Genomic DNA, 114720 nt, shown 5'->3' with positions numbered 1-114720 from the left:
CAACATACACCGCGTCCTTGTCTTCCTGCTGTTGCGATACTGCGTTGGTCATAATGACACCCTTACTGATGATAGAAATCTTTACGCGCGGCGCACGGACAGTCTTCTTGTTATTCTTGGCGTCGTGCAGCACAATCATACCGTTACAGCCATTTTACCTTGTGCGGCGCAAATTGACGACGCACAATCTTGATCCGAAAACCCATGACACAAGAACTACGCCCCCCTCTGCCCTCCGCGGCCCGCACCGTTTTCTTTGTTTCCGACGGCACCGGCATCACCGCCGAGACCTTCGGCCATTCGGTGCTGACGCAGTTCGACCTGCGTTTCCGCCAGATCCGCCTGCCCTTCATCGACACCATGGACAAGGCCTACGAGGCGGCGCGCAAGATCAACGAAGCCTTCACCGCCGATGGCCAGCGCCCCATCATTTTCTCCACTCTGGTGAAGAACGACCTGTCGGCCGTGATCCGCAAGTCCAGCGGCATGCACATGGACCTGATCCAGACCTTCGTCGCCCCGCTGGAGCAGGAACTGGGCGTGATGTCGACCCACACCATCGGGCGTTCGCACAACATCGTCGACAGCGAGGAATACAAGAACCGCATCGAGGCGATCAACTATTCGCTGGCGCACGACGATGGCCAGTCGCACAAGAACCTGTCCTCGGCCGATGTCATTCTGGTGGGTGTTTCGCGCTCTGGCAAGACCCCGACCAGCCTGTATCTGGCCATGCAATACGGTATCAAGGCGGCCAATTATCCGCTGATTCCCGACGATTTCGAGCGCGACAAGCTGCCATCGGCCCTGCTGGAATTTAAGAATAAAATTTTCGGATTGAGCATTACGCCCGAACGTTTGTCGGAAATACGCAACGAAAGACGCGCTGGAAGCAAGTATGCGGCCATCGAAAATTGCCGTTACGAGGTCAACGAAGCGGAAAAGATGATGAAACGCGAAGGCATACGCTGGCTGTCCTCGACCACCAAGTCGATCGAAGAGATCTCCACGACGATCCTGCAAGAGATCAAGCCGAACCGCCGCGAGTACTAGAACGCCTGACCAAACCTGCTGCGCGTCGGTTTTGTCAGGTGTTCGTTTCTCTCGAAAGCACCGTCAGCGCCGCCACCAGTTGATCGAGTTCAGCAGTGGTGGTGGTGATGGCCACCGTGGCGCGCACGACGTCCATGTCGCCGATATTGCGCTGCACGGTAAATATGCCAAAACGCTGCAGCAAGGCTTGCTGCAGATCGTGCGCGCTCATGCCATCGACGGCAAAGGCAACCAGCGCCGTGCCACGCAGCGCATCGAGCGGCGACAGAATGCGCACACCGTGCAGCCGCGCCACCCGCTCGATCCAGTAATTGCGCAGCCAGGCCAGGCGTTCCCTCTTGGCTGGCGTGCCGCCCAGGCGTTCATGAAAATCGAGCGCCGCGGGCGCGGCCAGGATGGCGCCGATCGGCGGCATGCCCATGTGCAGGCGGCTGCGGATATCGTCAAGCGGATAATCGTCGTCGCCAAAATGCGGCTCGATCTTGTGCAATTGCGATGCGCGGATATACACGACACCGAGTCCCGCCGGCGCCCCCAGCCATTTGTGCAGATTGAAACCGGCGAAATCGACGCCCATGGCCTGCACGTCCACGTCGACCTGCCCCAGCGCATGGGCGCTGTCGAGCAGCACGTCGATGCCGCGTTCGCGCGCCAGCGCCATGATTTCCTTCACAGGCAGTTGCTGGCCGTTGGCCGGCGTCACCTGCGACAGCAGCAGCAATCTGGGCTTGACGGCCTGGCGCATGGCTTGCGCGTAACGGGCGATGATTTCGTCATCGCCGATGGGCAGGCCCAATGTGACTTGCGTGCTGGTGACGCCACGGAGCTGCGCCAGCCAGCGCATGGCCGTGCGCATGGCCGGATAGTCGAGATTACTCCACAGTACCGTATCGCCTGGCGCCAGGCTGTGGTATTGCGTGATCAGCACCTGCATGGACTCGGTACCGCTGCGTGTCAGCAGTATCTCGTGCGGCTCGGCGTGGATCAGCGCGGCGACGCGCTGGCGCAGGATATCCACATGCGTGCGCGTAAACTCGCCGCGCACGAAAGGACTCAGCTGCTCATTGGTGTAGCGAACGGCCTGCTCGAAGGCCGCTTGCACGGGCGCGGCCATGGCGCCGAAATAGCCGTGTTCGAGATTGACGATGGCGTCCGGCGGCGCGGGATAAAACGCGGCCACCTGGCGCCACCAGGCCTCGTCACGAGCCGCACCGTCGGCAAGCACAGGCAAAGACATGGCGACCCTGTTCAGGACTGGCCCTGGCGCAGCTGCTCGAAGAAGCAGACGGCGGCGCAGGCAGCCACGTTCAGCGATTCGATCTGGCCCAGGTGGGGAATGACCACCTGGTGCGTCGCCATCGACAGCAGGTCGTCGGCGACGCCCTGCCCTTCATGGCCGAACAGCCAGGCGACGGGCTGGCGCAGGTTGACGTCGTACAGGCGCTGCGTGGCGTAGCCGCTGGTGGCGAGGGTCGCCACCTGGGCGCTCGATACGAGCGCCGCCAGGTCGACGTTTTCAAAGATGTCGAGCACGAAGTGCGCGCCCATCGCCGCGCGCAGCACCTTGGGTGACCAGCAGAAGGCCGTGCCAGCGCTGCAGTACACCTGCGTGATGCCGGCTGCGGCCGCGCTGCGCAAGATGGAACCCACGTTGCCCGGGTCTTGCAGGTTATCGAGCAGCACGGCCGACACGCTCAGCGGCTGCGTGACGGCCCGTTCCGGCGTTTCGATGAGGAACATCACGCCCACGCCGTGCTCGACCTGGCTCACCGCGTGGTACAGCGCATCGGGCAAGCCTAATACGTGTGCGCGCTGGCTTTCCAGCTGGCCGACGATCTCCATCACTTCAGGATTGCGCAAGGCGCTTTCGCTGACGATGCACTGCTCCGGCATGCCGCGCAGCTGCAGGTAGGATTGGCACAGGTGCACGCCGTCGAGCAGGGTGCGGCCCGACTTGCGACGCGCCTGCGAACTGCCCGCCAGCTTCAGCAGCTCCTTGTATTGCGCATTGTCGCGCGAGGTAATCGTCTTCATGCCGCCACCTCTTGTCCACCGAACAGGGCGATCACGTTGCGCACGGGCGCGAACGAGCGGCGGTGCACGGGCGAGGCGCCGTGCAGATGCAGACGCTCCAGGTGCAATTTCGTGCCATAGCCCTTGTGCTGGTCAAAGCAATACTCGGGATAGGCCGCATGCAGGTGCACGAGGGCCGCGTCGCGCGCCGTCTTGGCCAGGATCGAGGCGGCGGAAATCGAATCGACCTTGTCGTCGCCACCGATGATGGCCATGCCGCGTATCGGCATCACGGGACAGCGGTTGCCATCGATCAGGGCCAGGGTCGGCACGGTGGCCAAAGCCTCGACGGCGCGGCGCATGGCAAGCATCGACGCCTGCAGGATGTTCAGTCGGTCGATTTCCTCTTCCGACGCTTCGGCGATGGCCCAGGCCAGGGCCTTGGCCTTGATCTGCGGCGCCAGCAGGTCGCGTTTGGCTTCGGTGAGCTTTTTCGAGTCGCGCAAGCCGTCGATGGGCTGGTTCGGGTCGAGGATCACGGCGGCGGCAAACACGGGACCGGCCAGCGGACCGCGCCCTGCCTCGTCGACGCCGCAGATGATTTCATCGAGCGAGAATGGCAAGTCGTCAAACAGGCCGGGATAGATATTTTTCACGTTGAATCTTTGGTTGGTACTGCGGTTGAAGCGGTGATCGGGCGTTACTTGCGGTTGGCGGCGATGACCTGCATGACGGCGCTGGCGCTTTCGCGCGCGCTGTCGCGCAGCAGGCTGTGGTGCATGTCCGTGAAGCGCTGCACCAGGCGCAAGCGGCCAGGTACATCGCTCAACTGCTGCCACATGGCCTCGGCCAGCGCTTGCGGGCTGGCCGCGTTCTGCAGCAGCTCGGGCACCAGGTAATCGCGCGCCAGGATGTTCGGCAAACCAATCCACGGCTGGTAGCCCATGTGGCGCATGATTTCCCACGACGCGCGCATCATCTTGTAGGCGATGACCATGGGCTTCTTGTACAGCGCCACTTCCAGCGAGGCCGTGCCGGAGGCCACCAATACCGCATCGGCGGCGCAGATGGCCGTGTGCGAGCCGCCATCGGTGAGCAGTATCTCGACGTCCTGCAAGCCCGCCTCACGGATCAGCTGCAGGAAGTACTGGCGCTGCTTTTCGCCGGCCATGGGCGCGACAAAACGCAAGGAGCGGTCGCGCGCCAGCAGCAGCTTGCAGGCGCTGACAAACGCCACCGCATTGTATTTGAGTTCGCCCATGCGGCTGCCCGGCATCAGGGTCACGACATTCGCGTCCTGCGGCAAGCCCAGGGCGCGGCGCGCGGCCGCTTCGTCGGGCTGCAGCGGGATCATCTCGGCCAGCGGATGGCCGACATAGGTAACTGGCACCCCCGCCTTGCGGTAGATTTCTTCCTCGAACGGGAAGATCACCAGCATGTGCGAGACGGCCTTGATGATTTTCTTGATGCGTCCACCGCGCCAGGCCCAGATCTGCGGCCCGATGTAGTGCACGGTGGGAATGCCGCCTTCCTTGAGCTGCTGCTCGAGGCCCAGGTTAAAGCCCGGATAATCGGCGCCGATGAAGACGGCGGGCCGCTCCGCCAGCAGCTGGTCGCGCAGCGCGTTCTGGATGCCCTTGATTTCGCGGTAGCGGGGAATGATCTCGAACAGGCCGCGCACCGTCAGCTTGTCGAGCGGCCAGTCGGACACAAAGCCCTGCTGGGCCATGTGCTCGCCGCCGATGCCGTGGAAGCGGGCACCGGGCAGCTGCGGCACCAGGCCGGACAGCAGGCGGCTGGCCAGCAGGTCGCCCGACACCTCGCCGGCGACGATGGCGACCGACAGGCCGCTGGCCTGGTCAGCGGACGATGCCACGCGACGCGACGCCAAGGAATTCGCGCATGGCGCGAATGTGTTGCGCCACCTCGGGCGACGACGCCGCTTCTTCTTCGAACAGGGCCGCCTTGGATTCTTCCAGGGTCAGTCCCGAGCGATAGATGAGCTTATACGCGGCGCGGATGCCGTTGATCTGCTCGCGCGTAAAGCCGCGGCGTTTCAAGCCCTCGATATTCACGCCATGCGCCTGCGCCGGATTGCCGTTCAGGAGCACGAACGGCGGCACGTCCTGCGTCAGGCTGGTGCTCATGCCGACAAAGGCGTGCGCGCCGATCTTGCAGAACTGGTGCACGTTGGCGAAACCGCTCATGATGACCCAGTCGCCGATTTCCACGTGGCCCGCCAGTTGCGCGTTGTTCGAAAAAATCGTGTTGTTGCCCACCAGGCAGTCGTGCGCCAGGTGCACATATGCCGAAATCCAGTTGTCGTTGCCCAGGCGCGTCACGCCGCCACCCTGCACGGTGCCCGTGTTGAAGGTGCAGAATTCGCGGATGGTGTTGCGGTCGCCGATTTCCAGGCGCGTCGCCTCGCCTGCCCATTTTTTATCCTGCGGCTGCGCGCCGATGGAAGAAAACTGGAACAGGTGGTTGTCGCTGCCGATCGTCGTGTGGCCGTCGATCACCACGTGCGGGCCGACCCTGGTGCCAGCGCCGATGCGCACGTGCGGACCGATGATGGTGTACGGACCCACCTCGACCGAGCTGTCGAGCTCGGCCTTCGGGTCGATCACTGCGGTAGAGTGGATGGCCGCCATGTTACTGCCCCGCTGGCTGGCTCGCAGACTGGCTCGCATCCTGCGCGCTGCGGATGGTGCACATCAGTTCCGCTTCCAGCGCGACCTTGCCGTCGACCGTACCGACAGCCTTGTATTTCCAGATGCCGCGCGAGACGCGCAGGATTTCGACGTCCATCTTCAGCTGGTCGCCCGGTTCGACAGGACGCTTGAAGCGCGCATTGTCGATGCCGACAAAGTACACCACCGAATTTTCATCAGGCTTGACGCCCATCGACAGGAACGACAGCAGGGCCGCCGTTTGCGCCAGCGCTTCGATCATCAGCACGCCTGGCATGACCGGTTTGTGCGGGAAATGGCCCTGGAAGAACTCTTCGTTGACCGTCACGTTCTTGATGGCGGTGATGGTTTTGTTCGCTTCCCAGTCCAGCACGCGGTCAACCAGCAGCAGCGGGTAGCGGTGCGGCAGCAGCGATTTGATGGCCAGGATGTCGAGGGTCTTTTTTTCAGTAGTCATTTTTCGTCTTGCGTGGTCAGTGTTTTAATTGTTTTTTCAAGCGCGCGGATCTTCTCGCGCATGCTTGACAGGTTGCGCACGATGGCGGCGCTCTTTTCCCAGTCGGCGTTCTTGGCCAGCGGATAAAAACCCGTGTACTGGCCCGGCTCGGCGATCGAACGCGACACCATGCTGCCCGAGCCCACGTGGACGCGGTCGGCAATGGTCAGGTGGCCCAGCACCATGGCGGCGCCGCCAAAGGTGCAGTATTTGCCGATGATGGCGCTGCCGGCCACGCCGACGCAGCCGGCCATGGCCGTGTGCGCGCCAATGTGGCAGTTGTGGCCGATCTGGATCTGGTTATCGAGCTTGACGCCGTCTTCGATGATGGTGTCGGCCAGCGCGCCACGGTCGATGGTGGTGTTGGCGCCGATATCGACATCGTCGCCGATCACCACCCTGCCCGTCTGCGGAATCTTGATGTACACGCCGCCTTCGTTGGCGAAGCCGAATCCGTCGGTGCCGATCACGGCGCCCGAATGGATGATGCCGCGCTGGCCGATCACGCAGCGCGCGTGGAAGGTCACGTTGGCGAACAGCTGGGTGCCGGCGCCGATGACGGCGTCGCGGCCAATCACGCAGCCAGCGCCGATCACGCATGCAGGGCCAATCACGGCGCCCGCCTCGATCACGGCGCGCGGCCCGACCGATGCGGTCGGATCAACCTGCGCACTGGCGTCGACAAAGGCGCCCGGATGAATGCCGGCCGGCGCCTTGATCTCGTGCAGGGCGGCGAAATACTGCGCCGCGCGCGCGAAATACACATAGGGATTCGGTGTGACGATGCGCGCGCCGGCGTATTCAACGCCGATCAGCGCGTCGTCGGCCGGCGTGAGGATCAGCGCCGCTGCGCCGCTCTGGGCCGCCTGTGCGCGGAATTTGCTATTGCTGAGAAAGCTGATGTGCGAAGCGCCGGCGTCGGCCAGCGGTGCGATCCCTGTGACTTCCAGGTTCGGATCGCCCGCTAATTGACCACCGAAGCGTTCGACCAATTCTCCTAGTCGAGTGCCCATCTATTTACCTCTATTCTAATGTTACTTGTCCAGCGCCTTCAGGACCTTGTCGGTGATGTCGATGCGCGGGCTGGCCCACAGGGCTTCCTGCAGCACGATGTCATATCCTTCGATATGCGCCATCTGCTGGATGATGGTATTGGCTTTCTCCGCGATGGCGCTGCGCTCTTCGTTCGTGCGCTGGCTCAGGTCTTCGCGGAACTCGCGCTGGCGACGCTGCAGTTCCTTGTCCAGCTCGAAAAACTCGCGCTGGCGCTTGGCCCGCTCCGGCTCGCTCAAGGTCGGCATGTCCTTTTCCAGGGCTTCATTGGCGACCTTGAAGCGGGCCGCCAGTTCCTGCACGGCTTTTTCGCGCGAGCGGAACTCTTCGGCCAGCTTGGCGCTGGCCAGCTTGGCCAGCCTCGATTCGTTATAAATACGTTCGCTGCTGATCCAGGCGATCTTCGACTCCTGAGCCTGCGCCTGCACCGGCAACAGCGAACTCCAGCACAATGCAATCATGGCAAGGGACTTGGGCAGGGTGGCGGATGCGGTGTTCATGATACTCCATGGTCAAAAAGTAAAAGCTATCGCCCCGATTCAGATGGCCGGTCAGAAACCGGTGCCCATCTGGAACTGGAAGCGCTCCAGGCGGTCCGTCGGCTTGGCGTTCAGCGGTTTGGCATAGCTCAGCTTGAGCGGGCCCACCGGTGAAATCCAGCTGATGCCCAAGCCTGCAGAATAGCGCAATTGCGAGAGCCGCATTTTTTCGCCTTCCTGGTAGACCTGGCCGCCGTCGAGGAAACCGAACCAGCGCAAGCTGCGGTCATTGCCCGAACCGGGGAATGGCATCTGCAGTTCCGCGTTACCGATCAGGCGCGAGGCGCCGCCCAAGGCATCGTTGGTGCTCGGTTCGACCGCGCCCAGCGAGGAACTCAGGTAGCCGCGCACCGAACCGATGCCACCGCCGTAGAAGTTCTTGAAGACGGGATAGACGTGCTTGCCGATGCCGTGGCCGTAATCGAGCTCGCCCTTCAGCGCCAAGGTGACCTTGCTGAACAGCGGACGGAAATACTGGTGCTCATAGATGGCACGGAAGTATTTCTGGTCGCCGATCAGGTCAGCCTCCAGGTTGACGCGCTGGTAGCGGCCGATCGATGGCGTCAGGGCGCTGTCGCGGCTGTCGCGCTGCCATGCCGCCGTCAGCGGGATGGAATTCGTGGTGGCCGAACCGATACCGTCGGACGGGCCGCCGTTGTCGACCACATACTGCTTGAAGCGAATCGGGCTGGTGATGTCGGTTTCGATACGCGAGCGCTCGGCGCCGATGCCGAAGAAGACGGTGTCGACTTCCGAAAACGGCACGCCGAAACTGACGCGGCCACCGGTCTGCTTGATCTTGTAGCTGCCGATATTCAGCGCCGGCGGCTCCGTCGTGCGCAGGTAGACTTCGAAGCTGCGCGAAATGCCATCGTCCGTAAAATACGGATTGGTTTGCGAAAACGCAATCGTGCGGCTGTAATGGCTGGTATTGAGTTCGATGCCGACCGTGTTGCCGCTACCGGCAAAGTTGGCTTGCGAAATCGACGCCGACAGGGTGAATTTTTCCGATTGCGAGAAGGCGCCGCCGATCAGGAAGTTACCCGTTGGCTTTTCCACCACCGTCACGTTGACGTCGACCTGGTCGGTCGTGCCCTGCGCTTCCGGCGTGTCGATGGTCACGTCCTTGAAGTAGCCGAGGCGGTCGACACGGTCGCGCGACAGCTTGATCTTGTTGCTGTCGTACCAGGATGATTCGAACTGGCGGAATTCGCGGCGGATGACTTCATCGCGCGTGGTGGTGTTGCCGGCGATATTCATGTGGCGCACGTATACGCGCTTGCCCGGATCGATGAAGAAGGTGAAACCGACTTCATGCTTCTCGCGGTTGATTTCCGGATTCGCATTGACGTTGGCAAAGGCATAACCAAAGGTAGCCAGGCGGTCCTGGATGCGCTTGTTCGTCGCCGTCAGGCGCGCGCCCGAGTAGATCTCGCCTTCGCGCATCAGGTTCAGCGCTTTGAGCTCCTCTTCGCGGCCGAACATTTCGCCTTCGAACTTGGTGCCGGCGATCTTGTACTTCTCGCCTTCGGTGATGTTGATCGTCAGGTAGATGTCTTTTTTATCGGGCGTGATCGACACTTGCGTGGAGTCGACCTGCATCTCGATATAGCCGCGGTCCAGATAGTAGGACTTGAGCGACTCGATGTCGCCCGTCAGCTTGGTTTTCGAATACTGGTCGGCCTTGGTGTACCAGCTGAACCAGCCGCCCGTGTTCAGGGCCAGCTGTTCGCGCAGTTCCTTGTCCGTGAAAGCCTTGTTGCCGACGATGTTGATCTGCTTGATGCGGGCCACGTCGCCCTCGTCGACGGCGAACACCACGTTGACGCGGTTGCGCTCGATCGGCGTGACGGTGGTAGTGATCTTCACGCCGTACAGGCCATGCGACAGGTACTGACGCTTGAGTTCCTGTTCCGCGCGGTCGACGGACGCCTTGTCGAAAATCTTGGCTTCACCGACGCCGATTTCCTTCAGGGCCTTGACCAGCACGTCTTTTTCAAATTCCTTGGTGCCCGTAAATTCCACGGCCGCGATGGCCGGGCGTTCCTCGACCAGCACCACCAGCACGTCGCCATCGACTTCCAGGCGCACGTCCTTGAAGAAACCCGTCGCATACAGGGCCTTGATGGCGGCGATACTCTTTTCGTCGGAGAACGTCTCGCCGACGCGCACCGGCAGATAGCTGAAAACAGTGCCCGCTTCAGTACGCTGGATCCCTTCGACCCGGATGTCCTTGACAGTGAATGGCTGGACGGCCAGCGCATGGCCGGCACAGAAGGCCATGACGGCGGCGCCGATCAGGCTGCGACGAAAGGAAGGCAAGGCAAAACGAGCAGAATGTAATTTCATTGGGGTTATTCAATGGGTAAATCAATGGACAACATACACAAAAGATTGCTTGTGCGACTCACGCAATGGCATCAACCACCGCCCTAATTCAGCAATCGCAACACGTCATTAAAGACGGCAAGCACCATCAAGGTCAGCAACAAACCGATCCCCAGGCGCTGGGCAATCTCGCCTACGCGCTCCGGCAAGGGGCGTCCGGTCAAAACTTCCAGCGAATAATACAGCAAATGCCCGCCATCCAGAACAGGAATGGGTAGCAAATTCATCACGCCCAGACTGATACTGATGAAGGCAATGAAGCTCAGATAGCTTACCAGACCGATGCGCGCCGTCTGGCCCGCGTAATCGGCGATGGTAATGGGCCCCGTCACATTCTTCAGCGAGACCTGGCCGGTGATCATTTTACCCAGCATTTTCAGGCTCATGACACTGGTATCCCAGACCTTGGCTGACGCCTTGCCCACGGCGGCGAACGGTCCCGATGCCACGGTGATCATATCCGGCACCTGCCCCAGCTTTGCCTGGATCTTACCAACTGTTACAGCTCCCTCTGCCGTGCCAGCCTTGACAGCTTCCGGCGTAATGGACAGGGTCAGATCCTGCCCCTGTCGCAAAAGCTGCAACTGCAAGGTCCGGCCCGGCGCCTGGCTCAGGGTGGCGATGACGGCCGCCACGTCGTGCACGGGCTGCTCGTCGATGGCGAGGATCTGGTCGTTTTTCTGCAGGCCGGCGCGCGCGGCGGCGCCATCGGGCATGATTTCCATCAAGGTGGGCGCGGAACGGGCCATAGTCAGGCCCAGCTTGCCCAGCACGTCGCCTTCCAGGTCCGTTTCCGTCAGGCTGGCCGTCGGCAAGGTCGCTTCCTGCTGGCCACGGTCGGGGCGGCGCACCTCGATGCGCGCCGGCAGCTTGTCGAGGGTAGCCTGGATCAGCTCCCAGCGCAGCTCGGACCAGCTGGCCACGGCCTTGCCATTCACCGACTCGACCGTATCGCCGCTGCGCAAGCCGGCCGCATAGGCGGCCGTCTGTTCGGCCACGGGACCGAGCTTGCTGGACGGCTCTTCGATGCCATGCATGAACAGCCCCGCATACAGCACGATGGCTACGAGGAAATTGGCCAGCGGGCCGGCGGCCACGATGGCGATGCGGCGCCACACGCTCTGGCGCGTGAATTCGCGGCGCAATTCGCTTTCCGGCAAGTCGCTGAGGTCTTGCGCGCGGCTGTCGAGCATGCTCACATAGCCGCCCAGCGGCAGCGCGGAAATCGCCCACTCCGTCTGATCCTTGCCAAACTTGCGCGAATACACCACTTTCCCCATGCCAATCGAGAAACGCAGCACTTTCACGCCGCACCAGCGCGCCACCAGATAGTGGCCCAGTTCGTGCAAGGTGATCAGCGAGCCCAGCGCGACGATAAACGCCAGCAAGGTGGTAATCAAGGTCATGCGGCCAGCCTGTGGGCGATGTACGCGTGCGCGGCCGCTCTGGCCAGCCGATCCTGCTCCATCACGGCCTCGATGCTGGAAGCGGCGCCATGCGGCACCGTCTCAATGACGTGGGCGATGACCCGGTCGATCTGGCGGAAGCCGATCTGTTCATCAAGAAACGCTTGCACGGCCACTTCATTGGCCGCGTTCAGCAGGGCCGGCGCCGTGCCGCCCGCGCGCAGGGCGTCGAAGGCCAGCGCCAGGCAAGGAAAACGGCGGAAGTCGGGACGTTCGAACTGCAAGGTGGCAACTTGTGCCAGGTCAAGCTGCGCTACGCCAGAATTGATACGCTGCGGATACGCCAGCGCATGCGCGATGGGCGTGCGCATGTCCGGATTGCCCAGCTGGGCCAGCACGGAACCGTCGATATACGACACCATCGAATGGATCACGCTTTGCGGGTGGATCAGCACCTCGATCTGGTCGGCAGGGGCGCCGAACAGCCAGTGCGCCTCGATCACTTCCAGGCCCTTGTTCATCATGGTGGCCGAATCGACGGAAATCTTGCGCCCCATGGCCCACGTCGGATGCTTGCACGCCTGGTCCGGCGTCACGCTATCGAGCGTCTCGACGTCGCGCGTGAGGAAGGGGCCGCCGGAAGCAGTCAGCACGATTTTTGCCACGCCGGCGGCGCCAGGCGCGCGGCCATGGGCGTGCGGCATGCATTGGAAGATGGCGTTATGTTCGCTGTCGATCGGCAGCAGCACGGCACCGTTGTCATGCACGGCATCGATGAACAGCTGGCCCGACATGACCAGCGCTTCTTTATTGGCCAGCAATACTTTCTTGCCAGCACGTGCGGCCGCCAGGGTGGGCGCCAGGCCGGCGGCGCCGACGATGGCCGCCATCACGCCCGTCACTTGCGGTGCGCTGGCGATGGCGCACAGGGCTTCCTCGCCGTACTCGACTTGCGTATCGGCGCCCTGCCCGCGCAGCAAACGCGTCAGTTCAAGGGCGGCATCCGCCGTGCCGACGACGGCGCGCTGCGGACGGAATTGCAGACACTGGGCGGCCAGTTCGGCCACACGGCTGTGGGCGCTCAGCGCATACACGCTGTATTGCTCCGGATGGCGCGCCAGCACGTCCAGGGTGGACACGCCGATCGAGCCGGTCGCGCCTAGAATGGTGATGTATTGCATGAGTTTCCTTAAAGCCAGCTGGCCACGAGGGCGGCAAATGGCAGGACCGGGATCAACGCGTCGATACGGTCGAGTACGCCGCCATGGCCAGGCAGCAGGTTGCTGCTGTCCTTGATGCCGGCGCGGCGCTTCAATTGGGATTCGAACAGGTCGCCGACGATGCTGGCGGCGACGATCAGCAGCAGTACCAGCAAGGCCACCAGCCAGCCGCGGCGCAACTGCAGCTGCACGGCAAAGGTATCTTGCAAGACCGGCAGCGATGGCGCGGCAACGATGGTGATGGCGGCGATGACCAGCACGGCGATGCCGCCGCCGATGGCGCCCTCCCAAGATTTTCCTGGGGAAATGCTTGGCGCCAGCTTGCGCTTGCCGAAAGCCTTGCCCGAGAAATAGGCGCCGATGTCGGCGATCCACACGAGAGCCATGACGGACAGCAGGTACAAAGGGCTATGCAGGAACAAGGCGATGATGGCGACGAAGCAGCCGACGATGGTCACCGGGTACACCAGGCTGAGCAAGGTATTGCCCAGGCCTTCGGTGGGCGGCAAGCCCGTCGCCAGCGAAGGCACGAAGCGGATCAGCCAGATGGCCACGCACAGGGCGAACCAGAAATTGAGCTGCGCCATGCCGTTACCGACAAAAAACGTATACGCGAAGGCGGCAGTCCAGACGGCGGCGATCAGCAGCGCCTGGCGATTTTTGAAGATACGAAAGCTTTCCCAGACGGCGGCGCCAAAGAACGCCGTGGCGATCACGGCGAAGGCGGGGAAATAATTCAGATACAGAACCGGCAGCAAGACCGCCAACAAGACCAGGGCGGTGATTATCCGTGTTTTCAGCATCAGTTTGTCTTTTCAGTTAATTGCGCGCTGGTACGGCCAAAGCGCCGTTCGCGCTGCTGGTAAGACGCGATTGCCGCGTCGAGGCACTCGTCATCGAAGTCGGGCCAGAAAGTCTCGGTGAAAAACAACTCAGTGTACGCCAGTTGCCACAGGAGGAAATTGGAAATGCGCTGCTCGCCGCCCGTGCGGATGAACAGGTCAGGCTCGGGTGCGTAGGCCATGGCCAGTTGCGGCGCCAGTTGCTCTTCCGTGTAGGCGTGGCCAGCGGGCTGGCCATTGGCTGCCGCCTCGGCCGTCATTTTATTGACTGCCTGCATAATATCCCAGCGGCCGCCGTAATTGGCGCAGATGGACACCGTCAGGCGCGTGTTGTTGGCCGTCTTGCGTTCCGCATTGGCGATCAGGGTTTGCAGCTCCCCATTGAAGCGCGACAGGTCGCCCACCACCTTCAGGCGGATGTCGCTGGCATGCATCTTGACCACTTCGCGTTCCAGCATGGTAACGAACAGGCGCATCAGCATCGACACCTCTTCTTCCGGGCGGCGCCAGTTTTCCGAACTGAAGGCAAACAGGGTCAGATATTCGACACCGCGGTTGAGGCAACTCTCGACGATGCCGCGCACGGCGTCGGCGCCCTTGACGTGGCCAGCCACGCGGGGCAGGAAGCGCTTGGTTGCCCAGCGGCCATTGCCATCCATAATGATTGCTACATGGCGCGGCACCGTGCCAACCTCAGGTACTGCCGTTGTCGAACTCGAATAGATCATGAAAACACGAATACCAAAAATAAAAGATAGCTATTATGCGCCAAATAGCACTGCCCGGAAAAGCCATGCTTTCCCGGGCAGCGTCAAAAGGACTGAAAACTAGACCGTCAGCACTTCTTTTTCTTTGTCGACAACCATCTTGTCGATGTCGGCAATAAACTTGTCGGTCAGTTTCTGCACTTCTTCCGACGAGCGGCGCTCATCGTCCTCGGAGCAGGCTTTTTCCTTGACCAGTTTCTTCAGCGACTCGTTCGCATCGCGACGAATGTTACGCACGGCAATCTTCGCGTCTTCCGCTTCGCTCTTGACCAGCTTGACCATTTCCTTGCGGCGCTCTTCCGTCAGCGGCGGCGTCGGGACGCGGATCAGGTCGCCCTGTGCCGATGGATTCAAGCCCAGGTCGGCGTCGCGGATGGCTTTTTCGATGGTGTTGGCCATCTTCTTCTCGTACGGCTGCACGCCGATGGTGCGCGCGTCAATCAGGGTCACGTTGGCGACCTGGGTCAGCGCCGTCGGCGAACCATAGTAGTCGACCATCACGTGGTCCAGGATACCCGTATGGGCACGGCCGGTACGCACTTTGGCCAGGTCGGCCCGCAGTGTTTCCAGCGACTTCGTCATGCGTTCCTGGGTGTTCTTTTTAACGTCAGCTAAGGACATTGCTGTACTCCTTGTCTTGATAATAATGAATATTGCTACTTCGCTTGCGATGAAAACACCAGCGCAGTCGGGAGTGCCGAAAACCGTTCAGGGCAAGGCGCAGCGCCGAAGACAGTACGAATGTACGGCAAGGCACTGCAACGCAGCCATGGACGGTTTCTCGGCGCTCCGCTTCCCTTATACGTGAACCAAGGTGCCTTCATCTTCGCCCATGATGACGCGCATCAGCGCGCCTGGCTTGGTGATCGAAAACACTTTAATTGGCAGTTTCTGGTCGCGGCACAGGGCGAATGCGGTGGCATCCATCACTTGCAGGTGCTTGGCGATGGCGTCGTCGAACGTAATCGTGTGGAACAGGGTGGCGTTCGGATCCTTCTTCGGATCGGCCGTGTAGACGCCGTCGACCTTGGTGGCCTTCAGGACGATCTCGGCGCTGATCTCGGAACCGCGCAGGGCGGCTGCCGTGTCGGTGGTGAAGAACGGATTGCCGGTGCCGGCGGCGAAGACCACTACTTTACCTTCTTCCAGGTATTGCAGGGCTTTCGGGCGGACGTACGGCTCGACGACTTGTTCGATGCCGATGGCCGACATGACGCGCGCGGTGATGCCCACGTGGCGCATGGCATCGGCCAGGGCCAGTGCGTTCATCACCGTGGCCAGCATGCCCATGTAGTCGGCGGTGGCACGGTCCATGCCTTGCGCGCCGGGCGCGACGCCGCGGAAGATATTGCCGCCGCCAATCACGATTGCCAGTTCCACACCCAACTTCGCCACCTCGGCCACATCGGCCACCATGCGCTCGATCGTGGCGCGGTTGATGCCGTAGGGATCATCACCCATCAGGGCTTCGCCGGACAACTTGAGGAGGACGCGCTTGTAGGCTGGTTTTGACATGAGCTGGGGCTCCATAAATGAGGTTATTCGAGTATGACATGGCGCAGCGCCTTGCAGCGCCGGATAGGCGCGCGGGACTGCCCATGCCGCCGCCCGGCACGGCAGGTGCGGGCGGGCCAAAAAAACGGGCCTCTCGGCCCGCTTTACTTACGCTCCCTGGGAGGCAGCCATCTGTGCTGCGACTTCTGCTGCGAAGTCGTCTTGCTTCTTCTCGATGCCCTCGCCCACTACGTACATGGCGAAACCTTTGACGCTGGTGTTAGCCGCCTTCAGCATTTGCTCAACCGACAGCTTGTCGTTTTTCACGAAAGCCTGGTTCAGCAGCGATACTTCTTTCAGGAACTTCTGTACGGAACCTTCCAGGCGCTTGGCCAGGATTTCCGGCGATTGCGCTGGCTTGCCTTCGGCGGCCGCTTTGGCTGCGTCTTCTTCGGCTTTCAGTTGTGCAACCGAACGCTCTTTTTCGATCAGTTCCGCAGGAACTTCGTTCGACGACAGCGATACTGGCTTCATGGCAGCGATGTGCATGGCCACGTCCTTGCCTACTTGCTCATCGGCACCGTCGAATTCGACGATCACGCCAATGCGCGAACCGTGCAGGTACGAAGCCAGCTTGGCGCTGGTTTCGAAACGCTGGAAGCGGCGGATGGTCATGTTTTCGCCGATTTTGCCGATCAGGGCAGCGCGCACTTCGTCCAGGGTCTTGCCGTCGAGTGGCAGGGCCAGCAGGGCAGCCACGTCAGCCGGGTTGTGTTCTGCTACCAGGCGGGCAGCGTTGTTGGCCAGTGCCAGGAAATCGTCGTTTTTCGCAACGAAGTCGGTTTCCGAGTTCACTTCGACCAGGGCGCCTACGCCGTTGGCGATGTAGGTTGCCACGACGCCTTCAGCGGTGATGCGCGCCGATGCTTTCGATGCCTTGCCGCCCAGTTTGACGCGCAGGATCTCTTCCGCACGCGCCATGTCGCCTTCGGCTTCGGTCAGTGCTTTTTTGCATTCCATCATTGGTGCGTCGGTTTTGCCGCGCAATTCGCCTACCATCGCTGCTGTAATCGCTGCCATGTGTTTCTCCTGATTCGGTGAGTCGATAGTCGCGGCCGGGCATGCATGCCTCGCCAGCGGTCACTATCGTTTTTTTGTTAAAAAAAAGGGGGAGCTGCTGCCACCCCTTTTCCCTTACTGCTGTGCTTACAAACGGCTATCCTGCGATAGCCTGGCCATTAAGCCTGTTCGTTTACTTCGACGAATTCGTCGCCAGCGGCTGCTTTAACCATTTCAACAACTTCGTTACCGGCAGCTGCACGGCCTTCGATAATTGCGTCAGCAACACCGCGAGCGTACAACATGATGGCTTTCGAGGAGTCATCGTTACCTGGGATCACGAAGTTCACGCCTTCTGGGGAGTGGTTGGTATCGACAACGCCGATGACCGGGATACCCAGTTTAGCTGCTTCGGTGATCGCGCCTTTGTGGTAGCCGACGTCGACGACGAAGATTGCGTCAGGAATGCCGCCCATGTCCTTGATGCCGCCGATCGATTTTTGCAGCTTGATCATTTCGCGGGAGAACATCAGCGCTTCTTTTTTCGACAGCTTCTCGATCGAACCGTCTTCGATCATCGCTTCCATGTCCTTCAGGCGCTTGATCGAGGTTTTGATCGTTTTGAAGTTGGTCAGCATACCGCCCAACCAACGTTGATCAACGAAAGGCACGCCAGCGCGTTGTGCTTCAGCAGCGATGATTTCGCGAGCTTGACGCTTGGTGCCAACCATCAGGATGGTGCCACGGTTTGCAGCCAGTTGACGCACGTGCTTCATTGCGTCCTGGTACATCGCCATGGTTTTTTCCAGGTTGATGATGTGGATCTTGTTGCGATGGCCGAAGATGAACGGTGCCATTTTTGGGTTCCAAAAACGGGTTTGGTGACCAAAGTGGACACCGGCTTCCAGCATTTCGCGCATTGTTACGGACATTATTAACTCCAGGGTTGGGTCTGGAATCCGATCAGTCACCATACAGGCACCCTTGTCGACCGGATTCGCGTGTTTATATAAATTAAAGACACTATTTACTGCATTGCTCAAAAGAGAATTCAAGCAACCCGGGATTCTACACTGAAATGACCGCCGCATCAAGTCCGCACTGCAAAACGCCGGCCCTGCGGAAACACTCAACGCACCACCTTGGTGCAAGACGTGGCGCCACCGCCGATAGAGCGCCGTTTCCCCCACAAATCCCCGCCTCAGCCATAGGAAGGAGGCGGCGGATTCAGGGCGCCTCGTTTATAATTTCGACATATTTGCAGACTTTTCCCCATCTGGCAGGAATGGTCTGTGCTTTTCACCTGAATTCTTGCAGATTGCGAATTACACCATGTCCACCATCCGTATCAATACCCCCGCCGACATCGAAGGCATGCGCATCGCCGGCAAGCTCGGCGCCGAAGTACTCGACTACATCACGCCCTTCGTCAAGGTGGGCGTCACCACGGGCGAGCTCGATCGCCTGTGCCACGAATACATGGTCAACGTGCAGGGCACCATCCCTGCCCCGCTGAACTACTGTCCGCCCGGCTACACCCCCTACCCGAAAGCCATCTGCACCTCCGTCAACGACGTCATCTGCCACGGCATTCCTGGCGACAAGGTCTTGAAAAGCGGCGATTCCGTCAACCTCGACATCACCGTCATCAAGGATGGCTACCACGGCGACAACAGCCGCATGTTCCTCGTCGGCACGCCCACCATCCTGGCCAAGCGCCTGTCGGAAATCACCTATGAATGCATGTGGCTGGGAATCGACCAGATCAAGCCGGGCGCCCACCTGGGCGATATCGGCCACGCCATCCAGCAGCACGCGGAAAAAGCCGGCTACAGCGTGGTGCGCGAATTCTGCGGCCATGGCATCGGCAAAGTCTTCCACGAAGAACCGCAAGTGTTGCATTACGGCAAGCCAGGCACCCTGGAACGCCTGGAAGCGGGCATGATTTTCACCGTGGAACCGATGATCAACTCGGGCCGCCGCGAAATCCGCGAAATGAACGATGGCTGGACCATCAAAACCAAGGACCGCAGCCTGTCGGCGCAATGGGAACACACGGTGCTGGTGACGGAAACGGGCTATGAAGTGCTGACCGTCTCGCCCGGCATGCCGCCACCGCCCGCCTTGATCCTGAACAAAGCCTGATTCTTCCATCCCACGCACCGCCACCCAGGGCCCAGATGAAAAAGCAAGTTCGGGAACAGCTGAAACAGCAACTGAAAGCCGACCGCCAGGTCGTCATTGCGGCCTTCCAGGCCGACGGCAAGCCTGAAAAACTGCTGCGCAGCCTGCGCCACAGCGTCGACGGGGTGCTGGCGCGCGCCTGGCAGGAAGCGGGCTTGCCGCCAGGCACTTCCCTGGTGGGCGTGGGCGGCTATGGCCGCGGCGAACTGTTTCCGTATTCCGACGTCGACCTGCTGATCCTGCTGCAACAGGCGCCGGACGCGGCCGCGCAGGAAAAACTGGAAGAACTGGTGCAGCTGCTGTGGGACCTGGGGCTGGAAATCGGCCACAGCATCCGCACGGTCGACGAGTGCCTGGTCGAATCGAAGGCCGACATCACCGTGCAAACGAGCTTGCTCGAAGCGCGCCTTGTGTGCGGCAATGCGGACCTGTTCGCGCAATTGCAGCAGCGCTACGATGCGGCGATGGATCCGCAGGCATTTTTCCAGGCAAAAACGGCTGAAATGCGCCAGCGCCATGCCAAATATGAAGACACGGCCTTCAGCCTGGAACCGAATTGCAAGGAAAGCCCGGGCGGCCTGCGCGACCTGCAGGTGATTTTGTGGGTGGCCAAGGCGGCCGGCCTGGCGAACTCGTGGCGCACGCTGGCAACTGGCGGCCTGATCACCCTGACGGAAGCGCGCCAGCTGATGGAAAAGGAACGCGCCTTCAAGGATATCCGCGTGCGCCTGCACCTGCATGCTGGGCGGCGCGAAGACCGCCTCGTGTTCGACGTGCAGACGGCCATCGCCGAATCGCTGGGCTTGCAGGCGACGGGCAGCGGGCCGCACATGCGCCGCGCCAGCGAATTCCTCATGCAGCGCTATTACTGGGCCGCCAAGACCGTGACCCAGCTCAACACGATTCTGCTGCAAAACATCGAGGCGCGGCTGTTTCCGCAGGACGACGTGGCCGTGCCCATCAACGAACGCTTCAATGAAGTCAACAGCCTGATCGACATCAGCGCCGACGATACGTTCGAGCAATATCCTTCGGCCATGCTGGAAATCTTCGTGCTGATGACGGAGCGCCCGGCCCTGAAGGGCATGACCTCGCGCGCCACGCGGGCCCTGTGGCACGCGCGCTTCAAGATCGACGCCGCCTTCCGCCAGGACCCCGTCAACCGCGCCCTCTTCCTGCGCATCATGCAAGCCCCGGTCGGCATCATCCATGCGCTGCGGCGCATGAACGAGATGAGCATCCTGGGGCGCTACCTGCCGAATTTCCGCCGCATCGTGGGCCAGATGCAGCACGACCTGTTCCACGTGTACACGGTCGACCAGCACATTTTGATGGTGGTGCGCAACATGCGCCGCTTCACCATGAGCGAACATGCGCACGAGTACCCGTTCTGCAGCCAGCTGATGGCCGATTTCTCGCAATCGTGGCTGCTGTACGTGGCGGCCCTGTTCCACGACATCGCCAAGGGCCGCGGCGGCGACCACTCGAAGCTGGGCGTGGCCGACGCCACCCAGTTCTGCCAGGACCACGGCCTGTCGTTTGATGACACGGAACTGGTGGCTTTCTTGGTGGAAAATCACCTGACCATGTCACAAGTTGCACAAAAGCAAGATCTGTCCGACCCGGACGTCATCGCCGCCTTTGCGAAAGTGGTCAAGGACGAGCGCCACCTGACGGGCCTGTACCTGCTGACGGTGGCCGACATCCGCGGCACCAGTCCGAAAGTGTGGAATGCCTGGAAAGGCAAGCTGCTGGAAGACCTGTACAAGATCACCCTGCGCGTGCTGGGCGGCGAGCCGCACACGGCTGACCGCGAACTGAAGAACCGCCAGCAGGAAGCGCTGGCCACACTGCGCCTGTACGGCTTGCCGCCCGATGCGCATGTAAAGCTGTGGCAGCAGCTGGACGTGGCGTATTTCCTGCGCCACGACGCCTCGGACATCGCCTGGCAGACGCGCTCGCTGTATGACAAGCTCGACAGCAAGTTGCCGGTGGTAAAATGCCGGCTGGCGCCCATCGGCGAAGGCTTGCAGGTGGCCGTGTACATTCCCGACCAGCCGGACCTGTTCGCGCGCATCTGCAGCTATTTCGACCGCAAGAATTTCAGCATCCTCGACGCGAAGATCCACACGACGAAAAATGGCTATGCGCTCGACACCTTCCTCGTCACCGAGCAAAACTTCGCCAAGAGCTACCGCGACATCATCAGCCTGATCGAGCATGAGCTGGGCGAGCTGCTGCAGTCGCAGACGCCGCTGCCGCCGCCGGGCAAGGGACGGCTGTCGCGCCTGTCGCGCACCTTCCCCTTCCAGCCGACGGTGGACTTGCGGCCCGATGAAAAAGGCCAGTACTACCTGCTGTCGGTGGCCGCCAACGACCGCACGGGCCTGCTGTACGCGATCGCCAACGTGCTGACCAAGTACCGCATCAACTTGCACACGGCCAAGATCATGACCCTGGGCGAGCGGGTCGAAGACGTTTTCCTCGTCGACGGTCCCGCGCTCAACAATGCCCGCAACCAGATATTGCTGGAAACCGATTTACTCGATGCGCTGAAAGTGTAAGCTTTCCGCGCAGCGCCTACCCTTACTGAAACTGAAACAACATGACCGAAGAATTATTACGCTTGTCCAAACGCATGTCCGAACTGGGGCTGTGCTCCCGCCGCGAAGCCGATGAATGGATCGCGCGCGGCTGGGTCCGCGTGGATGGCAAGGTGGTGTCCGAGCTGGGCAGCAAAGTCTTCCCGAGCCAGCGCGTCACCGTGGAACGCCAGGCGGCAGCCGAGCAATCGAAGCGCGTCACCGTGCTCATCAACAAACCCGTCGGCTATGTCAGCGGCCAGGCCGAAGACGGCTACACGCCCGCCGTGGCCCTGATCAAGGCGGAAAACCGCTGGGCGGAAGACCGCAGCCCGGAACAGTTCCACCCAACCCAGCTGCGCAGCCTGGTGGCGGCCGGCCGCCTGGACATCGATTCCGTCGGCTTGCTGGTCCTGACGCAGGATGGGCGCGTGGCCAAGCAGCTGATCGGCCACGATACCGATATCGACAAGGAATACCTGGTACGCGTGAGCTACACCAAGGGCGGCACCCTGCCCGACAGCGAGCTGAAAAAACTCAACCATGGCCTGTGGCTGGACGGCAAGCCGCTGCTGCCGGCCAAGGTGCGCTGGCAAAATGAAGACCAGCTGAGCTTTACCTTGCGCGAAGGCAAGAAACGCCAGATCCGCCGCATGTGCGAAGCCGTCGGCCTGAAAGTACTGGGACTGAAACGCGTGCGCATCGGCAAGGTCAAGCTGGGCGATTTGCCGACGGGCCAATGGCGCTACCTGAGCGCGGACGAGCAGTTTTAAGCTTGCCGGGATCTATATCCAGAAGGCAACAAGAATAGTGCAACAAAGGCAATTATTGTGATTTGGTTAGCAAATATTGCCCTGAACCTATACACTATTCCCCATTAGAAATTACAAGAGATACGCCGTCGTGAACGATCCCATTCCTAATCCCCTGCGCAAAGGCGCCCCCAGTCTGGCTGACGTGGCCGAGCCGATGGAGCCAGGCACCAAGCCGCACCATATGAGCGATCCGTGGGATATCGGCGAAACCCTGTGCAGCCTGGCTGATAACGGCGACGCCATTTCCATCTACCCGACGGGCGGCGAAGACGTCATCATGGCGCGCGTCCTGTCCGTCGACGACGACTTGCCGCAATTCGTGCTGGAACTCAACGAAGGCGCGACCCTGCCCGAAGGCGGCGCCACGTTTGTGTCGTGGGTGCAAAGCGCCAAACTGCAATTTACCATCAATGGCGAATGGGAGGCGTATCCCGAGCGGCCAAACGTCTACCTGACCAACTTCCCCAGCCATTGCCTGGTGCTGGAGCGGCGCGAATCGGCGCGCCTGGAAACGCCGCTGGGCGTGTACTACCTGGCCGCCTTCGTGCTCGAGGGCCGTCCGTATGAATTGCAGCTGTATGATTTCTCCGCCGGCGGCATCGGCATGCGCGCCCACCCGCGCGACACGGTGGGCCTGTACGTGGGGCGCAAGCTGTCGCGCGTGCGCCTGGAACTGGGGCCGGACAAGGTCATGATCGCCGACCTGGAAATCCGCCTGTCGCGCACCTTCCGCTCCTTCCTGCTGGGCGAGCAGGTGCAGATCGGCTGCCGCTTCCTGAACCTGACGGAGGCCATGCAGGATGAACTGAAAACCTTGCTCGACAACCTGGGCAGCAGCCGCAAGGTGCGCTAGGATTGCTTCAGGCATAAAAAATGGCCGCCCAGCTGATGCTGCGCGGCCATTTTTTGTTTGACAGCCAAAGTCACGAGGCGCCTGAAAAACGTTCAGGGCAAGGCAACGCCGCCATGGACGTTTTCTCAGGAGCCGATCAATCGTCGTCGTTCGGATCCAGGTCGGGGAACATGACCTCGGTATAGCCGAATTGCGTAAAATCAACGATACGCATCGGATACAGAATGCCGTGCAGGTGGTCCACTTCATGCTGCACCACGCGGGCATGGAAGCCGTCGCAGTCGCGGCTGATGGGCTGGCCGAACTGGTCGACGCCTTCGTAATGCAGCTCGCTCCAGCGCGGCACGCTGCCGCGCAGGCCGGGCACGGACAGGCAACCTTCGAAGCCCTCTTCCTTGCGTTCCGACAAAGGTGTCAGCAGCGGGTTGATCAGCACGGTTTCCGGCACTTGCGGCGCGTCGGGATAGCGCAGATTCTGCTTGAAGCCGTAGATCACCAGCTGCAGGTTGACGCCGATCTGCGGCGCTGCCAGGCCGGCGCCATTAGCCGCATGCATGGTGTCGAACATGTCGGCGATCAAGGCGTGCAACTCGGGCGTATCGAATTCACGCACGGGCTCGGCCATCCGCAGCAAACGCGGATCGCCCATCTTCAGAATCTCGCGTACGGTCATTTTGCTTCCAGTGTCGATTGCAATTCTTGCAAGTAAGTACGGAAGGCCGCGCCCGTTTCCGGATGTTTCATGCCCATCGCCGTCGTTGCCTTCAGATAACCGAGCTTGGAGCCGCAGTCATAGCGCTGCCCCTGATAGCGGTATGCCAGCACGCGCTCTTCGCGCATCAGGGCGGCTATGCCGTCCGTCAACTGGATTTCGCCGCCGGCGCCCGTGCCCAGGTTTTCCAGGTGACCGAAGATGCGGCTGGTCAGCACATAACGGCCCACCACGGCCAGGGTCGATGGCGCCTCTTCCGGCGCAGGCTTTTCCACGATGGCCGAGACCACTTCCAGGTCAGGCTGATAATTCTTTGCCGACACAATACCGTACTGCCTGGTTTCCGCGCGCGGCACATCCTGTACCGCCAGCAGCGAGCAATTTTCATACTGGAAGACATCGGTCATCTGCGCCAGCACGGGGCGCACGCCCTCTTCCACATCCATGAAATCGTCGGCCAGCAAGACGGCAAACGGCTCGTCGCCGATCACGGGACGGGCGCACAGCACGGCATGTCCCAGACCCAGCGGCGCCGACTGGCGGATGTAAATGCAATTGATGTGCTTGGGAATGACGTTTTGCACCATTTCCAGCAATTGGCGCTTGCCGGCCGCTTCCAGCTCCGATTCCAGTTCATAGGCCGTATCGAAATGGTCTTCGATAGCGCGCTTGTTGCGGCCCGTGATGAAGATCATTTCCGTGATGCCTGCTGCCACGGCTTCTTCCACCGCGTACTGGATCAGGGGCTTGTCGACGATGGGCAACATTTCCTTCGGTTGCGCCTTGGTCGCAGGCAAGAAACGGCTGCCCAGGCCGGCGACGGGAAAGACTGCTTTTCTGATTTTTTTCATGGGTCTTCTGTAAGATATTGAATAATTAGTCTTGCGCGAGCAAGGCCAGCAAACCGGCCTCGTCAAGTATGGCCACACCCAGTTCCTGCGCCTTGGCCAGCTTGCTGCCAGCGTCAGAACCCGCCACGACATATCCTGTCTTCTTCGACACGGAACCGCTGACCTTGCCACCGGCCGCCTCGATCAACTCAGCGGCCTCGTCGCGGCTCATATTGGGCAAGGTGCCTGTCAGGACGAAGGTCTTGCCGTCCAGCTTGCCGCCAGCGGCTGACATTTCAGGCAATTGTGACAGTAATTCACTGCGCAGGGCGTCCAGTTGACCAAGCAGCTTGACATGGTCTTCATCGGCCAGCCATTGCGCCAGCGCTTCGGCCACGGCGGCGGGCAAGCCTGCGTGGAAGCTGGCGCCCTGCGCCGCCAGGCTGGCCAGCGTCACGCCCCGCTCCACCAGCTGCTTGCTGCGCGGCTCCGTCAGCTTCGGAATGCCAAGCGCGGCGAGCAGCTTGGTTTGCTCCAGTTGCGCGCGCAGCTTGGCGCTGGGCGCGTGTTCGCCCTGCGGCGCGACGCCAGCGTCCAGCAATGCCTGCAGCGCCTGCTGGTTCTTTTCTTCGGCAAAGAAGCCTGCAATCGACTCGGCCACGGTGCCGCCGATATCGGGCAGCACGCGCAGCAAGGCCGCCGGCGCCCGCCGCACGTAGTGCAAACTGCCCAGCCATTCGGCCAGGGTCTTGGCCGTCGATTCGCCTACATGGCGGATGCCCAGCGCAAACAGGAAGCGCTCAAGCGGCGGACGCTTGCTCGCTTCTATGCCAGCCAGCAAGTTTTCCGCCCACTTGGTGGGAATCTTGCCTTGTTGCACTGTTTCCGGCGTGGAACCATCGCGCTCATCGGCGCGCAGCTTCATTTCCAGCAATTTGTCCAGGGTCAGGCTGTACAGGTCGGCCAGGCCATGCACGTATTCCAGTTCGACCAGAGTATCGATATAACGTTCCCCCAGTCCCTCGATATCCATCATGCGCCGGCCCGCGAAATGGCGGAACGCTTCCTTGCGCTGCGCCGAGCAGAACAGGCCGCCCGAGCAGCGGGCAATCGCCTCGCCCTCTTCGCGCACCACGTGCGAGCCGCAGACGGGGCACGCTTCCAGCATCCTGAACGGCGGCGGCGCCGGTTCCGGGCGCTTCTCCAGCACCACGGACAGTACTTCGGGAATCACGTCGCCGGCGCGGCGCACGACGACGGTGTCACCCACGCGCACGTCCTTGCGCAGCACTTCATCTTCATTGTGCAAGGTGGCGTTGGTCACCGTCACGCCGCCCACGGACACGGGCGCCAGGCGCGCCACGGGCGTCATGGCGCCCGTGCGGCCCACCTGGATATCGATGCCCAGCACCTGCGTCAGCGCTTCTTCTGCCGGAAACTTGTGCGCCAGCGCAAAACGCGGCGCGCGCGACACAAAGCCCAGCTGCTGCTGGTCTTCCGTCGCGTTCACCTTGTAGACGACGCCGTCGATTTCATACGGCAAGGCCGGGCGGCGCGCGCCGATGTCGGCATAGTAGGCCAGCAAGCCTTGCGCGCCCTGCACCACACGGCGCTCCTTGGACACGGGGATGCCCAGGGTCTCGTACCAGTCCAGCAAGGCCGAATGCGACACCGGCATGGCGGCGCCATCGAGGGCGCCGATGCCATAGGCATAGAAGCGCAGCTTGCGCTGCGCCGTGATGCGCGAATCGAGCTGGCGCAGGCTGCCGGCCGCCGCATTGCGGGGATTGGCGAATTCTTTCTGGCCCGCTTCGCGCTGGCGTTCGTTCAGGCGGGCAAAATCGGCCTTGAACATCATTACTTCGCCGCGCACGTCGAGCACGGCCGGTATCTTGCCGCCATGCAGGCGCAAAGGGATGCCGGAAATGGTGCGGATATTCGCCGTCACATCTTCGCCCGTGGCGCCATCGCCGCGCGTAGCCGCCTGCACGAACAGGCCGTGTTCATAGCGCAGGTTGATGGCCAGGCCGTCGAATTTCACTTCGGCAGCATAGTCGACTTCTGCACCGTCCAGTTCCAGGCCCTCGCGCACGCGGCGGTCGAAATTGACGATATCGTCGTCGGTGAAACCATTGTTCAGCGACAACATCGGCACCGTGTGCGTGACTTGCTCGAATTGCGGCAGCGGTGCCGCGCCCACGCGCAAGGTGGGCGAATCGGGCGCGCGCAAGTCGGGATGGGCCGCTTCCAGCGCCTGCAGTTCGACGAACAGCTTGTCGTATTCGGCGTCGGGAATGGTGGGATTGTCAAGCACGTGGTAGGCGTGCAAATGCCGGTTCAGTTCGGCAGTAAGTGCCAGGACGCGCGCTTGCGCATCCTGGTTGATCGGATCGGTCATTGTTGCGGGATTCTTCAGCTAAATAAACGCAGGGCGCGGGTGGAACCGGCCGGGATGTCGGCCGCGTCCATTTCCTGGTAAAACTCTTGCACCTGGCCGGCGATCTCGGCCAATGCCGCATCGGACAGGGCCTGGTTGTAATCGTCGACGATGGTGGCGTCGAGGCGGCCCACCAGCGCCTTGGCGCAGGCGACCATGGCGCCGAAACCGTCGCGCGCCGGTGCCACGCACGGCACGTCCAGCAGCAGGGTCAGGCGGGGCGTCGTTTCCTCGGCCAGGGTGACGTTCGTCGACAGCGAGAACAGATGGCCGCCGTCGCCGTCCGGCATGACGAAACGGCCGTCCGGACGCACGTCGAAGCCTTGCTTCTCCAGTGCAACGAGCAAGGTGGAAATGGCCCATGGCGCGCCATTCGTGTGCAGGTTCACGCCCAGCTGGGCGTCGTGGCCGGCAACGAAGCGGTGCAAGGTGCGCGCTTCGGCCATCACTTCCATCATGTCGGGCACTTCCGGCTCGGCGCCGATCTCGTCGGCGACGCCGCGCAGCCGAGTGACCAGTTCCGAGTATTCGAGTTCATTCAGGGCCGTGCTGCGGCTGGCCAGCTGCACGCCGCCCTGCATCTTCGTGTAGACACCGCCATGCGTGATCGGTTCCCAGTCGCCATTCACGTGCAAACCGATGAAATGGACGGGTTTGTTGCCCACCAGGCGCAGGGTTTGCAGCACGGGCAGGATCTTGTCGCCACGCACGGGCGCTTCCAGCGACAGGGGCAGCAGGCAATCGATCAGCGGGTCGACCAGGCTGGTCGCCTGTTCGCTGGCCGCGCTCACTTCCTGCACGGGCGCGGCGGGCGCAGCGGCGGCAGGAGCCGGTTCGGCAGCGGTATCGCCCAATGACGGTTCCGCATGCACGGGCGCGTCCGGCACAACGGCGGCCGGCGGCGCGCCGAACGACGGTTCCGCCTTGGCGGCAGGCGCGGCGTCGAAGCGCGGTTCCTGGCGCAAGACAGGTTCCTGGGCTTCCACCGCAGGAGCGTCGCCCTCGCGCATCAGCACGTCATCGTGGTCGGTGGAAAAAGCCCGTTCCACGCTTTTCTTGGCCTTGTATTCCTGCCATTTGTTGTACGAGAAAACGCCGACGATAAAGACGCCGCCGGCGCCGAACAAGGTAATTTGAAGGTCTGTCATGCTGCTTGTGCCTCGGTTGCAAAATTTGCGGCGGACTCCATGTCCACCGCCACGATGCGCGATACGCCCTGCTCCTGCATCGTCACACCGATCAATTGATGGGCCATTTCCATCGCAATCTTGTTATGCGAAATGAAAAGGAATTGGGTCTGGTCGGACATGCGCTTGACCATGCGGCAAAAGCGTTCCGTGTTCGAATCGTCCAGCGGCGCATCGACTTCGTCGAGCAGGCAGAACGGCGCCGGATTCAGGCGGAACATGGAAAACACCAATGCGGTCGCGGTCAGCGCCTTCTCTCCACCGGACAACAGGTGGATGGTGGCATTTTTCTTGCCGGGAGGCTGCGCCATGACTTGTACACCGGAATCGAGAATCTCGTCGCCCGTCATGGTCAGCCTGGCCTGGCCCCCGCCAAACAAAATAGGGAACAGCTCGGAAAAGTGGTGGTTGACCTTGTCGAACGTGTCTTGCAGCAAGTCGCGCGTTTCCTTGTCGATCTTGTGGATCGCGTCTTCCAGCGTATTGATCGCTTCCGTCAGGTCGGCATTCTGGGCGTCGAGGAAATTCTTGCGCTCGGATGCCTGCGCCAGTTCGTCCAGCGCGGCCAGGTTGACGGCGCCCAGCGAGGTGATGGCGTTGGTCAAACGCGTGACTTCGCCCTGCAGATACGACGGACGCATGTCCGGATGCAATTTTTCCGTCAAGGCGGCCTCGTCGGCGCCCGATTCCAGCAATTGCTGGGCGAATTGCTCCTGGTTCAGGCGCGCGGCTTGCTCCTTGAGCTGCATTTCCATGATCTTGTCGCGCTGCGGCTGCAAGCTGCGTTCCGATTGCGTGCGCGCATCTTCGGACAGGCGCAGCTGCTGCGTGATCTGGTCCAGTTCATGGCGCGCGTCGGCCAGCGCCCGCTCCTGCGTGGTGCGGCGCTCAAGCAGATCCTGCAAGCCGTCGGCGGCCGCGCCGCTTTCCAGGTTGGCCAGTTCCAGTTCGCCCGCCTGCAGGCTTTCCGTCACTTGCTGGGCCTGCGTACTGGCCGTGGCGATATTGCGGCGCAATTCCTCGATCTTCGCGCGGTGGGCTTTTTCCGCGTATTCCGTATCCTTGGCGGCCCGCTCCAGGTCGCGCAAGGCTTCGCGCGCTTCGGCCAGGCGCTGCTCTTTCTGCAAGAAGTCGGTATGGCCGTCTTCGTGCGCTTCCTGCAAGTTGCCCAGTTCCATGTCCAGCTGTTCGAATTTCTCTTCCGATTCCAGCTTGGTCTGCATCTGTTCGGCTTCTTGCGCGGCAATTTCCGCCAGGTCGGCGCCGATCTGCGTGCTGCGCTGGTTGAAACGCGCTTCCACTTCCGACAGTTTCACCACATCCAGTTGCAGAGTATGCACGGAAGACGTCAGCTGCTGTATGCGCAAGCGCAAGTCGGACAGGTTGCGCGTGAGCGTCGCCACGGCCGCGTCGGCCCGCACGGAACGGGCGCGCGCCTCTTCGGCCAGCAATTGCTGGGCGCGCAGCTGCTTGCCGATATTGTCGATTTCCTGCTGGCGGCCCAGCATGCCTTCCTGCTCCGAATCGGCCGCATAGAAGCGCACGCTGGTGGCCGTCACCACGTGGCCCGCGCGCGTGACGAAATAGCCGCCCGGCGGCAACTTGCCGCGCTCGGCCAGCGCTTCGGCCGCGTCTTCCACGGCGTAGGCGTTGTACAGCCAATCCTGCAGCAAGCCTCGCAAGCCCGGATCGTTGAGTTTCAACAAGTTCAAAAACGGTTTCAGGCCAGGCACGTCCGGCACGGGCAGCGGCGCCACCGTCGATGGCGCGTACAAGGCCAGCTTGGCCGGCGGCGCGTCCGCAAAGAAGGCCTTGGCCCAGTCGATATTCGACAGTTGCAGGGCCGACGTGCGCTCGCGCAAGATCGATTCCATGGCCGCTTCCCAGCCCGCCTCGATCTGCAGCTTTTGCCACAGACGGGGCAAGGTGTCGAGCTCGTGCTTTTTCAGCCATGGCTGAACCTTGCCCTGGGTCTGCACCCGTTCCTGCAGTTGTTTCAAAGCGGAAAGACGCGCTTCCAGCTGGGCGTTGGCGGCCGTTTCGGCATTCACCTGCGCCTGCGCCTCGGCCCGCTCCTGCTCCAGCTTGGGCTGCTGCTCCAGCGCTTCTTCCAGGTAGAAACCCTGTTCTTCCAGGGTTTGCTGCTTTTCTTCCAATTGGAGCTTCAGGTTTTCCAGATGGCTGCTGTCAGGCAAACTGAGGCTGTTCTTTTCCTGCTGCAAGCGCTCGCGGCGCGTCAACAGGCTGGCCAGGATGTTGGAGGCGTTGCGCTGGTGCGCCGATTCCAGTTCCAGCTGCTGCTGCGCCTGCATGATCCGGGCGCGCGATTCCGTGCTCTTGTTTTGCGCGGCGCGCCAGGCGGCGTCCAGCTCGGGCAATTGCTCGCCCTTCTGCTCGGCCATCATTTGCGATTGCTCGACCTTGGCCGCCAGTTCCTCGAGGTGGAATTCCGCCTCTTCGATCTGTTCCTGGTATTCGCCGCCCTGGCTGGTCCACTGGTCGCGCTGGGCCGTCAGGGTGGCCAGCTGCGCCTGCAGGCGGGCGCGCGATTCGATGACGAACTTGATCTGCGCTTCCAGGCTGCCGATTTCCGCATTCGTCTGGTACAGATGGCCTTGCGCCGTATGCAAACGGTCGCCCACGGCAAAGTGCGCCTGGCGCATCTGCTCCAGGGTCAGTTCCACGTTGCGCAGCTTGGCCGTCTGCTCTTCCAGGTCCGTCTGCGCCTGCTCCACTTCGCGGAAATAGCGCGTCTGCTCGTTGTGCGCCTCGTTCTTGCGCAGCAGCCACAACAGTTTCTGCTTTTCTTCCTGGTCCGCCTGCAAGGCGTGAAAACGCGTGGCGACAGCGGCCTGCGCTTCCAGCTTTTCCAGGTTGGCATTGAGTTCGCGCAAGATGTCTTCCACGCGCAGCAAATTCTCGCGCGTGTCCTGCAAGCGGTTTTCCGTCTCGCGGCGGCGTTCCTTGTATTTGGAGACACCGGCCGCTTCTTCGAGGAAGACGCGCAATTCCTCAGGGCGCGATTCGATGATGCGCGAAATCATGCCCTGGCCGATGATGGCGTAGGCGCGCGGGCCGAGGCCCGTGCCGAGGAAGATATCCTGGATGTCGCGCCGGCGCACGGGCTGGCCATTGATGTAATAGGTGGACGTGCCGTCGCGCGTCAGGGTGCGCTTGACGGCGATCTCGGCGTACTGGCCCCACTGGCCCGAGGCCTTGCCATCGTTGTTATCGAACACCAGCTCGACCGAGGCGCGCCCGGCGGGCTTGCGGTGCGTGGAGCCGTTGAAAATGACGTCCTGCATCGATTCGCCGCGCAACTCCGACGCTTTCGATTCGCCCAGCACCCAGCGCACGGCGTCGATGATGTTCGACTTGCCGCAGCCATTCGGCCCGACCACGCCCACGAGCTGGCCTGGCACCTGGAAATTGGTGGGATCGACGAAAGACTTAAATCCCGACAACTTGATGGAAGAGAGACGCACGTGTTTTAGAGTTCCTGGCCTATGCTGGCGGTTATATTATGGGTGAACCCGGTTCATATTCAGTTCAGATGCACCATCGCGACGGCTGTCTGGCCATTCACCGCAAAAAAAGTGGTTCATCATACCATTTCCTGATGCTTTTCTGGCCAAAAAACCGTAGCGCCAGGCGCCAGCCTGCCCCGCATCACGGGGCTGGGCGGCCATCCTGCGCCAGTTTCCAGTCTTCGCGGGAAAAAACGCGCTCATGGCCGGACAGTACCAGGGCCAGTTTTTGCAGCCACTGCTCGGTCGGCATCGGTTCCGCCTTGAAGCTCAGCACCACCATCAGCACCAGGCTGGCCAGCGCCAGCGCATGGCTGACGGCGATATTCACGGCGCCACGGGCGCTCCACATGAAACCCAGCGCCAACGCCAGGCCCAGCACGCAGCCGCTGACGGCTTCCGACACGCTGTGCGCATGCACAACCACGCGCGAAATGGCCACCAGCACGGCAAAAGCCACGCCGACGAGCACGGCGGCATGGCGCCAGCGCGGCTCGGCCCGCTGCAGCAGCACATACATCAGCACGGGAAACACGGCGCCGGCGCGCATGGCGTGGCCGCTGAAACCCGTGAAATCGAGCGCGCTGCTGCCCACTCCCCAGCTCATGAAAGCCAGCTTCGACAGCACCACGAGGGCCAGCCCGCCGCCGTACCACAAGCTCCAGCTGAGCACCAGGCGCCATTGACGCGAGACGAGCAGCCACAGGGCAATCGCCACGCCAGCCGGCCCCATCACCGACATATCGGCCGCAAAAGAAATCCCATTCCACCAAGTCATCGTGCCTGCACTTATTTCATGATCAGCGTGCACTATGCCACGACTGGCCCTGCTTGCGCCCCGGTTTTCATCAACTGCAGGCAAGAATTACATCCCATTACAATTTTCACCTCGAAAATTGCCATATGAAAATGTTTTCGCGGCAGCCGCATGGGCGAAGGGTCAGATATTCGTCAGGCGCTTGCCCTTGGGTGGCGAAAAGTCGCGGATCGATTCGACCATGCCCACTTCCAGCGCCTGGTCGGCCGTCAGGTGCAGGTCGGAATACGCGTGCACCTGCCACTGCTCTTCCGTCAGCTTGACGTGGCCGCGCAGGATGCGCTCGGTGCGCATGTCGTCGGCGCGCAAGCCTTCGACGATGATGCTCAGCGCATCGGGGCGGGAACCGGGCGAGGCCGTCGCATGCGACTTGTGCACCATGAAGCGGGCCGTGTCGCTGGCGTGGCGGTGCCGCCCCGCCAGGAACAGGGTCACGGCAATGGACGCCACGGCGCCCGCGTTGTAGGTAATGATGTCGAGCGGCAACTTGCTGAGGAAGTTGTACAGACAGATGCCGTCGCTGACATAGCCGCCGTTCGACTGGATCAAAATGTGCGCGGTGGTGAGCTTGTCTTCCGTGATGTCGGACACGGCGTTGAAGACGCGCCGCACCATGTCGCTGTTGACGTCGCCCGAGAGGGTAAAGTAACCGTGCTGCTCGGTGTTGTTTTGTGTCTCGTGTTGTGTCCCGCTTTGTGTCGTATTCATGGCAGCCACCCGCAAGAAAGCCAGAACTTCATCATAGTCCATTCGCGCGCGGCAGGGCGCCCTTTTGCGCCAGGCCAGGCCCTCTGCCAGCCCCGCAAACCGGGGCTTTTGCTGCAATTTGGCAACGTCTTTACAGATTGACAGAAACACCCTGCTGGCATATATTCCTCCCACTTGATCGGGAGAGGGCAATCCAGCGTTGCCGCCGAAGGGGCACTACCCAAAAACTCTCAGGCAAAAGGACCGATCAGGCGGACTGAAGCTGTTGCTTTGGCGACACGTTTTAGCTCAACTCTGGAGAGCGGCCGCGGCACATGCCGGCGGCCCACCGAAGGGGCGCACGGGGCAAGCCCCCGTAATCTCTCAGGTACAAAGGACAGGGGGGTCAGTGATCACGCTGGAAAGCCGTGTTTGGCTATTCTATGTTTTGTTAACTCCCCTTTTACCTTCGTCCCGAGGAATCCATGACGCTCAAAGCGACCCCACTCAACAACGCCCACCGTGCCCTCGGCGCCCGCATGGTCGATTTCGGCGGCTGGGACATGCCCGTCAACTACGGCTCGCAAATCGAAGAACACAATGCCGTGCGCGGCGACGCCGGCATGTTCGACGTGTCGCATATGTGCGTGGTCGATATCGAAGGCCCGAACGTGCGCGCCTTCCTGCGCGGCTTGCTGGCCAATAACGTCGACAAGCTGCAAGTGTCGGGCAAGGCGCTGTACTCGTGCATGTTGAATGCCGAAGGCACCGTCATCGATGACCTGATCGTCTACTTCTTCAACGAAAACTGGTTCCGCCTCGTCGTCAACGCGGGCACGGCTGAAAAAGACGTGGCCTGGATGCAGCAGCAAAATACGGCCACCAACAGCGGCCTGACGATTACCGAGCGCCGCAATGCCAACAATCCGATGGCCCTGGTGGCCGTGCAAGGCCCGAACGCGCGCGCCAAGGTGTGGCAAGTGCTGCCGGAAACGCAAGCCGCTTCCGAAGCCATCAAGCCGTTCAACGTCGTCATCGTCAAGGACACGGCCTTCGGCGAAGTCATGCTGGCGCGTACCGGCTACACGGGCGAAGACGGCTTTGAAATCGGCGTGGCCGCCACCCAGGTGGAAGCGCTGTGGAACGCCCTGGCCGCCGCCGGCGTCAAGCCCGCCGGCCTCGGCGCGCGCGACACCCTGCGCCTGGAAGCGGGCATGAATCTGTACGGCCAGGACATGGACGAAACCGTCAACCCGCTCGACGCGGGCCTGGCGTGGACCATCGACCTCGTCAGCGAGCGCGACTTCATCGGCAAGGCGGCCCTGCTGGCGAAAGGCCAGAACGCGCAATTCGTCGGCCTGATCCTGCGCGAAAAAGGCGGCGTGCTGCGCGCCCATCAAAAAGTCATCATCGCCGGCAGCGACGCCACGGGCGAAATCACCAGCGGCACCTTCAGCCCCACCATGCAGGAAGCGATCGCGCTGGCGCGCGTGCCGAACGGCGTCGCCGTGGGCGACACCGTGCACGTGGAAATCCGCGGCAAGCAGCTGGCCGCTTCCGTCGTCAAGCTGCCTTTCGTGCGTAACGGTAAAATCCTGGCTGCGTAAGGTTTTATAGAGCCGCCCGCAAGACCGTACAACCATAATCAATAACGAACATTTACCATCTGGAGCCACACATGAACATTCCTGCAGACCTGAAGTACACCGCTTCCCACGAATGGGTACGCCTTGAAGGCGACGGCACCGTCACCGTCGGCATCACCGAATACGCGCAGGACGCCCTGGGCGACATCGTCTTCGTCGAACTGCCAACCGTGGGCAATACCTATGGCGCCGGCGACGATGCCGCCGTGGTGGAATCGGTCAAGGCAGCGAGCGACATCTACGCGCCAGTGGCCGGCGAAGTCGTGGCCGTCAACGACGACGTGGTCAACTCGCCTGAGTCGATCAATGCCGACGCCTACGCCAACTGGCTGTTCAAGATCAAGCCAGCCGACGTGTCGGCCCTGGACGGCTTGCTCGACGCTGCCGCCTATGGCGCCACCACCAGCGCGTAATCGCGTTTGATTCACGGGCCGCAATTGCGGCCCGTTTGCTTTTTTTCTGCGCTGCGCCCGCGCGCCGCCTCCCGGTTTTTCAGTCTTTTTTGGCCTCTATATCATGACCCGCACCAGCCTGACCCAACTCGAAGCACGCGATGCCTTCATCGCCCGCCACATCGGCCCCTCTTCCACCGAACAGCAAGCCATGCTGGCGACCCTCGGCTATCCATCGCGCGCCGCGCTGATCGACGCCCTGGTGCCAAGCAACATCCGCAACAAGGGCGCCCTGCCCCTGGGCGCCTACTCGCAGCCGATGCCGGAACAGGAAGCCCTGTCGCGCCTGAAAGCCATCGCCGGCAAGAACCAGGTACTCAAATCCCTGATTGGCCAAGGCTATTACAACACCTTCACCCCCGGTGTCGTTTTGCGCAACATCTTTGAAAATCCCGCCTGGTACACGGCCTACACGCCTTACCAGCCTGAGATTTCGCAAGGCCGCCTGGAAGCGATCTTGAATTTCCAGCAAGTGATCACCGACCTGACCGGCATGGGCATCTCGAACGCCTCGATGCTGGACGAAGGCACGGCCGCCGCCGAAGCGATGACATTGATCCAGCGCGTGGGCAAGTCGAAGTCGAACGTGCTGTACGTCGCCAATGACGTGCTGCCGCAAACGCTGGAAGTGGTGCAGACGCGCGCCCAGCCGATCGGCATCGAAGTGCGCACCTTCGACCCGGCTGAAATCGAGTCGCTGGACGCCTGCTTCGGCGTGCTGCTGCAATACCCTGGCGTAAACGGCTTAGTCCGCGACTACCGCACCGGCGTGGAAAAACTGCACGCGAATGGCGCCATGGTCATCGTCGCGGCCGACCTGCTGGCCCTGACCATGCTCACGCCGCCTGGCGAATGGGGCGCCGACGTCGTCGTCGGCAACAGCCAGCGCTTCGGCGTGCCGCTCGGTTTCGGCGGCCCGCACGCGGGCTACCTGTCCACGCGCGATGAGTTCAAGCGCAATATGTCGGGCCGCCTGGTGGGCGTGACCGTCGATGCGCAAGGCAACAAGGCGTACCGCCTGGCCCTGCAAACGCGCGAACAGCACATCCGCCGCGAAAAAGCGACGTCGAACATCTGCACGGCGCAAGTGCTGCTGGCCGTGATGGCCTCGATGTACGCCGTCTACCACGGCCCTGCCGGCCTGCTGCAGATCGCCCAGCGCGTGCACCGCTTTACGGGCGTGCTGGCCGCCAACCTGAAGACCCTGGGCCACAAGGTCGTCAACACCACCTATTTCGACACCCTGACCATCCAGGTCGCCGATGCGGAAAAACTGCACGCGGCGGCACTGAAGCACGGCGTCAACCTGCGCAAGGTCGACGCCACCCACGTCGGCGTGTCGCTCGATGAAACCACGACGCGCGACGATATCGCGCTGCTGTGGAACGTCTTCGCCGACGGCGTCGCAAACGCGCCTGCCGCACCGGACCTGGATGCGGTTGAAGCGGGCGTCACCAGCGCCCTGCCGGCGCAGCTGGCGCGCGAGAGCGCCTACCTGACCCACCCGGTCTTCAACAGCTACCACTCGGAACACGAAATGCTGCGCTACCTGCGCAGCCTGGCCGACAAGGACCTGGCGCTGGACCGCACCATGATCCCGCTCGGTTCGTGCACCATGAAGCTGAACGCGACGAGCGAGATGATCCCCGTCACCTGGCCCGAGTTCTCGAACATCCACCCGTTCGCTCCCGATGCGCAAACGGTCGGCTACCGCGAAATGATCGCGCAGCTGGAAGAGATGCTGTGCGCGCTGACGGGCTACGCGGCCGTCTCGCTGCAGCCGAACGCCGGCTCGCAGGGCGAATACGCGGGTCTGCTGGTGATCAAGGCGTACCACGAATCGCGCGGCGAAGGCCACCGCAACATCTGTCTGATTCCATCGTCGGCGCACGGCACCAACCCTGCCTCGGCCAACATGGTCGGCATGCAGGTCGTCGTCACCAGCTGTGACGCCAACGGCAACGTGGATCTGGCCGACCTGAAGGCGAAAGCGGAAAAGCACAGCGCCAACCTGGCGTGCGTGATGGTCACCTACCCATCCACCCACGGCGTGTTTGAAGAAGGCATCCAGGAACTGTGCGAGATCATCCACTCGCACGGCGGCCAGGTCTACATCGACGGCGCCAACATGAATGCGCTGGTCGGCGTGGCCGCTCCCGGCTCGTTTGGCGGCGACGTATCGCACCTGAACCTGCATAAAACCTTCTGCATCCCGCACGGCGGCGGCGGCCCAGGCGTCGGCCCGATCGGCGTGGGCGCCCACCTTGCGAAATTCCTGCCGAACCAGCGTTCGTCGGGCTACCAGCGCGACGTCGCCGGCATCGGCGCCGTCAGCGCCGCGCCATTCGGCTCGGCCAGCATCCTGCCGATTTCGTGGATGTACATCGCCATGATGGGCGCGGAAGGCTTGACGGCAGCGACCGAGACGGCGATCCTGGCGGCAAACTACATCGCGCGCCGCCTGGCGCCGCACTACCCTGTGCTGTACTCGGGCCACGACGGCCTGGTCGCGCACGAGTGCATCCTGGACCTGCGCCCGATCACGGACGCCACCGGCATCAGCAACGAAGACGTGGCCAAGCGCCTGATGGACTTCGGTTTCCATGCGCCGACCATGAGCTTCCCCGTGCCGGGCACCTTGATGATCGAACCGACGGAAAGCGAATCGAAAGTGGAAATCGACCGCTTCATCGACGCCATGATCGCCATCCGCGCGGAAATCGCCAAGGTCGCCAGCGGTGAATTCGACCACGACGACAACCCGTTGAAAAACGCGCCGCACACGGCACAGGTATTGATGTCGGACAACTGGGAACGCAAGTACAGCCGTGAAATCGCGGCCTACCCCGTCGCTTCCTTGCGCCAGCGCAAATACTGGCCACCGGTCGGCCGCGCCGACAACGTGTACGGCGACCGCAATCTGTTCTGCGGCTGCGCACCGATCAGCTCCTACGAAGAGGAATGACGCCAGACCAAACCTACTGCGCGTCGCGCTTTGCGGCCGGCGATGCTCACCGTACTCAAGTACGGTTGCGCTTCTCGGCCACAAATCACTGACGCTCGCTACGGTTTTGTCAGGCGTCGAAACTCAGCAATCTAGAAATAAAATCCCGGCAAAAGCCGGGAGTATTAAATTAAAACAGAACGGCAGGCCGCAAGGTCTGCCGTTTTTTTATGCGCGCTCTACAGCGCCAGCAAGACGGCGCCCGGCAGCCCCAGCACGGTGCCCAGTATCGTCAGCAACATGACATCGCGCCGCTCGCAGCGGGTGCGGTGCGAGCTCCAGGCGGCAAACAGCAGCGCCACGGCCACGCCGCTGAGCGAGATTCCCACTTCCGTCATGCCGTCTCTCCCATCATAGTTTCTTCATTCATCGTTCTCATCCTTTCATTGACTGAGCAAGCTACCTATCGGTAGGTAGCCAGTGTACAATAAAAAAGACGGCAGTGTCCATGCCGTGTTTTTTGACGATACAAAGGAAGCGCAATGCAGCAGCAAACCACTCTCCCCGCCGCCAGTCTCGGGCTGGCGGCTTCCCTGGCCCTGGTGGCCGTGCTCGGCCCGGCCGGCATCGACATGTACCTGGCCTCGATGCCCGCCATGGCGCGCGAGCTGCACACCTCGTATGCGAACGTACAACTGAGCCTGACCGTTTTCCTGCTGGCCCTGGGCGCTGGGCAGCTGCTGTGCGGGCCGCTGACGGACATGCTGGGACGGCGCCGCCCGTTGCTGGCCGGCATCGCCGTCTACATCGTGGCGGCCGTGTGGGCCTCGCAGGCGGAACAATTGACCACCCTGCTGCTGGCGCGCACGCTGCAAGGCCTGGGCGCGGCACTGACCCTGGTCGTGGTGATGAGCATGGTGCGCGACGTGGCCGATGGCGTCACAGCGGCGCAGCTGTTTGCCCTGTTGATGACCATCGTGGGCCTGGCTCCCGTGCTGGCGCCCGCCGTGGGCGGCTTGCTCGACGCCCATTACGGCTGGCGCGCCGTGATGCTGGCCCTGGCCGCGCTGGGCGCCTTGACCCTGCTCAATAGCGCGCTGTTCCTGCCGGAAACCTTACCCGTCGCCAAGCGGGTCTCGCCGCGCGGCATGCACCGCACGTATGCGCGCATCGCGCTCGACCGCGCCTTCCTGCTGCCCGCGCTGGCCCTGTCGGCCGCGTTCTTTTTCCTGTTTGCGTATATCGGCGGTGCGTCACTGGTCTACCAGCGCGATTTCGGCCTGTCCGCCGGCAGCTTCGGCCTCGTGTTCGGCGCCACGGGCGTGGCCGTGCTGCTCGGCGCCATGGCCAGCGGCCGGCTGGTGGAAACGCAGGGCGTGGCGCGTCTCTGCGTGGCGGGCAGCCTGGCCATGCTGGGCGGCGCGGCACTGGCCCTGCTCGGCGCCTGGGCCGGAGGGGGAATCATGGCCGTCGTCCCCGGCATGTTCGTGGCCCTGTTTGGCCTGGGCATCGCGGAAGCGGCGCTGATGGCCATGGCCATGGGTTCGCAACAGCGCGCGCTCGGCTCCACGGCGGCATTGCTGGGCGCCATACAGATGAGCTTATCGTCGCTGGCCACGCCGCTGGCGGCCGGCCTGTCCGAGCGGGGACCGCTGCCGTGGCTGCTGTTCTTGACCGCGGCCGGCCTGCTGGTATCATGGCTGACCCTGGCCGCTGCGCGCATCCATCCGGCACACGCCAGCAGCCTGGGCGCGCACTGACGCTTCACCCAACTACTACCCTCATATGAAGAAACGCTCGGCCTCGGCCGATAACATCTGCACCGTCGCCGTCGTGCACTTTTCCGAACACGGCTACGACGCCTCGTCCCTCAGCGACATCGCCGCGCAGGCGGGCATGCGCAAGGCCTCGCTGTACTCCCACTTCGCCGGCAAGGACGCCCTGTTTCTGGACGTGTTTGCCGACGCACTGGCCGAAGAGCAAGCCTTCATGGACGCCTGCTTCGCCGACGAGGCGGCGCTGGCGGCACCGGGCGGCCAGCTGGCCGGTTCCCTGTACTGCGACCGCATGGCACAGCGCTATGCCGATTCGGCCCACTTGCGCTTTTTGCTGCGCACGGCGTACCTGCCGCCCGCGCCCCTGCGCGTGGAAGTGGGCACGGGCTATGAAGCGTTGCTGGCGCAATTGCAGCGGCACTACGTGGCCAGCCTGGGGCGATTGGCGCCCGCCCTGCCGCCGCAACGCATCGACCTGTATGCGCAAGCCTACCTGGGCATCGTCGACAGCCTGCACGTGGAACTCATTTACGCTGGCGGCGCCGCGCTGCAGCAGCGCCACGCGGCGCTGTGGCACATCCTGGCCGATTCACTTTCCTTAAGCACCTGTAAGCCCTCCTGAAATCGAACCTGCCTGACCGTCTGCTGTTCAACACCGTCACCGACAAGGAGTATCCCATGGTAAAGCGTATCGTCTGGAAGGAAGGCGACCTGGTCAGCCTCAAGCTGCGCGAGAATTTATATGCGCTGGCACAGATGACCAGGAACTCGATCATGCGCTTTTACGCTGCCAGCAGCGCCACCGGTGACTGGAGCGGCCTGACGCTCGATACGACACCGGTCCTTTTCAGCGGCTTTGTCGGGAAAATCGTCTTGCGACAGCTTGCCGTCGAGCAAATCCCAGCGGGTAGCCCTCTGATTGTCGGCGACCATGAACGCTATTGGTTGAGGCCGCTTGTCAATTTCGAGGGAGGCTTCCCGTTTCGCGGTGCCGATCTGGTCGATCTGGGTGCTGACTGTGCCCTCGACTACAGCGTGATACCCGCGCTGAAAGAAGAACTGGCACTGCCCGCAAGCCGCGACCTGATCGAACGCCATGAGCTGACCAATATGTGGGGCGATGCAGACCTCAGCGACAGGCTGTGCCGCTATTTCGATACCGGCGTCAACCGTGACGATTTGAAGTTCGAAGTCTTTCCCGGTCTATGGACGGATCGTCAAAGCATGCGTCCGCTGACCCGGCGCTTGCCGGTTCCGCTCAGATAAGCGTGCACAAGCGGGTGCCGGCATTGCCAGTACCAGGCACCACGCGCCTTGCAAATGCTTCAATAATTCCGCTTCAAAATAGTTTTCCACAGCAACCATTACGTATAGCACCTTGCCGTATCGAGGCTATACACGACGGAATTGAGCGTGGTGTGCACGATCTGAAACAACGCGCCGTCCCAGCGGGACTTGCTGAAGTGGGAGGTACGGTCCAGGTAGCCTGGCGTGCCGGTGATGCCGTCGACAGCCAATGGTTTTCCGGCTTTGTCGACGAGGTGAGCTTGCCACACCTCGCCGATGGCCGGGCCAAGGCACCGGTAAACTTCGACGCGATATTGTTTGTCCGGCGACGAACGCCATAATTTGCGCACCGGGATGCGGAGTGTAAACGCGCAGTCGCGCACACGGCGTGCCGCCTGATTGACGGCCTCGGCCTCGGCACCACTGGCCAGCCGGACCAGCACCGCCGTCAGTTCCAGCAGCATGCGCTCCTGTTGTGCGGACGGGGAACAGGCCATGTAGGCGCCGATATCGAAGTCTTCCACATAATAGCTGGTGCAGCCCAGCACCTGGCTGCACTGCGCCTCGCCGGCCGGTTTTTCGCCGAAGATGACGGACAGGAGCGAAGAGCCATCAAGGACGAAATCGGACGGCAAAAAATGCATCAGCAACTGCCGCACATGATGCGCGCCCGGATGAAAAGACCAGGCGTGCTGGTTGGAATAGCTGATTGGTGTTTCCACCACCCTGATCTCTTTGAGTCTTGCCATATGACCAATGCCTTTCATGGGCCTGTCTTGCCTGCCTTTTCGTCGAACATGACGGTTTGCCCCGATTATAACAATCGCGGCCAGGACGAACGCCAGCAGAAAAGCGCTGGCCAAGACCCGGTCAACATTACGCTTCGGTAATGTTGACGATCTTTGCTTGACCTTGTCTGCATGCACTTTTATCATCCCTGCATTATTCATTTTACGGAGTCCCACGTGGGTACTTGTTCTAGTGACAGTAGCCGATCCTGTATCGGTGATTGCCTCGGCAGCTAAACAGCAAGCAACGCGGAATTCCGTTTTCTCCGTGCCTTGCTGAGCAAGGTGCGGTGTCTCGCGCGGCCAGTCCGGCTGCGCGCCTCTCCCTCCCTCTTTCCGATCGCGACCGGCTACTGACCCGGATTGCCCGCCAGCACTATTGTGTCCTGGCGGCACGCAAGTCTTGCCTGCGGCTGCGCCGCCCGTCAACACCTCGTCGTGAAAGGAAGAGCCATGAACCTCTTCACCCGCTTATTCGAATCGTTCCTGCGCAAGCGCCATACGGCCGGCAACTTCCGCCGCCGCGCCATGCCGCTGGAAAACAGCACGGCCCGCCCCGTGCCCGACCATCTGGCGCGCCAGTTGCTGGCCGCCGCCCATGAAGACCTGGACAGCGCCCTGAACCGCCTGCACACGCGCCTGGAAGGCTTGCGCGATGCCGAGGCGCAAGTGATCGGCGCGCAAACGGGGCCGAACGAGGTCGAGCATGAAAAGCCGCTGGCCTGGTACCAGCACCTGTGGCTGTGCTACAAGAATCCGTTCAACTTGCTGCTCACCGTGCTGGCCATCGTTTCCTACCTGACGGAAGATCCGAAAGCGACCATCGTCATCGGCACCATGGTGATTTTGTCGACCCTGCTGCGCTTCGTGCAGGAAGGCCGCTCGAACCGGGCCGCCGAGCGCCTGAAAGCCATGGTCAGCAACACGGCCACCGTGCTGCGCAATGGCCAGCAGACGGAATTGCCGATCCGCCAGCTGGTGCAGGGCGACATCATCGTGCTGTCGGCAGGCGACATGATCCCCGCCGATTGCCGCTTGCTGTCCGCCAAAGACCTGTTCGTCAGCCAGGCGGCCATGACGGGCGAATCCTTGCCCGTGGAAAAGATGGCCGAGCTGGCCGACGCCCATGGCAAAGACCCGATGGAACTGGCCAATCTGCTGTTCATGGGCACCAACGTGATTTCCGGCGCGGCCACGGCGCTGGTATTGGCCACGGGCAACCGCACGTATTTCGGCACCATCGCCACGCGCGTGACGGCCACCGAGCGCACGCCGACGGCGTTCGAGGCGGGCGTGAACAGCGTCAGCTGGCTCCTGATCCGCTTCGCCCTCGTGATGGCGCCGCTGGTGTTCCTCATCAATGGCTGGACCAAGGGCGACTGGATGGAAGCGTTCCTGTTCGCCCTGTCCGTCGCCGTGGGCCTGACGCCGGAAATGCTGCCCATGATCGTCACCAGCACCCTGGCCAAGGGCGCCGTAAAGTTGTCGAAAAAGAAGGTCGTCGTGAAACGCCTGGACGCGATCCAGAACTTCGGCGCCATGGACGTGTTGTGCACGGACAAGACAGGCACCTTGACGCAGGACAAGATCGTGCTGGAACGCCATACGGACGTGTTCGGCCAGCCGTCCGATGAAGTGCTGCAATTTGCCTACCTGAACAGCCACTACCAGACGGGCCTGAAAAACCTGCTGGACCGCGCCGTGCTCGACCACGTGGAATTGCAGACGGAAATGCAGCTGGCCCGCGATTACGTCAAGGTAGATGAAATCCCGTTCGATTTCGTGCGCCGCCGCATGTCCGTCGTCGTTTCCGAAAAGAATGATCACCATGAACTGATCTGCAAGGGCGCCGTCGAGGAAATCCTCGCTGCCTGCAGCCATCTGCGTCTGAACGGCGTCAACGTGCCGCTCGACGCCGCGCTGCTGGACAAGGTGCTGGAAACCACGCACGGCCTCAACGCGGAAGGTTTGCGCGTAGTGGCCGTGGCCGTCAAGGAAGTGCCGCCCCATAAGACCGTGTACGGCGTGGCCGATGAAATGGCGCTGACCCTGATCGGCTATGTCGCCTTTCTCGATCCGCCGAAGGAATCGACGGCGCCCGCCCTGCGCGCGCTGGCGGAACATGGCGTCACCGTGAAAGTATTGACGGGGGACAACCACCTGGTGACGGCGAAGATTTGCCGCGAAGTGGGCCTGGCCGTGCATGGCGTGCTGCAAGGCCCGCAGCTGGACGAGATGGACGATGCCACCCTGGCCAGGGCGGCCGAGGACAACACCGTGTTTGCCAAGCTCAGCCCGCTGCACAAGGAGCGCCTCGTGCGCGCCCTGCGCGGCAATGGCCATATCGTTGGCTTCATGGGCGACGGCATCAACGACGCGCCCGCCCTGCGCGCGGCCGACATCGGCATTTCCGTCGATTCGGCCGTCGATATCGCCAAGGAAGCGGCCGACATCATCCTGCTGGAAAAAAGCCTGATGGTGCTGGAAGAAGGCGTGCTGGAAGGCCGCCGCACCTTCAGCAACATGCTCAAATACATCCGCATGACGGCCAGCTCGAACTTCGGCAATGTGTTTTCCGTGCTGGTGGCCAGCGCCTTTTTGCCGTTCTTGCCCATGCTGCCGCTGCACTTGCTGGTGCAAAACCTGCTGTATGACGTGTCGCAGATCGCCATCCCGTTCGACAATGTCGACGCCGAACTGATCCAGCAGCCTTTGACCTGGAACCCGCGCGACATCGGCCGCTTCATGGTGTTTTTCGGCCCCATCAGCTCGATCTTCGACATCAGCACGTTTATCCTGATGTGGCATGTGTTTGGCGCGAATACGCCGGAGCAGCAAACCCTGTTCCAGTCCGGCTGGTTCGTCGTGGGGCTGTTGACGCAGACGCTGATCGTGCACCTGATCCGCACGCCGAAGCTGCCCTTCATCGACAGCATCGCGTCCGTGCCCCTGCTGGTGGCCACGACCCTCATCATGGCCGTGGGCGTGTTCCTGCCGATGGGACCGCTGGCAACTTACTTCAAGCTGCAAGCCTTGCCGTTGGGCTACTTCCCCTGGCTGCTGGGCATCCTCATCTGCTATACGGTGCTGACGACGTTCATGAAACGCGTGTATCTGCGCAAATTCGGCTGGCAATAGTATGATGGGCCGCTCTTTCCCTTACAAAAGGCGCGCATGAGCGGCTCCCCCCTTCCCAAACGTCATCTCGCCCTGCTGCTGTCGGCCCTCGTGTTTCCCGGCAGCGGGCATTTCTTACTAAAACGCAAGGCGCGCGGCTGCCTGTTCCTCGTGCCGGCCCTGGTCGCGCTGGCGATCGTATTGCGCCAGATCATGGCACGACTGGATCAGGTTATGGCACAGATCGACAGCGGCGCCCTGCCCCTGGACGTGCAGCTGATCATGGAAAAAGTGGAGGCGCTCTCCGCCAATGACGGCCCCGCCATGACGGTGGCCGTGGGTGTGCTGGTGGCGTGCTGGATAGGCAGCCTCATCGATACATGGTTCCTCAAACCATGACGGCGGAAGCAGAGGCGCGCAAACTGCGCAAGGAAGCGAAGATGCAGGCGCGCCGCGCGCAGCTGGCGCTCAAGCGGCAGGACCATGGCGGGCCGCTGGCCTGGCGCGGCTGGTTCGACGGTTCCGCCCACCCGAACCCTGGCAAGCTGGGCATAGGCGCCCTGCTGCTGGGGCCGAACGGCGAGCGCATCGAAGTGAGCGAGGCGGCCGGCCATGGCAGCAGCAGCGACGCGGAATACGCGGCCCTGACGGCCGTGCTGCAGGCGGCACTGGCCGTGCGCCCGCCACCCGTGCAACTGCTGCTGTACGGCGACAGCCAGGTGGTGATCAATGACGTGCTGGGAACGACGCCCGTGGGCGCCAAGGGGCTGGAAACGCAAAGGGCCACCGTAGTGGCCCTGCTGGAACAATTTACTGATGTGAGCTTGCGCTGGCTGCCGCGCCACCGGAATGGCGAGGCGGACCGGCTGTCGCAACTGGCGATCGCCGGCTGGATGGAGAAAGATTAAGCGGCGCGGCCGATCCGCAAGGTATCTTGCGGTGCCTTGGCCGCCGGGCGTTTCATCCCCTTCAAACCGCTGACGCTGGCCTGCTGGGCATTGAGCTTGAACACGCTGACGACCTGCGCCAGGTTATGCGCCTGGTGCTGCATCGATTCGGCGGCCGCCGCCGATTCTTCCACCAGGGCCGCATTTTGTTGCGTCACGGCATCCATCTGGCCGATGGCGCGGTTGATTTCGTCGATGCCCACGCTTTGCTCGCTGCTGGCCGCCGTGATTTCCGTGATGATGTCGCTCACGCGCTGCACGCTGTCGACGATGTCGTTCATGGTCGAACCGGCTTGCGCCACCAGCATGCTGCCCGCATTGACTTGCTCGACCGACGCGCCGATCAGGGTCTTGATTTCCTTCGCCGCCGACGCCGAACGCTGGGCCAGATTGCGCACTTCGGACGCCACCACGGCAAAGCCGCGGCCCTGCTCACCGGCGCGCGCCGCTTCCACGGCCGCGTTCAGGGCCAGAATGTTCGTCTGAAAGGCGATGCCGTCGATCACGCTGATGATGTCGACAATCTTGTTCGACGACGCATTGATCGATTCCATCGTACCCACCACCTGCGCCACCACCTCGCCGCCCTTGACGGCCACTTGCGCCGCCGAGGCCGCCAACTGGTTCGCCTGGCGCGCATTGTCCGCATTCTGTTTCACGGTACTGGTCAGCTCTTCCATCGACGAAGCTGTTTCCTCCAGGGAACCGGCCTGCTCTTCCGTGCGGGAAGACAGATCTTGATTCCCTGCAGCAATTTCCGTCGACGACGTGGCGATGCTGTCCGTGCCCGTACGCACTTCGCTGACGATATTGAGCAGGCTGGTGTTCATATCCTTGAGCGCTTGCAGCAGTTGGCCCGTTTCATCCTTGGCACTGGCATCGATCTGTGCCGTCAAGTCGCCATCGGCCACCTTGCGGGCAATCTCCACGGCCGTGCGCAGGGGGCGCACGATGCCCATGGTCAAGACCCACGCGCAGACGACGCCAAAGATCAGCGCCAGCGCGGCCAGCGCCAGCATCAGGTTGCGGCTGGTCTTGGCCACTTCGTCGATATCGCGCGCCGTGGCGTCGATACTGGCACGCTGGTGTTCCAGCATGTTCATGATGACTTTCTGGTATTTCGTCGAACCGGGCACGAACACGGCCTGGAAGGCCTTTTCCGCTTCTTCCGTCTGGCCGGCCGCCTTCAGCTTCGATACTTGCTCACGGGCATCCAGATACACCTTGCGCATTTCGCTGACCTGGCGGAACAGTTCCGTTTCTTGCGGGCCGGAAATCAGGGCTTCGATCTTCTTTTGCAGTTCACTCGAGACAACGGACGACTGTTTCGCTTCTTCCGCAAAATACGGCCCCAGCGAGGTGTCGGCGCTGCGCACGATGGCCGTGGTGCGGCGGATGCCGCTGTCGATCTTGCTGTACCAGTCGGAAATATAACGTTCCTTGGCCAGCGGCTGCTCCATCATGGTGCGCGTGGCCGTCGCCACATCGTGCAAGCGCCACACGCTGATGCCCGTGATGACCATGGAAAACAGCAAAATCACGGCAAAACCCAGGCCGAGGCGCACACCAATACTGACGTTTCTTAACAAATTCATGTGAATATCCTGAAAGAGCGGAACCAGACTATATAAAAGGAGACAGCAGAAAGCGGCTGCACGGGGCAGCCGCGCCAGCGTCAGCGTTTGCCGATGCGCAAGGCGGTTTGCGGCGCTGCCGGGCGTTTTTGCGCAGGTGCTACATCCTTCGCCCCGCTGCCGCCGGCCCGCTGGCCATTCAATTTGAACACGCTGACCACTTGCGCCAGCTTGTGCGCCTGGTGCTGCATGGATTCGGCGGCGGCGGCCGACTCTTCCACCAAGGCTGCATTTTGTTGCGTCACAGCATCCATCTGGCCGATGGCGCGGTTGATCTCGTCGATGCCCACGCTTTGCTCGCTGCTGGCCGCCGTGATTTCCGTGATGATGTCGCTCACGCGCTGCACGCTGTCGACGATGTCGTTCATGGTCGAACCGGCTTGCGCCACCAGCATGCTGCCCGCATTGACTTGCTCGACCGACGCGCCGATCAGGGTCTTGATTTCCTTCGCCGCCGACGCCGAACGCTGGGCCAGATTGCGCACTTCGGACGCCACCACGGCAAAGCCGCGGCCCTGCTCACCGGCGCGCGCCGCTTCCACGGCCGCGTTCAGGGCCAGAATGTTCGTCTGAAAGGCGATGCCGTCGATCACGCTGATGATGTCGACAATCTTGTTCGACGACGCATTGATCGATTCCATCGTACCCACCACCTGCGCCACCACCTCGCCGCCCTTGACGGCCACTTGCGCCGCCGAGGCCGCCAACTGGTTCGCCTGGCGCGCATTGTCCGCATTCTGTTTCACGGTACTGGTCAGCTCTTCCATCGACGAGGCTGTTTCCTCCAGGGACCCTGCCTGTTCTTCCGTACGGGAAGACAGATCCTGGTTGCCGGCAGCGATTTGCGTCGAGGACGTGGCGATGCTGTCCGTGCCGCTGCGCACTTCACCCACGATATTGAGCAGGCCGGTATTCATATCCTTGAGCGCTTGCAGCAATTGGCCCGTTTCATCCTTGGCGCTGGCATCGATTTGCGCCGTCAAGTCGCCATCGGCCACCTTGCGGGCAATCTCCACGGCCGTGCGCAGGGGGCGCACGATGCCCGTCATCAACAGCCAGGCGCACACGATGCCGAAGGCCAGCGCCAGGGCCGACAGCAACAGCAGCAGCTTGCGGCTGGTAATGGCGATGTCATCGATCTGGCGCGCCGTGGCGTCGATGGTGGCGCGCTGGTGTTCCAGCAAGCCGTAGACCATCTTCTGGTATTTGGCGGCGGCAGGCACGAAGGTCTTTTCAAACACTTCGTTGGCGGCCTCGACCTGGGACTCGCCCTTGAGCTTGTAGACCTGGTCGCGCGAGCCGACATAGACTTCGCGCAATTCCAGCAGGCCGGCGAACATGGCCTGCTCTTGCGGATCCTTGAGCAGCGCCGCGATCTTCTTTTGCAGGACCGCCGAGCTGGCGGTCGATGCTTTCGACTCTTCGGCAAAAAAGCCGCTCAGCGACGTGTCGCTGCTGCGGGCGATGGCGATCGTGCGCCGCACGGCGCTGTCGATGCGCGTATACCAGTCGGAAATATAACGTTCCTTGGCCAGTGGCTCTTCCATCATCGTGCGCGTGGCGCTGGCCACGTCATGCAAACGCCAGACGCTGATGCCGGTAATAAGCATGGAAAACAGCAAAATGACGGCAAAACCCAATCCCAGACGCACCCCGATGCTGACGTTTCTTAACAAATTCATGTGAACCATCCTAATATCCTGAAGACGCGCCCTGCAGCCCGCGCCAAGGGCAGCGTGGCGGACGCCGCCAAATCTGTCCTGACAAGTAAACTGGCGCACGGTTCGGTTGAACCGTGCGCCAGGAAAATGCGCTAGCGTGCTCCCTGCGGAAACGATATGCAATACTTAATGTCAATAGTTTTTGACAATATGGAGGGAAATTCTGTTCACTACGGCATTACGCCGCCAGTTTCTCGATCAAGCCCATGTCGGCGCTGGACATCAGCTGGTCGATATCGACCAGGATCAGCATGCGCTCGTCGATGGTGCCCAGGCCGATCACGTATTCCGTGTCGATCGAGCGGCCCATGTCCGGCGCGGGCTTGATCTGTTCCGGCATCAGGGTGGTGACGTCGGAGACGCGGTCGACGACCATGCCGACGACGCGGTTGCCGATGTTGAGGATGATGACGACGGTAAACTGGTCGTAGCTGGGCGTACCCAGGTTGAACTTGATGCGCATGTCGACGATGGGCACGATGATGCCGCGCAGGTTGACCACGCCCTTGACGAACTCGGGGGCGTTGGCGATGCGGGTCGGCGTTTCATAGCTGCGGATTTCGCTGACTTTCTGGATGTCGATGCCATACTCTTCCTGGCCCAGGGTAAAGGCCAGGTATTCGGCAGCCTTGGCAACGGTAGTGCCAGTGTCGCTGGAATTGGTGTTCATGATAATCCTTTCGTTAACTCGCCTGGGGCGCAGGCCAAGGCACGCTGCGCGCAAGCCTTGGACGTGACAAAATCCATCCACGAGGGAATGGCTGCCACTTGTAGGTTTTTTTGCAAATACTTTCTCGCAATTAGCTTATGCTTCTAATTTCCGTGCGGCAATGTTACCCCATGTAAATTTTACATGCACTAAAAAAGAGCACTCGGCGGTTTGAATATTTTCCAAAATGCAATTACTGTGGCAAATACAGTACGCCGGCGCACTTGGCCGGCCGCCGCACGCGGCGGCGTTTTATGCCACACTGGCGGCCCCTGCTTTTTACGACTTTGAACCATGGATTCTTTGCTTTCTCAATGGCAGCCACGCCTGCTGGCGCTGGCCACGGCCGGCCTGGGCGATGACGGCGCCCACGACATCAACCACCTGCACCGCGTCTGGCGCAACGCCAGCGTCCTGCTGCAGGACCATGCGCAAGCGGATGCCCTCACCGTGATGGCCGCCTGCTATCTGCACGACCTCGTCAACCTGCCGAAAAATCACCCCGAACGGCACCTGGCCTCGCGCCAGGCGGCCGCCCTGGCTTGCCGCCAGCTGGCCGAACTGGAATTCCCGGCAGAAAAACTGGCCGGCGTGGCCCACGCCATCGAGACGCACAGTTTTTCCGCCAACCTGCCGCCGCACACGCTTGAAGCGCAGATCGTGCAGGATGCCGACCGCATCGACGCGCTGGGCGCCGTGGGACTGGCGCGCCTGTTCTACACGGCGGCGCGCATGGACAGCGCGCTGGCGCATGGCGCGGATCCGCTGGCCAGGCATCGCGAACTCGACGACAAGGCATACGCGCTCGACCATATCGTCACCAAGCTCGATAAACTACCTGGCAAAATGCAGACGGCGGCGGGCCGCGCCCTGGCCGAACAGCGCCTGGCCGTGCTGACGGATTTCCGCGCCGCCTTTGCGGACGAGTGGGGAATTGCCGCATAGCATGGGTGGCGATAGCCAGCAGCGCGCATGCTGTCTATAATGCAAGGCTCAGCGATCGCGCCGCGCGCCAGCAGAACACTGCCACGCGCCGGCGCTTTGCCAACGCGCCGAAAGCATGCATGTCCGATAAAACCCGCCCCGATAGCCATTCCCCGTCATCCCCCGCCCCAAAGAGCGCCGCCAATCTCAATTTCATCCTCGTCTGCGTCTTCATCGACATGCTGGGCATCGGCCTGGTAGTGCCCGTGCTGCCCATCCTGATCGGCGATTTTGTCGACGGCAAGGATGCGCAGGCATTCTGGTACGGCATCATGGCGGCCGTCTTCGGCTTGCTGCAGTTCATCTTCATGCCCATGCTGGGCGCCATCAGCGACCGCGTGGGCCGCCGTCCCGTGCTGCTGTACTCGATGGCCGGCATGGGCATCAATTTCCTGGCCACGGGCTGGGCGCCGAACCTGGCTTGCCTGTTCATCGGCCGCATCATCGGCGGCGTCTCGTCGGCCAGCATGTCGGTCGCGTCCGCCTATGCGTCCGACGTGTCGACGCCGGACAACCGCGCCAAGAGCTTCGGCAAGATCGGCGCCGCCTTTGGCCTGGGCTTCATCTGCGGCCCCATGCTGGGCGGCCTGCTGGGCGAGATCAACCTGCACCTGCCGTTCTACGTGGCGGCGGGCCTGTCGGCGGCCAATTTCATCTACGGCTATTTCTGCGTGCCCGAATCGCTGCGGCCCGGTCCCCGCGCGCCATTTACCTGGGCGCGCATCAATCCGTTCGCCGCCCTGATGAAACTGGTGCGCCGCGTGGAAATCCGCGGCCTGGTGCTGGCCTCCGGCCTGATGACCTTTGCGCAAATGATGCTCAACACCACCTGGGTGCTGTACACGCACTTCCGCTTCGACTGGACGCCGCGCCAGAACGGCATCGCCCTGTTCTGCGTGGGCCTGTGCGCGGCCGTCGTGCAGGCGGGCTTGCTGGGCATCCTCATCAAGCGCTTTGGCGAAGTGCGCCTGTCCCTGCTGGGCATGGCTTCGGGCGCCCTCACCTACCTGCTGTACGGCCTGGCCACGCAGGGCTGGATGATGTACGCCTTGATTTTGTGCAACCTGCTGGCCTTTGCCGCCGGGCCGGCCCTGCAGGGCATCATCTCGAAATCATCGAACGCCGGCGAACAGGGCGAACTGATGGGCTCCCTGCAATCGATCAGCAGCCTGGGCATCATCATCATGCCTTTGCTCGGCAGCATGATCCTTGGCGAAGTGAGCCACTTGCCGCCGCAAGACTGGCGCATCGGCAGCACCTTCTACCTGTGCGCCATCATGCAAACCCTGGGCATCGTGGTGGCCTGGCGCTACTTCCAGGCACAGCGCCAGGCAAGACTTGCGGTTTCCACCACAAAGTAGTCGGCGGGATAATATTGCATTTGAGAAATAAATAGGCGAGAATGGGATAATCAAGCGGACGTTGCCGACGCCCGCGCTACGATGGTGAGCAAGGATGGGTATGACTGACTTTTATTCCAGCGCCTGGCGCCGGACCGTGGCCATGCTGGCGCTGGCGCTGCCCTCGCTGGCGGGTGCGCAGTGCTCGCGCGACATCCAGGTGCCCGTCTCGGCCATCGGCGCCAGCGTGGTGGTCAATGGCGCCACCATCGGCGGCATCTATCCCGACTTGCTGCGCAGCATGGGCGCCAAGCTCGGCTGCAATTTCATCTTTACGGCCGTGCCCCGCGCGCGCCTGGAAGCGATGTTCGAGACGGGCAAGGCCGACCTGCTGATCCCCGCCAGCAGCACGCCGCGGCGCGACCAGCATGGCCTGTTCATCCCCATGCTGGGCAGCCGCCCCCTGCTGATCTCGCTACAGGGCGCGCGCACGCCCATCAACACCATGCAGGAACTGATCGAGCGGCGCGAATTGCGCGTGGCGCTCGTGCGCGGCTACGACTATGGCGCGCCGTACCAGGCGCTGGCCAAGGAGCTGAGCAGCCAGGGCCGCCTGTTCTACGAAGTCGACGCGCTGTCCGTGGCGCGTTTGATGCAAAGCGGCTTCATCGACGCCACCATCATGGCCCCCACCATCCTCGCCGGCGTGGCGCAGAACGATGCGCGCGTGTACGGCCTGGCCGACCGCTTGCGCCTGGAAGCCTTGCCGGAATTGCCTTGGGGCATGAGCGGCGTCTACCTGTCGCGCAAGTCGCTGACGGCGGAAGACCAGGCGACCCTGCGCGAACTGCTGGACAAGGCGGGCCGCTCGGGCTCCCTGATGGACGGCTTCCAGCGCCATCACCGCCAGGAACTGTTGTCGCTGAGCATACGCCCGCGCTAAGGCCTGCATGTCCGGCCTCGTCGTCGCCGTCGTCCTGTTTGCCGCCCTGCTGCACGCCAGCTGGAACGCCATCGTCAAGTCGGGCAAGGATACCTTTCTCACGACCGTGCTCGTCTCCGTGGGCGCGGCGCTGATTTCCCTCCTCGCATTGCCTTTCGTCAATGCTCCCGCCCCCGCCAGCTGGCCTTACCTGGCCGCCTCGGCCGTGGCCCAGCTCGCCTATTATTCGCTGCTGGCGGCCGCCTACAAGGCGGGCGACATGAGCCATGCCTATCCATTGATGCGCGGCAGCGCGCCATTGCTCGTGGCGCTGGCCAGCTGGCCGCTGATCGGCGAGCGCCTGTCGTCCATGCAGATGGGCGCCGTCGCCTGCATCAGCGCGGGCATCTTCGGCCTGTATTTCGCCGCGCGCCTGCCCGCCGCGGCCGGCGCCGCGACAAACACGGGGCGCGCCACGGCCTTTGCGCTAGGCAACGCCTGCGTCATCGCCAGCTATACCCTGATCGACGGCATCGGCGTGCGCCTGTCCGGCGCGCCGGCCGCCTACACGATGTGGATTTTTGTGCTGAACGGCGCCGGACTGCTGCTGTGGACGGCCTTGCGCCGTCCGGCCGATTTGTTTGCGTATGCGCAAACGCAATGGCACCTGGCCGCCCTGGGCGGTTTCGGCACCCTGGCGTCATATGGCCTGGCCCTGTGGGCCATGACGCAGGCGCCCGTGGCCGCCATCGCGGCCCTGCGCGAGACGTCGATCCTGTTCGCCATCGCGCTGGCCGCCCTGTTCCTGCGCGAAAAAATCAGCCCCCGCCGCTGTGTGGCCATCGGCCTGATCGCGGCGGGAGCGGTCTTGATGCGAATCGCCTAGCGGGCGTCCAGCGGCGCGATCGGCAATTCGATGGCGCTGGCCGCCCCTGCCGCGTGGTACACGCGCTGCGTGGCCTTTCTATAATGGCCCGGGTCGGCCAGGAAGATGTTCGGCACGTAGTTTTGCGGGTTGCGGTCGTACAGGGGGAACCAGCTCGACTGCACTTGCACGGCGATGCGGTGACCGGGCAGGAAGACGTGATTCGCGTTCGGCAGAGCGAAGCGGTAGCGCTCCACTTTGCCCGCCGGAATCGGCGTCGGGTGCTCGAAGCTGTCGCGGTAGCGCCCGCGGAAGATATCCATCGCCACGCCCAGCTGGTAGCCGCCCATGGCCGGCTGCGACGGCACTTCGTCCGGATACACGTCGATCAGCTTTACCACCCAGTCGGCATCCGTGCCGCTGGTGGAGGCGAACAGGTTGACCATCGGCGCGCCGGCGATGCGCACGGCCGTTTTCAACGGTTCCGAAACATAGCTGAGCACGTCCGTGCGGTCGGCATAGCCGCGCTGGTCGCTGACCAGCCATGGCTTCCACACGTCGGCGTCATTGAGGCGCACGGGACGGGGCACGAAAGGCACGGGCTTGGCGGGATCGGCCACGTATTCGTCGAAAGCGCCTTCCGCCGCATCCGCAGCGCCCGCTGGCGCCGCAAAACCCAGCCTGGAACCATCCTGCAGGTAGATCGGCGTCAGCTTGGTGTCGCAGGTCTCGCAAGCCAGCGGCCACTGTTGCAGGCGCTGCCACTGGTTCGTGCCGCTCTGGTAGGACACGACGGGCGCCGTGTTCGCCTCCGGCGCGCCATCCTTCAGGTACTGGTTCAGGAATGGCTGCATGACTTTTTCGCGGAACTGGCGCGCCGTATCGCCGTCGAACTTCAGTGCGCCCAGGCTGGAACCGTCATAGTTGACGCCGCTATGACGCCACGGGCCGATGGCCAGGTAATTGAGGTTGTTGCGCTTGTCGCGCCCTTCCATCGCCGTATAGCTGGCGTAGGGACCATAGATGTCTTCCTGGTCCCACTGCCCCACCACGTGCATGGTGGGCACGATCAGCGGACGCTTGGCCAGGATTTTATCGAGCGCCTGTTCCTGCCAGTAACTGTCGTAGGCCGGATGCTCGAACAGCTTTTTCGTGTACGTCAGCTTGTCGATGCCGAATTTTTTCGCGAAATCACCGGCCGAGCCGATGCGCAGATACGCGTCGTAATCGTCGTAGACGCCCAGCACGGGCGCCTCGCCACTGCCGCGCGCGCTCGTCTGCCACGCCAGGTAGGACAAGCTGGGCATGCGGAAGGCGCCGTTGTGGAACCAGTCGTCGCCGCGCCAGCCGTCGACCATGGCGCTCATGGGGATGGCCACCTTCAGCGCCGGATGCGGGTCGACCAGGGCCATCAGCACCGTATGGCCCTCGTACGAGGAACCCAGCATGCCCACCTTGCCATTGCTTTCCGGAATATTCTTCGACAGCCAGTCGATGGTGTCCCACGCATCGGTGACATTATCGACCTTGGTATGGTTCAGCGGACCGCGCACGGGGCGCGTCATCACGTAATCGCCTTCCGAGCCATGCTTGCCGCGCACGTCCTGGAACACGCGGATGTAGCCGTTTTCCACCAGGGTATCGTCGCCCTGCGGCAAGGTGGCCAGCATGCTGGGGCTGGCCGCGCGCTGGGCGCGGCGGGCAGCGTTATAGGGCGTGCGCGTGAGCATGATCGGCGCGCGGCTGGCGCCCTTCGGCACGACGATCACCGTGTACAGCTTGACGCCATCGCGCATGGGGATCATCACCACGCGCTTGACGTAATCATTCATATCGGGCACCACCAGTTTGGCGCCGATATCGGGCGTCATCGGCGGCGTTTGCGGGGTTTGCCGGGTTTGCGCCAGCAAGGGAGCGCTGAACAAGGTACTGACAAGCAGGGCCAGGCCGGTGAGCCGGACGGGGGACGACACGCGCATACTGTTCTCCAATGATTCATGCCACGCAAAAGTGGCCGAACGGCAATAGTACTCGGAAAGCAAGTTTTGCATAAGGCAAGCCTCTGACGCGGCGCAGCAGATAAATCGGGGCCGCAACTTGACAGAACGCGCACGAACTGCAACCATAACGCCATGAAATTTATCCCGTCACAACGCGCTTGCTTGAATTGGTGGTCCCGCTCACTTTCGCGCGGCCACTGCATAGTGATGTGAATTTGATCCACGCCGCCTCGATCGGTGGCGTAACAGGCTCAGCCTGGATCATCCCCGATGCAGGCGGCTCAAAAGGAAACTTGATGAGCTTGCCTAACACTCCCGATACTCCCGACACCGACAACGCCCCGGCCGCACCGCTGTCCGCCGCCGCCATCGCTTCGCAATCCGTGATCCTGACGGGCGACCGCCCGACCGGCCCCCTGCACCTGGGCCACTATGTGGGCAGCCTGCGCGACCGCGTCGCGTACCAGAACAGCTACAAGCAATTCATCATGCTGGCCGACGCGCAGGCGCTGACGGACAATATGGACGACATCGACAAGGTGCACCGCAACGTCGTCGAAGTGGCGCTCGACTACCTGGCCGTCGGCATCGACCCGAGCAAGACTACGGTCTTCATCCAGTCGCAGATTCCGGAACTGGCCGAGCTGACCTTTTACTACCTGAACATCGTCACCGTGGCGCGCCTCGAGCGCAATCCCACCGTCAAGGAAGAAATCCGCCTGCGCGGCTTCGAACGCGACATTCCGGCCGGCTTCCTGACCTACCCGGCCAGCCAGGCGGCCGACATCACGGCCTTCAAGGCGGGCGTGGTGCCCGTGGGCGAAGACCAGATCCCGATGATCGAGCAAACGAATGAAATCGTGCGCCGCTTCAACCGCATGTACAACCGTGAAGTATTGATGGAATGCAAGGCGCTGGTACCCGATATCGGCCGCCTGCCCGGCATCGACGGCAAGGCGAAGATGAGCAAGTCGCTGGGCAACACCATCAACCTGGGCGCGACCCCGGCCGAAATCACGGCCGCCGTGAAAAAAGTCTATACGGACCCGCTGCACCTGCGCGTGGAAGACCCGGGCCACCTGGAAGGCAACATCGCCTTTACGTACCTGGACGCGTTCGATCCGGAAAAAGCCGCGCTGGCCGAAATGAAGGCCCATTACGTGCGCGGCGGCCTGGGCGACAGCATCGTCAAGAAGCGCCTGGACCTGGTCTTGCAGGAAATGCTGGCGCCGATCCGCGCCCGCCGCGAAGAGTTCGCCAAGGACAAGGGCCAGGTCATCCAGATGCTGAAGGAAGGCACCTTCAAGGCGCGCGAAGTGGCGGCCCGCACGGCCGATGAAGTCAAGTCGGCGCTGGGCCTGAATTACTTCTGATTACCATTTACAAATAGCAAACTGATGCGCCTTGGCGGAGTCGGGTAAAATCCCGCTTCCTCCAGGGCGCAATGCATTTGGCACCGTGACATCAGCAATCAGTAGAGAAGACAACCGCGCAATGACCGATACCCCTATCGAACAGCTGCTGCAGCAGCATTTTTCCATCGATGCGCTGCAACAGGAGCCTGCGCCCCTGCAGCAGGCGCTGCGCATGCTGGGCGGCTGGCTGGCCGCCGAACGCGACACACCATACCCGCACACGCCGTACGCGGAACTGCTGACACAGCTGTCCGACACTTGCCTGCCCGCGCATGGCATGCCCGTCGCAGATTTCCTGCAAGAACTCGATACCACCGTGCTGGCCAACACGGCGCAGCTGAACCATCCGCAATACATCGGCCACATGACGCAGGCCTTGCCCTGGATCAGCGTGCTGGCCGAAGCGTTTACGGCCACCCTGAACCAGAACCAGGTCAAGATCGAGACGGCGTATGTGTCGACCCTGATCGAAAAACAGATCCTGGGCTGGCTGCACCGCCAGGTCTACCAGCAGCCGGACACCGTCTACGCGCAGGCGATGGCCGCCACCAGCGGCGCGCTGGGCAATGTCGTCAATGGCGGCACCATGGGCAACCTGACGGCACTGGCGGTGGCGCTGGAAAAACAATTGCCCGGCACGCGCAAGCGCGGTTTGTTTGCCGCCATGCAAGAATCCGGCTACGCGGGACTGGCCGTGATCGGTTCGGCCCGCAGCCATTATTCCGTGAAAAAGGCGCTGGCGACCCTGGGCCTGGGCGAAAACGCCCTGCACCTGGTGGCCGTCGACCGCGACAACCGCATCGACATCGCCGCGCTGGAAGCGACGATTGCCGATTTAAACTTGCGCAAGATCAAGGTCGTCGCCATGATCGGCATCGCCGGCACGACGGAAACGGGCGCCATCGACCCGCTGGCCGCCATGGCGGCGATTGCCGCGCGCGAATCCATCTGGTTCCACGTGGATGCGGCCTGGGGCGGCGCCCTGTTGATTGCCGAACAGTACCGCCCGCTGTACGACGGCATCGCCCTGGCCGACTCCGTCGTCATCGACGGGCATAAATTGCTGTGGGTGCCGATGGCGCAAAGCATGGTGCTGTTCAAGGATGGCGCCAGCCTGAACTTGCTCAAACACAATGCCAACTACATCTTGCGCGACAACTCGGGCGACCTGGGCCAGACCTCGCTGGAAGGCTCGCGCCGCTTCGACGCCTTGAAACTGTGGACCTCGTTCAAGGTGCTGGGCGTGTCCGGCTACACGACCTTGCTGCAGCAGGCGGCCACCCTGTCCGGCCAGTTGCAGGACTTGCTGGCAGACCAGCAGGATTTCGAGCTCGTCACGCGCTCGGACACCTTCATTCTGACCTACCGCTACGTGCCCGCGCACTTGCGCCAGCGCATGGACAGCTTGCTGGCCGGCGGCCAGATGGACGCGGCGACCGAGCTGAACAAGCAACTGAACACATTGACCGCCAAGCTGCAAAACCGGCAAAAGGCCGAAGGCCACAGCTTTGTCTCGCGCACAGTGCTCGAATCGACGCGCTACCCTGGCCCCACGAATGTATTGCGCGTGGTCATGACGAATGTCAAGACGCGCCCCCACCACCTGCGCGCCATTTTGGCCGAACAGCGGGCCATCGGCCAGGCGCTGGTGGCGGAACTGGGCCTGTAAGGAATCCCCCACCCATCAGCCTTGACTGGATGCCCGATGCACCGCCTGAGCGCCCTCACCGATCTATTCAAGCATCTGTTGAAATGGCTGCTGCTGGCCTTTGTCGTGGCCGTGCTGGCGGGGTCGGCCTCGGCCGGCTTCCTGTACGCCCTCGACCGGGCGACCGCGACGCGCCTGGCGCACGCCTGGCTGATCTGGCTGCTGCCCGTGGCGGGCTTTGCCGTCGGCTGGCTGTATTTGCGCTACGGCAGCAGTGTCGAGGGCGGCGCAAACCTGCTCATCGATGAAATCCACGATCCGAAAAAAATCATTCCGCTGCGCATGGCGCCGCTGGTGCTGGGCGGCACCGTCATCTCGCATCTGTTCGGCGCTTCCGTCGGACGCGAAGGCACGGCCGTGCAGATGGGCGGCGCGCTGGCCGACCAGCTCACGCGCCTGTTTCGTTTGAACAATGAAGACCGCCGCATCATCCTGATGGCCGGCATCAGCGCCGGCTTTGCCTCCGTCTTCGGCACGCCGCTGGCAGGCGCCATCTTCGGCCTGGAAGTGCTGGCCATCGGCCGCCTGCGCTACGAGGCCATGCTGCCCTGCCTGGCTGCCGCCGTCATCGCCGACCAGGTGGTCCTGCTGCTGGGGCCGTTTTTGCACATTGGCCATACGCATTACGCCGTGCCCTTGATTCCCGCCCTCTCCGCCTGGACCTTATCCGCCATGGTGATCGCGGGCGTGCTGTTCGGCGTAACCGGCAAACTGTTTGCGCAAGCCACGCACGGCTTGAGCGGGTTGATGAAGCGCAAGATTGCCTACGCCCCGCTGCGTCCGCTGACAGGCGGCCTCGCCGTCGCCGTCACCGTATGGCTGCTGGGCACCGACAAATATATCGGCCTGGGCATCCCCACCATCGTCGACGCGCTCAAGCAGCCGCTGCCCGCATACGATTTTCTGGGCAAGATGGCGTTCACCATTGTGTCGCTGGGCACGGGATTCAAGGGCGGCGAAGTGACGCCTTTGTTCTTCATCGGCGCCACCCTGGGCAATGCACTGGGGCCTGTGCTGCACCAGCCCGTCGCCCTGCTGGCCGCCATCGGCTTCGTCGCCGTATTTGCGGGCGCGGCCAACACGCCGATTGCCTCGACCCTGATGGCGATGGAACTGTTCGGCGCGGACATCGGCGTGTACGCGGCCATTGCCTGCGTCGTCGCCTACCTGTTTTCCGGCCACGCGGGCATTTACCGGGCGCAGCGGGGCGGCCACGCCAAACGCCATCCTGCCAAGGATCTCGACACATGACACAGAACATCTACGACAACGACGCCTTCTTCACGGCCTACAGCCAGCTGCCGCGCTCCGTCGGCGGCCTCGACAGCGCCCCCGAATGGCCGGCCCTGCGCGCCATGCTGCCTGAGCTGCGGGGAAAAAGCGTGCTCGACCTGGGCTGCGGCTATGGCTGGTTTTGCCGCTGGGCGGCAGAACAGGGCGCGGCGCGGGTGCAGGGCGTGGACGTGTCGGAAAAGATGCTGGCGCAGGCGAATGCCATGGGGACGCACGCGGCCGTCAGCTATGCGCGGCTTGATCTGGAACAAATGGCCTTGCCGCCCGCCAGCTATGATCTGATTTACAGCTCGCTCGCCTTCCACTACGTCGAAGGTTTCGCCACCTTGCTGGCCGCCATCCGCGAAGGCTTGAAGCCGGGCGGCAAGCTGGTGTTTTCCATCGAGCACCCGATCTTCATGGCGCCGCGCCAGCCCGGCTGGCTGACGAATGGCCAAGGCCGCAAGCGCTGGCCCGTCGACAGCTACCAGCAGCAAGGCCCGCGCGTGTCGGACTGGCTGGCGCCCGGCGTCATCAAGCAGCACCGCACCCTGGGCACGACCATCAATGCGCTGCTGCGCGCCGGTTTCCAGCTGGAACATGTGGAAGAATGGGGCCCCACTGACGAGCAGATCGCGCAGCAGCCGGCCCTGGCGGAAGAGCGCGAACGGCCGATGCTGCTGCTGGTGGGCTGCGGTCGGCGCTAGTCCCGGGTCCGCTCGAACAATTTGGCCGCCAGCTCTTCGATATCGGCGCGCATGGCCAGCGCTTCCAGCCACAGCGGCGGAATCGCCTGCGCGCCATAATACGCGCCGGCAAGCTGGCCGACGATGGCGCCGGTCGTATCCGCATCCTCGCCCAGGTTGACGGCGCGCAACACGGCCGCTTCCAGTGAATCGGTATGGAAGAAGCACCAGAGCGCCGCTTCCAGCGATTCCACGCAATAACCGGTGCCGCGTATCTGCTGCTCCGTCCTGGCGAGAAAACTGCCGCTGGCCAGCTCCACCAGCTTCGGTTCGGCAGGCCGGTATGCGATGCTGCCCAGCAGCTCTTCTTTTGCCGTGCCCGCCAGCGCGCTGCACAGCAAGGCGGCAAACAACTGGCAGCTTTCGACGGCTTCCGCCGCCGCGTGGGTGGTGCGCGAACTATCGGCGGCGCAGGCCAGGGCCGCGTCGGCATCGGGATAGGCAAACAGCACGACGGGGGCCAGGCGCATGAGCGAACCATTGCCCGCCGTGTCAGGCGCGGCGGAGCCGCTCCAGGGATTGCCCGTCTCCTGGAAGCTGGCCAGCGCGCTCCTTACCGTGCCACCGATATCGAAGCAGGTGCCGGTGGAGCTCAGGTAGCCCCATTGCCACCAGTTCAGATACCGTACCATCTGGTCCGCCGGATCGAATGCCCCTTTCGATATCAGGCTCTCGGCCAGGCATAGCGCCATCGAGGTATCGTCCGTCCATTGTCCCGGCTGCAGGCCGAACGGTCCGCCGCCCTGCATGCCCGTCACGGGCGCAAAGCTGCCGCGCGGAGAAAATTCCACGGTGGTGCCGACGGCATCGCCGCAGGCAAGTCCCAGCAAGGCGCCCATATAACGGTTGTGCAAGGTTGGCTTGTAAAAAGTTGACGTCAGCATGATTCCTCCTTGATTCCTAGCTGGCTACATTGCGCGTAAAGCGCACAGTGGACTCACCCGCATTGACATAGCTATACGCTTGCGCGCTGCTGAAGACGAAAAAGTCGCCCGTGGCCAGTTGCCTGGTTTCCGCCGCCAGCACCAGCTGCAATTCACCCTCCAGCACGTAGAGCATTTCGCTGAAGCCGGCCGGATCGGCCTCGGCATCGTAGCGCTCGCCCGGCGCCAGGATCCATGACCACAGTTCCACCTGGCGGCTGGCGGGCGCGGCGCCCAGCAGCACGGCCTGGCTCGCCTGCGATGCGCTTTGCCACATCAGCACGCGCAGGCTGTCGTGCGGTTGCCGCGGCGGCTGCACCAAGTCGACAAAGGCGACTCCCAGCGCCGCCGCCACATGGTCGAGATTGGCCAGGCTGATGTTGGTGCCGCCCGCCTCGACGCCATTGACCATGCGCCGGCTCAGGCCGGACCGGCGCGCCAGTTCCTCCTGGCTGAGGCCGGCAGCGAGGCGCAAGCGCCGCAGATTGGTGGCCAGGTGTGCCAGCACGCCACCGGCCTCGGCTTGACTGCGCAATATATTGCTCCTATGATGATGGGAAATATTTTGCTCATAGCATAGCCTCCCATGAAAACACACGCAAGTCCCCCGCCCGCCCTCGGCCTGCCCGAACTGGCCCTGATCGCCATCACCTTCATCTGGGGCGGCACGTTTCTCATCGTGCAGCATGCCGTGACGGTCAGCGGCCCGCTGGCCTTCGTTGCCGCCCGCTTTGCCGTCGCCGCCAGCATCGGCGCCCTGATTTGCCGGGGCCAGCTGCGCCAGTTGACGAAGGCCGAGTTGTTGACGGGCATGGCCATCGGCGTGAGCATCTTTGGCGGCTACGCGCTGCAAACCTATGGCTTGATGCATATCACGAGCAGCAAATCGGCCTTCATCACGGCCTTCTATGTGCCCATCGTGCCGCTGGTGCAGTGGCTGGTGTTCAAGCAGCGGCCCCGCCCTGCCGTGTGGGCGGCCGTGGTGCTGGCGTTCGTGGGATTATTGTTGCTCACGGGCACGGATGGCTTGAGCATGGGCCTGGGCAAGGGCGAACTGATGACAGCCGTGGGCGCCATCGCGATCGCCCTGGAAATTATTCTGATCAGCCGCGTCTCGCCGCAATTGAACATCTTGCGCGTGACCATCGTGCAGCTGGCCACGGCGTCATTGATCGCCCTGCTGCTGATGCCCGTCATGGGCGAAGCGCCGCCGGTGCTCGGCAAGACCTTCATCCTCAGCGTGCTGGCCCTGGGCTGCGCCAGCGCGCTGATTCAATATGTGATGAACTGGGCGCAAAAGCGCATTTCCGCCACGAAAGCCACCTTGATCTACGCGGGCGAGCCCGTGTGGGCCGGCGTGATCGGCCGCATCGCCGGCGAACGCCTGCCCGCACTGGCCATCGTGGGGGGCATATTGATCATTTGCGCGGGCATCCTCAGCGAGTGGCGCCCCAGGCGTCTGCGCGCCGATGGCAAACCCATCGAGCAATAATTACGCCACGCCACGCCGCAGCGCCATATCCCCATGCAGCGCCAGCGGCACGGCCCTGGCCCAGCGGTTCGACGACAGCGAAAACGTCAGCGCGCGCACCTGGTGATACCAGCCGGCGGGCACGTACAGCATGTCGCCCGGCTCGACGAGGCATTCGATCATGGCCGCCTGGCTTGCCAGGGGGAAACGCTGGAAATCGGGCGCTTCCGGGTCGAACGGCGAGCCGAACAGGATGGCGTTCGCCTCGCTGGGATACAGGAAGGCATCGTGGTGCGGCGGCGACAGGAAGATGCGCTTGCGGCCCCACACTTGCGCGAAGATATTGTCGTCGTAATCGCAATGCAGGGGCGTCACCGTGCCGGCCGGTCCCACCCAGAAACGGGGCGGACCCATCTTGTCGAAATACGTGGGCCAGTGGCACAGGCGGTTCAGCTCGCGCAATTCCAGGTTGCCCAGGTACGGCGGCAGCACGTACTCGCCCTCTGCCACCAGATCCAGGTATTGCCCCATCGACATGTCCTGCATGGCGCGGTCGGCCGCGAACGCCGTGTTGATGTAGTCGCCCACCCGCGCCCGCACGGGCACGTGGCTGAACTGCTCGCGCAAGACCTCTGGCCCCAATGCCGACAAGGGCCAGCGCTGCACCAGCCCGCGCATCAGGAAGGGCAAGCCTTGCGCGGCGCGCGCGCGGAAGGCGGCGGCGCCAAGCATGCCCAGGCGCGGCACCTCGGTGATGGCGGGCAAGCCGCGCGCCGCCCGCTTGATGGCCTCGCGCATGGCGTCGATGGAGGTGACGCCGCGCACCTGCGCATCCTTCTCTTCGCGCGCGTGCTTATGCGCAAGAGCTGTCGCGGCAGAACTGAATTCGGCAGGCGGGCGCGGCGGCAGCGCGCGCGGCGCCGTGGATGGCGGCATTTGCCCGGGGGCCGATGAATTTTTCTCTACTGACATAAACCTTCTTTGCTATCGATGCCTTGCGCGGCAGCGGCCAGGCGTGCGCTATTTTAAGCGAATGCGACCCGGCCGGTGCCGGCCAGCGCCAGCAGGACGGGAGCGATGCCGGCCACGGGCAGGCGCCAGTCCACGTCCACATGGGCCAGCGCGCTTTGCGGCATCGATGGCGCTTGCGCCTCCCGTGGCTCCTGCACCAGCGCCTTGCCGCCGCAAGCCTTGATCGCCCGCAAACCGGCCGTGCCATCGTCGAGATAACCGCTGAGGATCACGCCCGCCACTTTCGGCCCGAAAACGGCGGCCGCGCTGCGAAACAGCGGGTCGATGGCGGGACGCGTGTAATGTTCCCTGGGACCACGGGTCAGCTCGACCGTCGCCTGGCCCGCCGCGATGGCGACCAGCATATGCCGGTCTGGCGGCGCCAGCAGGATGCAGCCGGCGCGCACGGCTTCGCCCGTTGCGGCAAAGCGCACGGGCAAGGCGGATACTTTATCGAGAATGTCGGGCAGCACGCTCTTGCGCGCCCCCACGTGCATGACGGCCAGAATGGCCGCAGGAAAACCCGCCGGCAAGGCCGCGAAGATGGTGGACAGCGCAGCCACGCCGCCCACGGAAGCCCCCATGACGATCAGCGTTTCCATGCCAGGCCCTTACGCCCAAGTCCAGCATGGATTCTGCTGCGCCTTGCATCATGATTCCGTGCGCCGTTTAACCCAAGGCAGCACGACGCATCGACGCCTGGCAAAAGCGTCGCGAGCGGAAGGGAGAGGCGGCCGAGAAGCGCAACCGCACTGCGGTGCGGTGAGCATCGCAAGCCTCCTATACCGACGCGCAGCAGCTTATGCCGGGCGTCCTCAGACAGGCGTTTTGAAGATGGGATCGACGATAAACTGCTGCGCCTTGATGCGCAGGGTGCGCTCTTCGTCCAGCTCGGCGCGCGTTTCACCCAGCTCTTCGCGTTCCGCTTCCAGTTCCAGGCGCGCGGCGGCCAGTTCCGTTTCCACGCGCGTCAGGCTTTCCAGCTTCAGCTGGGCCTGGATCAGTTCCGCGCGCGCCGCTTCGGCGGCCTCTTCCAGGCGTGGGATGCCTTCGAGCTTGAATTGCGCCTTGGCCAGATCCATGCGGGCCTGCTCGGCCGCCTCTTCCAGGCGCGGCAAGCCTTCCAGGCGCAGCTGCGCCTTGGCCAGGTCCGTTCTAGCCTGGTTCGCCACTTGCCGCTCGCGTTCGAGTTCCTCGCGCAAGGTTTCCAGCTCGCCCGCCTGCAGGTCGAGCAACTCTTGCTGGCGCTCGTTTTCGCTGGCCAGGTCCATCAATTCCTGTTGATTGTCGTTCATCTCGGCTTCATGCGCGCTGTGGCTGGCGCTTAATTCCTGTCCTACATAATCGAGGATGGCTTGCTGCAGCACGGGCGACAGCTCGGCGGCCGCAGCGATCTGGCGCTGCGCGCCCGCCTTGCGGCGCTGCAAGAGCTTGCTGATGGTGCCCAGGCAAGCCCCGTTACCCAGCCGTTCGCGCAAGGCGCGCACCGTGATGGCCTGGCCTTCGCCGGCCATCGCTTCCATTGCCGCATTGATCTGTTCCGCGCTTACTTTTGCCATGTCGTCTGCTCTTGAATGTTGCCCAGGGCAATCTTGCCCAGGGGCATTATCTTATGCCAGCGGCGGCAAAGCGTAAAGTATTTCTCAATAGTAATTGCAATTGCACAACGGAAGCGCGAGAAAACATGCGGCCTGGCGTGTTTTACTCTTCCAGCAAGCCGTTTTCCGTGAGCATATCCTGTACCAGTTCCAGGCGCAGCACGGGATTGTCCTGGCTCAGCAGCAATTGCTTTTGCATGGCGCTCAGCGACAGCAGCTCGCACCAGCGGTTCGCCACCCAGCCGCACTCGTCGAGGCGGTATGGGGGCTGCAGGGGCATTTGCTCGGGCGGAATCTTTTGTTCCTGCAAGGTGCGGATCAGGGCACCGAGCGCGTCGGCCACGTTCTGCTGCTCCTGGGGGATGGGAATGGCCTTGTCGGGCGGCAAGGTTTCAATTTGCGCCATCCACAAGCCATTTTTCAGCTGTTCGCTGGAGACGATGTGGAAGCGCTGCATGCCCATGCATTTGATTTGCAGCAAGCCGGACAGGGGCGCGGCCCAGTCGATGATGCGCGCCAGGGTGCCCACGGGCGCCAGGGTTTCCAGCTGGCCCGGCTTGCGCACTTCGGCGCCGTCCAGCAACTGCACCACGCCGAACGGCTGCTCGCCCATGATGCACTGACGTATCATGTCCAGGTAGCGCACCTCGAAGATCTGCAGGGGCAGATAGCCATCGGGATACAGCACCGTATTGAGCGGGAACAAAGGTATCGAGGTCATGGCGCATGATGGCACGAATGCGATATCCGTGCTGCGCGCCTTGTGCGTCCTTTACTTATAAAAACGGCGCTTTTTCGCCCGCTCCGCCGCCTTCGGCGCCAGCACTTTCACCGCCTTTTTCTGGATGGTGCCGCCGGCGGACGTGCCCGGCACGCGGTGCTCGGCCTCGAAACCGGGCTCCTCGTTGCGTTTCAGGGTTTGCCGCGTCAGCGCTTCCACCGCCGACAGCAATTCGACTTCATCGGCGCAGACGAGGGAAATGGCCTCGCCCGAGGCGCCCGCGCGGCCAGTGCGGCCGATGCGGTGGATATAGTCTTCGGCGACCGTCGGCAAGTCGAAATTGACGACGACGGGCAATTGATCAATGTCAAGGCCACGGGCGGCCACGTCGGTAGCCACCAGCACTTGCACCTCGGCAGATTTGAAGCGGGCCAGCGCGCGCAAACGGTTCGGCTGGGTCTTGTCGCCGTGGATGGAATCGGCGCGCACGCCCTGCTCCAGCAAGGTGTTCACCAGCAGCTCGACACCCTTGCGCGTCTTGACGAAGACCAATACCTGGCCCCAGCGCTTTTTCTTCAGCAAGTGCAGGAACAGTTCCGGCTTGCGTTTCTTGTCGCACACGATCACCGACTGCTTGACGGCTTTCACCGTGCTGTTGCGCGCGCTGACCTCCACCGAGACGGGGTCTTTCAGCATGGTTTTCGCCATGGCGCGGATGGCGTCCGAGAAGGTGGCCGAGAACAGCAGGGTCTGGCGCTGCTTGGGCATGCTCATCAGCAATATATCGAGCTCGCGCTCGAAACCGAGGTCCAGCATGCGGTCCGCCTCGTCCAGCACCAGCGTCTGCACTTGCTCGAACTTGACGGCGCCCTGCGTCTGCAAGTCCAGCAAGCGGCCCGGCGTGGCCACCAGCACGTCGAGGCCCTTGCGCAGCTTGCTGATCTGCGGCTCGATGGGCACGCCGCCATAGGCGACGAAGCTGCGCAGCGGCAAGTTACCGCCATAGCTGCGGAAGCTGGCATAGACTTGCTCGGCCAGTTCGCGCGTGGGCACCAGCACCAGCACGCGCACGCACTGGGGCGCCACCACGCCTTCCAGGGTCAGGCGCTGCAGCAGCGGCACGGCAAAGCCAGCCGTCTTGCCCGTGCCCGTCTGGGCGGCGGCCATCAGGTCGCGTCCGGCCAGCACGGCAGGAATCGCTTGCGCCTGCACCGGCGTGGGCTTGGCATAGCCGAGCTCGTCAAGTTTGCGGACCAGGGGATCGATCAGGCCGAGGGAGGAAAACGTCATGGGGAAAGCAATCTTGGCAAAGTAAAAGGCGGCGCGCACGGGCTGGCCGTGCGCGCGATTGCCGAGATTATAGGCCAGCGGGGATGCCGGCCGGGGTTTCACCGCGAAAACAGCACGATCAGAACTTCATTTCCAGGGTCGCGCGCGCCTGCGGCGAGCTCGGCGAAATGCTGTTGCGCACGATGGTGCCGCTGGCGTCCGCATACGTGGTGGTGTTTTCGAAGTCTTGCGCCAGCAAGTTGGACACGGCCAGGCGCAGCTGGTTCTTCGCATCGAATTTCCACAGCGCATAAATGTCGAGGTCTCGCCGCGGCGACGTGTAGGCGCTCTGGCGCTCGGTGATGCGCACGGGGCCGCCATTGCGGAAATTGAAGCTGCCGCCCGTGGTCAAGACGCCGTCCGGCGTCTTGTAGTCGAGACCGAAATTGCCGCTGACGGGCGTTTGCTGGTCGAGCCGGTTGTTTGGCCCCGGCACCTGCTCCACTTGCGACCAGTTGCGGCTGACGCTGGCGCGCAGGTCGATGGCCGGCACGGGCGCGGCCAGCACGGCGCGCAGCGGGAACTTCGCTTCCAGTTCCAGTGTCTGCGTATTCGCGCGGCCATCGTTGACGGGCGTCGATACCCAGCGGTCATTGATAAACAGCAAGCCCTGGCGCGTATAGCCGTCGATGCGGCGGGCCGAGGCGCGCGCGCTGAGCAAGGCGCCTTCGGCCCAGTAATGCTCGTAGGAAGCGTCGATACCGAGCGCCAGCTCCGGTTTCAGGTAGGGATTGCCTTCGCGGTCGGGGTCCGTCTGGCTATTGTTGGTCGAGGTATTGCGGCGCGGAATCAGGCTCGACGTGGGTTGCGCCTTGTAGGTGCGCGTCAGGGCCAGGCGCACCTGGTCGCCCTTGGTATCTGGCAACTTCCACAGGGTTTGCAGCAGCGGGCTCCACACGCTGGTGCGCTGATTCACTTCGTCATAGGTATCGCCCGCGCTGCGCGTATCGATCCCTTCCCAGCGCACGCCCGCATACATCGACCAGCGCGGCGTGATTTCCCAGTCGTCCTGCACGAACAGGGCCAGGCGCTGGATGGTGGCGTCGAAACCCTCGTCGCTGTTGACGAGCGGACGCACGCCCAGGGCCGCTTCGCGCTGGCGGCGCGTTTCCTCGCGCTCCGTGTAGGCGCCATCCCAGCCCATCGACAGGGCATGGCCGGGCAGCAAGGGCGCGGAATACTTGCCGGTGGAACTGACGCCGTTTTCCGTCGCCTTCACGCCCACCTTGCGCTCGAGCGCCAGGCCGCTGCCGTCGATAAAGCCCTGCTGCAGGCTGTCGGACGTATTGCGGGCGGCCGAGGCGCCGATCTTCAGTTCCAGTTTGGCGCCGCCGGCCAGCTTGTGCATCCACGTCAGGTCGCTGCGGCCAAAGGCGTTGTGGTTGCTGGAACTGCCCGTATTCGTGTCGTAATCGGGGCGCAAGCCCAGTTCTGTTTCCGCGCGGCTGAAATTGCGGTGGTTCGAGCGCCCGCCATTGAAAAAGAATTGCGCCGTCACGTTGTCGCCGTTGGCCAGCACCCAGTTCAGGCGCGGCGACAGATTGATGCCTTCCGGACGGCCATCGCCCGTGCCATTCGTGCGGCGCAGCAGGTTTTGCCGGCCATCGGGCGCGTAGCCCAGTTCCAGTCCGGGATTGTCGTAATGATAATCGTAGCGGAACAGCGAAGCGGCCAGCGAATACGAGAAATTGCCGTCGCGGTCGGACAGTTGCAGGTTTACGCTAGGCGAAAAACTCACGTCGCTGCCCTGCACGCCCAGCTTGAGTTCGCGCTGCGCCGTCTTGACGGCCTTTTTCAGCACCACGTTGATGGTGCCGGCAATCGACTGCGTGCTGTATTCGGCACTGGCCGCGTGCAAAATCTCGATGCGCTCGATGACGTCGGGCGACAGGGTGTCGAGCGAAAAACCGGCCGGCGCCCGCTCGCCATTGAGCAATATCTGCGTGTAGCCGCTGCCCAGCCCGCGCATGCGGATTTCGCCGCCCGTGCGCCCGGCCGCGCCGGACACGGTAATGCCGGGCAGGCGCTTGAGCACGTCGGTGACATTGCTGTCGCCATACTTGAGGATTTCTTCGCTGCTCACGACCATCTTGCTGGCCGTATCGTCGCGGCGCGGATCGTAGCCGCTGCCCTTGACCTCCACGGTTTGCATGGCGGGCGCGGCGGGCTTTTCAACCTTCAGCGGCGCGCCGGCAGGGTCGGTGGCGGCGCGCGTTTCGGATTGCTGGGCCTGGGCATTCCAGGCAAACAGGACAGCTGAACAAACAACGGTAAGGCGGAGGCAACGGCGTGGCATCATGACCTGGCTGAAAAAAGTTGGCTGAATAAAAATGGCTAAAAGCTAAAAAACAGGCCGCTGTATTGTGCTGTAATTTTTTCCGAGTGGCACAGTTTCCTGAAAATATTTCCTATGGCAAATTAAATTCGGTGGCAGACTGCGATACGCACCCTTGCATACGGCGCATATCATTGCGCACCACATCGCCGCTATAATGCGTTTTCGCCATTATTCCGATCACCCCGTCAAAGGCTTCCCATCGTGTCTGACCGTCTTGCCGTTTTGCCTCAATATCTGCTGCCCAAGGGGGCGTTGACCAACTTTGCCGGACGCATCGCCGGCGCCAAGGGCGGCGCCATGACGACGCGTTTGATCCGCTGGTTCGTCGGCCGCTACAACGTCAACATGGATGAGGCGCTGGACCCGGACATCACGCACTACGCCAGCTTCAACGCCTTTTTCACGCGCGCGCTGCGCCCCGACGCGCGGCCGCTGGCCAAGGCCGACTACGTCTGCCCCGTCGATGGCCGCATCAGCCAGTTCGGCGCGATCGACAAGGACCAGATCTTCCAGGCCAAGGGCCACAACTTCAGCACCACGGCCCTGGTGGGCGGCGATGCAGCCCTGGCGGCGCAGTTCGAATACGGCAGCTTCGCCAACCTGTACCTGAGCCCGCGCGACTACCACCGCATCCACATGCCCTGCGACGGCCGCTTGACGCGCATGATTTATGTTCCCGGTGAACTATTTTCCGTCAATCCGACGACGGCGCGCGGCATTCCCGGCCTGTTCGCCCGCAACGAGCGCGTCGTCTGCGTGTTCGACACGGCCAACGGCCCCTTCGTCATGACCCTGGTGGGCGCCACCATCGTCGGCAGCATGGCCACCGTCTGGCACGGCCTCGTCAACCCGCCCCGCACGGGCGAGATCCGCGACTGGAGCTATGCCAACGACAATGTGGTGCTGAAACAGGGCGAAGAGCTGGGCCGCTTCCTGCTCGGTTCCACCGTCGTGATGCTGTTCCCGAAAGACACCGTGCAATTCAACGCCAACTGGCAACCGGCCGGCCCCGTGCAGCTGGGCGAGGTCATGGGCAACGTGCCCAGGTAAGCCAACAGGATGCGCGCCTACACGGGCGCATCCGTGCGGTACATCTCTTCCATCAAGTCCAGGAAAGCCCGCGTCTTGGCCGGCATCAGGCGCCGGCCGGGAAACACGGCCCAGCCCGTGACCAGCGGGAAACTCCATTCCGGCAGCACGCGCACCAGTTCCCCCGTCGCCACATACGCCTTGGCAAAGCGGTCCGTGCTGGCCGCGATGCCCACGCCCGTGCAAGCCATGCGCACCAGCAATTCCGGCGAGTTCGCCAGCAGGCGCACGGGCAAGTCGCGCTCCCACGTCGTCTTGCCGCGGATCAAAGTCCAGTGCACGAGGCCATGCACGGCCCGTGGCAAGCTGAGCAGATCATGGCCATATAAATCGTCGGGATGCTCGGGCAAGCCGTGCACGCTCGTGTATTGCGGCGAGGCGTACAGCGCCAGGGTGCTGAAGGCCACGCGGCGCGCCGCCAGGCTGGCATCGTCGGGCAAGTTGCCCATGCGGATGGCCAGGTCGAAATTTTCTTCCAGCAAATCCACGCGGCGCGCCGACAAGTCCAGTTCCAGCGAAATGGCCGGATAGCGGCGCACGAATTCGGCCAGCACCTGGCGCATCAGCGCGTCGCCGAAGTCGGCCGGCATGGAAATGCGCAGCAAGCCGCTGGGTCCCGCCTGGCGGTGCTGGGCCAGCGCGCCGGCCGCTTCCGTTTCCTCGACCACCTTGCGCGCGTGCTCAAGCAGGCTGGCGCCAAACTCCGTTAGCGCCAGTTTGCGCGTAGTGCGCAGCAGCAGCCGTTCGCCCAGCTTCGCTTCCAGCTGCGAGATGCGGCGCGACAGGGTCGACTTGGGCAAGTCCACGCGCACGGCAGCGCGCGAAAAACTGCCGCACTCGACGACGCGCGCGAACAGCAGCAAATCTCCGGGATCGATATCCATATATTTACCTGTAAACTCAATTGTTCCATGAGTGGATTAATGTTATCCATTTTAACGGCTTCCGCATCAATTTTGGAATTGCTATAGTTCATCCATCGCAAGACACCTCACAACGGAGAAAACAAGATGAACATCCTGCAAATCAATTCCAGCGCCCGCAGCACCGGTTCCGCCTCGACCCGCCTGGCTGACGCCATCGTTGCCCGCGTGCAAGCCGCCAACCCTGGCGCCACCGTGGCGCGCCGCGACCTGGCTGCCCAGCCGCACCCCGTGCTCGACGAGCCGACCCTGCAAGCGCTGTTCACCCCGGCCGACAAGCGTACGCCGGAACAGGCGGCGCGCATCGCCCTCGACGACGCGCTGATTGCGCAAGTGCAGGCCGCCGACGTCATCGTCATCGGCGCGCCCATGTACAACTTCGGCATCACCGTGCAGCTGAAAAGCTGGTTCGACGCGATTGCCCGCGCCAACGTCACCTTCAAGTACACGGAAAACGGCCCGGTTGGCCTCTTGACCGGCAAGAAAGTCTACGTGGGCCTGTCCCGCGGCGGCTTGCACCGCGACAGCGCCAACGACAGCCAGGTGCCCTACCTGAACACCATGTTCGGCTTCCTGGGCATGACCGACGTGCAATACGTGTATTCGGAAGGCATGGGCATGGGTCCGGAAGCCGTGGCCAAGGCGCAGGCGCAAGCCGATGCCGAGATCAACGCGATCCTGGTGTAATTCCCAGCAGTGAAAGGGGCGGCGCACTGGCGCCGTCCTGGCCTAGAGGAGAGAACAATGAGCGACATCACCACCGTCAACAAACCGCGCGCCGTCGAGCGCGTGATCGCCGGCCAGGCCGTCATGGATGGCGCCGGCGTGAAGATCAACCGCGTATTGACGCAGCAGCTGCAGCGCCGCCTTGACCCGTTTTTGATGCTCGACAACTTTGCCAGCGACAAGCCGAACGACTATATCGCCGGCTTCCCCGAACACCCGCACCGCGGTTTCGAGACGGTCTCGTACATGATCACGGGGCGCATGCGCCACAAGGACAGCGCGGGCCACGAAGGCTTGCTGACCTCGGGCGGCGTGCAATGGATGACGGCCGGCAGCGGCGTGATCCACTCGGAAATGCCGGAGCAGGAAGAAGGCGTAATGGAAGGTTTTCAGCTGTGGCTGAACCTGCCCGCGCGCGACAAGATGCGCACGCCGTGGTACCGCGATTTCACGAGCAGCGAAATTCCCCGCTACACGACGGACGCGGGCGTGGCCGTGCAAGTGATCGCGGGGACCAGCCATGGCGTGAAGGGCGCCGTGCAGCGCGAGCTGACGGAACCGCTGTATCTCGATATCGACTTGCCGGCAGGCAGCAGCTTCGAGCAGCCCTTGCCGCCAGGCCATAACGCCTTCCTGTACACCTTCCGTGGCGAGGTGCAGGTGGACGGCAAGGCCGTGCCCGCCCTGCGCATGGCCATCTTCGCCAATACGCCAGGCAGCGACGGCGTGCGCATCGAAGCACCGGAAGGCGGCCGCGTGATCCTCGTCGCCGGCCAGCCCTTGAACGAGCCCATCGCGCAGTATGGCCCGTTTGTCATGAATACCCAGGCGGAAGTATTCCAGGCCGTACAGGATTTCCGCGAAGGCAAGTTTGGCGAGACTGCCGCGCAGTAACTGACGTGTACCAGCAAAAACCTGCAGCGCCTCCGGGCCTGCAGGTTTTTTGTCGTGCCGCCTATGTTGTTGCTTTTCAATTACACTGACGGCAACCTCATTCCACAAAGCATTCCATGCAGCCGACGCACACCGATCACGACGCCACCCATTTGCACGCCCACCTGAAGGGCGACGCCAAGCACACACACTCGTTCGAGGGGCGCAGCCAGAGCATCCTTGCGTGGGCGCTGGGGCTGACCCTGTCGTTTGCCGGCATCGAGGTGGCGGCCGGCTTCCTTTCCAATTCGCTTGCGCTGATTTCCGACGCGGGCCACATGGTCACGGACGCGGCCGCGCTGGGCCTGGCCCTGCTGGCGCAACTGATCGCGCGCCGCCCGCCCTCGCCGCGCCACTCATTCGGCTTCGGCCGCGCCGAGGCGCTGGCCGCCTTCGTCAACGGCCTGGCCATGCTGTGCGTGGTGGGCTGGATCTGCTATGAAGCCGTGCTGCGTTTTTCCGCCCCGCAACCCGTCAAGGGCGGCATGGTCTTCATCGTCGCCTTCATCGGCCTGGCGATCAACGTGGTGGTGGCGTGGGTATTGTCCAAGGACAAGCAAAGCGTGAATACGCGCGCCGCCCTCGTGCACGTGATGGGCGATTTGCTCGGCTCCGTCGCCGCCATCGTCGCGGGCGCCGTGATTTACTTTACGGGCTGGATGCAGATCGACCCGCTGCTGTCCGTGCTGGTATCGCTGCTGATCCTGAAATCCACCTTCGGGGTCTTGAAGGAGTCTTACCACTTCCTGATGGAAGGCGTGCCCCTGCATATCGACTACATCGAAGTGGGCGCGGACGTGGAGCAAGTGGACGGCGTGATCGCCGTGCACGATCTGCATGTGTGGGACATGTCGCCGGGCCAGCCGGCCCTGATCGGCCACGTGGAGATCGAGCACCTCGACCATTGGCCAAAGGTATTGCGCGCGATCAAGAAGATGCTGCTGGCCAAGCATGGCATCGACCACATCACCCTGCAGCCGGAGACGGCCACGATGGCGGGCTTGCACGAAAACACCTGATCAAACCTACTGCGCGTCGCGCTTTGCGGCCGGCGATGCTCACCGTGCTTCAGCACGGTTGCGCTTCTCGGCCACAAATCACTGACGCTCGCTACGGTTTTATCAGGTGTTGTTACTCTGGACACCCCCCAAAAGCGCTAGCTGCGACGGGCCTCCAGCACGCCACTCACATCCTTGATCACATTCAAGGCTTTTAACAACTGCGCCGTCGAGCTGATCTCGGCCGTAAACGTCATGCGGGCCTGGCCCTTGGCGCTTTGGGTGTTGACGCCGATCACGTTGATCTTCTCTCGCGAAAAGATTTCGGAGATGTCGCGCAGCAAGCCCTGGCGGTCGCCAGCCAGGATAAAAATGTCGACCGGATACACGGTGTCGTGGCCGCCCGTGCTGCCCCACTCGGTAAAAATCACGCGTTCGGGCGACTTGGCGCGCATTTCCTCGAAGTTTTTACACGTGGCGCGGTGGATGGAGACGCCCTTGCCGCGCGTCACAAAGCCGACGATGCTGTCCGGCGGCGCCGGCTTGCAGCACTTGGCCAGCACCGTCATCAAGCCCTCGGTACCGACCACCAGCACGCCGGACTTGGCGCCCTGTTCCACGCTGGAAGCGCGGCTCTTGCCCACCAGCACGGCGTCTTCCGGCACCACCACTTCGCCATTGTCGTGCAGCGCCTGCTCCACGTGGCGCAGACTGAATTCATCCTTGCCGACAGACAAGAAAAGTTCGTCAACTTTCGCAAAGCCCAGCTTTTGTGCCAGCGCTTCGAGGTTGACGGCCGTCTTGCCTTCGCGCTGCAGCGACTTTTCCACCAGCGCGCGGCCGTGGGCCAGGGTTTCCTGCATGTCGATGGCGTGGAACCAGGCGCGGATTTTCGAGCGCGTGCGCGTGCTGACGGCATAGCCGGCGCTGAGCCAGTCGCGCGACGGCCCGGCCGTGCCCGGTGCACCCTTGGCCGTGATGATTTCGCAGGTCTGGCCGTTCTTCAATTGCGTATTCAGGGGCACCATGATGCCGTCGACCTTGGCGCCGCGGCAGCGATGGCCCACGTCCGTGTGCAGGTGGTACGCAAAATCGACGGGCGTGGCGCCCACGGGCAATTCCAGCACGCGCGCCTGCGGCGTCATGACGAAGATGCGGTCGTCCAGGGTGGCCGATTTCAGCTTTTCCACCCATTCGCGCTGGATTTCTTCCTGGCCCACGACGGCGTCGGCCACTTCCGTTTTCCACGCCAGCAACTGGCGCAGCCAGGCGATCTTTTCGTCGTATTTCTGGCCGGCAAAGTTCGAGCCGCCCTCTTCCTTGTAGCGCCAGTGCGCAGCCACGCCGTATTCGGCAAAGCTGTGCATTTCATTCGTGCGGATTTGCACTTCCAGCGGGCGGCCATCCTCGGCCGTCACCACCGTGTGCAGCGACTGGTAACCGTTCGGTTTCGGGCGCGAAATGTAATCGTCGAATTCTTTCGGGATGGGGGTCCAGATATTGTGGACCACGCCCAGCACCGTGTAGCAAGTTTTCACGTCGGCAACGATGACGCGGAAGGCGCGCACGTCGTACAGGGCCGTAAAGTCCAGCTCCTTGCCGCGCATCTTGTTCCAGATGCTGTAAATGTGTTTCGGGCGGCCAAATACTTCCGCCTGGATACCGGCCGAAGCCAGTTCCGTCTGCAGGCGCAAAATCGCCGAGGACACGAAGCCCTCGCGCATCATGCGCTTTTCTTCCAGCATCTTGGCGATGCGTTTATACGCTTCCGGTTCGATGAAGCGGAACGACAAATCTTCCAGTTCCCACTTCAATTGCCAGATGCCGAGGCGGTTGGCCAGCGGCGCGTACAAATCCAGGGTTTCCTTGCCGTATTCGCGCGTCATTTCATTGAACAGCTTCAAGTCGGCAAAGTAACGCAAGGTCGTCACGCAGGCGGCCAGGCGCACCAGCACGACACGCATGTCGGACGCCATCGCCAGCAGCATCTTGCGCAAGGTTTCCACCTGGGCCACGGCTTGCTGCGCCGCATTCTTGCCGCGACCTCCAGCGCCGCCGTGCTGCGCCTGGGTCAGCGCGCGCAAACGGATCAGCTGGCGCACGCCTGTTGCCAGGTCGCACACCTGCTTGCCGAAGCGCGGTTCGATGTCGGCCGCCGTGTCCGGTTCCAGCAAGGTCAGCTCGAACATCAGGCCGGCGATGCGTGTTTCCGCATCGCTGCGCAGGAACGCCAGGGTGGTGGCCACGCCGATGGCGAACTCCAGCGCGGAGCGGCCGGCAAAGGTCTGCTTGTCGCCATACGCCGCGGTGGCATACGCGAGCGCATCCAGCACGCGCGCGCTGTCCGGCGCACTCAAGCCCTCTACCAGTTGTTCCGAGGTGGCGCTATTCGGGGCCGAGATGGAAACCATGTGATACCTTATAAACTTAACAACTCAATAACTGAATAACTTAGCGTTCTGCAGCGATGATGACAATTTCCACCAGGCAAGCCGGATTGGCCAGTTTCGCTTCCACCGTGGCGCGCGGCGGCGTGTGGCCGGAGGCGACCCAGTCGTCCCACACTTCATTCATGCCGTCGAAATCCTTCATGTCGGCGATGTAGATCTGGCACGACAGGATGCAGGTCTTGTCGCTGCCCGCTTCCATCAGCAAACGGTCGACGTGGCCCAGCACTTCGCGCGTCTGGCCGACGATGCCCTGGGTGGTGTCTTCCGCGATCTGGCCCGCCAGGTAGATGGTGTTGTTGTGTATCGCTACTTCGGAGAGGCGTTTGCCTACGTGCAATCGTGTAATTTCCATGCTTCTTCTTTCGGTTGTTTCAAAATCTGTACAGCGGTATCGCTTGATATGTGATTACTTGCCCAGCAAAAACTTGCGCGCGATGGCGATCTGGTCGTCGTGAACGAAAGTGGGCGCATGGCCCACGCCTTCGATTTCCACCAGTTCCGCCTTCGGCCCACGGCCCAGCATGATCTGCGCCGTCGCGTGCGACAGCAGATCGGATTCCGAGCCGCGCACCAGCAAGGTGGGGCAGCGCACGGCATCATACGCGGCCCACAGCATGGCTTCGTCGCTGGCCGCCGATTCCGGCGTTGCCGAGCGGAACGGCATAGCCAGTCCCATATCATAGTGGCGGCGCCAATGGCCATCCTTGTCTTGCCGCAACACATCCACCGCCAGTTTATGCCATTCCGCATCCGTGTGCGGGCCGAAGCTGGCGGACACGTCACGCACAAATTTGGCGCCCTGCTCGAAGGTTTCGAAACGCAAGTCCTGGCCGATGTAGTCGCCGATGCGCTGCAAGGCTTCCGGCGCCAGGGTCGGGCCGATATCGTTCAGGACCAGCTTGCTGATCGGGCTGTTGGGCAACGAAGCCAGGCCCAGGCCAATCAAGCCGCCCATCGAGGTGCCGAACCAGTCCACCGTCTGGCGCTCGCCGTTGGCCAGCACGCGCGCCAGCAGCGTCACCATGTCGCTCACATATTGCGGCACGCGGTAAAACTGGGGGTTGGCCAGCCAGCCCGAGCGCCCGCGCCCCACCACGTCGGGGCAGATCACGCGGTAATCGCTGGCCATGGCGCGCGCCAGGTTGTCGAAGTCGTCCGCCACGCGCGTCACGCCATGGGCGCAGACGAGCACGTTCGGATTGTCGGGTGCGCCCCACTCCTTGTACGACATGGTGTGCAGGCCTGCGGGGGAGATGCACTGGACGGATTTGATGCTCGCTTCGATCATTCGATTTCCTTATTCGATATAAAAAGAGCACCGCTTTCTGCCTGCCAAGGGATGTCCCGCGCGCGACGCTACGGCAGTGTAGCGCAGCGCGGGCAATGCTCCAAGCGCGCGGCTGAAATGCTGCGCCGCAGCATTGCACTGGCACGCTCGCCATGGCGCAATACCCGATATAGCGAAACTGCATATCTGCGGTTATCCACAATTGAGCCGGCCCGGCAATGGGCGGATGATCGCAGCATCAACCCGCAAGAGGAGACCGCTCGTGAAAAAACCATTCTATAAAATCCTGTACGTGCAGGTGCTGTTCGCCATCGTGGCTGGCGTGCTGCTGGGGGTGTTCTACCCATCGAACGCCGTCGACATGAAACCGCTGGGCGACGGCTTTATCAAACTGATCAAGATGATCATCGCCCCCGTGATCTTCTGTACCGTGGTCTCCGGCATCGCCGGCATGCAGGACGTCAAGAAGATCGGCCGCGTGGGCGGCAAGGCGCTGCTGTACTTCGAAGTGGTCTCCACCTTCGCGCTGGCCATCGGCTTGCTGGTTGCGAACATCCTGAAACCGGGCGCCGGCTTCAACGCCGATCCGGCCCACCTCGATGCCAAGTCGATCGCGCAATACACGCACGCCGAAGGCATGAGCACCGTCGACTTCCTGATGAACATCATCCCGAAGACCTTCGTCGACGCCTTCGCCAAGGGCGACATCCTGCAAGTGCTGTTGATCGCCATCCTGTTCGGCTTTTCGCTGTCCCTGCTGGGCGAGCGCGGCCGTCCCGTCACCAAGCTGATCGACGAGCTGTCGCATGCCATCTTCGGCATGGTCAACATCATCATGAAAGTCGCTCCGATCGGCGCGTTCGGCGCAATGGCCTTTACCATCGGTAAATACGGCCTGGCTTCGCTGATCCCGCTGGCTAAACTGATGGGTTCGTTCTACCTGACCTGCTTCCTGTTCGTCTTCGTCGTGCTGGGCCTGATCGCCAAGTACACGGGCTTCTCCATCGGCCGCTTCTTGCTGTACATCAAGGAAGAACTGCTGATCGTGCTGGGCACGAGCTCGTCGGAATCGGCGCTGCCGGCCCTGATGAAGAAACTCGAGCGCCTGGGCTGCTCCAAGCCAGTCGTCGGCCTGGTCGTACCGACCGGTTACTCGTTCAACCTGGACGGCACCAATATCTACATGACCATGGCCGCCCTGTTCGTGGCGCAAGCCACCAACACGGACCTGACGATCTGGCAAGAGCTCACCATCCTGGGCGTGGCGATGCTGACATCGAAAGGCGCGTCCGGCATCACGGGCGCCGGCTTCATCACCCTGGCCGCCACCCTGGCCGTGGTGCCGACGATTCCCGTGGCCGGCATGGCGCTGATCCTGGGCATCGACCGCTTCATGAGCGAATGCCGCGCGCTGACCAACTTCGTCGGTAACGGCGTGGCCACCATCGTCGTATCGAAATGGGAAAAAGAACTGGACATGGACAAGCTGCACAGCGAGCTGGCCCATCCCACCCACCCGACCGAGGACGCCTACGTTGCGCCGAGCGTCAACATCGTCAAGTAAACGGTACTCAACATTGAAAAGCCCTGCGGAGCGATCCGCGGGGCTTTTTTCATTGCGCGCGGGTTTTAACGCATCATCAACCCACAGTAAATCATCCATCAATATTTATCATGATGATCAATGAATGCAAAACCATTACAGTACTGCTTACTGTTCGCCGCCAGGCTCCCGCATAATGACATTGCGTTAATGCAAGCCTGACACCGAACCATCCACCTTTGAATGGAGTAACCCATGTCCCTCTCGCCCGCACTCTACGCCACCTGGTCCCCACGTTTGCTGGGCCTGCTTCGCATCATCCTCGGTTTCCTCTTCCTGCAGCACGGCACGGCCAAGCTGTTCGGCGCGCCGCACGTGGCCATGTTCGACGGCTTGCAACTGTTTTCCCTGATGGGCGCGGCCGGCGTCATCGAGCTGGTGGGCGGCACCCTGCTGCTGCTCGGCCTGTTCACGCGCCCCGTCGCCTTCATCCTGTCGGGCCAGATGGCGGCCGCCTATTTCATCGCGCATGCGCCGGCCGGCTTTTTGCCGATCCTGAACGGCGGCGAAATGGCCGTGATGTACTGTTTCACCTTCCTGTACTTCGCGGCAGCGGGCGCCGGCGCCTACAGCCTCGACGGCTTGCGCGGCAAGGCGGGCGCATAAAAAAAGGGCGGACATCGCTGTCCGCCCTTCTATTTCAGACTACAAACCGTTTATACGGCGGAAACGTCCAGCTCAGCGCCCGTGGCCGCCTGCACCTGTTCCTTGGTCACGCCCGGCGCCAGTTCCACCAGTTTCAAACCGTTTTCCGTCACGTCGATGACGCCCAGGTCGCTGATGATGACGTCGACCACGCCCACGCCCGTCAGCGGCAAGTCGCATTGTTTCAGCAGCTTGTGCGACGTCGTGCCATCCTTGGCCGTGGCCACGTGTTCCATCAGCACGACGACGCGCTTGACGCCGGCGACGAGATCCATCGCGCCGCCCATGCCCTTGACCATCTTGCCTGGAATCATCCAGTTCGCCAGGTCGCCCTTTTCCGACACTTGCATGGCGCCCAGGATGGCCAGGTTGATCTTGCCGCCACGAATCATACCGAACGAATCGGCCGAGCTGAAGTAGGCGGCGCCGGGCAAGGCCGTCACCGTCTGCTTGCCCGCGTTGATCAGGTCGGCATCGACCTCATCCTCGGTGGGAAACGGGCCGATGCCCAGCAAGCCGTTTTCCGACTGCAGGAATACTTCCATGTTGTCCGGCACATAGTTGGCCACCAGGGTCGGCAAGCCGATGCCCAGGTTCACATAAAAGCCATCCTGCAATTCCTTTGCCGCGCGCGCGGCCATTTCGTCACGTGTCCAAGCCATAATAATCTCCGTATTCTTTTATGCTTCAGTGCGCACGGTGCGCTGCTCGATGCGTTTTTCCGGGTTCGCGTTGACCACGATGCGGTGCACGAAGATGCTCGGCGTATGCACCTGGTCCGGGTCGATCTCGCCCACTTCGACCAGTTTTTCCACTTCGACGATGGTGATCTTGCCGGCCATGGCCACGTTCGGGTTGAAATTGCGCGCCGTCTTGCGATAGATCAGGTTGCCGGCGCGGTCGGCCATGTAGGCTTTGACGAGCGCCACGTCGGCCACGAGGCTGCGTTCCATCACGTATTGTTCGCCGTCGAATTCGCGGATTTCCTTGCCGTCGGCAACGATGGTGCCCACGCCCGTCTTGGTGAAGAAGGCGGGGATGCCGGCGCCGCCGGCGCGCAGTTTCTCGGCCAAGGTGCCTTGCGGCGTGAATTCCAGTTCCAGTTCGCCGGCCAGGTACTGGCGCGCGAACTCCTTGTTCTCACCCACGTAGGAGGCGATCATTTTCTTGATCTGGCGCGTGGTGAGCAGCTGGCCCAGGCCGAAGCCATCCACGCCGGCGTTGTTGGAAATGGCCGTCAGGCCCGTCACGCCCGAATCGCGCAAGGCGCCGATCAGGGCTTCGGGAATGCCGCACAGGCCGAAGCCGCCGACGGCGATGGTCTGGCCATCTTGGACGATACCGGCCAGCGCCGAGGCGGCGTCAGGATAAACTTTATTCATGAGTGTCCCTCTATCTTTTGTTAAGCTTTGGTCTTGAGTCCATGACTCAGGCAGCGACTCAGCATAAAATACGCGAGTGGAAAGTACAATACCGTAGAACTACCGGCGCCGTGCCTGCAATCCCCCTGTGAGAGTGATACGTATCAGATGAACGCCGCGTCAGCCATCGATTATGAAAGCATCTTCCTGCACGCGCCCGTGGGCATGTGCATGTCGGAAAACCGCATCATGCGCAGCTGCAACGAAGCGCTGGCAGCCATGTTCGGCTACGCGCGCGCCCAGCTCGACGACCAGTCCTTCGAAGTACTCTACCCCACGCACGACGAATTCCTGCGCACGGGTGACCGCATCATCCCCATCATGAATGCCAGGGGCCGCTATTCGGACGAGCGCATCATGCGCCGCAGCAATGGAGAATTGTTCTGGTGCCACGTCACGGGCCACGCCATGCTGCCGAACCAACCGCTGGGAGCGGGCATCTGGACGTTCGAGGATGTCAGCGAGAAACGCCCCGTGACGGCGGAGCTGACCCCGCGCGAGCGCGAAATCGCCGCCCTGCTGGTGGAAGGCAAGACCAGCAAGGTCATCGCCCGCCAGATCGACCTCAGCCCCCGCACGGTGGAAATGCACCGCGCCAAGCTGATGCGCAAGTTTGCCGCCTCGACGTCGTCCGAGCTGGTGCACAAGCTGGTGGGCTTGCAGCTGCAGCGCTAGAAGGTACTCATTCCACCGTCTGCGGAAATGATGGCGCCATTGATGAAATGCGAATCCTCGCCCGCCAGCAACAGCAACAGGCCATCGAGGTCTTCCGGCTTGCCCGGACGCTTGTTCGGCAGCATTTCGATCAGTTTCTTGCCCTGCTCGGTGGCGAAATAATCTTCGTTGATTTCCGTGGAAATGTAGCCGGGGCAGATGGCGTTGGTGTTGATGCCATATTTACCCCATTCCACGGCCATGGCGCGCGTCATGTGCACCATGCCCGCCTTGCTCATGCAGTACACGCCGATCTGCGGCAGCACCTGCAAACCCGCCATCGAGGCGATATTGATGATGCGGTGCTGTTTCTTCGGGTCGCCCTTGGCGCGCGCGATCATGCGTTTGGCCGTCTGCTGGGCCACGAAGAACGAACCGCGCAGGTTGGTGTCCATCACGAACGCGTAATCCTCGGGCGTGACGTCGACCAGGCGTTGCGTGGTGGAGACACCTGAATTGTTGACGAGGATATCGATGGGGCCGGCTTCCGTTTCCGCATGCGCAATGGCCGACTTGATGCTGGCAAAGTCGGTCACGTCGAGCGACACCACGTGCGCGGCGCCGCCGTCCGCTTCGATTTCGGCGCGCAATTCCTTCAGCCGTTCGGTGCGGCGCGACGCCAGCACGACCTGCGCGCCGGCCTGGGCCAGCACTTTCGCAAAGCGCGCGCCAAGGCCGCTCGATGCGCCGGTAATCAGGGCAATCTTGCCCTCGAAATTGACTTCTATGCCCACGAGCTGCTCCTGTTTTATTTTAGATAACACTTTACGCCGTGCCGATTGCACCGGGGCAAAATACCGTGCGCCGTACTTGAGCAAAGGTAAACGCCATCATTACACAAAATGGCCGGATTTAGATTGCGGCGAGGGGCAATGTCACGCAAAATGGCGCCAAAGTTGCAATCCTCGCCAAAAACAAGCACACTCGTGCTTAAATTTATTCGAAGATTCCTCACCCACCCATTTAGTGACTAACAATCGAGACCATGACACAGCCTAATAACTTAGTTGAACAGTACGGACCGCGCGAGACCATGGAGTATGATGTGGTGATCGTCGGCGGTGGCCCCGCAGGCCTGGCCGCGGCGATCCGCCTGAAGCAGCTGGCCGCTGAAAAGAGCCAGGAAGTGTCCGTCTGCGTGCTGGAAAAAGGCGGCGAGCTGGGCGCGCATATCCTGTCGGGCGCCATCATGGACCCGAAAGCGCTGACGGAACTGATTCCGAACTGGAAAGAACTGGGCGCGCCTCTGAACACGGCAGTGACGGAAGACCGCATCCTGTTCCTGACCGAAACCAAGGCATACAAGACGCCGAACTTCGCCGTGCCGGCCTGCTTTGAAAACCACGGCAACTACATCGTCTCGCTGGGCAATGTGGTGCGCTGGATGGGCCAGCAGGCGGAAAACCTGGGCGTGGAAATCTTCCCCGGCTTCCCGGCCGCGGAAATCCTCTACAACGACGACGGCTCCGTCAAAGGCGTGGCGACCGGCAACATGGGCGTCAAGCGCGACGGCGAACCCGGTCCCGACTTCCAGCTGGGCATGGAACTGCACGCCAAGTACACCCTGTTCGCCGAGGGCGCGCGCGGCCACCTGGGCAAGCAATTGATGGCCAGGTATGACTTGAACGCCGGCAAGGATCCCCAATCGTACGGCATCGGCATCAAGGAATTGTGGGAAATCGACCCCGCCCTGCACCAGCCTGGCCTGGTGATCCACTCGACGGGCTGGCCGCTGGACGCGAAAACCTACGGCGGCTCCTTCCTGTACCACCTGGAAAACAACCAGGTCATGGTCGGCTACGTGGTCGGCCTGGCCTACGAAAACCCCTACCTGTCGCCGTACGAGGAATTCCAGCGCTACAAGACGCATCCGGAAATCCGCAAATTCTTCGAAGGCGGCAAGCGCATCTCCTACGGCGCGCGGGCGATCACGGCCGGCGGCCTGCAATCGCTGCCGAAACTGGTGTTCGCCGGTGGCGCGCTGATCGGCTGCGACGCGGGCTTCCTGAACATGAGCCGCATCAAGGGCAGCCACGCGGCCATCAAGAGCGGCATGCTGGCGGCCGAAGCGGCCTTCGGCGCGCTGGGCGAATCGCGCCAGCACGACGAACTGACGAGCTACCCAGTTGCTTTCGAGCAATCCTGGCTGCACGAAGAGCTGCACGTGGCGCGCAACGTCAAGCCATGGCTGTCGAAAGGCCTGTACCTGGGCAGCCTGATGACTGGCATCGACCAGATCATCTTCCGCGGCAAGGCGCCATGGACCCTGCACCACACGCATGGCGACCACGAATGCCTGAAACCGGCGGCCCAGTCGAAAAAGATCGTGTATCCGAAACCCGATGGCAAGCTGACCTTCGACAAGATGTCGTCCGTCTTCATCTCGAACACGAACCACGCGGAAGACCAGCCCATCCACCTGACGCTGAAGAACGCCAGCGTGCCCGTCGACGTCAACCTGGCCACATATGCGGGTCCGGAAGCGCGCTACTGTCCCGCCGGCGTGTACGAATTCGTGAAGAACGACGACGGCGCCGAGCGCCTGCAGATCAATGCGCAAAACTGCGTGCACTGCAAGACCTGCGACATCAAGGATCCGACGCAGAACATCGTGTGGGTGACGCCGGAAGGCGGCGGCGGGCCGAACTATCCAAACATGTAAACGGCAGCACCCACGCATGGCGACAAGGTCGCCAGCTGGCAGAAAGACAGCGCCCTACCCCACGGTAGCGCGCTGTTTTTTATTAAAAGCATCATATTTCCCCACGCTTTGACCCGCCAGCAACACCAAGTTTGCATTGCGACAGCATTCCCGGATAAATTCCACCCGGAAAGTTTCTCAGAAGCACTTCCAGCAGTTACAATTCCCACTGCTAAATATTTCACCTTCCACCCGCCCATGAACGCAAACGCCCTTCCAGCTGTGCCCCTCGACGCCGAATTGCAACAGGCAATCACCGAACACCAGGCTGGCCGGTACGCCGAGGCGGAAGAGCTTTACCTGGCGATTTTGCAGGCGCAGCCATACCACGCCATTGCCAACCACAATATGGGTTTGCTGGCTGGACAAGTCGGGCAATACCAGGCTGGCTTGCCATATCTGCACAAGGCCTTGTCGGTCAACCCCGACGAAGGCCAGTTCTGGCTGTCGTATGCGGATGGTTTGCTCAAGGCGGGCGACCGCGAACAGGCGCTGGAGATCGTCACGGCGGCCATCGCGCGCGGTCTCGACAACGAACAATCGCAAGGCTTGCGCAGCCGCATCGAAACGGCCATCGCCAGCACCCCGACAGCGCAGGAAACGCAGCACGTCATTGATCTGTATCAAGCCGGCCACCATGCCGAACTGGAAGCGGCCAGCCACGCCCTGACGCAGCGCTATCCCGACTCGGACTTTGCCTGGAGCGTACTGGGCACTGCCTTGCAATTACAGGGCAAGGATGCCTTCGAGGCACTGCAAAAAACCGTGCAACTGGCACCCAACGATGCCGAGGCGCACGGCAATCTGGGCACCGCATGGCAGGAACGGGGCATGTACACGCAAGCCGTCGACAGCTATACGCGGGCGCTGGAACTGAATCCGGACTTTGTCGAGGCGTACGGCAACCTGGCGGCGGCGCTGCAGGCGCAAGGCAAGTTGGAACAGGCCGAGCAGGCATACCGGCAGGCCCTGGCGCTGCGCCCCGACTATGCCAAAGGACATTTTAATTTAGGCAACACATTGAAAGCGATGCAGCGCAGTGCCGAAGCCGTCGCCTGCTATCAGCGCGCACTGGCCCTGCAGCCGGGCGACGCTGAAATCTACCTGAACCTGGGCAACGCACAGCAAGACCTGCAGCAATGGCAAGCGGCCATCGTCAGCTACCGGGCCGTGCTGCAACTGGCACCCCACACCACGGCGGCGCATGCCAATCTTGCGGCGGCACTGCACGAGGCCGAAGAATACGACGCCGCAGTAGCCGCTTGCCAGTCTGGCATCAAATTACATGCAAACGACGCAAAGCTGCACAACAACCTGGGACGCGCGCTTCAGGCGCTGGGACAAACAGAGCAAGCCATGGCCGCCTACGAACAGGCGGTCGCACTCGATGGGGATTTCCCCCAGGCGCTGAGCAATCTGGGGTTGCTACTATGCAAACAAGAGAAGTACGCTGCAGCCATTGAACATTGCACGCGCGCGCATCGTCTTCAGCCAGACGATGCGCAAGCCTGCGCCCAGCTCGCCATCGCTTACGGTGCCGCCGAGGACAGGGACAATGCACTGAAGTACTTTCAGCAAGCTATCGATATGGCGCCTGACAACGCCACAACGCACAAACATCTGGGCGATTACTACAACACGATCAAGCGCTTCGAGCAAGCCGTAGCGTCTTACCGTCGAGCACTTGAATACGAATCCGACAATAGTGATACGTATAACAACCTTGGGGTCGTCTTGCAGGAATTGAAGGCGTTCGACGAAGCGACCGCAGCCTACCTGCGCGCGCTGGAATTGAAGCCGGAAAACACCTCGGCGCTATGCAACCTGGGATCGACACAGCAGGCGCAGAATCAATTGCAACAAGCCAAGCAGACTTATCTGGCCGCGCTCGCTATCGACCCCAAATTCGAGCGCGCTCAATTTGCGCTCGGCAATTGCTACGTGCTCATGAAGGAGCCCCTGCTGGCCCTGGAGTGCTATCACAAGACGCTGGCAATGAATCCGAAATACCGGGATGCCTACCTCAATATAAGCGCTACCTTCAGCAATATCGGCCGGATAGACGAAGCCATCGCAACCTGCCGCAAGGGCCTGGCCATCTGTCCGCTATGGGAAACCCTGTTCAGCAACTACCTGTTCCTGCTCTCGCATAGCGCCGACATCGACGCCGAGACGCTGTTTGCCGAGCACCAGCGCTTCAGCGACACCTTCGAGACGCATATCGAAAAAAGTCGCACGGCGCACAGCAATACCCGAGAGCCGCTGCGTACGCTAAAAGTTGGCCTTGTATCTGGCGACCTGCTCAACCATCCGATCCCGCATTTCATTATCCCGATACTGGAAAATATCGTCGATGGCGCCAGCCTGTCGTTGTATGCCTATCACAACAATCAGGAGAACGACGACGTCACGCAGCGCCTGCGTGAACTCATTCCTCACTGGCGCCAGGTGGAGCGCATGTCCGATTTGGAACTGGCGCAACATATCCGCGACGACGGCATCGATATTCTGATCGACCTGTCCGGCCACTCGGGCAAGAATCGCCTGCTGATGTTTGCCGCCAAGCCGGCGCCTGTCCAGGCAAGCTGGATAGGCTACCCACTCACCACGGGCCTGAAGGCGATAGATTACTACCTGAGCGATCCATTCTTTTCGCCGCCCGGCAAATTCGACAGCCAGTTCACCGAGAAACTGCTGTTGCTGCCAGCCTGCGCTCCTTTCCTGCCATCGCACTATGCACCCGGCATTCAAGCTGCACCCGCATTGACGAATGGATATATCACGTTTGGCAGCTTCAATCGCCTCAATAAAATCAACCGCCAGGTAGTCGCGCGCTGGTCCAGGCTGCTGCGCGCGCTGCCCGATTCGAAGATGTTGCTGGCCGCGATGCCCAAGTCGGAAGCGCCCGCGCAGCTCAAGGAGTGGTTCGAAGAGGAAGGCATCGCGCTGGAGCGCCTCACCTTTGAAGGGCGCACCGGCATGAGCCAATTCATGGCCATGCACCACCGCGTCGACCTGTGCCTCGACACCTTCCCGTATGGCGGCGGCACGACCACCTTCCATGCGCTGTGGATGGGCGTGCCGACGCTCACTGTGGCCGGACCGACGTTGCCCAGCTGTGCCGGTACGTCCATCCTGCGCCAGGTCGAGCTGGAAGAGTTCATCGCCAGCGACGACGAGGATTTCGTGCGCAAGGGTATGGCCATTGCGGCCAATCCATTGCTGCTGGGAGCGTATCGCTTCAGTGCGCGGCACCGTCTGGAACGCTCGACCATGGGCAAGCCGCAACTGATCGCGGAAGGCTTCGAAAACGCCCTGCGCATCGCCTGGCAGCGCTGGTGCGAAGGCTTGCCTCCTGTCTCGTTCGAAGCCCCCGTGGCCGTGCCCAACCCGCCGATCGGATTATGATGAGCACTCAAAAAAACAAGCCGGTGTATGTCACCCAGCCCCTGCTGCCGCCGCTGGAAGACTTCCTGCCTTATCTGGAAACGATCTGGGACAACAAGATCCTGACCAATGGCGGCCCGTTCCACCAGCAGCTCGAGCAGGCGCTGTGCGACTACCTGGGCGTCAAGCACATCTGCCTGTTCGCCAACGGCACGCTGGCGCTGATGACGGCCTTGCAGGCGCTGCGCATCAACGGCGAAGTCATCACGACGCCGTATTCGTTTGTCGCCACCGCCCACTCTTTGCTGTGGAACAACATCAAGCCCGTGTTTGCCGACATCGAGCCGCACAGCCTGAACCTCGACCCGAGCAAGATAGAGGCGGCCATCACGCCGCAGACCACCGCCATCATGCCCGTGCATTGCTACGGCCGCCCATGCGATATCGAAGCCATCGAGAAAATTGCCGACAACTACAACCTGAAGGTGATCTACGATGCGGCGCATGCGTTCGGCGTGCGCCACCGCGGTGGCAGCGTGCTCAATCACGGCGACCTTTCCGTGATCAGCTTTCACGCCACCAAGATTTTCAACACCTTCGAAGGCGGCGCCATCGTCTGCCCGGACGCCAAGACCAAGCAGCGCATCGACCATCTGAAAAACTTCGGCTTCGTCGATGAAGTCACCGTCGTGGCCGCGGGCATCAATGGCAAGATGAGCGAGATCAATGCCGCCTTCGGCTTGCTGCAGCTCAAGGGCATCGACGGCGCGCGCCAAAAGCGCAAGGCCATCGATGCGCATTACCGCCAGCAGCTGGCCGGCATCGACGGCATCACCTGCCTGCAGCAGAGCGAAGGCGAGGCAGCCAACCACGCGTATTTCCCGATCCTGGTGGGCCCCGGCTACCCGCTGTCGCGCGACGCCCTGTTCCAGCTGCTGCGCGACCAAGAAATCTACGCGCGCCGTTACTTTTACCCTTTGATCAGCGACTTCCCCATGTACCGCGGCATTCCGTCGGCCGGGCACGCCAATCTGCCCGTGGCGCGGCTGGCGTCGTCGCAGGTGATCTGCCTGCCCATCTATCCGGACCTGGAGATGGCCAGCGTGGATGCCATTATCGCCATGATCGCCGCCCCCGCACGGCAACACGAATTGATACGGAACATAGCCTGATGCACATTTCTACCGAAACCAATTTTTCCGGCGTGGCGGAGAACCATCCTTGGTCGGCCCAATTCACGGTACTGGGCTACGACGATGGGGCCATCAGCACCCTGCCCCATCAATTTTTCCGCGACTGGCTGGACCAGGAACCGACAAGCGGGCACTTCTACATCGGACGCGGCTCCGGCTTTGGCGTTGGCTCTCTGGTGAAATACGACAGCGGGCAGCAAAGCCTGTGCGTGGGGCGGTATGTGGCCGGCGGCTCGCGCCTGCGCTTCCTGCTCAATGGCCAGCACGAGATGCGCACCATCTCCACGTACATGCTGTCGATCCTCGGCGGCGGATTGAAGAATGCGCCGCCGCCCCAGTATGCCGACACGGTGATCAGGAACGATGTGTGGATCGGCGACGAAGTGATGGTGCTGGGCGGCAGCGTGATCGAGAACGGCTGCGTCATCGGCGCGCGCTCGCTGCTGCCGCCCAATTTCCGCTCGGAACCGTATGGCATTTATGCCGGCTCGCCCGCGCGCCTGATCCGCCACCGCTTCACGGAAAAAGTCCGTGCCGCATTGTTGGAACTGGCGTGGTGGGAAATGCCGCTGCCCTGGGTTCGCGACAACAATGCCATGTTCCTGGAAGACATGTGCACGGACGAGGCAAAAGCCCTGCTGATCGTCGACATCCTTAAAAACAGCCGTCGGGAATGGGAGCGGGAGCACGGTACGGTATCCGCCTGAGGATCGCCAACTCCCCCTCTCCCCTGACTCCACTGACAACTGACCCAACGGCCCCGCATGCAGAACCACGCCCAACTTACCGCCGTCGCCTATCATCTGCCACTGGCCACGCTGACCAACGACGCCCTGGCGCAGGAATTGGACGACTGGTCGGTGCAAAAGATCTTCGACAAGACTGGCATTGCCGAGCGGCATATCGCCGCACCCGATGAAACGGCCAGCGACCTGGCCTACCATGCGGCGGAAAAACTGTTCGCCAGCCACGACATCGCGCGCGCCGGCATCGACTTCCTGATCCTGTGCACACAGGCGCCCGACCATTTGCTGCCCAGCAGCTCCTGCGTTCTGCAGCAGCGCCTGGGCTTGCCCACCTCGTGCGGCGCGCTGGATATCAACCTCGGCTGCTCCGGCTATGTGTACGCACTGGCGATGGCCAAGGGCCTGATCGAGGCCGGCATCCGCAAGCAGGTGCTGATCCTGACGGCCGATACGTATTCCAAGTTCATCAATCCGCGCGACCGCAGCGTGCGCACCCTGTTTGGCGACGCGGCGGCGGCCAGCCTGGTGACGGGCGGCGCGGCGCAGCAGGGGCTGGGGCCTTTCGTGCTGGGCACGGACGGCAGCGGCGCGCAGAACCTGATCGTCCCGGCCGGCGCCATGCGCCTGCCGCGCAGCGCGGACACGGCGGTAGAAAAAGAAGATGCCTCGGGAAACTGGCGCAGCCAGGACGACCTGTTCATGGACGGCGCCGAGATCGTCCAGTTCACACTGGGCGCGGTGCCGCGTACAATGCGGGAATTGCTCGACGCCGCCGGCAAGACGCTGGACGATATCGACCACGTGATCTTCCATCAGGCCAATAAATTCATGCTCGACGCCCTGCGCCGAAAGATCCGCATCCCGGAAGCCAAATTCGTGATTGAAATCGATACCGTCGGCAATACTGTCTCCTCGACCATACCGATCGCCATCGCGCGGGCGCGCCAGTCGGGCCGCATCCGTCCCGGCGACACCGCCCTGCTGCTGGGCTTTGGCGTCGGCTATTCTTGGGCTGGCACCCTGGCGCGCCTGTAGGATGCCCCCACTGACGGCGCGACGCCGAGAACCCCCTGCTCACTGACCTGTTACTTATTCCGAAAGAAATGATTATGCAAGAATTTTTCAACGGCATGGCCGACATCCTGGAAATCGACGCCGACAAGATCGGCCCGCAGCTGAACCTGGGCGACTATGCCTGGGATTCGCTGGCCATCATTTCCACCATCGCACTGGTTGACGACCTGTTCGACCAGATGCTCGATGGCCAGGCCCTGGCGCAGTGCGTTACCATGGCCGACGTGCTGGCATTGATCACCGTCAAGGCCTGAACATGTCCAGCCTGCGCCTCGCTTCGGGCTTGCCGTTTACCGCCGCGCACCTTGCCTTGCGCGGCGTCGTCTGCGCCTTGCCGCGCACGGAAATCCACAATGCCGCGTTCGAGGAGCGCTTTGGCGCCGCCGGCGTGGCCGACGTGAGCAAGATGATCGGCGTGCAGTCGCGCCGCCGCGCGCCGGAAGGACAGACCACGGCCGACCTGTGCCAGGCGGCGGCGGAAACCCTGCTGGCCGACCTGGGCTGGGAACGCGACAGCGTCGATGCGCTGATTTTCATCTCGCAAACCCCCGATTATGTGCTGCCGGCTACCGCCTGCGCGCTGCATGGCCGTCTGGGCCTGCACAAGGCTTGCGTGGCGTTCGACGTCAACCTGGGCTGCTCGGCCTACGCTTACGGCCTGTGGCTGGCATCGCGGATGCTCGACGGCCAGGCCATCGGGCGCGTGCTGCTGCTGGTGGGCGACACCATCAGCAAGACGGTCGACGACAGCGACCGCGCCACGGCGCTGCTGTTTGGCGACGCAGGCACGGCCAGCGCGCTGGAATTCGACCCCGCGGCGACGCCCAGCCACTTCATCCTCGGCAGCGACGGCAGCGGCGAGCGCCACCTGATGATGGCCGCCAGCGCCTGCCGCCCCTACCTCGGCGACGATGCGCGCCTGGCGCAGCGCGATGCGGCCAAGCTGTACATGGATGGCGGCGAAATCTTCAATTTCACGCTGAAGAACATCCCGCCGCTGGTAGCCGACCTGCTGCATTTTTCCGGACGCCAGGCGGAACAGATCGATGCTTTCCTGTTCCACCAGGCCAATACCTTCATGCTCAAGCACATTATCAAGAAGACCAGGCTGCCGCCCGAACGCGCGCCCATCAATATGGACCGCTATGGCAATACCTCGAGCGCCTCGATTCCGCTGCTGATCTGCACCAGCCTCGGAGCACACGCGCAAGGCAAGAACGTGGCCATGTTCGGCTTCGGCGTCGGCTATTCCTGGTCGGCCGCCCTGCTCAATCTCGGGTCGCTGCGCGTCAACCGCCTGATAGAAATCTGATCCCATGATATTTACTTCCGACATGCTCGCCGGCCAGCGTATTCTCGTCACCGGCGCGTCGTCCGGCATCGGCCGCGATACGGCGCTGCTGCTGGCGCGCTGCGGCGCCCAGTTGCTGATCACGGGCCGCGACGCACAGCGCCTGGAGCAGACCTTGCAGGCGCTGCCCGGCGACGGCCACGTGGCCGAAACGCTGACGCTCGATGGCGGCGACCACATCGTCGACTTCATGAAACGGGTCAGCGAAGAGCGGCCGTTTTCCGGCCTCTTCCACGCCGCGGGCGTGGAACTGCTGCGCCCCGTAAAGCTATCGAAGGAGCAACAATTTGACGACGTCTTCGATTCCAGCGTGAAGACGGCGCTGGCGCTGGCGCGCGCGGCCGCCCTGCGCGGCGTGATGCGCGATGGCGCGGCGCTGTTGTTCATGTCGTCGGTGGCGGGCCAGAGCGGCCAGTCGGGCATGAGCGTGTATTCGGCGGCCAAGGCCGCCATCGACGGCCTCGTGCGCGCACTGGCCGTGGAACTGGCACCGCGCGCGATGCGCGTCAACAGCATTGCCGCCGGCGCCGTCGCCACTGAAATGCATGCGCGCCTGACGCGCGGCTTGCCCGATGAAGCGATGCAAGCTTACCAGCAGCGCCACCCCTTGGGTTTCGGCAACAGCGATGATATCGCGCAAACGGCGGCCTTCCTGCTGTCGCCGGCGGGACGCTGGGTCAGCGGCGCCACCTGGGCCGTCGACGGCGGCTACCTGGCGCGCTAAAGCGACACGTCCATCTGCCCGATCATCTACTGGAAATTACATGAAAAACATCATCGTCGTCGGCGCCGGCCGCTTTGCCCGTGAACTGCTGTGCTGGCTGGAAGACAGTCTCGATCCCGCCAGCGAGCGCATCGCCGGCTTGCTGGACGACACCATGCCCGCCATGCCCGCGCTGGACGCCGACTATGCTTATCCTGTGCTCGGCAGCATTCAGCAATATCAACCGGCCCCCGGCGACGCGTTGCTGCTGGCGATCGGCGCGCCGCAAGCCAAGCTGCGCATCGCGGAAGAACTGGCGGCGCGCGGCGCGCGCTTCCACACGCTGATCCACCCGAGCGCCATCGTGGCGCGCACGGCCCGCCTGGGACAGGGCGTGGTCGTGTGCCCATTCGCCCTGGTCTCGGCCGGCAGCGACGTGGGCGACTTCGTCACCATCAACAGCTACTCCAGCGTCGGCCATGACGCCGTGCTGGGCAAGGGCTGCACGCTCAGTTCGCACGTTGACATCACGGGCGCCGTGCGCCTGGGCGCGGCAGTGATGGTGGGTTCGGGCGCCTCCGTCCTGCCGCGCGTCGCCGTCGGCGAACGCGCCACCGTCGGCGCTGGCGCCGTGGTGATGCGCCGCGTCGCCGATGGCGCCACCGTATATGCCCAACCGGCCAAGACCTTATGAATCCCATGCAACAAGCACAACAATTACGCGACGGCTTCTGGCACCTGCTGTGCCATCGCAGCGAACTGCCGTCCAGCGGCGACTATCTCAAACTCGAATGGCTGGGCGAAGAAGTGGTCGTGTATAACGACCAGGGCAATCTGCTGGCCTTCGACAATTTGTGCCCGCACCGCGGCACGCGTTTTTTCACGGAAACGCATGGCAACGCGCCGCTGGCCTGCCCCTACCACGGCTGGTCCTACCGCGCCGGCGCCATGCATATTCCCTGCCGCGAACGCTATGCGCAAAACGAACTGGACAACGCAAAGCTGCACACGCTGCAACTGGACTGGTGCGCCGACTTCCTGTTCGCCGCCCCCGCGCCGCGCATGACGCTGGACGAACAGCTGGGCGACACCTACGCGCTGCTGGCCGATATTTCCTTCAACATCGCGGGCCGCAGCGACGTGAACGCCTATATATATGAGTGCGACTGGCGCATCGCGCTGGAAAATGCGCTGGAACCGCTGCACGTGCCTTTCGTCCATCCCGAATCACTGGCGGAATTGCAACTCGGCGATGGCAGCAACCACTTTACGCCGTGGACTTCCGTGTGGCAGGCGGAACTGGGCAACGCCCCCATGGCGAAAAAGTTGCGCTCCATCAAACGCCTGTTCCAGCTGGACCAGCAATACGAAGGCTACCAGAGCCTGTATCTGTTTCCATTTACCATGCTCTCGTCGACCTACTCGTATTCCTACTCGCTGCAGCACTTCTTCCCGTCCGCGCAGCCGTGGCGCACACACTTTTCCAGCCGCCTGCTCAATGGCGCCGTCAATCCATCCAGTGCGGCCGCGCTGCAAAATTTTTTCGATTCCAGCGCGCGCATGAACCGGCAGGTATTTGATGAAGATCATGCCATCTGCAAGCGCATCGCCAAAGATGCCGCCGACAACACGCGCTTTGGCATCCTGTCCAGCGATGAAGAGAAAATCGCGCATTTCCGCGCCTGCCTGCTTGCCGCCGCAGGCGATTGAGCGATACACCCAGTCAGCTCGCATCGAGTTTGCGGCGCAATCGCTGGAAAATAGCCTGTACCGCACTATTTTTGAAAATATTTTCAAAAATTTCCTTAAAGCATTTAATTAAGCTGCCTGGACGGTCGTCTTGTACTGATAGGAGCAGATAAACGTCGCTCCTCACCGTAACCACTAAATTAGGAATGACACCATGCTGAGCCTTCACACCAACGCTGCTTCCCTGTCGGCACAAAATTCGATCACGAATACCCAATCCAAGCTGTCGACTTCGATGACGCGCCTGAGCACCGGCTTCCGCATCAATTCGGCAATGGATGACGCTGCCGGCCTGCAAATCGCAACCCGCCTGAAAGCACAAACCAGCGGCATGACCGTTGCGATGAACAACACGCAAAACAGCACCTCGATGCTGCAAACGGCCGAAGGCGCATTCGCCGAAGTGACCAACATGCTGGTGCGCATGAAAGATCTGGCCACCCAGGCAGCCGATGCTTCGTCGACCGCAAACGACAAGACCGCAATGCAAGCTGAATATAATGCATTGGGCCAAGAGCTGTACAACGTCATGACCAACACCACGTTCGGCGGCACCAAGTTGCTGGGCAAAGGTAGCGCTGCAGCTGACGGCACGCTGTCGACCTCGATGACCTTCCAGATCGGTGCAAGCTCGACCGAAAAAATGACTTTCGACGTTTCCGGCAATCTGAGCACGCTGAACGCAGCCCTGACCGGCCTGAGCGCGAACTTCTCGAGCGCCGCTGCGACAGGCGCAACGGAACTGACGTCCAACGCCAACGCCAACATCGGCCTGCTGGCTACCGCCATCGACAGCGTCAGCACGCTGCGTTCGGCACTGGGCGCGACGGCTAACCGTCTGGACCACGTCAACACCAACTTGTCGAACATCGCCACCAACACCAAAGCCGCTACCGGCCGCATCATGGACACCGACTTCGCTACCGAAAGCTCGAACATGACGTCGTCGCAAATGCTGCTGCAAGCTGGCACCGCGATGCTGAAACAAAGCAACAGCATGTCCTCGATGGTCATGTCCCTGCTGCAATAATATGGACCTGGCCGCTCGCGGCCTATCTATCGAAGCCAGACTCCGGTCTGGCTTTTTTTTCGCCTGCGGTTGCATGCATTCCCGGCATATTTGACTAAATTGCCATTATATTTAACGATGTTGCCGGCATAGTCGCCTGTACAAGGTAGAACACCGAACAATCGCCTACCGGAGCCGCCACGTGCTGAGCATTCATACCAATACTGCCGCACTGTCTGCCCAGCGGGCCATGGGCTGGGCGCAGCAAATGCTGTCGACCTCGATGACGCGCCTCTCCACGGGCTTTCGCATCAACTCGGCCATGGACGACGCGGCCGGCTTGCAGATCGCCACCAGGCTGAGCGCCCAGACCAGCGGCATGGCGGTGGCCATGCGCAACACGCAAAACAGCACCTCGCTGCTGCAAACGGCCGAAGGCGCGTTTGGCGAAGTCACCACCATGCTGGTGCGCATGAAAGACCTGGCCACCCAGGCAGCGGACGCCTCGTCGAACCAGAAAGACCGCGACGCCATGCAGGGCGAATACGATGCGCTGGGCGCCGAACTGTACAACGTGATGACGAATACCCGCTACGGCGGCACTTTATTGCTGGGCAACGGCAGCGCCGGCAAGGGCACCCTGTCGCAAGCCATGACGTTCCAGATCGGCGCCACCGGCAGCGAGACCATGCAGTTCAGCGTGGCGGGCGACATGAGCAGCCTGGATGCGGCATTGCAGGCGATCTCGGCCAATTTCGCGCCCGGCGCCACGCCCGGCAGCGAATTTGCCAGCAACAACAGTGCCAACGGCATGATCGACCTGCTGGCAGCGGCCGTCGACAAGGTGGGCAGCGTGCGCTCGGCGCTGGGCGCCACCGCGAACCGGCTCGGCCACGTCTACAATAACCTGTCCAACATGATCACCCACACCAGGTCCGCCATCGGCCGCATCATGGATGTCGATTACGCGGCTGAAAGCGCCAACATGACCTCGGCGCAAATGCTGCTGCAAGCGAGCACGGCAATGCTCAAGCAAAGCCAGAGCATGAGCAAGCTGATTCTTTCTTTACTACAATAGTTACTGGCAGGGCGCGATGGCGGATCGGATGAATATGTATGAGCAGGAAGCAATGGCATGGCGATAGACCGCATTTCATCGGGCAATCCTGTGCCCCTGATTACCCAGCGCCTTGACGTCAGCCCGGCGACACCGATGACGCCTGGCGTGGTGCAGCCGCTGGTGCCCATCGGCCCCTACATGGCGCCCGCGCCCGACGCCGGCACCCTGCCCGCCCAGCTGCAACAGCCGGGCCAGGACAGCCTGGCGTCCCTCATCAAGCCGAACGCCGACGGTACGGGCGGCGCCATGCCGCGCGACAGCAGCGCCATGCAGGTCAATCAACTGTTCTTCACGCGCCAGCTGGTCTGGCAGCCGCCCGACGCGGCGCAGCTGGCCGCCTCGTGGCGCGTGATGGTCAAGACGTATGGCGAGCAATATGCCGCCCTGCAGGAACAGGCGCGCGGCCAGCACGTGCCGGGCAACCTCTTCATGGCCGAGCAGCAACCGGCCCTGCTGCGCGAAGGCGCCCGTCCACCGTTGACGGTCGACAGCGAAGCGTGGCGCTTTGCCGTGTATGGCTGGGGCGGCCAGCGCCTGCTGCTGCGCGTGCTGGCCAGCGACGAGGATGAGGACGCAACGCCGAGGCGGCGCGGCAAGGTGGCGCTGCGCGTCGAACTGATCATCATCGGCATCGGCCGGGTCGTGATCCAGATGGAGCCATCCGGCGACGGCGTGCTGCTGGAGCTGGCCGCCGACGAAGAAGCCGCCTTGCGCCATCTGCGCCTGGCCCTGCCCGGGATCGCCGACGCCGTGCGGCGCGCCGGCCTGCGCGTGGTGCGCTGCCGCCTGAACCGCCAGCTGCATGCGCAGCGCATGCACGGCAATTACCCGATGCAGGCGGGCGCCGCTGCGCTGTCGCTGGCCCTGTTCCGCGCCATGGCCGAAGTGGCGCTGCTGCTGACGCAGCCGGAAGCGGAAGCGGCAGCCGATCCCGATGCGCCCGCAGCCCCCGCGGACATGGCCGAAGAGGAAACCATCATCGTCTCGAAGGAAGTGGCGGCGCCGCTCGGCTACGACTATGGCGACGCGGCGGCGGACAGCCAGGAAAATGAAGTGCTGCTGCTGGCCGGGCCGGCAGCGCCGGAGCAGGATTTGCTGCCGCCCATCGACGAGCAGGATTGATACAGCACAACAAAAACGGCGCCCGAAGCGCCGTTTTTGTTATTGCCCCGGTTTATCCCACCGTGCCGATGATGCTCACTTCGCGGTTTTCCGGAATTTCGTTATACGACAGCACATGCAGGCCCGGCGCGAACAGGCGCGCGTAGCGGGCCAGCAGCGGACGGATCTGCGGCAGCACCAGCAGCAGCGGCGGCGTGGCCTGCTGCTTCATCTGCTCGCGCGCCACCGGCATGTTCACTTGCAACTGCGACAACAGATGCGGGTCGATCGGATAATTATCCAATGTTACCTTGCCCGACTGGCGCGCCTGGTTCAGCGAACCGAGCAGCATGTTTTCCAGTTCGCCGCCCAGGTTAAATGCCTGCATTTCCATCTTCTGTCCAAACAGGCCGCTGACGATCTGGCGCCGCAGCGCGCAGCGCACCTCGGCCGCCAGCAAAATCGGATCCTTGGTGGTTTCCGAACTGTCGAGCAAGGTGGTGGCGATGGGCACGATATCCTTCAGTGACACATTTTCCGCCAGCAAGACACGGAATACGCGCAGCATCTGCGTGTGCGTCAGCGCCTTGTCCAGCGCGCCGGCCAGCTTCGGCGACAGGGCCGTCAGGCGCTCCATCAGGTTCGAGACGTCTTCGTGGCGGAACAGTTCCGGCAGGTATTCGCGCACCATTTTCGACAAGTGCGTGGCGATCACGCTGGGCGCCTCGATGACCTGGTAGCCGAGGCCCAGCGCATGCGCCTTTTCGCCCGGTTCGATCCACGTGACGGGCATGCCGTAGGCGGGCTCGATGCCGGGAATGCCGTCGAGCTGGCCATACACGTTCGGCGACGGAATCGCCATCAGGCGGTCGGCCTGCACTTCCGCCTGCGCCACCACCGTGCCCGACAGCACGATCGCGTATTGCGATGGCTTCAAGGCCAGGTCGTCGCGCACGCCGATGTTCGGCAGCAGCAAGCCCATCGCCTCGGACAGGCTCTGGCGCACGCCCTTGACGCGCTTGTTCAATGGTTCGCCTTGCGTTTTATCAACCATGCCCACCAGCTTATAGCCGAGCATCACCATCAGCGGCTGCACGGCCGGCAGCTGCTGCCATTCCAGCTCTGCCGGGCGCTCGTCGCGCAAGGCCGCCTCGATGGCCGCCATGCCGGCCGCGTCCGGTCCCTTCACGCGCTTGGTCAAGCGCCAGGCCACGAAGGCCAGCACGGCCGCGAAGGTCATGAACATGAACCACGGCATGCCCGGGATCAGGGCCAGCGCCACCATCATGCCGGCCGCGCTGAAGATCACCGTTGGCGAAGTCAGCACCTGGCCCGCCACCTGCTGTTCGAAGTCGCCCGAATCGCTGATGCGGGTCACCAGGATGGCGGCCGCGGCCGACAGCAGCAGCGCCGGAATCTGCGCCACCAGGCCATCGCCGATGGTCAGCAGTGCATATTGACGGAAAGCATCGCCGAACGACAGGTCGTGCATCAGCGAGCCGATGGCCACGCCACCGACCATATTGATGATCAAAATCAAGATACTGGCGACGGCATCGCCGCGCACGAACTTCGACGCGCCGTCCATGGCGCCGTAGAAATCCGCTTCGGCGGCCACGTCCTTGCGACGGATCTGGGCTTTTTCCTGGTTGATCAGGCCGGCGTTCAGGTCGGCATCGATGGCCATCTGCTTGCCCGGCAAGGCATCGAGGGTAAAGCGCGCGGACACTTCCGAAATGCGCTCGGCACCCTTGGTGACGACGGCGAAGTTGATGATCATCAAGATCACGAAGACCACGATACCGACGACGAAGTTACCACCGATCACCACGTTACCGAAGGCCTCGATCACCTTACCGGCCGCGTCCGCGCCCGTATGGCCGTGCAGCAACACCACGCGCGTCGACGCCACGTTGAGGGTCAGCCTGAGCATGGTGGTGGCCAGGATCACCGTCGGGAAGACGGAGAAATCGAGCGGCCGCTTGGCCGACACGCTGACGAGGATGACGATCAGTGCCAGCACGATATTGAAAGTGAACAAGATATCGAGCAGCACGGGCGGCAGCGGCAGGATGATCATTGCCAGGATCACCAGCAGGAACAGCGGCGTGGCGAACTTGTGGCGGCGCATTTCGGCAACCAACCGGTTCAGGAAATTCATGGCGGTACGACCTCGCTCAGATGAGATGGCACGGCCATCTCGGTGGGTAATACGGGCTGGGCAGCACGCTGCCCGGACCGGAATGCTTTCAATTGCAGGATGTAGTTGAGTACCTGCGACACGGCCTGGTACAGCTGCACGGGAATCTGCTGCTGCACCTGGCTGGTGTTGTAGATGGCGCGCGCCAGCGGCGGCAACTCCAGCGTTTCAATATGGTGTTCCTTCGCCACTTGCCGGATATACAGCGCCATCTCGTCGACGCCCTTGGCAACGACAAACGGCGCCTCGGCGCGGTCCTGGTCATACTTCAATGCGACGGCGTAATGCTCGGGATTGACGATCACCACGTCGGCGTCGGGCACGGTCTTGCGCACGCTGCGCCGGCCGATCTGCTGCTGCAGCTGGCGGATGCGCTGGCGCACTTCGGGCCGCCCTTCACTGCTTTTATGCTCTTCCTTGACGTCCTGCTTGCTCATGCGCTGGTTGCGGGCAAAGAAAAACGCCTGCGCCGGCACGTCGATGATGGCAAACAGGACAAAGACGGAAATGAGCGCCATCAGGCCGTCGAGCATCAGCGCGGAACCATCGAGCATGGCTTGCTGCAGGGGCCGGTGTTGCAGGTCCACGTACTGCATCAGGCTGGAGCGGCTGACGTGCACCAGCACCATGCCCAGCACGGCGGCCTTGGCGATGGACAAGCCGAATTCAAAGCCATGCTTGGGCGACACCAGGCGCCCCAGGTTCTTGGCCGGGCTCAGGCGCTCCATCTTCGGCATCCAGTTCTTCGTGCTGACGACCCAGCCGCCAGGGATCAATGAGCCGAGCACGACAAACAACGGCACGCAGAACAGCGGCACGATCATCTTGATCAGCAAGCCCACCGACGTCGTAAACGCCATCGACATGGCATTCTCCAGCGCGCCCTTGCTGTCGAGCGGCATGAAAGCCATGGCGAACAGCTCGCGAAAGCTCGCCAGATAGCTCGGCAGCAAATAAATGAAGACCTTCATGCTGATCAGGATGCCCAGCGCCGTCGACAGGTCGCGCGAACGCACCACCTGCCCTTCCTGGCGCGATTTCTTCAGCTTCTGGGCTGACGCCTTTTCTGTCTTGTCGCCCGTGCTGCTATCCGCCATGCGTCACACCTTTCCGCACGTGCCCTACAAGCGTAGCGAGCAAGTTCAATGCCGGGTTGAGTAGCGCAGCTGTACGGAGGTACAGCGAGCAACGGATGCCCGGAAGTGGACTGCGCAGTAGCTTGTTGGCACGTGCGCTATCCATGGGCCACCCGCATCTGTTCCTGAATCATATCGAGCACGCGGTTGGTCATGGCGACATAGTGTTCCGGGATAAAGCGCACGATCTGCGTCAGCATCAGCAGGCCGAACATGGTAATCATGGAAAAACCCAGCGAAAACAGGTTCAGCGACGGCGCCACGCGGTTCAGGAAGCCAAAACCGAGCTGCACCACCATGGTGGAAAAGACGATGGGCAAGGCCAGCAATATGGCGGCGGCAAAGATCCACGCCACGTTATACGCCACCGTCTGCAGCAGCAGCGGGCCGTAGCCCTGCCCCACGGGCCAGGCCGTGAAACTGGCGCCGATCACGCCCGTCAGCACGAGGTGGCCGTCAATGGCGAAAAACACGATCATGCACATGATGGTGAGCAAACCCGTGATCACGTCCGACGAGGTGCCGTTGAGCGGATCGTTCATGACGGCCATGGAAAAGCCCACCTGGCTCGACACCAGATAGCCGAGCACCGACATGACGGACATGGCGAAGTGAAAAGCCAGACCGAGGACGAAGCCGACGATGGCCTGCTCCAGGGTGGCGACGAGGGCGTGCAGGGAAAACGGATCGATTTTCAGCAGTTCCTGCGAGACGCCCGACGCCTGCATCACGGGCAGCATCAGGATCGCCAGCACCAGCGACAGCAGCACCCGCACGGGGACGGGCACCATGGCGTCGCCGATCACGGGCGAGGCGCTGAGCATGGCCAGGATGCGGCAGAACGGCCACCACACGGCCAGCAGAAACGGCAGCACCTGATTGAAAATCTGATCCATGGCGCGTGGCGCTATCCGACCAGGGTGGCGGCGCGCTGAAAAATGGACACGCAATAATCCATCAGGTAACCGGCCATCCAGCGTCCGGCCAGGATCAGGGCCAGCAGGGTGACCAGCAGGCGCGGCAGGAAACTCATGGTCTGCTCATTGATCGAGGTGGCCGCCTGCACCAGCGCGACCAGCAAGCCCATGAGCAAACCCGGGACGACCAGGATTACCACCAGCAACATCACGACATGCAAGGCCTCGATGATCAGGTCGACGGCGACTTCAGGGGTAAACATGGATCAATAGCCCTGTATGCTGGTAACCAGCGTGTTGACGGTCAGGGTCCAGCCGTCGACCAGCACGAACAGCAGCAGCTTGAACGGCAGCGAAATCACCAGCGGCGACAGCATCATCATGCCCATCGCCATCAGCACGGACGCCACCACCAGATCGATGATGAGGAACGGTATGAACAGCATGCAGCCGATCTGGAAAGCCGTCTTGAGTTCGGACAAGACAAACGCAGCCAGCTTGACCGTGAAGCTGTGGTCTTGCGGGCGCATGCTCGACGGCTCGCCGGCCAGGTGCGCGATCTGCGCCAGCGCGGCCTTGCTCGTCTGCGCCAGCATGAAGCGCGAAATCGGCACTTCGGCGATCTTCAGGGCTTCCTGCATGCCGATCTGGTCGCGGTCGTACGGCACGAACGCTTCCTTCCACACCTGGTCGCCGATGGGGCGCATGACCAGCAGGGTCAGGATCAGGGCGATGCCGGTGACGATGCGGTTGGGCAAGCCCTGCTGCAGGCCCAGGGCCTGGCGCAGCAGGGACAGCACGATGACGAAGCGGGTAAAGCTGGTCATCATCATGACCATCACGGGCAGCAGCCCGAGCAGGGTCATGACGACCAGGATCTGCATCTTGACCGACAGGTCGGTCTTCGCGCCCGGCACCACGCCGGCAAGCAGGTCCTGCGCGCCGGCAGCGGCGCAACACAGCATCAGAACGGGAACAGCCAGCGCGGCAGCCAGCGCACCGCGGCGCCGGCTCAAACCGGGTACCGCCAGCTTCATGCTGTCATCAGGTCGAGATTGAGGCCGTCGAGGTCGATGACCTTGAGGCCATAGTTCTCGCCAGCAACTACCACTTCGGCACGGCCGATCGGCGTGCCATTGACCTTGATCACCAGCGGTTCGCCGGCCAGCATGTCGAGTTCGATCACGCTTTCCGGGCCGATGGCCATCAGTTCTTCCAGCGAAATGCGGGCCGAGCCCACTTCCAGGGTCAGGGTGACGGGAATCTTGCGCATCATCTGCGGAATGTCGCGCCGCGCGCGGCCGCTGGGCACGTCGGACACGTCGCCCTGGTCGATGATCATGTCATCGCCCAGGTCTTCCAGCAGGGTTTCGCTCTGGTTGGTATCGTTCATATTCATATTATTCGACATCTTCAAATGAGGTTAAACAGAGCTTGCCCTTGTGTTCGGAAACAGCAGCTGTAAATAAACGGGAGTCGTCCAGCATGACGTCAGTACGGCTCAGGCTGACGGGAATCACGTCGCCCACGCGCAGGTCGAACAAGGCGCCCAGTTGCATCTGCTTGCTGACGAGGCGGCCTTCCAGCGTCACTTGCAGGCGCGAAGCGAGCGGACGCACGCTGCCACGCAAGGCCTTCTTCGCTTGCGCGCGTTCGGGCAGCAGGCCGCGCAGCACGTCGGCCATCAGGCGCTTGTCCAGCGAGAACCAGAAGTGGCCGCTCTGCCCTGCCTCGACGTCGCTGAGCGCCACGCTGACGATCCAGCTGCCGCGCGCCGGATGCACGCCCGACTGCACGGCGAACTCGGCACTGGTGTCGATGCCGCTGCTTTTGCCCAGCGTTTGCAGATTCTTGTGGATACGGGTAAACAAGCTGTTCACCAACTGTTGTCCCAGCACCACAGCGAGGCGCTCCTCGGTGGCCGTCACGCGCACCTGCGCCGGATCGGGCAGCACGCCCTTGGCGCCGGCACTACCATAGCGATAGTTCAGCACGCTCAAGAGGATCTGCCGTTCGAGGGCAAAGCCCGTCTGGCTGGCCGGCGTGGAAAAACTCAGCCAGCGATTCACGCTGTCCTCGTTTTCCACGCGCGACAAATTCACGGCATCGATCTGGAAATTACCCCAGTAGCGACGGCTCATGGGTTGGCGCAAGGCCACTGCCAGGTCGTCGCGCAGCTGGGCGCCGAATACATGCAGCAAATGGACAGGACGTCCAAGCAGACAGGAATCGAGGACTTGATGGCGCGCAGCTTGATCTGTCTTGGTAATGATTGTCATGTAGTGGTCATGTCGGTATTGCGGTGGCAGAACAAATTATACGGATCGCCCGAAATTAAATACAGCATCATCTTGACCTTGCCTACCGGTATGCAAGCAAACGATTGCGCATCGTATCGCATGCTAGATGACTACGGTGCTGAACAATACATGAAAACGCCAAATATTGCCATGTATCAATATTCCTTGAGACAATCCTCTCTTTACTTTATAGTTGCCTGCGGGTAAGCTTATGGCGAGAAAATAGTGATTTGCAGTGCGCCATTCCCCTTACCTGATTCCGGTTTTTATGGCAGTTTCCAGTTTTATTATTGCCACCAGCAGAAACTCTTATCAGATAAATATTAGTTATCATGGCCATGTAAATCATGTCGGCGTGGGTTTGCTGGGTTTGTTTGAGTCTGCTTGAGCGGATGGTGTGGCAACTGATAAAACTGATGGGTCCTGCAACTCGGACCGGGCAGGATGGCATTGGATGTAATGCCTGCCGGAATGGCAACACCAGTAATTTCTGATTGATACGTCACCGCATATTGAAAGTAGAGGGCAAGATGAGCAACGAACTCGCAGGTCTGATCAAGGCCGATCTGGCAGCACTGAGCAATGACGCGCGCGCCCTGGGCGCCAGCATCGCGCCCGCCGCCCAGTTCGGCGCGCCGGAACAGTCCGGCTTCTCCTTTGCGCAAAGCATGAAAGACGCCATCGGCAAGGTCAACGGCGACGACCGCATGGCAGCGCAGAAAATGAGCGACGTCGACAGCGGCAAGAGCGACGACATGGTCGGCGCCATGCTGGCCAGCCAGGAAGCGAGCCTGTCCTTCTCCATGTTGATGCAAGTGCGCAACAAGGTCATGGGCGCCGTCGACGAACTCATCAAACTGCCTCTGTAATCTTCACGTCCTGATCCACGCCCAGCCTCCCAGCGAAAGTTACCCCAAGTGATTACCCCCATGAAGTCCGCATTTGCGCGCTGGCGCCTTGGCGCCCAGCCCGCCATCCCGCCCGCCCTGCTGAAAAACCTGGTTCCCATCGTCGTGCTGGCCATCGGCATCACCGCCATGGTGACCATGTATGCCTGGCGCGACCAGGCCAACTACAAGCCGGTGTTTGGCGCGCGCGAAAAAGTGGCCGTGACGGACATGATGGCCACCCTGGACGCCGAGCACATCCCCTACCGTTTGCATCCGGACAGCGGCCAGGTGCTGGTGCCCGACGCCATGCTGGGCAAGGTGCGCATGCTGCTGGCCTCGAAGGGCGTGACGGCGCAGCTGCCGGCCGGCCTGGAGCTGATGGACAAGAATGACCCGCTGGGCGTCTCCCAATTCGTGCAGGACGTGCGCTTCCGCCGCGGCCTGGAAGGCGAACTGGCGCAAAGCATCATGACGATGGACGCGATCGCTTCGGCGCGCGTCCATCTGTCGATTGCCAAATCGACGTCGTTTGTCGCCAGCGACGGCGACAAATCGTCCGCCTCCGTGGTGGTGGCGCTGAAACCGGGCCGCACCCTGGCGCCGGAACAGATCGCCGCGATCATCAACATGGTGTCCGGCAGCGTCGCCAGCCTGGCGCCCACGCGCGTGAGCCTGGTCGACCAGGGCGGCAACCTGCTGTCCTCGCACGTCGACCTGACGGACGGTTTCGATGCCTCGGCCGCCGGCAATGAAGGCGCGAAACGTTTCCAGGATGAAATCCGCCGCAACGTCACGGGCTTGCTCGGCCCCGTCATCGGCGAAGACAACTTCAAGCTCAGCGTGACGGCCGCCGTGAACAACGACCGCGTGGACGAAACGCTGGAAAAATACGGCGAAGCCCCGAAAGTGACGAGCGAAGCGATGCGCGAAGAGCAGGAACGCAACCGCACCGTGGCCGGCATTCCCGGCAGCCTGTCGAACCGTCCGCCAGCGGCCGCCGTGCCGGCACCGGCCGACGCCGCCGGCGCCGCGCCCGCCGATGGCGCGCCGAAGCCGTCCGACGACGGCACGGCCCGCAAGAACGCCACCACGCGCCAGTATGCCTACGACCGCAGCATCACGCAGATCAAGCGCAGCCGCGGCCGCCTGGAAAAACTCAGCGTCGCCGTGGTCCTCAACAGCGCCGCCGCACCGAACCCGAAAACGGGCTGGACCCCTGCCGAACTGGGCAATATTGAAAAAATGCTCAACAGCGGCCTGGGCATCAACGCCCAGCGCGGCGACAGCCTGAGCCTGACGGCGCTGGCCTTCCCGGCCAAGCCGCCCGTGGCGCAGTGGTGGGAAGAGCGCGACACCGTCGTCGATTTCAGCAGCTGGCTGCTGTACGCCCTGGGCGCCGTACTCGGCTACTTCCTGATCCTGCGTCCGCTGCTGCGCCTGCTGACCACGCGCCTGGCGCCGCCGGCACTCAAACAGATCGATCCCGCCATGGCCCTGGCCGGCAGCAGCACGGCCGGCGCCACTGGCGCCACCGCCGCCGCCGGCGCGCCGGCCCTGGGCGTGAATGGCAGCCCGCTGGCGCTCGAAGGCGAAGCTGCCGCCGGCGGCAGCATGCCGGTCGTGCCGCTGCTGGAAAACTATGACTTGCCGCCACCCGGCTCGGCGGTCGACGTGATGGTCGACCACCTGAAAGTGCTGGCGGAAAAAGAACCCGAGCGTGTCGCCGAAGTCGTCAAACAATGGATGCAGAAAAATGGCCGAACTCAACAACAATAATTTCCCTGACGACGCAGATGTCGAGAACGTCAGCCTGAGCCCTGTGGAACAGGCTGCCATCGTGCTGCTGAGCATAGGCGAAGAACAGGCCGCCAATGTGCTGCGCTGCCTGTCGCGTGAAGAATTGCTGGAAGTCACGCAGGTGATGTCGCGCATGAGCGGCATCAAGGTCGAATCCGTGAAAACGGCCATGCAGACCTTCTTCGACGACTACCGCCAGCAAAGCGGCGTGCACGGCGCCTCGCGCAGCTACCTGAAGCGCTCGCTGGACATGGCGCTGGGCAGCGATATCGCGAACAGCGTGCTGAACAACATTTACGGCGACGCCATCCGTCCGAAAATGGCGCGCCTGCAATGGGCCTCGCCAAAATGGCTGGCCGAATACATCGTCAACGAGCACGTGCAGATGCAAGCCGTGTTCCTGGCCTTCCTGCCGCCCGCGCTGGCCGGCCAGATCCTCGACGCCCTGCCCGTCGAAGGCCGCGACCTGGTCTTGCTGAACCTGGCCCGCCTGGACGAGATCGACCGCGACCTGCTGGTCGAGCTCGACGAACTGGTGGGCCGCTGCCTGGGCACGCTCGACACGCAAAGCACCAGCGTGGAAGGCATCCGCCAGGCGGCAGAGATTCTCAACCGCATGCCGGGCAACCGTGCCGCGCTGGTCGAACTGCTGCGCGCGCACGACCCGGACGTCGTCTCGGAAATCGAACTGAGCATGTACGACTTCCTGATCCTGGCCACGCAGAGCGATGTCACGCTCACGCGCATCCTGGAAGACGTGCCGATGGAACAGTGGGCCATCGCCCTGAAGGGCGCGGAACCGTCGATCCGCGACGCCGTGCTGAAAACCATGCCGCGCCGCCAGGCACAGAGCTTCGAAGACATGATGCGCCGTTCCGGCCCCGTGCCTTTGAGCCGCATCGAACAGACGCGCCAGGAAATCATGGCCACCGTCAAGGGCCTCGCCGATGCGGGCGAGATCGAAGTGCAACTGTTTGCCGAAGCGGTGATCGAATGAAACACTTCCGCTCGTATCGTTTCCCGCCCCTGTCGCAATTCATCGCCGCCGGCCAGCGCGCCGCCAGCGAGGACACGGACGGCCAGTGGCAGGCGTCCGTCTCGGAAGGCTTCGAGCAGGGCCAGCGCGACGGCTACGAAGTGGGCCTGGTGCAAGGCCAGCAGGACGGCTACGACGCCGGGCGCAGCGACGGCGTGGCGCAGGGCCGCGAAGAAGGCCGCAATGAAACCCTGGTGGCGCTGGACCGCCTGGCCCGCCCCGTCGACGCCATCCTGCGCGACCTGAAGAAAGTGCGCGCCGATTACCGCGAAGCGCAGCGCAAGGAAGTGGTCGACCTGGTGGCCAAGGTGGCGCGCCAGGTGATCCGCGCGGAACTGGCGCTGCAGCCGGTGCAATTGCTGGCCCTGGTCGACGAGACTCTGGCCTCGATGCCGCCCACGCGCGAGGAAATCGACGTTTTCCTCAATCCGGAAGAACTCAAACGCATCAGCGAACTCGATCCGAAGCGCGCCAAGCGCTGGAACCTGATCGCCGACGCTCGCCTCGACGCGGGCGAATGCCGCATCAAGGCGGGCGACAATGAAGTCGACGCGGGCTGCCATCAGCGCCTGTCGGCCTGCATGGAGCAAGTCAGCAGCCACCTGGCGCTGGCCGCCGAACACGCTGACCAGGGCGCGCCTGCATGATCGCCGACACGCTGCGCAGTTTCGAGATCGGCGATATCCCGGTCGCGACACCCACCGGCCGCCTGGTCGGCGCTTCCGGCCTGCTGCTGGAAAGCGCCGGCTGCCGCCTGCACACGGGCCAGCGTTGTCAAATTGAAACTGTCAGCGGCGAGTGGCTCGATGCGCAAGTCGTCGGCTTCCGCGAAAAACTGTCTTACCTGATGCCGTTCAAGAAGGCCACGGGCCTGACCACGGGCGCCAGGGTCCTGCCCCTGCCCGACAAGGCCAGCCTGCAGATCGGCCCCTCGTGGCTGGGCCGCATGGTGAATGGCCTGGGCGAGCCGATCGACGACCTGGGCCGCCTCGGCGGCGAACACATCCTGGAAGTCACGCCACCAAAAATCAATCCCCTGAAGAAACAACCGGTGGTCGAACCGCTGGACGTGGGCGTGCGGGCCATCAACAGCATGTTGACCTTGGGCAAGGGCCAGCGCGTGGGCCTGATGGCCGGTTCCGGCGTCGGCAAGAGCGTGCTGCTGGGCCTGATCACGCGCCAGACGGTGGCCGATGTCGTCGTCGTCGGCCTGATCGGCGAACGGGGCCGCGAAGTGCGCGAATTCGTCGAAAAGTCGCTCGGCGCCGAAGGCTTGAAAAAAGCCGTGCTGGTGATCGCACCGGCCGACGAATCGCCCTTGATGCGCATCATGGCCACCGAGCTGTGCCATTCCATCGCCGCGCACTACCGCGACCAGGGCAAGCACGTGCTGCTGCTGGTCGATTCGCTCACGCGCTATGCCATGGCCTTGCGCGAAGTGGCGCTGGCCCTGGGCGAGCCGCCCGCCACGCGCGGCTATCCGCCATCCGTCTTTTCGAACCTGCCGCAACTGGTGGAAAGCGCCGGCAACGGCGCCCACCCGGACGGCAGCATGAGCGCCATCTACACGGTGCTGGCCGAGGGCGACGACCAGCAGGATCCCGTGGTCGACACGGCGCGCGCGATTCTCGACGGCCACATCGTGCTCACGCGCGAACTGGCCGAGCGGGGCCACTACCCCGCCATCGACATCGCCGCCTCGATCAGCCGCTGCATGGCGCAGGTGATCACGCCCGAGCACATGCAGGCGGCGCGCGCGCTGAAGGCGTCGATGGCGCGCCACGCGCGCGTGCGCGACCTGATCCCGCTGGGCGCCTACGTGCCCGGTGCCGACCCGATCACCGACCGCGCCGTGCAGCTGCACGCGCCCATCGAAGCCTTCCTGTGCCAGGGCACCAAGGAAGAGGCGCCGATGGGGCCGTGCATCGAACAACTTGAACAGATCATGGCCTAGGAGCATATGTGAGCGACGCGCATACCATCCGCAATCTGACCACCCTGGTCGGCCTGCGCAGCACCGAAGTGGAACGCCTGCAAGGCGAAATGGCGGCGCAGACGGCCGTGCGCGAGCGCTACCAGAAAAACCTGGAGCGCCTGACGGGCCTGTACACGGATAGCGGCCCCAGCGGCGCCCTGCCCCTGGCGCTGTCCGTCAACTGCGGCAACTTCAAGCAAGCCGTGATGCAGATGGCCGACCAGCACCGCACCGATTTGCACCTGCACGAAGCCAACATGGCCGTGTCGCAACGCGCACTGAACACGGCCTGGGCCAAGCGCGAAGTGCTGGACCAGGTGCTGACGCAAAAACAGAAGCATGTTGCAAATGAGCAACAACGAGTTGATGCGAAGCGGCAAGACGAGCTGGCGACGCAATTCTGGTTCCGCGGGCAGGTAAAATGAAGTTTGTGTAAGTTTCTTTCAGGAAAACTTCACGAAACGGGAATGGGGGTCGCCTTGTACCGGTATAACCCTTTATTCAGGAGTCTGGCATGGCAAACGCAATTACCGCACCACGATACGATCCACTCGTCACAGCACAACAACTGGCTACCAAATCGGTGGCTGCGCAAAAGGCGGCCCTGGAGGCTCAGAGTACGCTTGCCAACAACACCTCCAGCGCGCTGGGCAACCTGAAATCGGCCATCTCGGCATTCCAGCTGGCGATGTCGGCAATGACGTCCAGCAAATCCGTGCTGAACCAGTCCGCCACCTTCAGCAATACCGCGTATGGCACGGCCACGGCCGGCATCAAGGCGGCGCCGGGCAGCTACGCGTTCTTTGTGGAACAACTGGCCACGGCCAGCCAGACGTCGTATGGCGGCTTGAGCAGCACCACGCCCGCCAACGGCGGCAACATGACCATCCGCATCGGCGACCCGGCAGCCGCTGCCACGGCCGACAATGCCTTCGACATCGACCTGGCCGCCGCCAACAAGGATGGCGACCCCTACCTGACGCCGCAGGAAATCGCCGCCGCCATCAATGGCAACAGCAAGAATAATGCGCGCGTCACCGCTTCCGTCATCAATATCGGCAACCAGGCGCAATTGGTGCTGACATCGAATCTCACCGGCCTGGCCAATGCCGTCTCGATCGACACCAACAGTGTGACGGATCCGGCGCTGCAGACAGCGCTGCAGAGCGACAAGAAAGCCCTCGTGGCGCCCAAGGATGCCATCGTCTGGCTGGGAGCCCAGGGCTCCGGCACCAAAATCACGCAGGCATCGAACACGTTTACCAACGTGCCCGACGTGAAAATGACATTCACCAAGGCCATGACGGCGGGCGAAAATCCGCTTACCGTGACCGTCGGGACGGATAGCGCCGGCACCATTGCCAATGTGCAAGCCTTCGTCGACGCCTACAACAAGCTGAAAAGCGTGATGGATGGCCTGGCCAATCCCGGCAACCCGGAGAAAAATATCGCTGCCGGCATCTTTGCCCACGATTCCGGCCTGAACGCCCTGCGCTCCAGCATGGGCGATGCCTTGCGCCTGACCGTCGATGGCGTGTCGCTGGTGGCGTATGGCATTACGGCCCAGCGCGATGGCACGATCAGCCTGAATTCCGCCAAACTGACGGCCAAACTGGCAGACAATCCTGGCGGCCTGGACAAACTGTTCGGCAATAACAGCCTGTCGGCACCTGCCGGCGTGCTCGGCGGCCTGGACAAGGTGCTGGGCCAGTGGAGCAATGTCACCAAGGGCCAGATCACCCAACGCATGGCAGCGACGGACAAGTTGCAGAAGAGCCTGGTCAAGAGCAGCGAGCGTCTGACCAACCAGTACAACACGGCGTACAGCCGCTTCCTGGATCAGTATTCCCGACTGCAAGTATTGCAGGAGCAAATGACCAGGAATTCCGACATGTTCGATGCCATGTTTAATAGCAGCAAATCCTAAGGCGGACGTGCCAGCCGCGCCGCCACAGTTAACATAGCGAGAAGATAATAATGTTGAACAATGAAGCTTACGGCAACTACCACGCCGTCAACCTCGATTCCCAGACCGCCCGCGCCACACCGGTCGAGCTGGTACTGGTGCTGACGGACGGCTTGCTGGAAGAACTGGCGCGCGCGCGCGGGCATATCGTGGGCAAGCGCTACGAGCAAAAGGCCATCAGCCTGGATAAATGCACGCAGATCATCAACGGTCTGTCGAGCTCGCTCGATTTCGACAATGGCGGCGAAGTGGTGGTCAACCTGGC

Annotated in this window: 104 protein-coding genes and 2 riboswitches (2 of these 106 only partly in view); of the genes, 51 read left to right on the top strand and 53 right to left on the bottom strand. The window is 62.5% G+C overall.

Translation table 11 applies throughout. The features are described from left to right. Positions 1-52 carry the 5' portion of a phosphoenolpyruvate synthase gene (gene ppsA / locus IGS61_RS24410; RefSeq protein WP_070221573.1) on the bottom strand. 2381 nt of this gene lie to the left of the window's left edge, so only the first 52 of its 2433 coding nucleotides appear in the window; it begins with the start codon at positions 50-52; its stop codon lies beyond the left edge, outside the window. Between the two features lie 152 nt (positions 53-204). Here ppsA and ppsR point away from each other — a divergent pair, with 152 nt between their 5' ends. Beyond that, complete coding sequence (gene ppsR / locus IGS61_RS24405) at positions 205-1053, top strand: posphoenolpyruvate synthetase regulatory kinase/phosphorylase PpsR (RefSeq protein WP_230541979.1); 849 nt, start codon at positions 205-207, stop codon at positions 1051-1053. Between the two features lie 34 nt (positions 1054-1087). On the opposite strand, the gene IGS61_RS24400 is transcribed toward ppsR, so the two are convergent. The 17 genes from IGS61_RS24400 to rpsB all read right to left on the bottom strand — a co-directional run bounded on the left by IGS61_RS24400 (position 1088) and on the right by rpsB (position 17952). Next, positions 1088-2290 (bottom strand): aminotransferase class V-fold PLP-dependent enzyme, encoded by a 1203-nt coding sequence (locus IGS61_RS24400; RefSeq protein ID WP_230541978.1) that lies wholly within the window; start codon positions 2288-2290, stop codon positions 1088-1090. Between the two features lie 11 nt (positions 2291-2301). After that, on the bottom strand, positions 2302-3087 hold the full coding sequence (locus tag IGS61_RS24395) for a TrmH family RNA methyltransferase (protein ID WP_230541977.1): 786 nt from the start codon (positions 3085-3087) through the stop codon (positions 2302-2304). Continuing rightward, positions 3084-3722, bottom strand: coding sequence for a ribonuclease HII (gene rnhB / locus IGS61_RS24390; RefSeq protein WP_230541976.1), 639 nt, complete (start codon positions 3720-3722; stop codon positions 3084-3086). The genes IGS61_RS24395 and rnhB overlap by 4 nt, the downstream gene beginning before the upstream one ends. A gap of 44 nt (positions 3723-3766) precedes the next feature. Then, complete coding sequence (lpxB, locus tag IGS61_RS24385; RefSeq protein ID WP_230541975.1) at positions 3767-4942, bottom strand: lipid-A-disaccharide synthase; 1176 nt, start codon at positions 4940-4942, stop codon at positions 3767-3769. Next, complete coding sequence (gene lpxA, locus IGS61_RS24380) at positions 4926-5717, bottom strand: acyl-ACP--UDP-N-acetylglucosamine O-acyltransferase (protein ID WP_230541974.1); 792 nt, start codon at positions 5715-5717, stop codon at positions 4926-4928. Before lpxA ends, lpxB begins: the two co-directional genes overlap by 17 nt. 1 nt (position 5718) lies before the next feature. Further along, positions 5719-6213, bottom strand: coding sequence for a 3-hydroxyacyl-ACP dehydratase FabZ (gene fabZ / locus IGS61_RS24375; protein WP_035818168.1), 495 nt, complete (start codon positions 6211-6213; stop codon positions 5719-5721). Beyond that, on the bottom strand, positions 6210-7265 hold the full coding sequence (gene lpxD, locus IGS61_RS24370) for a UDP-3-O-(3-hydroxymyristoyl)glucosamine N-acyltransferase (RefSeq protein ID WP_230541973.1): 1056 nt from the start codon (positions 7263-7265) through the stop codon (positions 6210-6212). Before lpxD ends, fabZ begins: the two co-directional genes overlap by 4 nt. 21 nt (positions 7266-7286) lie before the next feature. Then, positions 7287-7805: an OmpH family outer membrane protein gene (locus tag IGS61_RS24365; RefSeq protein ID WP_230541972.1), complete on the bottom strand. Its 519-nt coding sequence runs from the start codon at positions 7803-7805 to the stop codon at positions 7287-7289. 51 nt (positions 7806-7856) lie between these two features. Further along, positions 7857-10193 carry an outer membrane protein assembly factor BamA gene (gene bamA, locus IGS61_RS24360; RefSeq protein WP_230541971.1) on the bottom strand — a complete coding sequence of 779 codons (2337 nt, stop codon included), beginning with the start codon at positions 10191-10193 and terminating at the stop codon, positions 7857-7859. An 83-nt stretch (positions 10194-10276) separates the two neighbouring features. Beyond that, positions 10277-11638, bottom strand: a complete 1362-nt coding sequence (gene rseP / locus IGS61_RS24355; RefSeq protein ID WP_230541970.1) for an RIP metalloprotease RseP — start codon at positions 11636-11638, stop codon at positions 10277-10279. Next, positions 11635-12819 (bottom strand): 1-deoxy-D-xylulose-5-phosphate reductoisomerase, encoded by a 1185-nt coding sequence (ispC, locus tag IGS61_RS24350; RefSeq protein WP_230541969.1) that lies wholly within the window; start codon positions 12817-12819, stop codon positions 11635-11637. The genes rseP and ispC overlap by 4 nt, the downstream gene beginning before the upstream one ends. Positions 12820-12827: 8 nt before the next feature. After that, entirely contained in the window at positions 12828-13661 is an 834-nt protein-coding gene (locus IGS61_RS24345; protein WP_152252664.1) for a phosphatidate cytidylyltransferase, read from the bottom strand. After that, positions 13661-14428: a polyprenyl diphosphate synthase gene (gene uppS / locus IGS61_RS24340; protein WP_230541968.1), complete on the bottom strand. Its 768-nt coding sequence runs from the start codon at positions 14426-14428 to the stop codon at positions 13661-13663. Before uppS ends, IGS61_RS24345 begins: the two co-directional genes overlap by 1 nt. Positions 14429-14527: 99 nt before the next feature. Beyond that, the gene (gene frr, locus IGS61_RS24335; protein WP_034784152.1) at positions 14528-15088 is read right to left on the bottom strand and encodes a ribosome recycling factor; all 561 of its coding nucleotides are present in this window, start codon (positions 15086-15088) and stop codon (positions 14528-14530) included. A gap of 177 nt (positions 15089-15265) precedes the next feature. Then, a complete protein-coding gene (gene pyrH / locus IGS61_RS24330; RefSeq protein ID WP_034752258.1) occupies positions 15266-15982 on the bottom strand; it encodes a UMP kinase in 717 nt (238 codons plus the stop codon). 147 nt (positions 15983-16129) lie between these two features. After that, positions 16130-17041, bottom strand: coding sequence for a translation elongation factor Ts (gene tsf, locus IGS61_RS24325; protein ID WP_086137734.1), 912 nt, complete (start codon positions 17039-17041; stop codon positions 16130-16132). 158 nt (positions 17042-17199) lie between these two features. Next, a complete protein-coding gene (gene rpsB / locus IGS61_RS24320; protein ID WP_152283262.1) occupies positions 17200-17952 on the bottom strand; it encodes a 30S ribosomal protein S2 in 753 nt (250 codons plus the stop codon). A gap of 400 nt (positions 17953-18352) precedes the next feature. Between rpsB and map the strand changes: the two genes are divergently transcribed. The 4 genes from map (at position 18353) to IGS61_RS24300 (ending at position 23454) form a co-directional block, all read left to right on the top strand. Next, the gene (gene map, locus IGS61_RS24315) at positions 18353-19165 is read left to right on the top strand and encodes a type I methionyl aminopeptidase (RefSeq protein ID WP_230541967.1); all 813 of its coding nucleotides are present in this window, start codon (positions 18353-18355) and stop codon (positions 19163-19165) included. Between the two features lie 35 nt (positions 19166-19200). Then, positions 19201-21768 (top strand): [protein-PII] uridylyltransferase, encoded by a 2568-nt coding sequence (locus IGS61_RS24310; protein WP_230541966.1) that lies wholly within the window; start codon positions 19201-19203, stop codon positions 21766-21768. A 41-nt stretch (positions 21769-21809) separates the two neighbouring features. After that, a complete protein-coding gene (locus IGS61_RS24305; protein ID WP_230541965.1) occupies positions 21810-22559 on the top strand; it encodes a pseudouridine synthase in 750 nt (249 codons plus the stop codon). Positions 22560-22689: 130 nt separating this feature from the next. Beyond that, a complete protein-coding gene (locus tag IGS61_RS24300; protein WP_230541964.1) occupies positions 22690-23454 on the top strand; it encodes a flagellar brake protein in 765 nt (254 codons plus the stop codon). A gap of 136 nt (positions 23455-23590) precedes the next feature. On the opposite strand, the gene def is transcribed toward IGS61_RS24300, so the two are convergent. The 7 genes from def to IGS61_RS24265 all read right to left on the bottom strand — a co-directional run bounded on the left by def (position 23591) and on the right by IGS61_RS24265 (position 33672). Then, on the bottom strand, positions 23591-24127 hold the full coding sequence (gene def / locus IGS61_RS24295) for a peptide deformylase (protein WP_230541963.1): 537 nt from the start codon (positions 24125-24127) through the stop codon (positions 23591-23593). Beyond that, entirely contained in the window at positions 24124-25017 is an 894-nt protein-coding gene (gene galU / locus IGS61_RS24290; RefSeq protein WP_230541962.1) for a UTP--glucose-1-phosphate uridylyltransferase GalU, read from the bottom strand. Before galU ends, def begins: the two co-directional genes overlap by 4 nt. Positions 25018-25042: 25 nt before the next feature. Beyond that, positions 25043-27394: an NAD-dependent DNA ligase LigA gene (gene ligA, locus IGS61_RS24285; RefSeq protein WP_230541961.1), complete on the bottom strand. Its 2352-nt coding sequence runs from the start codon at positions 27392-27394 to the stop codon at positions 25043-25045. Between the two features lie 14 nt (positions 27395-27408). Then, positions 27409-28581, bottom strand: coding sequence for a cell division protein ZipA C-terminal FtsZ-binding domain-containing protein (locus IGS61_RS24280; protein ID WP_230541960.1), 1173 nt, complete (start codon positions 28579-28581; stop codon positions 27409-27411). Next, positions 28578-32105 (bottom strand): chromosome segregation protein SMC, encoded by a 3528-nt coding sequence (smc, locus tag IGS61_RS24275; RefSeq protein WP_230541959.1) that lies wholly within the window; start codon positions 32103-32105, stop codon positions 28578-28580. The genes IGS61_RS24280 and smc overlap by 4 nt, the downstream gene beginning before the upstream one ends. Before the next feature lie 184 nt (positions 32106-32289). Continuing rightward, complete coding sequence (locus IGS61_RS24270; protein ID WP_230541958.1) at positions 32290-32925, bottom strand: phosphatase PAP2 family protein; 636 nt, start codon at positions 32923-32925, stop codon at positions 32290-32292. Between the two features lie 162 nt (positions 32926-33087). Then, positions 33088-33672 carry an ATP-dependent Clp protease proteolytic subunit gene (locus IGS61_RS24265; RefSeq protein WP_230541957.1) on the bottom strand — a complete coding sequence of 195 codons (585 nt, stop codon included), beginning with the start codon at positions 33670-33672 and terminating at the stop codon, positions 33088-33090. Between the two features lie 169 nt (positions 33673-33841). Then, positions 33842-33928, top strand: a riboswitch (glycine riboswitch). Between the two features lie 28 nt (positions 33929-33956). After that, positions 33957-34062, top strand: a riboswitch (glycine riboswitch). A gap of 74 nt (positions 34063-34136) precedes the next feature. On the opposite strand from IGS61_RS24265, the gene gcvT reads away from it, so the two are divergent. The 3 genes from gcvT to gcvP all read left to right on the top strand — a co-directional run bounded on the left by gcvT (position 34137) and on the right by gcvP (position 38714). After that, positions 34137-35258, top strand: a complete 1122-nt coding sequence (gene gcvT / locus IGS61_RS24260) for a glycine cleavage system aminomethyltransferase GcvT (RefSeq protein WP_230541956.1) — start codon at positions 34137-34139, stop codon at positions 35256-35258. Between the two features lie 71 nt (positions 35259-35329). Next, positions 35330-35710 (top strand): glycine cleavage system protein GcvH, encoded by a 381-nt coding sequence (gcvH, locus tag IGS61_RS24255; RefSeq protein ID WP_076569743.1) that lies wholly within the window; start codon positions 35330-35332, stop codon positions 35708-35710. Positions 35711-35813: 103 nt separating this feature from the next. Continuing rightward, the gene (gene gcvP, locus IGS61_RS24250) at positions 35814-38714 is read left to right on the top strand and encodes an aminomethyl-transferring glycine dehydrogenase (protein ID WP_230541955.1); all 2901 of its coding nucleotides are present in this window, start codon (positions 35814-35816) and stop codon (positions 38712-38714) included. 218 nt (positions 38715-38932) lie between these two features. Here gcvP and IGS61_RS24245 read toward each other — a convergent pair whose 3' ends face one another. Continuing rightward, entirely contained in the window at positions 38933-39091 is a 159-nt protein-coding gene (locus tag IGS61_RS24245; protein WP_157751005.1) for a hypothetical protein, read from the bottom strand. A gap of 144 nt (positions 39092-39235) precedes the next feature. Here IGS61_RS24245 and IGS61_RS24240 point away from each other — a divergent pair, with 144 nt between their 5' ends. Genes IGS61_RS24240 through IGS61_RS24230 form a run of 3 tightly spaced genes read left to right on the top strand, consistent with a single transcriptional unit; the run spans position 39236 to position 41734 of the window. Further along, a complete protein-coding gene (locus IGS61_RS24240; protein ID WP_230541954.1) occupies positions 39236-40453 on the top strand; it encodes a Bcr/CflA family efflux MFS transporter in 1218 nt (405 codons plus the stop codon). 25 nt (positions 40454-40478) lie between these two features. Then, a complete protein-coding gene (locus tag IGS61_RS24235) occupies positions 40479-41090 on the top strand; it encodes a TetR/AcrR family transcriptional regulator (RefSeq protein ID WP_230541953.1) in 612 nt (203 codons plus the stop codon). Between the two features lie 56 nt (positions 41091-41146). Next, positions 41147-41734, top strand: a complete 588-nt coding sequence (locus IGS61_RS24230) for a hypothetical protein (protein ID WP_230541952.1) — start codon at positions 41147-41149, stop codon at positions 41732-41734. Positions 41735-41832: 98 nt separating this feature from the next. On the opposite strand, the gene IGS61_RS24225 is transcribed toward IGS61_RS24230, so the two are convergent. Next, entirely contained in the window at positions 41833-42522 is a 690-nt protein-coding gene (locus IGS61_RS24225; protein WP_230541951.1) for a hypothetical protein, read from the bottom strand. A 474-nt stretch (positions 42523-42996) separates the two neighbouring features. On the opposite strand from IGS61_RS24225, the gene mgtA reads away from it, so the two are divergent. From mgtA to IGS61_RS24210, 3 genes are read left to right on the top strand one after another with little or no spacing between them, the layout of a single operon-like run. Further along, on the top strand, positions 42997-45681 hold the full coding sequence (gene mgtA / locus IGS61_RS24220; RefSeq protein WP_230541950.1) for a magnesium-translocating P-type ATPase: 2685 nt from the start codon (positions 42997-42999) through the stop codon (positions 45679-45681). A gap of 36 nt (positions 45682-45717) precedes the next feature. Next, positions 45718-46059: a DUF6677 family protein gene (locus tag IGS61_RS24215; RefSeq protein ID WP_230541949.1), complete on the top strand. Its 342-nt coding sequence runs from the start codon at positions 45718-45720 to the stop codon at positions 46057-46059. Further along, entirely contained in the window at positions 46056-46568 is a 513-nt protein-coding gene (locus IGS61_RS24210; protein WP_230541948.1) for a ribonuclease HI family protein, read from the top strand. The genes IGS61_RS24215 and IGS61_RS24210 overlap by 4 nt, the downstream gene beginning before the upstream one ends. On the opposite strand, the gene IGS61_RS24205 is transcribed toward IGS61_RS24210, so the two are convergent. The 3 genes from IGS61_RS24205 to IGS61_RS24195 all read right to left on the bottom strand — a co-directional run bounded on the left by IGS61_RS24205 (position 46565) and on the right by IGS61_RS24195 (position 50632). Then, entirely contained in the window at positions 46565-48202 is a 1638-nt protein-coding gene (locus tag IGS61_RS24205; protein WP_230541947.1) for a methyl-accepting chemotaxis protein, read from the bottom strand. The genes IGS61_RS24210 and IGS61_RS24205 overlap by 4 nt on opposite strands. 80 nt (positions 48203-48282) lie before the next feature. Then, entirely contained in the window at positions 48283-49923 is a 1641-nt protein-coding gene (locus IGS61_RS24200; protein WP_230541946.1) for a methyl-accepting chemotaxis protein, read from the bottom strand. A 217-nt stretch (positions 49924-50140) separates the two neighbouring features. Next, positions 50141-50632 (bottom strand): chemotaxis protein CheW, encoded by a 492-nt coding sequence (locus tag IGS61_RS24195; protein ID WP_230541945.1) that lies wholly within the window; start codon positions 50630-50632, stop codon positions 50141-50143. A 333-nt stretch (positions 50633-50965) separates the two neighbouring features. On the opposite strand from IGS61_RS24195, the gene IGS61_RS24190 reads away from it, so the two are divergent. From IGS61_RS24190 to IGS61_RS24175, 4 genes are all read left to right on the top strand, one after another. Further along, a complete protein-coding gene (locus tag IGS61_RS24190; RefSeq protein ID WP_230541944.1) occupies positions 50966-51616 on the top strand; it encodes an HD domain-containing protein in 651 nt (216 codons plus the stop codon). Positions 51617-51735: 119 nt separating this feature from the next. After that, entirely contained in the window at positions 51736-53016 is a 1281-nt protein-coding gene (locus IGS61_RS24185) for a TCR/Tet family MFS transporter (RefSeq protein WP_230541943.1), read from the top strand. A 100-nt stretch (positions 53017-53116) separates the two neighbouring features. Continuing rightward, positions 53117-53938 carry a substrate-binding periplasmic protein gene (locus IGS61_RS24180; protein WP_230541942.1) on the top strand — a complete coding sequence of 274 codons (822 nt, stop codon included), beginning with the start codon at positions 53117-53119 and terminating at the stop codon, positions 53936-53938. Between the two features lie 7 nt (positions 53939-53945). Next, a complete protein-coding gene (locus IGS61_RS24175) occupies positions 53946-54803 on the top strand; it encodes a DMT family transporter (protein WP_230541941.1) in 858 nt (285 codons plus the stop codon). On the opposite strand, the gene IGS61_RS24170 is transcribed toward IGS61_RS24175, so the two are convergent. Continuing rightward, positions 54800-56761 (bottom strand): CocE/NonD family hydrolase, encoded by a 1962-nt coding sequence (locus tag IGS61_RS24170; RefSeq protein ID WP_230541940.1) that lies wholly within the window; start codon positions 56759-56761, stop codon positions 54800-54802. The two genes, IGS61_RS24175 and IGS61_RS24170, sit on opposite strands and share 4 nt — an antisense overlap. Before the next feature lie 317 nt (positions 56762-57078). On the opposite strand from IGS61_RS24170, the gene trpS reads away from it, so the two are divergent. The 4 genes from trpS to IGS61_RS24150 all read left to right on the top strand — a co-directional run bounded on the left by trpS (position 57079) and on the right by IGS61_RS24150 (position 61884). Beyond that, a complete protein-coding gene (gene trpS / locus IGS61_RS24165) occupies positions 57079-58155 on the top strand; it encodes a tryptophan--tRNA ligase (RefSeq protein ID WP_230541939.1) in 1077 nt (358 codons plus the stop codon). A gap of 121 nt (positions 58156-58276) precedes the next feature. Then, a complete protein-coding gene (locus IGS61_RS24160) occupies positions 58277-59866 on the top strand; it encodes a pyridoxal-dependent decarboxylase (protein WP_230541938.1) in 1590 nt (529 codons plus the stop codon). Positions 59867-59902: 36 nt separating this feature from the next. Beyond that, positions 59903-61156, top strand: coding sequence for a voltage-gated chloride channel family protein (locus IGS61_RS24155; RefSeq protein ID WP_230541937.1), 1254 nt, complete (start codon positions 59903-59905; stop codon positions 61154-61156). Next, a complete protein-coding gene (locus IGS61_RS24150) occupies positions 61153-61884 on the top strand; it encodes a class I SAM-dependent methyltransferase (RefSeq protein WP_230541936.1) in 732 nt (243 codons plus the stop codon). The genes IGS61_RS24155 and IGS61_RS24150 overlap by 4 nt, the downstream gene beginning before the upstream one ends. On the opposite strand, the gene IGS61_RS24145 is transcribed toward IGS61_RS24150, so the two are convergent. Both IGS61_RS24145 and IGS61_RS24140 read right to left on the bottom strand, forming a co-directional pair. Next, positions 61881-62807: an ADP-ribosylglycohydrolase family protein gene (locus tag IGS61_RS24145; RefSeq protein WP_230541935.1), complete on the bottom strand. Its 927-nt coding sequence runs from the start codon at positions 62805-62807 to the stop codon at positions 61881-61883. The genes IGS61_RS24150 and IGS61_RS24145 overlap by 4 nt on opposite strands. Positions 62808-62823: 16 nt before the next feature. Then, positions 62824-63381, bottom strand: coding sequence for a helix-turn-helix domain-containing protein (locus IGS61_RS24140; RefSeq protein ID WP_230541934.1), 558 nt, complete (start codon positions 63379-63381; stop codon positions 62824-62826). A gap of 51 nt (positions 63382-63432) precedes the next feature. Between IGS61_RS24140 and IGS61_RS24135 the strand changes: the two genes are divergently transcribed. Beyond that, positions 63433-64338, top strand: coding sequence for a DMT family transporter (locus IGS61_RS24135; protein ID WP_230541933.1), 906 nt, complete (start codon positions 63433-63435; stop codon positions 64336-64338). Here the strand turns inward: IGS61_RS24135 and IGS61_RS24130 are convergent, their stop codons facing one another. The 6 genes from IGS61_RS24130 to IGS61_RS24105 all read right to left on the bottom strand — a co-directional run bounded on the left by IGS61_RS24130 (position 64339) and on the right by IGS61_RS24105 (position 71128). Further along, complete coding sequence (locus IGS61_RS24130; protein ID WP_230541932.1) at positions 64339-65289, bottom strand: cupin-like domain-containing protein; 951 nt, start codon at positions 65287-65289, stop codon at positions 64339-64341. A 53-nt stretch (positions 65290-65342) separates the two neighbouring features. Next, complete coding sequence (locus IGS61_RS24125) at positions 65343-65930, bottom strand: chemotaxis protein CheB (RefSeq protein WP_230541931.1); 588 nt, start codon at positions 65928-65930, stop codon at positions 65343-65345. A gap of 213 nt (positions 65931-66143) precedes the next feature. Then, positions 66144-66887 (bottom strand): DNA-binding protein, encoded by a 744-nt coding sequence (locus tag IGS61_RS24120; protein WP_046684938.1) that lies wholly within the window; start codon positions 66885-66887, stop codon positions 66144-66146. Between the two features lie 142 nt (positions 66888-67029). Continuing rightward, complete coding sequence (locus tag IGS61_RS24115) at positions 67030-67647, bottom strand: LON peptidase substrate-binding domain-containing protein (protein ID WP_230541930.1); 618 nt, start codon at positions 67645-67647, stop codon at positions 67030-67032. A gap of 51 nt (positions 67648-67698) precedes the next feature. After that, a complete protein-coding gene (locus IGS61_RS24110; RefSeq protein ID WP_230541929.1) occupies positions 67699-68937 on the bottom strand; it encodes a DEAD/DEAH box helicase in 1239 nt (412 codons plus the stop codon). Between the two features lie 118 nt (positions 68938-69055). Further along, complete coding sequence (locus IGS61_RS24105) at positions 69056-71128, bottom strand: TonB-dependent receptor plug domain-containing protein (RefSeq protein ID WP_230541928.1); 2073 nt, start codon at positions 71126-71128, stop codon at positions 69056-69058. A 387-nt stretch (positions 71129-71515) separates the two neighbouring features. Between IGS61_RS24105 and asd the strand changes: the two genes are divergently transcribed. Beyond that, positions 71516-72364: an archaetidylserine decarboxylase gene (asd, locus tag IGS61_RS24100; RefSeq protein WP_230541927.1), complete on the top strand. Its 849-nt coding sequence runs from the start codon at positions 71516-71518 to the stop codon at positions 72362-72364. A 17-nt stretch (positions 72365-72381) separates the two neighbouring features. On the opposite strand, the gene IGS61_RS24095 is transcribed toward asd, so the two are convergent. Next, on the bottom strand, positions 72382-73287 hold the full coding sequence (locus IGS61_RS24095; protein WP_099411149.1) for a LysR family transcriptional regulator: 906 nt from the start codon (positions 73285-73287) through the stop codon (positions 72382-72384). Between the two features lie 126 nt (positions 73288-73413). Between IGS61_RS24095 and IGS61_RS24090 the strand changes: the two genes are divergently transcribed. The 3 genes from IGS61_RS24090 (at position 73414) to IGS61_RS24080 (ending at position 76004) form a co-directional block, all read left to right on the top strand. After that, positions 73414-74013, top strand: coding sequence for an FMN-dependent NADH-azoreductase (locus IGS61_RS24090; RefSeq protein WP_230541926.1), 600 nt, complete (start codon positions 73414-73416; stop codon positions 74011-74013). A gap of 57 nt (positions 74014-74070) precedes the next feature. After that, positions 74071-74946 carry a pirin family protein gene (locus IGS61_RS24085; protein ID WP_230541925.1) on the top strand — a complete coding sequence of 292 codons (876 nt, stop codon included), beginning with the start codon at positions 74071-74073 and terminating at the stop codon, positions 74944-74946. A 116-nt stretch (positions 74947-75062) separates the two neighbouring features. After that, entirely contained in the window at positions 75063-76004 is a 942-nt protein-coding gene (locus tag IGS61_RS24080) for a cation diffusion facilitator family transporter (RefSeq protein WP_230541924.1), read from the top strand. A gap of 137 nt (positions 76005-76141) precedes the next feature. On the opposite strand, the gene IGS61_RS24075 is transcribed toward IGS61_RS24080, so the two are convergent. The 3 genes from IGS61_RS24075 to IGS61_RS24065 are packed head-to-tail and all read right to left on the bottom strand — an operon-like array spanning position 76142 to position 79721. Next, on the bottom strand, positions 76142-78394 hold the full coding sequence (locus IGS61_RS24075) for a RelA/SpoT family protein (RefSeq protein WP_230541923.1): 2253 nt from the start codon (positions 78392-78394) through the stop codon (positions 76142-76144). A 40-nt stretch (positions 78395-78434) separates the two neighbouring features. Further along, positions 78435-78785 (bottom strand): RidA family protein, encoded by a 351-nt coding sequence (locus IGS61_RS24070; RefSeq protein WP_070221557.1) that lies wholly within the window; start codon positions 78783-78785, stop codon positions 78435-78437. 54 nt (positions 78786-78839) lie between these two features. Then, the gene (locus tag IGS61_RS24065; RefSeq protein ID WP_230541922.1) at positions 78840-79721 is read right to left on the bottom strand and encodes an alpha/beta fold hydrolase; all 882 of its coding nucleotides are present in this window, start codon (positions 79719-79721) and stop codon (positions 78840-78842) included. A 226-nt stretch (positions 79722-79947) separates the two neighbouring features. Here IGS61_RS24065 and IGS61_RS24060 point away from each other — a divergent pair, with 226 nt between their 5' ends. Both IGS61_RS24060 and IGS61_RS24055 read left to right on the top strand, forming a co-directional pair. Continuing rightward, the gene (locus tag IGS61_RS24060; protein ID WP_230541921.1) at positions 79948-81285 is read left to right on the top strand and encodes a dicarboxylate/amino acid:cation symporter; all 1338 of its coding nucleotides are present in this window, start codon (positions 79948-79950) and stop codon (positions 81283-81285) included. Between the two features lie 234 nt (positions 81286-81519). Continuing rightward, positions 81520-81930 carry a DoxX family protein gene (locus IGS61_RS24055; RefSeq protein WP_230541920.1) on the top strand — a complete coding sequence of 137 codons (411 nt, stop codon included), beginning with the start codon at positions 81520-81522 and terminating at the stop codon, positions 81928-81930. A 50-nt stretch (positions 81931-81980) separates the two neighbouring features. Here IGS61_RS24055 and IGS61_RS24050 read toward each other — a convergent pair whose 3' ends face one another. Next, on the bottom strand, positions 81981-82631 hold the full coding sequence (locus IGS61_RS24050; RefSeq protein WP_230541919.1) for a CoA transferase subunit B: 651 nt from the start codon (positions 82629-82631) through the stop codon (positions 81981-81983). An 18-nt stretch (positions 82632-82649) separates the two neighbouring features. Beyond that, positions 82650-83351, bottom strand: a complete 702-nt coding sequence (locus tag IGS61_RS24045) for a CoA transferase subunit A (RefSeq protein ID WP_230541918.1) — start codon at positions 83349-83351, stop codon at positions 82650-82652. A 147-nt stretch (positions 83352-83498) separates the two neighbouring features. Here IGS61_RS24045 and IGS61_RS24040 point away from each other — a divergent pair, with 147 nt between their 5' ends. Further along, positions 83499-84065, top strand: a complete 567-nt coding sequence (locus tag IGS61_RS24040; RefSeq protein WP_070221561.1) for a LuxR C-terminal-related transcriptional regulator — start codon at positions 83499-83501, stop codon at positions 84063-84065. On the opposite strand, the gene IGS61_RS24035 is transcribed toward IGS61_RS24040, so the two are convergent. After that, positions 84062-84838, bottom strand: coding sequence for an SDR family oxidoreductase (locus IGS61_RS24035; RefSeq protein ID WP_010397505.1), 777 nt, complete (start codon positions 84836-84838; stop codon positions 84062-84064). The genes IGS61_RS24040 and IGS61_RS24035 overlap by 4 nt on opposite strands. Positions 84839-85089: 251 nt before the next feature. Here IGS61_RS24035 and IGS61_RS24030 point away from each other — a divergent pair, with 251 nt between their 5' ends. From IGS61_RS24030 to IGS61_RS23970, 13 genes are all read left to right on the top strand, one after another. Further along, complete coding sequence (locus IGS61_RS24030; protein ID WP_230541917.1) at positions 85090-86766, top strand: electron transfer flavoprotein-ubiquinone oxidoreductase; 1677 nt, start codon at positions 85090-85092, stop codon at positions 86764-86766. A 237-nt stretch (positions 86767-87003) separates the two neighbouring features. Next, positions 87004-90213 carry a tetratricopeptide repeat protein gene (locus IGS61_RS24025; RefSeq protein WP_230541916.1) on the top strand — a complete coding sequence of 1070 codons (3210 nt, stop codon included), beginning with the start codon at positions 87004-87006 and terminating at the stop codon, positions 90211-90213. Next, positions 90210-91364, top strand: coding sequence for a DegT/DnrJ/EryC1/StrS family aminotransferase (locus IGS61_RS24020; RefSeq protein ID WP_329958089.1), 1155 nt, complete (start codon positions 90210-90212; stop codon positions 91362-91364). The genes IGS61_RS24025 and IGS61_RS24020 overlap by 4 nt, the downstream gene beginning before the upstream one ends. Beyond that, complete coding sequence (locus tag IGS61_RS24015; RefSeq protein ID WP_230541914.1) at positions 91364-92092, top strand: acetyltransferase; 729 nt, start codon at positions 91364-91366, stop codon at positions 92090-92092. The genes IGS61_RS24020 and IGS61_RS24015 overlap by 1 nt, the downstream gene beginning before the upstream one ends. A gap of 57 nt (positions 92093-92149) precedes the next feature. Next, on the top strand, positions 92150-93166 hold the full coding sequence (locus tag IGS61_RS24010) for a 3-oxoacyl-ACP synthase III family protein (RefSeq protein WP_230541913.1): 1017 nt from the start codon (positions 92150-92152) through the stop codon (positions 93164-93166). A gap of 74 nt (positions 93167-93240) precedes the next feature. Further along, the gene (locus tag IGS61_RS24005; protein ID WP_230541912.1) at positions 93241-93459 is read left to right on the top strand and encodes a phosphopantetheine-binding protein; all 219 of its coding nucleotides are present in this window, start codon (positions 93241-93243) and stop codon (positions 93457-93459) included. A gap of 2 nt (positions 93460-93461) precedes the next feature. Beyond that, a complete protein-coding gene (locus IGS61_RS24000) occupies positions 93462-94517 on the top strand; it encodes a ketoacyl-ACP synthase III (protein ID WP_230541911.1) in 1056 nt (351 codons plus the stop codon). A 7-nt stretch (positions 94518-94524) separates the two neighbouring features. Further along, positions 94525-95280 carry an SDR family NAD(P)-dependent oxidoreductase gene (locus IGS61_RS23995; RefSeq protein ID WP_230541988.1) on the top strand — a complete coding sequence of 252 codons (756 nt, stop codon included), beginning with the start codon at positions 94525-94527 and terminating at the stop codon, positions 95278-95280. A 40-nt stretch (positions 95281-95320) separates the two neighbouring features. After that, the gene (locus IGS61_RS23990; protein WP_230541910.1) at positions 95321-95953 is read left to right on the top strand and encodes an acetyltransferase; all 633 of its coding nucleotides are present in this window, start codon (positions 95321-95323) and stop codon (positions 95951-95953) included. 5 nt (positions 95954-95958) lie between these two features. Beyond that, the gene (locus IGS61_RS23985; protein ID WP_230541909.1) at positions 95959-96969 is read left to right on the top strand and encodes a Rieske 2Fe-2S domain-containing protein; all 1011 of its coding nucleotides are present in this window, start codon (positions 95959-95961) and stop codon (positions 96967-96969) included. 193 nt (positions 96970-97162) lie between these two features. Continuing rightward, entirely contained in the window at positions 97163-98038 is an 876-nt protein-coding gene (locus tag IGS61_RS23980) for a flagellin N-terminal helical domain-containing protein (protein WP_230541908.1), read from the top strand. A gap of 181 nt (positions 98039-98219) precedes the next feature. Then, complete coding sequence (locus tag IGS61_RS23975; protein WP_230541907.1) at positions 98220-99095, top strand: flagellin N-terminal helical domain-containing protein; 876 nt, start codon at positions 98220-98222, stop codon at positions 99093-99095. A gap of 57 nt (positions 99096-99152) precedes the next feature. After that, the gene (locus IGS61_RS23970; protein WP_230541906.1) at positions 99153-100259 is read left to right on the top strand and encodes a hypothetical protein; all 1107 of its coding nucleotides are present in this window, start codon (positions 99153-99155) and stop codon (positions 100257-100259) included. A gap of 52 nt (positions 100260-100311) precedes the next feature. On the opposite strand, the gene IGS61_RS23965 is transcribed toward IGS61_RS23970, so the two are convergent. The 7 genes from IGS61_RS23965 to IGS61_RS23935 form a co-directional block, all read right to left on the bottom strand. Beyond that, a complete protein-coding gene (locus IGS61_RS23965) occupies positions 100312-102399 on the bottom strand; it encodes a flagellar biosynthesis protein FlhA (RefSeq protein WP_230541905.1) in 2088 nt (695 codons plus the stop codon). Next, positions 102396-103535 carry an EscU/YscU/HrcU family type III secretion system export apparatus switch protein gene (locus IGS61_RS23960; RefSeq protein ID WP_230541904.1) on the bottom strand — a complete coding sequence of 380 codons (1140 nt, stop codon included), beginning with the start codon at positions 103533-103535 and terminating at the stop codon, positions 102396-102398. The genes IGS61_RS23965 and IGS61_RS23960 overlap by 4 nt, the downstream gene beginning before the upstream one ends. A 137-nt stretch (positions 103536-103672) precedes the next feature. Next, entirely contained in the window at positions 103673-104470 is a 798-nt protein-coding gene (locus IGS61_RS23955; protein ID WP_230541903.1) for a flagellar biosynthetic protein FliR, read from the bottom strand. Positions 104471-104481: 11 nt separating this feature from the next. After that, positions 104482-104754 carry a flagellar biosynthetic protein FliQ gene (locus IGS61_RS23950; RefSeq protein ID WP_034757874.1) on the bottom strand — a complete coding sequence of 91 codons (273 nt, stop codon included), beginning with the start codon at positions 104752-104754 and terminating at the stop codon, positions 104482-104484. 3 nt (positions 104755-104757) lie between these two features. After that, entirely contained in the window at positions 104758-105528 is a 771-nt protein-coding gene (gene fliP, locus IGS61_RS23945) for a flagellar type III secretion system pore protein FliP (RefSeq protein WP_230541902.1), read from the bottom strand. Further along, positions 105525-105890, bottom strand: coding sequence for a FliM/FliN family flagellar motor switch protein (locus tag IGS61_RS23940; protein WP_230541901.1), 366 nt, complete (start codon positions 105888-105890; stop codon positions 105525-105527). The genes fliP and IGS61_RS23940 overlap by 4 nt, the downstream gene beginning before the upstream one ends. A gap of 1 nt (position 105891) precedes the next feature. Beyond that, complete coding sequence (locus tag IGS61_RS23935) at positions 105892-106770, bottom strand: FliM/FliN family flagellar motor switch protein (RefSeq protein ID WP_230541900.1); 879 nt, start codon at positions 106768-106770, stop codon at positions 105892-105894. Between the two features lie 551 nt (positions 106771-107321). Here IGS61_RS23935 and IGS61_RS23930 point away from each other — a divergent pair. The 8 genes from IGS61_RS23930 to fliS form a co-directional block, all read left to right on the top strand. Continuing rightward, positions 107322-107660 (top strand): flagellar hook-basal body complex protein FliE, encoded by a 339-nt coding sequence (locus IGS61_RS23930; RefSeq protein WP_034787870.1) that lies wholly within the window; start codon positions 107322-107324, stop codon positions 107658-107660. A 60-nt stretch (positions 107661-107720) separates the two neighbouring features. Beyond that, on the top strand, positions 107721-109457 hold the full coding sequence (gene fliF, locus IGS61_RS23925; RefSeq protein ID WP_230541899.1) for a flagellar basal-body MS-ring/collar protein FliF: 1737 nt from the start codon (positions 107721-107723) through the stop codon (positions 109455-109457). Further along, entirely contained in the window at positions 109435-110475 is a 1041-nt protein-coding gene (locus IGS61_RS23920) for a flagellar motor switch protein FliG (protein ID WP_230541898.1), read from the top strand. The genes fliF and IGS61_RS23920 overlap by 23 nt, the downstream gene beginning before the upstream one ends. After that, the gene (gene fliH / locus IGS61_RS23915) at positions 110472-111161 is read left to right on the top strand and encodes a flagellar assembly protein FliH (RefSeq protein ID WP_099375832.1); all 690 of its coding nucleotides are present in this window, start codon (positions 110472-110474) and stop codon (positions 111159-111161) included. Before IGS61_RS23920 ends, fliH begins: the two co-directional genes overlap by 4 nt. Continuing rightward, complete coding sequence (fliI, locus tag IGS61_RS23910) at positions 111158-112468, top strand: flagellar protein export ATPase FliI (RefSeq protein WP_230541897.1); 1311 nt, start codon at positions 111158-111160, stop codon at positions 112466-112468. The genes fliH and fliI overlap by 4 nt, the downstream gene beginning before the upstream one ends. Positions 112469-112476: 8 nt before the next feature. Next, entirely contained in the window at positions 112477-112914 is a 438-nt protein-coding gene (locus IGS61_RS23905) for a flagellar export protein FliJ (RefSeq protein WP_070289072.1), read from the top strand. 89 nt (positions 112915-113003) lie between these two features. Next, positions 113004-114416: a flagellar filament capping protein FliD gene (gene fliD, locus IGS61_RS23900; protein WP_230541896.1), complete on the top strand. Its 1413-nt coding sequence runs from the start codon at positions 113004-113006 to the stop codon at positions 114414-114416. Between the two features lie 50 nt (positions 114417-114466). Further along, positions 114467-114720, top strand: partial view of a flagellar export chaperone FliS gene (fliS, locus tag IGS61_RS23895; RefSeq protein WP_072454561.1) — the 5' portion only. Its footprint extends 136 nt past the window's final position; the window shows 254 of its 390 coding nt (coding positions 1-254); its start codon is at positions 114467-114469; the stop codon falls past the right edge of the window.

Origin of the sequence: Janthinobacterium sp. FW305-129 (assembly GCF_020858115.1) — a bacterium.
Taxonomy (GTDB): Bacteria; Pseudomonadota; Gammaproteobacteria; order Burkholderiales; family Burkholderiaceae_D; genus Janthinobacterium.
Note: the sequence above shows the minus strand (reverse complement) of the source record. Positions and strands in the feature narration are given on the sequence as shown.

Bases quoted from the DNA above. Each gene is read 5' to 3' on its own strand.
- IGS61_RS24395 (WP_230541977.1), bottom strand. From the start codon at position 3,087: ATGAAGACGATTACCTCGCGCGACAATGCGCAATACAAGGAGCTGCTG.
- IGS61_RS24200 (WP_230541946.1), bottom strand. From the start codon at position 49,923: ATGAATTTGTTAAGAAACGTCAGCATCGGGGTGCGTCTGGGATTGGGT.
- IGS61_RS24170 (WP_230541940.1), bottom strand. From the start codon at position 56,761: ATGCGCGTGTCGTCCCCCGTCCGGCTCACCGGCCTGGCCCTGCTTGTC.
- fliP (WP_230541902.1), bottom strand. From the start codon at position 105,528: ATGAAGCTGGCGGTACCCGGTTTGAGCCGGCGCCGCGGTGCGCTGGCT.
- IGS61_RS24055 (WP_230541920.1), top strand. From the start codon at position 81,520: ATGTCCCTCTCGCCCGCACTCTACGCCACCTGGTCCCCACGTTTGCTG.
- IGS61_RS24270 (WP_230541958.1), bottom strand. From the start codon at position 32,925: ATGACTTGGTGGAATGGGATTTCTTTTGCGGCCGATATGTCGGTGATG.
- IGS61_RS23965 (WP_230541905.1), bottom strand. From the start codon at position 102,399: ATGAATTTCCTGAACCGGTTGGTTGCCGAAATGCGCCGCCACAAGTTC.
- IGS61_RS24030 (WP_230541917.1), top strand. From the start codon at position 85,090: ATGACACAGCCTAATAACTTAGTTGAACAGTACGGACCGCGCGAGACC.
- IGS61_RS23970 (WP_230541906.1), top strand. From the start codon at position 99,153: ATGGCGATAGACCGCATTTCATCGGGCAATCCTGTGCCCCTGATTACC.
- IGS61_RS24215 (WP_230541949.1), top strand. From the start codon at position 45,718: ATGAGCGGCTCCCCCCTTCCCAAACGTCATCTCGCCCTGCTGCTGTCG.
- IGS61_RS23930 (WP_034787870.1), top strand. From the start codon at position 107,322: ATGAGCAACGAACTCGCAGGTCTGATCAAGGCCGATCTGGCAGCACTG.
- IGS61_RS24210 (WP_230541948.1), top strand. From the start codon at position 46,056: ATGACGGCGGAAGCAGAGGCGCGCAAACTGCGCAAGGAAGCGAAGATG.
- IGS61_RS23985 (WP_230541909.1), top strand. From the start codon at position 95,959: ATGCAACAAGCACAACAATTACGCGACGGCTTCTGGCACCTGCTGTGC.
- IGS61_RS24075 (WP_230541923.1), bottom strand. From the start codon at position 78,394: ATGGTTTCCATCTCGGCCCCGAATAGCGCCACCTCGGAACAACTGGTA.
- gcvT (WP_230541956.1), top strand. From the start codon at position 34,137: ATGACGCTCAAAGCGACCCCACTCAACAACGCCCACCGTGCCCTCGGC.
- IGS61_RS24190 (WP_230541944.1), top strand. From the start codon at position 50,966: ATGGATTCTTTGCTTTCTCAATGGCAGCCACGCCTGCTGGCGCTGGCC.
- IGS61_RS24050 (WP_230541919.1), bottom strand. From the start codon at position 82,631: ATGGCTTGGACACGTGACGAAATGGCCGCGCGCGCGGCAAAGGAATTG.
- IGS61_RS23960 (WP_230541904.1), bottom strand. From the start codon at position 103,535: ATGGCGGATAGCAGCACGGGCGACAAGACAGAAAAGGCGTCAGCCCAG.
- IGS61_RS24110 (WP_230541929.1), bottom strand. From the start codon at position 68,937: ATGACGTTTTCCTCCCTCGGCCTGATCGATCCCCTGGTCCGCAAACTT.
- ppsR (WP_230541979.1), top strand. From the start codon at position 205: ATGACACAAGAACTACGCCCCCCTCTGCCCTCCGCGGCCCGCACCGTT.
- IGS61_RS24240 (WP_230541954.1), top strand. From the start codon at position 39,236: ATGCAGCAGCAAACCACTCTCCCCGCCGCCAGTCTCGGGCTGGCGGCT.
- IGS61_RS24105 (WP_230541928.1), bottom strand. From the start codon at position 71,128: ATGCAAACCGTGGAGGTCAAGGGCAGCGGCTACGATCCGCGCCGCGAC.
- gcvH (WP_076569743.1), top strand. From the start codon at position 35,330: ATGAACATTCCTGCAGACCTGAAGTACACCGCTTCCCACGAATGGGTA.
- rseP (WP_230541970.1), bottom strand. From the start codon at position 11,638: ATGACCTTGATTACCACCTTGCTGGCGTTTATCGTCGCGCTGGGCTCG.
- IGS61_RS24400 (WP_230541978.1), bottom strand. From the start codon at position 2,290: ATGTCTTTGCCTGTGCTTGCCGACGGTGCGGCTCGTGACGAGGCCTGG.
- IGS61_RS24135 (WP_230541933.1), top strand. From the start codon at position 63,433: ATGAAAACACACGCAAGTCCCCCGCCCGCCCTCGGCCTGCCCGAACTG.
- IGS61_RS24010 (WP_230541913.1), top strand. From the start codon at position 92,150: ATGCAGAACCACGCCCAACTTACCGCCGTCGCCTATCATCTGCCACTG.
- IGS61_RS24145 (WP_230541935.1), bottom strand. From the start codon at position 62,807: ATGCTGACGTCAACTTTTTACAAGCCAACCTTGCACAACCGTTATATG.
- tsf (WP_086137734.1), bottom strand. From the start codon at position 17,041: ATGGCAGCGATTACAGCAGCGATGGTAGGCGAATTGCGCGGCAAAACC.
- IGS61_RS24160 (WP_230541938.1), top strand. From the start codon at position 58,277: ATGACCGATACCCCTATCGAACAGCTGCTGCAGCAGCATTTTTCCATC.
- lpxA (WP_230541974.1), bottom strand. From the start codon at position 5,717: ATGGCGGCCATCCACTCTACCGCAGTGATCGACCCGAAGGCCGAGCTC.
- IGS61_RS24025 (WP_230541916.1), top strand. From the start codon at position 87,004: ATGAACGCAAACGCCCTTCCAGCTGTGCCCCTCGACGCCGAATTGCAA.
- IGS61_RS24180 (WP_230541942.1), top strand. From the start codon at position 53,117: ATGACTGACTTTTATTCCAGCGCCTGGCGCCGGACCGTGGCCATGCTG.
- ispC (WP_230541969.1), bottom strand. From the start codon at position 12,819: ATGCAATACATCACCATTCTAGGCGCGACCGGCTCGATCGGCGTGTCC.
- IGS61_RS24305 (WP_230541965.1), top strand. From the start codon at position 21,810: ATGACCGAAGAATTATTACGCTTGTCCAAACGCATGTCCGAACTGGGG.
- IGS61_RS24130 (WP_230541932.1), bottom strand. From the start codon at position 65,289: ATGTCAGTAGAGAAAAATTCATCGGCCCCCGGGCAAATGCCGCCATCC.
- IGS61_RS24015 (WP_230541914.1), top strand. From the start codon at position 91,364: ATGCACATTTCTACCGAAACCAATTTTTCCGGCGTGGCGGAGAACCAT.
- IGS61_RS24205 (WP_230541947.1), bottom strand. From the start codon at position 48,202: ATGAATTTGTTAAGAAACGTCAGTATTGGTGTGCGCCTCGGCCTGGGT.
- ligA (WP_230541961.1), bottom strand. From the start codon at position 27,394: ATGACCGATCCGATCAACCAGGATGCGCAAGCGCGCGTCCTGGCACTT.
- galU (WP_230541962.1), bottom strand. From the start codon at position 25,017: ATGAAAAAAATCAGAAAAGCAGTCTTTCCCGTCGCCGGCCTGGGCAGC.
- IGS61_RS24020 (WP_329958089.1), top strand. From the start codon at position 90,210: ATGATGAGCACTCAAAAAAACAAGCCGGTGTATGTCACCCAGCCCCTG.
- bamA (WP_230541971.1), bottom strand. From the start codon at position 10,193: ATGAAATTACATTCTGCTCGTTTTGCCTTGCCTTCCTTTCGTCGCAGC.
- IGS61_RS24310 (WP_230541966.1), top strand. From the start codon at position 19,201: ATGAAAAAGCAAGTTCGGGAACAGCTGAAACAGCAACTGAAAGCCGAC.
- IGS61_RS24195 (WP_230541945.1), bottom strand. From the start codon at position 50,632: ATGAACACCAATTCCAGCGACACTGGCACTACCGTTGCCAAGGCTGCC.
- IGS61_RS24115 (WP_230541930.1), bottom strand. From the start codon at position 67,647: ATGACCTCGATACCTTTGTTCCCGCTCAATACGGTGCTGTATCCCGAT.
- IGS61_RS24090 (WP_230541926.1), top strand. From the start codon at position 73,414: ATGAACATCCTGCAAATCAATTCCAGCGCCCGCAGCACCGGTTCCGCC.
- IGS61_RS24155 (WP_230541937.1), top strand. From the start codon at position 59,903: ATGCACCGCCTGAGCGCCCTCACCGATCTATTCAAGCATCTGTTGAAA.
- IGS61_RS24125 (WP_230541931.1), bottom strand. From the start codon at position 65,930: ATGGAAACGCTGATCGTCATGGGGGCTTCCGTGGGCGGCGTGGCTGCG.
- lpxD (WP_230541973.1), bottom strand. From the start codon at position 7,265: ATGGGCACTCGACTAGGAGAATTGGTCGAACGCTTCGGTGGTCAATTA.
- IGS61_RS24175 (WP_230541941.1), top strand. From the start codon at position 53,946: ATGTCCGGCCTCGTCGTCGCCGTCGTCCTGTTTGCCGCCCTGCTGCAC.
- trpS (WP_230541939.1), top strand. From the start codon at position 57,079: ATGAGCTTGCCTAACACTCCCGATACTCCCGACACCGACAACGCCCCG.
- IGS61_RS24085 (WP_230541925.1), top strand. From the start codon at position 74,071: ATGAGCGACATCACCACCGTCAACAAACCGCGCGCCGTCGAGCGCGTG.
- IGS61_RS24265 (WP_230541957.1), bottom strand. From the start codon at position 33,672: ATGAATACGACACAAAGCGGGACACAACACGAGACACAAAACAACACC.
- IGS61_RS24185 (WP_230541943.1), top strand. From the start codon at position 51,736: ATGTCCGATAAAACCCGCCCCGATAGCCATTCCCCGTCATCCCCCGCC.
- IGS61_RS24060 (WP_230541921.1), top strand. From the start codon at position 79,948: ATGATCGCAGCATCAACCCGCAAGAGGAGACCGCTCGTGAAAAAACCA.
- IGS61_RS23980 (WP_230541908.1), top strand. From the start codon at position 97,163: ATGCTGAGCCTTCACACCAACGCTGCTTCCCTGTCGGCACAAAATTCG.
- IGS61_RS24345 (WP_152252664.1), bottom strand. From the start codon at position 13,661: ATGCTGAAAACACGGATAATCACCGCCCTGGTCTTGTTGGCGGTCTTG.
- IGS61_RS24095 (WP_099411149.1), bottom strand. From the start codon at position 73,287: ATGGATATCGATCCCGGAGATTTGCTGCTGTTCGCGCGCGTCGTCGAG.
- IGS61_RS24045 (WP_230541918.1), bottom strand. From the start codon at position 83,351: ATGAATAAAGTTTATCCTGACGCCGCCTCGGCGCTGGCCGGTATCGTC.
- IGS61_RS24040 (WP_070221561.1), top strand. From the start codon at position 83,499: ATGAACGCCGCGTCAGCCATCGATTATGAAAGCATCTTCCTGCACGCG.
- fabZ (WP_035818168.1), bottom strand. From the start codon at position 6,213: ATGACTACTGAAAAAAAGACCCTCGACATCCTGGCCATCAAATCGCTG.
- mgtA (WP_230541950.1), top strand. From the start codon at position 42,997: ATGAACCTCTTCACCCGCTTATTCGAATCGTTCCTGCGCAAGCGCCAT.
- def (WP_230541963.1), bottom strand. From the start codon at position 24,127: ATGACCGTACGCGAGATTCTGAAGATGGGCGATCCGCGTTTGCTGCGG.
- IGS61_RS24070 (WP_070221557.1), bottom strand. From the start codon at position 78,785: ATGGAAATTACACGATTGCACGTAGGCAAACGCCTCTCCGAAGTAGCG.
- fliH (WP_099375832.1), top strand. From the start codon at position 110,472: ATGAAACACTTCCGCTCGTATCGTTTCCCGCCCCTGTCGCAATTCATC.
- IGS61_RS24120 (WP_046684938.1), bottom strand. From the start codon at position 66,887: ATGGCAAAAGTAAGCGCGGAACAGATCAATGCGGCAATGGAAGCGATG.
- fliD (WP_230541896.1), top strand. From the start codon at position 113,004: ATGGCAAACGCAATTACCGCACCACGATACGATCCACTCGTCACAGCA.
- IGS61_RS24225 (WP_230541951.1), bottom strand. From the start codon at position 42,522: ATGAAAGGCATTGGTCATATGGCAAGACTCAAAGAGATCAGGGTGGTG.
- IGS61_RS23920 (WP_230541898.1), top strand. From the start codon at position 109,435: ATGGCCGAACTCAACAACAATAATTTCCCTGACGACGCAGATGTCGAG.
- IGS61_RS24280 (WP_230541960.1), bottom strand. From the start codon at position 28,581: ATGACAGACCTTCAAATTACCTTGTTCGGCGCCGGCGGCGTCTTTATC.
- fliF (WP_230541899.1), top strand. From the start codon at position 107,721: ATGAAGTCCGCATTTGCGCGCTGGCGCCTTGGCGCCCAGCCCGCCATC.
- fliI (WP_230541897.1), top strand. From the start codon at position 111,158: ATGATCGCCGACACGCTGCGCAGTTTCGAGATCGGCGATATCCCGGTC.
- uppS (WP_230541968.1), bottom strand. From the start codon at position 14,428: ATGATCTATTCGAGTTCGACAACGGCAGTACCTGAGGTTGGCACGGTG.
- gcvP (WP_230541955.1), top strand. From the start codon at position 35,814: ATGACCCGCACCAGCCTGACCCAACTCGAAGCACGCGATGCCTTCATC.
- IGS61_RS24000 (WP_230541911.1), top strand. From the start codon at position 93,462: ATGTCCAGCCTGCGCCTCGCTTCGGGCTTGCCGTTTACCGCCGCGCAC.
- IGS61_RS23935 (WP_230541900.1), bottom strand. From the start codon at position 106,770: ATGACAATCATTACCAAGACAGATCAAGCTGCGCGCCATCAAGTCCTC.
- IGS61_RS23955 (WP_230541903.1), bottom strand. From the start codon at position 104,470: ATGGATCAGATTTTCAATCAGGTGCTGCCGTTTCTGCTGGCCGTGTGG.
- IGS61_RS24005 (WP_230541912.1), top strand. From the start codon at position 93,241: ATGCAAGAATTTTTCAACGGCATGGCCGACATCCTGGAAATCGACGCC.
- rpsB (WP_152283262.1), bottom strand. From the start codon at position 17,952: ATGTCCGTAACAATGCGCGAAATGCTGGAAGCCGGTGTCCACTTTGGT.
- IGS61_RS24365 (WP_230541972.1), bottom strand. From the start codon at position 7,805: ATGAACACCGCATCCGCCACCCTGCCCAAGTCCCTTGCCATGATTGCA.
- IGS61_RS24245 (WP_157751005.1), bottom strand. From the start codon at position 39,091: ATGACGGAAGTGGGAATCTCGCTCAGCGGCGTGGCCGTGGCGCTGCTG.
- IGS61_RS23990 (WP_230541910.1), top strand. From the start codon at position 95,321: ATGAAAAACATCATCGTCGTCGGCGCCGGCCGCTTTGCCCGTGAACTG.
- map (WP_230541967.1), top strand. From the start codon at position 18,353: ATGTCCACCATCCGTATCAATACCCCCGCCGACATCGAAGGCATGCGC.
- IGS61_RS23950 (WP_034757874.1), bottom strand. From the start codon at position 104,754: ATGTTTACCCCTGAAGTCGCCGTCGACCTGATCATCGAGGCCTTGCAT.
- IGS61_RS24080 (WP_230541924.1), top strand. From the start codon at position 75,063: ATGCAGCCGACGCACACCGATCACGACGCCACCCATTTGCACGCCCAC.
- pyrH (WP_034752258.1), bottom strand. From the start codon at position 15,982: ATGTCAAAACCAGCCTACAAGCGCGTCCTCCTCAAGTTGTCCGGCGAA.
- IGS61_RS24065 (WP_230541922.1), bottom strand. From the start codon at position 79,721: ATGATCGAAGCGAGCATCAAATCCGTCCAGTGCATCTCCCCCGCAGGC.
- IGS61_RS24230 (WP_230541952.1), top strand. From the start codon at position 41,147: ATGGTAAAGCGTATCGTCTGGAAGGAAGGCGACCTGGTCAGCCTCAAG.
- IGS61_RS24150 (WP_230541936.1), top strand. From the start codon at position 61,153: ATGACACAGAACATCTACGACAACGACGCCTTCTTCACGGCCTACAGC.
- frr (WP_034784152.1), bottom strand. From the start codon at position 15,088: ATGTCCTTAGCTGACGTTAAAAAGAACACCCAGGAACGCATGACGAAG.
- IGS61_RS24235 (WP_230541953.1), top strand. From the start codon at position 40,479: ATGAAGAAACGCTCGGCCTCGGCCGATAACATCTGCACCGTCGCCGTC.
- IGS61_RS23940 (WP_230541901.1), bottom strand. From the start codon at position 105,890: ATGAATATGAACGATACCAACCAGAGCGAAACCCTGCTGGAAGACCTG.